The organism is Massilia sp. Bi118 (assembly GCF_918697865.1).
GTDB lineage: Bacteria > Pseudomonadota > Gammaproteobacteria > Burkholderiales > Burkholderiaceae_D > Telluria.
In genome coordinates, this window is record NZ_CAKKMV010000001.1 from 55984 (window position 1) to 169374 (window position 113391).

General features: G+C 65.3%; 106 protein-coding genes and 2 tRNA genes (1 of these 108 only partly in view). 63 read left to right on the top strand and 45 right to left on the bottom strand.

Going from position 1 to position 113391, the window contains the following annotated elements; translation table 11 throughout:
• Positions 1-2 precede the first annotated feature (2 nt).
• From aroQ to LQV39_RS00270, 3 genes are all read right to left on the bottom strand, one after another.
• Complete coding sequence (aroQ, locus tag LQV39_RS00260; protein WP_230019630.1) at positions 3-440, bottom strand: type II 3-dehydroquinate dehydratase; 438 nt, start codon at positions 438-440, stop codon at positions 3-5.
• 117 nt (positions 441-557) lie between these two features.
• The gene (locus tag LQV39_RS00265; RefSeq protein ID WP_230019631.1) at positions 558-1112 is read right to left on the bottom strand and encodes a TlpA disulfide reductase family protein; all 555 of its coding nucleotides are present in this window, start codon (positions 1110-1112) and stop codon (positions 558-560) included.
• Positions 1105-1737 carry a hypothetical protein gene (locus LQV39_RS00270; RefSeq protein ID WP_230019632.1) on the bottom strand — a complete coding sequence of 211 codons (633 nt, stop codon included), beginning with the start codon at positions 1735-1737 and terminating at the stop codon, positions 1105-1107. The genes LQV39_RS00265 and LQV39_RS00270 overlap by 8 nt, the downstream gene beginning before the upstream one ends.
• A gap of 76 nt (positions 1738-1813) precedes the next feature.
• On the opposite strand from LQV39_RS00270, the gene mpl reads away from it, so the two are divergent.
• From mpl to LQV39_RS00315, 9 genes are all read left to right on the top strand, one after another.
• Positions 1814-3184 carry a UDP-N-acetylmuramate:L-alanyl-gamma-D-glutamyl-meso-diaminopimelate ligase gene (gene mpl / locus LQV39_RS00275; protein ID WP_290368520.1) on the top strand — a complete coding sequence of 457 codons (1371 nt, stop codon included), beginning with the start codon at positions 1814-1816 and terminating at the stop codon, positions 3182-3184.
• Positions 3181-3795, top strand: coding sequence for a YqiA/YcfP family alpha/beta fold hydrolase (locus tag LQV39_RS00280; RefSeq protein ID WP_230019633.1), 615 nt, complete (start codon positions 3181-3183; stop codon positions 3793-3795). Before mpl ends, LQV39_RS00280 begins: the two co-directional genes overlap by 4 nt.
• The gene (locus LQV39_RS00285; RefSeq protein ID WP_230019634.1) at positions 3792-4382 is read left to right on the top strand and encodes a chorismate lyase; all 591 of its coding nucleotides are present in this window, start codon (positions 3792-3794) and stop codon (positions 4380-4382) included. The genes LQV39_RS00280 and LQV39_RS00285 overlap by 4 nt, the downstream gene beginning before the upstream one ends.
• A 1-nt stretch (position 4383) precedes the next feature.
• Positions 4384-6444 carry an RNB domain-containing ribonuclease gene (locus LQV39_RS00290; protein WP_230019635.1) on the top strand — a complete coding sequence of 687 codons (2061 nt, stop codon included), beginning with the start codon at positions 4384-4386 and terminating at the stop codon, positions 6442-6444.
• Between the two features lie 125 nt (positions 6445-6569).
• Positions 6570-7484, top strand: coding sequence for a TonB C-terminal domain-containing protein (locus tag LQV39_RS00295; RefSeq protein ID WP_230019636.1), 915 nt, complete (start codon positions 6570-6572; stop codon positions 7482-7484).
• Positions 7485-7490: 6 nt separating this feature from the next.
• Positions 7491-8315 carry a shikimate dehydrogenase gene (gene aroE / locus LQV39_RS00300; RefSeq protein ID WP_230019637.1) on the top strand — a complete coding sequence of 275 codons (825 nt, stop codon included), beginning with the start codon at positions 7491-7493 and terminating at the stop codon, positions 8313-8315.
• Between the two features lie 20 nt (positions 8316-8335).
• Positions 8336-9070, top strand: a complete 735-nt coding sequence (mtgA, locus tag LQV39_RS00305; protein ID WP_230020097.1) for a monofunctional biosynthetic peptidoglycan transglycosylase — start codon at positions 8336-8338, stop codon at positions 9068-9070.
• Between the two features lie 331 nt (positions 9071-9401).
• Positions 9402-10367: a magnesium/cobalt transporter CorA gene (gene corA, locus LQV39_RS00310; RefSeq protein ID WP_230019638.1), complete on the top strand. Its 966-nt coding sequence runs from the start codon at positions 9402-9404 to the stop codon at positions 10365-10367.
• A 62-nt stretch (positions 10368-10429) separates the two neighbouring features.
• A complete protein-coding gene (locus LQV39_RS00315; protein ID WP_230019639.1) occupies positions 10430-10945 on the top strand; it encodes a hypothetical protein in 516 nt (171 codons plus the stop codon).
• 14 nt (positions 10946-10959) lie between these two features.
• Here LQV39_RS00315 and LQV39_RS00320 read toward each other — a convergent pair whose 3' ends face one another.
• Positions 10960-11367: a cbb3-type cytochrome c oxidase subunit I gene (locus LQV39_RS00320; RefSeq protein ID WP_230019640.1), complete on the bottom strand. Its 408-nt coding sequence runs from the start codon at positions 11365-11367 to the stop codon at positions 10960-10962.
• 137 nt (positions 11368-11504) lie between these two features.
• On the opposite strand from LQV39_RS00320, the gene LQV39_RS00325 reads away from it, so the two are divergent.
• On the top strand, positions 11505-12020 hold the full coding sequence (locus tag LQV39_RS00325; protein ID WP_230019641.1) for a hypothetical protein: 516 nt from the start codon (positions 11505-11507) through the stop codon (positions 12018-12020).
• 7 nt (positions 12021-12027) lie between these two features.
• Here LQV39_RS00325 and LQV39_RS00330 read toward each other — a convergent pair whose 3' ends face one another.
• From LQV39_RS00330 to LQV39_RS00340, 3 genes are all read right to left on the bottom strand, one after another.
• Positions 12028-13302 carry an NRAMP family divalent metal transporter gene (locus LQV39_RS00330; protein ID WP_230019642.1) on the bottom strand — a complete coding sequence of 425 codons (1275 nt, stop codon included), beginning with the start codon at positions 13300-13302 and terminating at the stop codon, positions 12028-12030.
• 166 nt (positions 13303-13468) lie between these two features.
• Complete coding sequence (hemL, locus tag LQV39_RS00335; RefSeq protein WP_230019643.1) at positions 13469-14761, bottom strand: glutamate-1-semialdehyde 2,1-aminomutase; 1293 nt, start codon at positions 14759-14761, stop codon at positions 13469-13471.
• Positions 14751-15572 carry a hydroxymethylpyrimidine/phosphomethylpyrimidine kinase gene (locus tag LQV39_RS00340; protein WP_230019644.1) on the bottom strand — a complete coding sequence of 274 codons (822 nt, stop codon included), beginning with the start codon at positions 15570-15572 and terminating at the stop codon, positions 14751-14753. Before LQV39_RS00340 ends, hemL begins: the two co-directional genes overlap by 11 nt.
• 88 nt (positions 15573-15660) lie before the next feature.
• On the opposite strand from LQV39_RS00340, the gene LQV39_RS00345 reads away from it, so the two are divergent.
• The 6 genes from LQV39_RS00345 to LQV39_RS00370 all read left to right on the top strand — a co-directional run bounded on the left by LQV39_RS00345 (position 15661) and on the right by LQV39_RS00370 (position 25178).
• The gene (locus tag LQV39_RS00345) at positions 15661-15813 is read left to right on the top strand and encodes a rubredoxin (protein WP_036170087.1); all 153 of its coding nucleotides are present in this window, start codon (positions 15661-15663) and stop codon (positions 15811-15813) included.
• A gap of 176 nt (positions 15814-15989) precedes the next feature.
• Positions 15990-16379, top strand: a complete 390-nt coding sequence (locus tag LQV39_RS00350) for a PleD family two-component system response regulator (RefSeq protein WP_230019645.1) — start codon at positions 15990-15992, stop codon at positions 16377-16379.
• 17 nt (positions 16380-16396) lie between these two features.
• The gene (locus LQV39_RS00355) at positions 16397-16765 is read left to right on the top strand and encodes a PleD family two-component system response regulator (RefSeq protein ID WP_290368522.1); all 369 of its coding nucleotides are present in this window, start codon (positions 16397-16399) and stop codon (positions 16763-16765) included.
• Positions 16766-16767: 2 nt separating this feature from the next.
• Positions 16768-17286, top strand: coding sequence for a chemotaxis protein CheW (locus LQV39_RS00360; protein WP_230019646.1), 519 nt, complete (start codon positions 16768-16770; stop codon positions 17284-17286).
• A 41-nt stretch (positions 17287-17327) separates the two neighbouring features.
• Positions 17328-19700, top strand: a complete 2373-nt coding sequence (locus LQV39_RS00365; protein ID WP_230019647.1) for a methyl-accepting chemotaxis protein — start codon at positions 17328-17330, stop codon at positions 19698-19700.
• A 9-nt stretch (positions 19701-19709) separates the two neighbouring features.
• Positions 19710-25178, top strand: a complete 5469-nt coding sequence (locus LQV39_RS00370) for an Hpt domain-containing protein (RefSeq protein WP_230019648.1) — start codon at positions 19710-19712, stop codon at positions 25176-25178.
• On the opposite strand, the gene LQV39_RS00375 is transcribed toward LQV39_RS00370, so the two are convergent.
• Complete coding sequence (locus LQV39_RS00375; protein WP_230019649.1) at positions 25170-26612, bottom strand: deoxyribodipyrimidine photo-lyase; 1443 nt, start codon at positions 26610-26612, stop codon at positions 25170-25172. The two genes, LQV39_RS00370 and LQV39_RS00375, sit on opposite strands and share 9 nt — an antisense overlap.
• 222 nt (positions 26613-26834) lie before the next feature.
• Here LQV39_RS00375 and LQV39_RS00380 point away from each other — a divergent pair, with 222 nt between their 5' ends.
• The 6 genes from LQV39_RS00380 to LQV39_RS00405 all read left to right on the top strand — a co-directional run bounded on the left by LQV39_RS00380 (position 26835) and on the right by LQV39_RS00405 (position 31486).
• A complete protein-coding gene (locus tag LQV39_RS00380) occupies positions 26835-27449 on the top strand; it encodes a YqgE/AlgH family protein (protein WP_230020100.1) in 615 nt (204 codons plus the stop codon).
• A gap of 132 nt (positions 27450-27581) precedes the next feature.
• Positions 27582-27977, top strand: a complete 396-nt coding sequence (gene ruvX, locus LQV39_RS00385) for a Holliday junction resolvase RuvX (RefSeq protein WP_230019650.1) — start codon at positions 27582-27584, stop codon at positions 27975-27977.
• On the top strand, positions 27961-28488 hold the full coding sequence (pyrR, locus tag LQV39_RS00390; RefSeq protein WP_230019651.1) for a bifunctional pyr operon transcriptional regulator/uracil phosphoribosyltransferase PyrR: 528 nt from the start codon (positions 27961-27963) through the stop codon (positions 28486-28488). The genes ruvX and pyrR overlap by 17 nt, the downstream gene beginning before the upstream one ends.
• A complete protein-coding gene (locus tag LQV39_RS00395) occupies positions 28481-29446 on the top strand; it encodes an aspartate carbamoyltransferase catalytic subunit (RefSeq protein WP_230019652.1) in 966 nt (321 codons plus the stop codon). The genes pyrR and LQV39_RS00395 overlap by 8 nt, the downstream gene beginning before the upstream one ends.
• Entirely contained in the window at positions 29446-30729 is a 1284-nt protein-coding gene (locus tag LQV39_RS00400) for a dihydroorotase (RefSeq protein ID WP_230020102.1), read from the top strand. Before LQV39_RS00395 ends, LQV39_RS00400 begins: the two co-directional genes overlap by 1 nt.
• A gap of 16 nt (positions 30730-30745) precedes the next feature.
• Complete coding sequence (locus tag LQV39_RS00405; RefSeq protein ID WP_230019653.1) at positions 30746-31486, top strand: lysophospholipid acyltransferase family protein; 741 nt, start codon at positions 30746-30748, stop codon at positions 31484-31486.
• 38 nt (positions 31487-31524) lie between these two features.
• On the opposite strand, the gene LQV39_RS00410 is transcribed toward LQV39_RS00405, so the two are convergent.
• Positions 31525-32376, bottom strand: coding sequence for a symmetrical bis(5'-nucleosyl)-tetraphosphatase (locus LQV39_RS00410; RefSeq protein ID WP_230020112.1), 852 nt, complete (start codon positions 32374-32376; stop codon positions 31525-31527).
• Between the two features lie 239 nt (positions 32377-32615).
• Between LQV39_RS00410 and LQV39_RS00415 the strand changes: the two genes are divergently transcribed.
• The 6 genes from LQV39_RS00415 (at position 32616) to LQV39_RS00440 (ending at position 38512) form a co-directional block, all read left to right on the top strand.
• Positions 32616-33710 carry a glycosyltransferase gene (locus LQV39_RS00415; protein ID WP_230019654.1) on the top strand — a complete coding sequence of 365 codons (1095 nt, stop codon included), beginning with the start codon at positions 32616-32618 and terminating at the stop codon, positions 33708-33710.
• Positions 33711-33796: 86 nt separating this feature from the next.
• Complete coding sequence (locus LQV39_RS00420) at positions 33797-34126, top strand: H-NS family nucleoid-associated regulatory protein (protein WP_230019655.1); 330 nt, start codon at positions 33797-33799, stop codon at positions 34124-34126.
• Positions 34127-34256: 130 nt separating this feature from the next.
• Positions 34257-35639, top strand: a complete 1383-nt coding sequence (locus tag LQV39_RS00425) for a phosphomannomutase/phosphoglucomutase (protein WP_230019656.1) — start codon at positions 34257-34259, stop codon at positions 35637-35639.
• Positions 35640-35650: 11 nt separating this feature from the next.
• Positions 35651-36631 (top strand): lipopolysaccharide heptosyltransferase I, encoded by a 981-nt coding sequence (waaC, locus tag LQV39_RS00430; RefSeq protein WP_230019657.1) that lies wholly within the window; start codon positions 35651-35653, stop codon positions 36629-36631.
• The gene (gene waaA / locus LQV39_RS00435; protein ID WP_230019658.1) at positions 36631-37905 is read left to right on the top strand and encodes a lipid IV(A) 3-deoxy-D-manno-octulosonic acid transferase; all 1275 of its coding nucleotides are present in this window, start codon (positions 36631-36633) and stop codon (positions 37903-37905) included. The genes waaC and waaA overlap by 1 nt, the downstream gene beginning before the upstream one ends.
• Positions 37906-38074: 169 nt before the next feature.
• The gene (locus LQV39_RS00440; RefSeq protein ID WP_230019659.1) at positions 38075-38512 is read left to right on the top strand and encodes a YcxB family protein; all 438 of its coding nucleotides are present in this window, start codon (positions 38075-38077) and stop codon (positions 38510-38512) included.
• 30 nt (positions 38513-38542) lie between these two features.
• Here the strand turns inward: LQV39_RS00440 and LQV39_RS00445 are convergent, their stop codons facing one another.
• The 7 genes from LQV39_RS00445 to LQV39_RS00475 form a co-directional block, all read right to left on the bottom strand.
• Complete coding sequence (locus LQV39_RS00445; protein WP_230019660.1) at positions 38543-39454, bottom strand: M48 family metallopeptidase; 912 nt, start codon at positions 39452-39454, stop codon at positions 38543-38545.
• A 74-nt stretch (positions 39455-39528) separates the two neighbouring features.
• Positions 39529-40245, bottom strand: a complete 717-nt coding sequence (locus tag LQV39_RS00450; protein WP_374199394.1) for a lysophospholipid acyltransferase family protein — start codon at positions 40243-40245, stop codon at positions 39529-39531.
• Positions 40246-40338: 93 nt separating this feature from the next.
• Complete coding sequence (gene gmhB, locus LQV39_RS00455; protein ID WP_230019662.1) at positions 40339-40899, bottom strand: D-glycero-beta-D-manno-heptose 1,7-bisphosphate 7-phosphatase; 561 nt, start codon at positions 40897-40899, stop codon at positions 40339-40341.
• On the bottom strand, positions 40896-42992 hold the full coding sequence (glyS, locus tag LQV39_RS00460) for a glycine--tRNA ligase subunit beta (protein WP_230019663.1): 2097 nt from the start codon (positions 42990-42992) through the stop codon (positions 40896-40898). The genes gmhB and glyS overlap by 4 nt, the downstream gene beginning before the upstream one ends.
• A gap of 26 nt (positions 42993-43018) precedes the next feature.
• Complete coding sequence (gene glyQ, locus LQV39_RS00465; RefSeq protein WP_230019664.1) at positions 43019-43951, bottom strand: glycine--tRNA ligase subunit alpha; 933 nt, start codon at positions 43949-43951, stop codon at positions 43019-43021.
• 115 nt (positions 43952-44066) lie between these two features.
• Positions 44067-45644, bottom strand: coding sequence for an apolipoprotein N-acyltransferase (lnt, locus tag LQV39_RS00470; RefSeq protein WP_230019665.1), 1578 nt, complete (start codon positions 45642-45644; stop codon positions 44067-44069).
• Positions 45645-45746: 102 nt separating this feature from the next.
• On the bottom strand, positions 45747-46625 hold the full coding sequence (locus LQV39_RS00475; protein WP_230019666.1) for an HlyC/CorC family transporter: 879 nt from the start codon (positions 46623-46625) through the stop codon (positions 45747-45749).
• Between the two features lie 162 nt (positions 46626-46787).
• Between LQV39_RS00475 and LQV39_RS00480 the strand changes: the two genes are divergently transcribed.
• Positions 46788-47291 (top strand): (2Fe-2S)-binding protein, encoded by a 504-nt coding sequence (locus tag LQV39_RS00480; protein ID WP_230019667.1) that lies wholly within the window; start codon positions 46788-46790, stop codon positions 47289-47291.
• A 14-nt stretch (positions 47292-47305) separates the two neighbouring features.
• The gene (locus LQV39_RS00485) at positions 47306-49546 is read left to right on the top strand and encodes a xanthine dehydrogenase family protein molybdopterin-binding subunit (protein ID WP_230019668.1); all 2241 of its coding nucleotides are present in this window, start codon (positions 47306-47308) and stop codon (positions 49544-49546) included.
• Positions 49547-49635: 89 nt separating this feature from the next.
• Here the strand turns inward: LQV39_RS00485 and ybeY are convergent, their stop codons facing one another.
• From ybeY to miaB, 3 genes are read right to left on the bottom strand one after another with little or no spacing between them, the layout of a single operon-like run.
• Complete coding sequence (gene ybeY / locus LQV39_RS00490) at positions 49636-50106, bottom strand: rRNA maturation RNase YbeY (RefSeq protein ID WP_230019669.1); 471 nt, start codon at positions 50104-50106, stop codon at positions 49636-49638.
• Complete coding sequence (locus LQV39_RS00495; RefSeq protein ID WP_230019670.1) at positions 50087-51190, bottom strand: PhoH family protein; 1104 nt, start codon at positions 51188-51190, stop codon at positions 50087-50089. The genes ybeY and LQV39_RS00495 overlap by 20 nt, the downstream gene beginning before the upstream one ends.
• The gene (gene miaB / locus LQV39_RS00500) at positions 51187-52548 is read right to left on the bottom strand and encodes a tRNA (N6-isopentenyl adenosine(37)-C2)-methylthiotransferase MiaB (RefSeq protein WP_230019671.1); all 1362 of its coding nucleotides are present in this window, start codon (positions 52546-52548) and stop codon (positions 51187-51189) included. Before miaB ends, LQV39_RS00495 begins: the two co-directional genes overlap by 4 nt.
• A gap of 570 nt (positions 52549-53118) precedes the next feature.
• On the opposite strand from miaB, the gene LQV39_RS00505 reads away from it, so the two are divergent.
• Positions 53119-53502, top strand: coding sequence for a hypothetical protein (locus LQV39_RS00505; RefSeq protein WP_230019672.1), 384 nt, complete (start codon positions 53119-53121; stop codon positions 53500-53502).
• A 110-nt stretch (positions 53503-53612) separates the two neighbouring features.
• On the opposite strand, the gene LQV39_RS00510 is transcribed toward LQV39_RS00505, so the two are convergent.
• Both LQV39_RS00510 and LQV39_RS00515 read right to left on the bottom strand, forming a co-directional pair.
• Positions 53613-54455, bottom strand: a complete 843-nt coding sequence (locus tag LQV39_RS00510) for an HDOD domain-containing protein (protein WP_230019673.1) — start codon at positions 54453-54455, stop codon at positions 53613-53615.
• Positions 54452-54784, bottom strand: a complete 333-nt coding sequence (locus LQV39_RS00515) for a hypothetical protein (RefSeq protein WP_230019674.1) — start codon at positions 54782-54784, stop codon at positions 54452-54454. Before LQV39_RS00515 ends, LQV39_RS00510 begins: the two co-directional genes overlap by 4 nt.
• A gap of 127 nt (positions 54785-54911) precedes the next feature.
• Here LQV39_RS00515 and gstA point away from each other — a divergent pair, with 127 nt between their 5' ends.
• Both gstA and LQV39_RS00525 read left to right on the top strand, forming a co-directional pair.
• Complete coding sequence (gstA, locus tag LQV39_RS00520) at positions 54912-55520, top strand: glutathione transferase GstA (protein ID WP_230019675.1); 609 nt, start codon at positions 54912-54914, stop codon at positions 55518-55520.
• Positions 55521-55575: 55 nt separating this feature from the next.
• Complete coding sequence (locus LQV39_RS00525; RefSeq protein ID WP_230019676.1) at positions 55576-56145, top strand: DUF1697 domain-containing protein; 570 nt, start codon at positions 55576-55578, stop codon at positions 56143-56145.
• Positions 56146-56218: 73 nt separating this feature from the next.
• Here LQV39_RS00525 and LQV39_RS00530 read toward each other — a convergent pair whose 3' ends face one another.
• On the bottom strand, positions 56219-56497 hold the full coding sequence (locus LQV39_RS00530) for a hypothetical protein (RefSeq protein WP_230019677.1): 279 nt from the start codon (positions 56495-56497) through the stop codon (positions 56219-56221).
• A 485-nt stretch (positions 56498-56982) separates the two neighbouring features.
• Here LQV39_RS00530 and LQV39_RS00535 point away from each other — a divergent pair, with 485 nt between their 5' ends.
• Complete coding sequence (locus LQV39_RS00535; RefSeq protein WP_230019678.1) at positions 56983-58950, top strand: AAA family ATPase; 1968 nt, start codon at positions 56983-56985, stop codon at positions 58948-58950.
• Between the two features lie 71 nt (positions 58951-59021).
• Here LQV39_RS00535 and LQV39_RS00540 read toward each other — a convergent pair whose 3' ends face one another.
• The 3 genes from LQV39_RS00540 to LQV39_RS00550 form a co-directional block, all read right to left on the bottom strand.
• On the bottom strand, positions 59022-61052 hold the full coding sequence (locus tag LQV39_RS00540; protein WP_230019679.1) for an FUSC family protein: 2031 nt from the start codon (positions 61050-61052) through the stop codon (positions 59022-59024).
• Between the two features lie 55 nt (positions 61053-61107).
• A complete protein-coding gene (gene ybaL / locus LQV39_RS00545) occupies positions 61108-62817 on the bottom strand; it encodes a YbaL family putative K(+) efflux transporter (protein WP_230019680.1) in 1710 nt (569 codons plus the stop codon).
• Positions 62818-62917: 100 nt separating this feature from the next.
• The gene (locus tag LQV39_RS00550; protein ID WP_230019681.1) at positions 62918-63553 is read right to left on the bottom strand and encodes a TetR/AcrR family transcriptional regulator; all 636 of its coding nucleotides are present in this window, start codon (positions 63551-63553) and stop codon (positions 62918-62920) included.
• Positions 63554-63642: 89 nt separating this feature from the next.
• Between LQV39_RS00550 and LQV39_RS00555 the strand changes: the two genes are divergently transcribed.
• The 5 genes from LQV39_RS00555 to LQV39_RS00575 all read left to right on the top strand — a co-directional run bounded on the left by LQV39_RS00555 (position 63643) and on the right by LQV39_RS00575 (position 68846).
• Positions 63643-64824, top strand: coding sequence for a lipid-transfer protein (locus LQV39_RS00555; protein ID WP_230019682.1), 1182 nt, complete (start codon positions 63643-63645; stop codon positions 64822-64824).
• 10 nt (positions 64825-64834) lie between these two features.
• Entirely contained in the window at positions 64835-65977 is a 1143-nt protein-coding gene (locus LQV39_RS00560) for an acyl-CoA dehydrogenase family protein (protein ID WP_230019683.1), read from the top strand.
• Positions 65978-65990: 13 nt separating this feature from the next.
• A complete protein-coding gene (locus LQV39_RS00565) occupies positions 65991-67142 on the top strand; it encodes a CaiB/BaiF CoA-transferase family protein (RefSeq protein ID WP_230019684.1) in 1152 nt (383 codons plus the stop codon).
• 19 nt (positions 67143-67161) lie between these two features.
• Entirely contained in the window at positions 67162-68448 is a 1287-nt protein-coding gene (locus LQV39_RS00570; protein WP_230019685.1) for a DUF445 domain-containing protein, read from the top strand.
• 80 nt (positions 68449-68528) lie between these two features.
• Positions 68529-68846: a putative signal transducing protein gene (locus tag LQV39_RS00575; RefSeq protein ID WP_230019686.1), complete on the top strand. Its 318-nt coding sequence runs from the start codon at positions 68529-68531 to the stop codon at positions 68844-68846.
• A gap of 4 nt (positions 68847-68850) precedes the next feature.
• Here the strand turns inward: LQV39_RS00575 and LQV39_RS00580 are convergent, their stop codons facing one another.
• Positions 68851-70017 carry a mandelate racemase/muconate lactonizing enzyme family protein gene (locus LQV39_RS00580; RefSeq protein ID WP_230019687.1) on the bottom strand — a complete coding sequence of 389 codons (1167 nt, stop codon included), beginning with the start codon at positions 70015-70017 and terminating at the stop codon, positions 68851-68853.
• 104 nt (positions 70018-70121) lie between these two features.
• On the opposite strand from LQV39_RS00580, the gene LQV39_RS00585 reads away from it, so the two are divergent.
• Complete coding sequence (locus LQV39_RS00585) at positions 70122-71030, top strand: LysR substrate-binding domain-containing protein (protein ID WP_230019688.1); 909 nt, start codon at positions 70122-70124, stop codon at positions 71028-71030.
• Here LQV39_RS00585 and LQV39_RS00590 read toward each other — a convergent pair.
• Positions 71027-71362, bottom strand: a complete 336-nt coding sequence (locus LQV39_RS00590; RefSeq protein ID WP_230019689.1) for a DUF2004 domain-containing protein — start codon at positions 71360-71362, stop codon at positions 71027-71029. The two genes, LQV39_RS00585 and LQV39_RS00590, sit on opposite strands and share 4 nt — an antisense overlap.
• A 12-nt stretch (positions 71363-71374) precedes the next feature.
• On the bottom strand, positions 71375-71995 hold the full coding sequence (locus tag LQV39_RS00595) for a hypothetical protein (RefSeq protein WP_230019690.1): 621 nt from the start codon (positions 71993-71995) through the stop codon (positions 71375-71377).
• A 242-nt stretch (positions 71996-72237) separates the two neighbouring features.
• On the opposite strand from LQV39_RS00595, the gene LQV39_RS00600 reads away from it, so the two are divergent.
• Entirely contained in the window at positions 72238-72729 is a 492-nt protein-coding gene (locus tag LQV39_RS00600; RefSeq protein WP_230019691.1) for a hypothetical protein, read from the top strand.
• An 80-nt stretch (positions 72730-72809) separates the two neighbouring features.
• On the opposite strand, the gene LQV39_RS00605 is transcribed toward LQV39_RS00600, so the two are convergent.
• From LQV39_RS00605 to LQV39_RS00625, 5 genes are all read right to left on the bottom strand, one after another.
• Positions 72810-72886: transfer RNA gene (locus LQV39_RS00605), tRNA-Met, on the bottom strand.
• A gap of 62 nt (positions 72887-72948) precedes the next feature.
• Positions 72949-73025: transfer RNA gene (locus tag LQV39_RS00610), tRNA-Met, on the bottom strand.
• Positions 73026-73068: 43 nt separating this feature from the next.
• Complete coding sequence (miaA, locus tag LQV39_RS00615) at positions 73069-74007, bottom strand: tRNA (adenosine(37)-N6)-dimethylallyltransferase MiaA (RefSeq protein WP_230019692.1); 939 nt, start codon at positions 74005-74007, stop codon at positions 73069-73071.
• 34 nt (positions 74008-74041) lie between these two features.
• Complete coding sequence (gene mutL / locus LQV39_RS00620; RefSeq protein ID WP_230019693.1) at positions 74042-76006, bottom strand: DNA mismatch repair endonuclease MutL; 1965 nt, start codon at positions 76004-76006, stop codon at positions 74042-74044.
• 248 nt (positions 76007-76254) lie between these two features.
• Positions 76255-77190 carry a peptidylprolyl isomerase gene (locus tag LQV39_RS00625; RefSeq protein WP_230019694.1) on the bottom strand — a complete coding sequence of 312 codons (936 nt, stop codon included), beginning with the start codon at positions 77188-77190 and terminating at the stop codon, positions 76255-76257.
• 133 nt (positions 77191-77323) lie between these two features.
• Between LQV39_RS00625 and LQV39_RS00630 the strand changes: the two genes are divergently transcribed.
• Both LQV39_RS00630 and LQV39_RS00635 read left to right on the top strand, forming a co-directional pair.
• On the top strand, positions 77324-77968 hold the full coding sequence (locus tag LQV39_RS00630; RefSeq protein ID WP_230019695.1) for a VTT domain-containing protein: 645 nt from the start codon (positions 77324-77326) through the stop codon (positions 77966-77968).
• 147 nt (positions 77969-78115) lie between these two features.
• The gene (locus tag LQV39_RS00635; protein ID WP_230019696.1) at positions 78116-79219 is read left to right on the top strand and encodes a carbonic anhydrase; all 1104 of its coding nucleotides are present in this window, start codon (positions 78116-78118) and stop codon (positions 79217-79219) included.
• A gap of 109 nt (positions 79220-79328) precedes the next feature.
• Here the strand turns inward: LQV39_RS00635 and LQV39_RS00640 are convergent, their stop codons facing one another.
• The 3 genes from LQV39_RS00640 to tsaE are packed head-to-tail and all read right to left on the bottom strand — an operon-like array spanning position 79329 to position 82073.
• A complete protein-coding gene (locus tag LQV39_RS00640; protein ID WP_230019697.1) occupies positions 79329-80147 on the bottom strand; it encodes a D-hexose-6-phosphate mutarotase in 819 nt (272 codons plus the stop codon).
• A 40-nt stretch (positions 80148-80187) separates the two neighbouring features.
• On the bottom strand, positions 80188-81624 hold the full coding sequence (locus LQV39_RS00645; RefSeq protein ID WP_230019698.1) for an N-acetylmuramoyl-L-alanine amidase: 1437 nt from the start codon (positions 81622-81624) through the stop codon (positions 80188-80190).
• Positions 81588-82073, bottom strand: a complete 486-nt coding sequence (tsaE, locus tag LQV39_RS00650) for a tRNA (adenosine(37)-N6)-threonylcarbamoyltransferase complex ATPase subunit type 1 TsaE (RefSeq protein ID WP_230019699.1) — start codon at positions 82071-82073, stop codon at positions 81588-81590. The genes LQV39_RS00645 and tsaE overlap by 37 nt, the downstream gene beginning before the upstream one ends.
• Positions 82074-82100: 27 nt before the next feature.
• On the opposite strand from tsaE, the gene queG reads away from it, so the two are divergent.
• On the top strand, positions 82101-83180 hold the full coding sequence (gene queG / locus LQV39_RS00655; protein ID WP_230019700.1) for a tRNA epoxyqueuosine(34) reductase QueG: 1080 nt from the start codon (positions 82101-82103) through the stop codon (positions 83178-83180).
• Positions 83181-83186: 6 nt separating this feature from the next.
• On the opposite strand, the gene LQV39_RS00660 is transcribed toward queG, so the two are convergent.
• The 3 genes from LQV39_RS00660 to LQV39_RS00670 all read right to left on the bottom strand — a co-directional run bounded on the left by LQV39_RS00660 (position 83187) and on the right by LQV39_RS00670 (position 86289).
• A complete protein-coding gene (locus LQV39_RS00660; protein ID WP_230019701.1) occupies positions 83187-83609 on the bottom strand; it encodes a DUF3052 family protein in 423 nt (140 codons plus the stop codon).
• A gap of 67 nt (positions 83610-83676) precedes the next feature.
• On the bottom strand, positions 83677-84273 hold the full coding sequence (locus LQV39_RS00665; RefSeq protein WP_230019702.1) for a response regulator transcription factor: 597 nt from the start codon (positions 84271-84273) through the stop codon (positions 83677-83679).
• A gap of 15 nt (positions 84274-84288) precedes the next feature.
• The gene (locus LQV39_RS00670; RefSeq protein WP_230019703.1) at positions 84289-86289 is read right to left on the bottom strand and encodes a nitrogen regulation protein NR(II); all 2001 of its coding nucleotides are present in this window, start codon (positions 86287-86289) and stop codon (positions 84289-84291) included.
• A gap of 131 nt (positions 86290-86420) precedes the next feature.
• On the opposite strand from LQV39_RS00670, the gene LQV39_RS00675 reads away from it, so the two are divergent.
• The 6 genes from LQV39_RS00675 (at position 86421) to LQV39_RS00700 (ending at position 91335) form a co-directional block, all read left to right on the top strand.
• Entirely contained in the window at positions 86421-87425 is a 1005-nt protein-coding gene (locus LQV39_RS00675; protein ID WP_230019704.1) for a TRAP transporter substrate-binding protein, read from the top strand.
• 136 nt (positions 87426-87561) lie between these two features.
• A complete protein-coding gene (locus tag LQV39_RS00680; protein WP_230019705.1) occupies positions 87562-88128 on the top strand; it encodes a TRAP transporter small permease in 567 nt (188 codons plus the stop codon).
• Entirely contained in the window at positions 88125-89405 is a 1281-nt protein-coding gene (locus LQV39_RS00685) for a TRAP transporter large permease (RefSeq protein WP_230019706.1), read from the top strand. Before LQV39_RS00680 ends, LQV39_RS00685 begins: the two co-directional genes overlap by 4 nt.
• 276 nt (positions 89406-89681) lie before the next feature.
• Positions 89682-90212, top strand: coding sequence for a methylated-DNA--[protein]-cysteine S-methyltransferase (locus LQV39_RS00690; RefSeq protein ID WP_230019707.1), 531 nt, complete (start codon positions 89682-89684; stop codon positions 90210-90212).
• Positions 90185-91090 (top strand): site-specific tyrosine recombinase XerD, encoded by a 906-nt coding sequence (xerD, locus tag LQV39_RS00695; RefSeq protein WP_230019708.1) that lies wholly within the window; start codon positions 90185-90187, stop codon positions 91088-91090. Before LQV39_RS00690 ends, xerD begins: the two co-directional genes overlap by 28 nt.
• Positions 91091-91161: 71 nt before the next feature.
• Complete coding sequence (locus tag LQV39_RS00700) at positions 91162-91335, top strand: hypothetical protein (RefSeq protein WP_230019709.1); 174 nt, start codon at positions 91162-91164, stop codon at positions 91333-91335.
• A gap of 97 nt (positions 91336-91432) precedes the next feature.
• Here LQV39_RS00700 and LQV39_RS00705 read toward each other — a convergent pair whose 3' ends face one another.
• From LQV39_RS00705 to LQV39_RS00715, 3 genes are all read right to left on the bottom strand, one after another.
• The gene (locus LQV39_RS00705; RefSeq protein ID WP_374199385.1) at positions 91433-94549 is read right to left on the bottom strand and encodes an efflux RND transporter permease subunit; all 3117 of its coding nucleotides are present in this window, start codon (positions 94547-94549) and stop codon (positions 91433-91435) included.
• 13 nt (positions 94550-94562) lie between these two features.
• The gene (locus tag LQV39_RS00710) at positions 94563-95753 is read right to left on the bottom strand and encodes an efflux RND transporter periplasmic adaptor subunit (protein WP_230019711.1); all 1191 of its coding nucleotides are present in this window, start codon (positions 95751-95753) and stop codon (positions 94563-94565) included.
• Positions 95754-96008: 255 nt separating this feature from the next.
• Positions 96009-96986, bottom strand: a complete 978-nt coding sequence (locus tag LQV39_RS00715; RefSeq protein ID WP_230019712.1) for an endonuclease/exonuclease/phosphatase family protein — start codon at positions 96984-96986, stop codon at positions 96009-96011.
• Between the two features lie 38 nt (positions 96987-97024).
• On the opposite strand from LQV39_RS00715, the gene ybaK reads away from it, so the two are divergent.
• From ybaK to LQV39_RS00730, 3 genes are all read left to right on the top strand, one after another.
• Positions 97025-97516, top strand: a complete 492-nt coding sequence (ybaK, locus tag LQV39_RS00720; protein ID WP_230019713.1) for a Cys-tRNA(Pro) deacylase — start codon at positions 97025-97027, stop codon at positions 97514-97516.
• A gap of 106 nt (positions 97517-97622) precedes the next feature.
• Positions 97623-98270: a glycerol-3-phosphate 1-O-acyltransferase PlsY gene (gene plsY / locus LQV39_RS00725; RefSeq protein ID WP_230019714.1), complete on the top strand. Its 648-nt coding sequence runs from the start codon at positions 97623-97625 to the stop codon at positions 98268-98270.
• Positions 98271-98495: 225 nt separating this feature from the next.
• Positions 98496-99146 (top strand): DsbA family oxidoreductase, encoded by a 651-nt coding sequence (locus tag LQV39_RS00730; RefSeq protein WP_374199386.1) that lies wholly within the window; start codon positions 98496-98498, stop codon positions 99144-99146.
• Here the strand turns inward: LQV39_RS00730 and LQV39_RS00735 are convergent.
• From LQV39_RS00735 to LQV39_RS00745, 3 genes are all read right to left on the bottom strand, one after another.
• Positions 99143-99988 carry an endonuclease/exonuclease/phosphatase family protein gene (locus LQV39_RS00735; RefSeq protein ID WP_230019716.1) on the bottom strand — a complete coding sequence of 282 codons (846 nt, stop codon included), beginning with the start codon at positions 99986-99988 and terminating at the stop codon, positions 99143-99145. The two genes, LQV39_RS00730 and LQV39_RS00735, sit on opposite strands and share 4 nt — an antisense overlap.
• Before the next feature lie 208 nt (positions 99989-100196).
• A complete protein-coding gene (gene tsaD / locus LQV39_RS00740) occupies positions 100197-101234 on the bottom strand; it encodes a tRNA (adenosine(37)-N6)-threonylcarbamoyltransferase complex transferase subunit TsaD (RefSeq protein WP_230019717.1) in 1038 nt (345 codons plus the stop codon).
• A gap of 76 nt (positions 101235-101310) precedes the next feature.
• Positions 101311-102372 (bottom strand): 3-deoxy-7-phosphoheptulonate synthase, encoded by a 1062-nt coding sequence (locus LQV39_RS00745; protein ID WP_230019718.1) that lies wholly within the window; start codon positions 102370-102372, stop codon positions 101311-101313.
• A 115-nt stretch (positions 102373-102487) separates the two neighbouring features.
• On the opposite strand from LQV39_RS00745, the gene ybiB reads away from it, so the two are divergent.
• The 10 genes from ybiB to rpoD all read left to right on the top strand — a co-directional run.
• The gene (gene ybiB / locus LQV39_RS00750; protein ID WP_230019719.1) at positions 102488-103465 is read left to right on the top strand and encodes a DNA-binding protein YbiB; all 978 of its coding nucleotides are present in this window, start codon (positions 102488-102490) and stop codon (positions 103463-103465) included.
• 388 nt (positions 103466-103853) lie between these two features.
• Positions 103854-104375: a DUF4402 domain-containing protein gene (locus LQV39_RS00755; protein WP_230019720.1), complete on the top strand. Its 522-nt coding sequence runs from the start codon at positions 103854-103856 to the stop codon at positions 104373-104375.
• A gap of 129 nt (positions 104376-104504) precedes the next feature.
• A complete protein-coding gene (locus LQV39_RS00760; RefSeq protein WP_230019721.1) occupies positions 104505-104897 on the top strand; it encodes a DUF4402 domain-containing protein in 393 nt (130 codons plus the stop codon).
• A 7-nt stretch (positions 104898-104904) separates the two neighbouring features.
• The gene (locus tag LQV39_RS00765; RefSeq protein WP_230019722.1) at positions 104905-105735 is read left to right on the top strand and encodes a molecular chaperone; all 831 of its coding nucleotides are present in this window, start codon (positions 104905-104907) and stop codon (positions 105733-105735) included.
• Between the two features lie 26 nt (positions 105736-105761).
• Entirely contained in the window at positions 105762-108398 is a 2637-nt protein-coding gene (locus tag LQV39_RS00770) for a carboxypeptidase-like regulatory domain-containing protein (RefSeq protein ID WP_230019723.1), read from the top strand.
• Positions 108399-108465: 67 nt separating this feature from the next.
• Positions 108466-109689 carry an NAD(P)/FAD-dependent oxidoreductase gene (locus LQV39_RS00775; protein WP_230019724.1) on the top strand — a complete coding sequence of 408 codons (1224 nt, stop codon included), beginning with the start codon at positions 108466-108468 and terminating at the stop codon, positions 109687-109689.
• A 105-nt stretch (positions 109690-109794) separates the two neighbouring features.
• The gene (gene rpsU / locus LQV39_RS00780) at positions 109795-110007 is read left to right on the top strand and encodes a 30S ribosomal protein S21 (protein WP_005665410.1); all 213 of its coding nucleotides are present in this window, start codon (positions 109795-109797) and stop codon (positions 110005-110007) included.
• 139 nt (positions 110008-110146) lie between these two features.
• Entirely contained in the window at positions 110147-110596 is a 450-nt protein-coding gene (locus LQV39_RS00785; RefSeq protein WP_230019725.1) for a GatB/YqeY domain-containing protein, read from the top strand.
• Positions 110597-110856: 260 nt separating this feature from the next.
• Positions 110857-112659, top strand: a complete 1803-nt coding sequence (gene dnaG / locus LQV39_RS00790; RefSeq protein WP_230019726.1) for a DNA primase — start codon at positions 110857-110859, stop codon at positions 112657-112659.
• 250 nt (positions 112660-112909) lie between these two features.
• Positions 112910-113391, top strand: partial view of an RNA polymerase sigma factor RpoD gene (rpoD, locus tag LQV39_RS00795; protein ID WP_230020113.1) — the 5' portion only. It continues 1723 nt past the right edge of the window; only the first 482 of its 2205 coding nucleotides appear in the window; it begins with the start codon at positions 112910-112912; its stop codon lies off the right edge, out of view.

The window sequence follows — 113391 nt, forward strand, 5'->3', positions numbered from 1 at the left end:
GATTAACGCTCTTTGAGCGCAAAGTCGATGGCAAAACGATAGCCATCGGCTCCCAGTCCACAAATCGTGCCTTGCGCGATCGCAGACAAAAACGAGTGGTGCCGGAACTCCTCACGCTTATAAATATTAGAGAGGTGTACTTCCACGAACGGAATCTCCACTGCTGCCAGCGCATCGCGCAAGGCGACGCTGGTGTGGGTGAGTCCGCCCGGGTTGATGACGATCGCGTCCACCCCTTCCTGCCGCGCCGCATGGATGCGGTCGATCAGCGCGCCTTCATGGTTGCTCTGGAAGCAAACAATGCTTGCACCAGCGCCTGCTGCCTGGGCATTGGCAGCCTGCTCGATGTCGGCCAGCGTGGTAGCGCCGTACACCGCAGGCTCCCGCGTCCCCAGTAAATTCAGATTGGGGCCATTGAGCAGCAGTAGCTTTTTCGCCATGATAAACCGTCTGTTTGCCCGAAAGACAGGCATTTTGCCGCCAACGTTGTGTGTTGGCAAGCGATATAAAGCGCCTGGAATATAAGTGAACGACCGTTCGCTGTCTTGCCCTGTTTCTTACAGCTTGCTCAGATCTGCGCGTAACTCCTCGAATTTCAGCCGTCCCAGGTAAGTCTTGCGTACCTGGCCGTCCGGCCCGATCAGGACCGTGAACGGTAGACCGCCATGGGTATTGCCGAGTTCGCGCGACAGATCGGTACCGCTCATGCCACCCACATAAAGCGGGTACGCAACTTTCGTCTTCTTCACGAATTCATTCAGGTTCGCCGGCGAATCGATGCCGATCCCGATCACATTGAAATGTTTGCCGCCATCCCTGGCTGCCAGTTCGGATAATTCCGGCATCTCCTGCACGCAGGGCGCGCACCACGATGCCCAGAAATTCACCAGCAAGGGCTTGCCCTTCCATTGGCCCAGCGACTGCGGCTTGCCGGCCAGGTCATTCAGCGATTGTGCATACAGATTGCTGACCGCCGTGTGCGGGCGGCCGTCGGTGGGCGCATAGCTGGTCGTCAGCGGTCCTTTGGACTCGGTCTTGACGGCGGCGATGGCGCCGAACACGGCAAAGGCGGCCGCGACAATGGCGTAGCCGAGGACATTCTTTTTATTCATCTTGTTCGAGGGTTTCGTCGGTGATCATCAGGGAACGCAGGCCGGCGGCGTCCACGCGCTGCAGGCGGCCGTCGGCGCGCGGCTTCAGGGCGCCGCGCAAGTCGTTCATTTCATACAGTTCGGCGTGCACCGTCTCCTTCTTCCACTGGAAGCTGACGGTTTCGACCGGCTCGTGGCGGCCGCCCTTGAAGTGCGGCGTTTCCGAGATGTCGATGTCGACGTTGCGGTTCAGCAGGAAGATCTCGACTTCCTTGGCGCTGTCGGCGAACAGCTGCAGGTTGATGGCGTCGTGCTCGCCGGCACTGCCGCTCAGGACGGGGCCAGTGAGGTAGGGTCGAAATTCTTCCAGTTGTTCCATCACCTCGAGCGCGGCGATGCGCAGGTCCTGCAGGCGCGCGGCCTGGGCAGGTCCCTGGAACAGGGCCTGGTAGCGGCGCACTTCGTCCTCGACCTGGATATTGTCCGGCAGATAGTTAGGGGAGGGGCGGTCCACGCCCAGCACCTGGCGCGCGGCCTTGGCCTTGGCGGTGGCATAGTCGGCGCCATCCTGGGCAATCATGCGCGCGGCGATGGCAGCAATACGTCCGCGCAATGTTTGGAGGTCGTCATTTGGCATTGGCATCATGTCCGTGATCATACTCTTGAACGGAAAATGGCATCGCGTCGGGTAAAATCGTGCATTCGTCAATTTCTCGATCACCATGCACATCCACATCCTCGGTATTTGCGGCACCTTCATGGGCGGTCTGGCAGTCCTGGCCAAGGAAGCCGGCCACCGCGTCACCGGGTGCGACGCCAACGTCTATCCTCCGATGAGCACCCAGCTCGAAGCCCAGGGTATCGAACTGATCCAGGGCTACAGTCCGGACCAGGTGGCGCTCAATCCCGACCTCTACGTGATCGGGAACGTGATGACGCGAGGCAATCCGTTGATCGAGGAAATCCTGAACCGCGGCCTGGCTTATATGTCTGGCCCACAATGGATCGGGGAACATATCCTGCGTCATAAATGGGTGCTGGCCGTCGCCGGTACCCACGGCAAAACCACGACCACCTCGATGCTGGCCTGGATCCTCGACGATGCCGGCTATTCGCCGGGCTTCCTGATTGGCGGCGTGCCGATGAACTTCGGCATCTCGGCGCGCCTGCAGGGCGATGCCGATTCCGACTTCTTCGTGATCGAAGCCGACGAGTACGATACTGCCTTCTTCGACAAGCGCTCCAAGTTCGTTCACTACCACGCCAAGACCGCGGTGCTGAACAACCTGGAATACGATCATGCCGACATCTTCCCCGATATCGGCGCCATCGAGACCCAGTTCCACCACCTGGTGCGCACCGTGCCCGGCGTCGGCCGCCTGATCGTGAACGGCGACGAGGCCTCGCTCAGCCGCGTGCTCAAGCGCGGTTGCTGGAGCGAAAAGGAAGCCTTCGGCGCATCCGAAGGCACCGACTGGAGCCTAGTCGAGCACCCCGGCGGATCGAGCTTCGACGTTCTCTTCAATGGCGAACTGCAGGGCACCGTGCACTGGGACCTGACCGGCCACCACAACCGCACCAATGCGCTGGCCGCGATCGCCGCCGCGCGCCACGTCGGCGTGCCGCCCGCCCAGGCCATCGAGTCGCTGGCGCGCTTCCAGAGCGTCAAGCGGCGCATGGAAGTGCGCGGCGTGGTGCGCGACGTGACGGTCTACGACGACTTTGCCCACCACCCGACCGCGATCGCCACCACCGTCGGCGGCCTGCGCCAGAAGATCGGCACCACTGGAAGGATCCTGGCCGTGCTCGAGCCGCGCTCGAACACCATGAAGCTGGGCGCGATGAAGGATGCGCTGCCGGGCAGCCTGAAGGATGCGGATCTGGTGTTCGGCTTCGGCAGCCAGCAGGCGCTGGGCTGGTCGCTGGCAGACGCCCTGAAGCCGCTGGGGAATATCGCCCACAGCTTCGACCAGCTCGACTATATGGTGAAAGCCATCGTGCAGGCCGCCCAGCCGGGCGACCACATCCTGGTGATGAGCAACGGCGGCTTCGGCGGCGTGCACCAGAAGCTGCTGGAGGCGCTGGCGGAATGAGTTCTCCGCATCTCGCAGACGCGCACGTGCTTTATCTGCACGGCTTCCGCTCCTCGCCGAAATCCTTCAAGGCGCGCGTGGTGCACCAGCGCATGGCGCAGCTCGGCCGCGCCCAGGAATTGATCTGCCCGCAGCTGCCGGCTTCGCCGAAGGCGGCGATGGAACTGGTGCTGACCCTGGTCGAGCGCTATCAGGCCAAGGGGGAAAATAAGCTGGCCATTATCGGCTCCTCGCTGGGCGGCTTTTATGCGACCTGGCTGGCCGAGCGCTTCGGCTGCCGCGCGGTGCTGATCAACCCCTCGGTCGATCCGCTGAAGAACCTGGAACACCACGTCGGCGTGACCACGGCCTGGCACTCGGACGAACCCTTCGAGTTCAAGCAGGAATACATCGCCGAGCTGGCCGACCTGAAGGTGGCGCGGCTCACGCGCCCGGAACGCTATTTCCTGCTGGCCGCCACCGGCGACGAAGTGCTGGACTACCGCGACATGGTGGCCCACTACGCAGGGGCGCGCCAGCACGTGATCCAGGGCAGCGACCATGCGGTGTCGGAATTCGAACAATACGTCGACGAGGTGCTGGACTTCTGCACCGGATCGGAAGGAGCGTGAGGCCGGCTTCGCTGCGCCGGGCGCGCTGGCTGGCGCATCCGGACGGCGTGCACGCGCCCGCCGCGATGCGTGACTGGCTTGCCACACCCGGCTCCCTGACCGCCCGCCTGATCGCGCACAGCCGCCAGTTCCGCGTGCAGAAGCTGCGCCAGGCGACTAATCTGTGCCTGGCGGACGAAGCCGCGGCGATCAGCCTGCATCGGCCCCAGCGCGTGTGGGAGCGCGAAGTGCTGCTGCGCTGCGACGGCCAGCCGGTGGTCTTCGGCCACACGGTGGTGCCGATGAGCGCGACCGCGCAGGACTGGCCGCTGTTCTCGGCGCTGGGCGAACGCTCGCTCGGCACGACCCTGTTTTACGATCCGCGGGTGCAGCGCGGCCAACTCGAATTTGCCCGGATCCGCCCGGGCCATCCTTTATTGACGCGCTTGCTTGCGGCGCTTGGCGGGGATGGCGTGCGGCCGGATGCTACTTATTATGCGCGGCGCTGCGTCTATCGCCGCCGTCAAGGCCTGCTGCTGGTCACCGAGGTATTCTTGCCCGCGGTGCTCGATCTGGTGGCGGCGAAATCTGATATGAATGTGAAGTGACATGAACGTATTTTTCGAAGAATCCGGCGACTTCAAGGTCGGCGCCGTGCTGTCGCAGGCGGGCGAGGCCTACCAGGTCGAAATGCCGAGCGGTAAGCGCACCAAGGTCAAGTCGCGCGATGTGCTGCTGCAGTTCGACAAGCCGTCCCCGGGCGAGCTGCTGGAGCAGGCCAAGGCGGTAGCAGGCGAGGTCGACCTCGAATTCCTGTGGGAAGTCGCGGGCCAGGACGAGTTCGGGTTCACGGAACTGGGCGCCGAATATTTCGGCCACGCGCCGCTGCCTTTCGAGGCCGCCGGCCTGGTGCTGGCGCTGCACAATGCGCCCATCTATTTCTATAAAAAGGGCCGCGGCCGCTACAAGGCTGCGCCGGAGCAGTCGCTGCGCGCGGCCCTGGCCGGCATCGAAAAGAAGAAGCAGCAGGCCATCGTGCAGGCCTCCTATGTCGAGGAACTGAAGGCGGGTAAGCTGCCGGACGTCATGCGGCCGCTGGTGCAGCAGCTGCTCTTCAAGCCGGACAAGAACAGTATCGAATTCAAGGCGCTGGAAACGGCCGCCAGCGAGATGCAGACCACGCCGCAGCGGCTGATGCTGTCGACAAAAGGCGTGGCCTCGGCCAAGGAACTGCATATGTCGCGCTTCCTGTTCGAGCACTTCCCGCGCGGCGCCGGCTTCCCGGCCGTGACGGTGCCAGGCGCGCCGGCGGACCTGCCGCTGGCCAAGGTGGCGGCTTTCTCGATCGACGACGTGACCACCACCGAGATCGACGATGCCTTCTCGGTCGAGCAATTGGCCGATGGCCTGGTGCGGGTCGGCATCCACATCGCCGCGCCGGGCCTGGGCATCCGCCCGGACGATGCCATCGACAAGATCGCCCGCGCGCGCATGTCGACCGTGTACATGCCGGGCGATAAGATCACCATGCTGCCGGACGAAGTGGTGGAAGCCTTCACCCTGGCCGAAGGCAAGGATTGCCCGGCGCTGTCGCTGTACGCGACCCTGAACCCGGAGAACTGGTCGGTGCTGTCCACCGAGACCCGCGCCGAGCGCGTGCCGATCAAGACCAACCTGCGCCTGAACGACCTCGACGCGCTGGTGACCGAGGAGGTGCTGGCCAACGGCACCGGCGAATATGCGCACAAGGACGAGCTGGGCCTGCTGTGGCAGTGGGCGCTGCAGCTGGAAGCGGGCCGCATGAAGAAGCGCGAAGCCTTCGGCCTGAAGCCGGAGCAGGCCAACCGCGTCGACTTCAACTTCTACGTCCAGGACGACATCGTCACGATCGTGCGCCGCAAGCGTGGCGCGCCCTTGGACAAGATCGTCGCCGAGCTGATGATCTTCGCCAACAGCACCTGGGGCAAGCTGCTGCACGACTCGGGCGTGCCGGGCATCTACCGCTCGCAGGGGCCCGGCGCCGGCGGCTGGAACACCAAGATCCAGGTGCGCATGGTGACCCACGCGGCGCCGCACCAGGGCCTGGGCGTCGACCAGTACGCCTGGAGCACCTCGCCGCTGCGCCGCTATACCGACCTGGTCAACCAGTGGCAGATCCTGGCCTGCGCCTCGCATGGCGTGACGGCGCCGCTGGTGGCCCCGTTCAAGCACCGCGACGCGACCCTGTTCTCGATCGTTTCCGCCTTCGACGCCGCCTATGCCGCCTACAACGAGTTCCAGCAGAACATGGAGCGCTACTGGTGCCTGCGCTGGCTGGGCCAGGAAAACGCGCGCCAGGTGGACGCCGTGGTGCTGAAGGACGAGGTACTGCGCCTGGTCGAGATCCCGCTGGTGATCCGCCTGCCGGGCATGCCCTCGGCGCCGCGCGGCGCCCAGGTGCGCATGGACATCGTGCGCTGGGACGAAGTCGACCTGTCGCTGGAAGCCCGCCTGCTCGAGGTGGCCGAGCCGACGCCGGAAGCGGCCGCCGAGCTGGCATTCGAGGAGGAAGAAGAAGCGGCTTCCGCAAGCGCGGATACCGGCGAGGCGGCGGCCGAGGAAGCGGTCGAAGCCGAGGGTTCCGTGACAGTCACGGATCCCGCAACGCAAACCGACGTACCCGCCGCGTAATGTAGGGTGGGCACCTCGTGCCCACGCGGATGTTGGCGTTATGTAAACGCTGAACGTGGCCGCGGAGTGCCCACCCAACAACAGCGGCAAATCAGGCTAACAAACTCACAGGCTTGCACGGTAGAATGAATAGTTACCGTCCCATCCCGCAGCACGTGAAGAGCCTCCAACACAACCGTCCCATGATGATCGCCATCGCCTTCTCGGTGCTGGCGCACGCATCCCTGCTGGCAGTCCGCTTTGCGGCGCCGGACGCGTTCCGCCTGCAGCCGACCGATCCGGGGCTGGAAGTCATCCTGGTCAATGCCAAGCACGAGCGCGCCCCGGTCAAGGCCGAGGCGCTGGCCCAGTCCAACCTGGACGGCGGCGGCAATGCGGACGCGGGCCGCGCCCAGTCGCCGCTGCCGGACCTGCGCAAGATCGAGGATGGCGACAGCATCAAGGCCGTGCAGCGCCGCATCGCCGAGCTCGAGCAGCGGCAGAAGCTGCTAACCCAGACCCACGTCTCCGGCTTCAACGCGGCGCCGATCGCCGAACAGGACAAGCCGGACCCGTCGCGCAACGGCGCCGACATGCTGGAAACCAGCCGCGCCATCGCGCGCCAGACCGCCGAGATCACCCAGCGCATCTCCGACCAGAACAAGCGCCCGAAGAAGACCTTCATCAGCCCCAGCACGCGCGGGGTCGGCTACGCCATCTATTACAAGGCGCTGCAGAAGCGGGTCGAAGAGGTGGGTACGCTCAGCTTCCCGCAGCAGAACGGCCGCAAGCTGTACGGCGAACTGGTGATGTACATCCCGGTGTTCCAGGACGGCAGCATCTATGAAAAGGAAGGCGGGCCGCGCATCGAACGCAGCTCCGGCAACCGCGCGCTGGACCAGGCCGCGCTGGGCATCGTGCGCCGCGCGGCGCCTTTCGGCAAATTCCCGGCCAATATGCGGTCCACCGACAAGGACGATCTCTGGATCGTGATCACCACCTTCACCTTCACCCGCGAAGGCAAGCTGCAGGCGGAACTGCGGGAAGAAAAAGGAGCTTGAATCTGCATGAGCGATAAGTATTGCGTGATTGGTAACCCGATTGGCCATAGCCGCTCGCCGGACATCCATGCTTCCTTTGCCGCGGAGACCGGGCAGGACATTGCATATGAGCGCTGCCTGGCGCCGCTGGACGGCTTTGCCGAGACCGTGCGCGGGCTGATCGAACGTGGGTATCGCGGCGCGAATGTCACGGTGCCCTTCAAGCTGGAAGCGGCCAGTCTCGCCACCCGCCTGGAAGAACGCGCGCGCCTGGCCGGCGCCGTCAACACCCTGCGCTTCGAGAACGGCGAGATCGTCGGCGACAACACCGACGGCCCCGGCCTGGTGGCCGACATCGTTCGCAATGCCGGCGTGCCTCTTACGGCCAAGCGCGTGCTGCTGCTGGGCGCGGGCGGCGCGGCGCGCGGCGTGATCCTGCCCATCCTGCAGCATGGCCCGCAGGCGATCGTGATCGCCAACCGCACCCGCGCCACCGCCGACGCGCTGGTGGCGCAGTTTGCGGCGCTGGCTGCGCATCCAGGCCAGGTATCCGCTTGCGGCTTCGAAGACATCGCCGGCGCCTTCGACGTGGTGATCAACGCGACCTCGGCGAGTTTGTCTTCTTCGATGCCGCCGGTGCCGGCCGCCGCGTTCAGCCGGAACACGCTGGCATTGGATATGATGTACGGGAACAAACCGAGCCCGTTCATGGAATTCGCCGCCAGCCACGGCGCGACCACCCGCGACGGCCTGGGCATGCTGGTCGAGCAGGCCGCCGAAGCCTTCGCCATCTGGCGCGGGGTGCGGCCGCAGACCGCTGCCATCCTCGAACAGATGCGATCGAAACGATGACGAAAGCGCTCAAGGCGGGCATGGCGGCGTCAAGCGGCAGGGCTGCGGCGTCCAGCGGCGCCAAAGGCCGGCGCCGCTGGCTGAAGTGGATCATCCTCGGGCCGCTGCTGGCCGTGCTGCTGGTGCAGCTGTACTTCTTTGCGATGGTCTGCTGGTGGACCCAGTTCAACCCCTCGTCGACCAGCATGATGCGCTCGCAATTGTCGACGCTGCGCGAAAGGAACCCGAACGCGAAGCTGGAGCAGGTCTGGGTGCCCTACGAGCGTATCTCGAACAACCTGAAACGCGCGGTGATCGCCTCCGAAGACGCGAATTTCACCGAACATGACGGCGTCGACTGGGAAGCGCTGGAAAAAGCCTGGGAGCGCAACAACAAGCGCCACAAGGTGATCGGCGGCGGCTCCACCATCACGCAGCAGCTGGCGAAAAATCTGTTCCTGTCCGGCTCGCGCAACTACCTGCGCAAGGGCCAGGAACTGGTCATCGCCTACATGCTGGAAACGGTGATGAGCAAGCAGCGCATCCTGGAAATCTACCTGAACGTGGTCGAATTCGGCCGCGGCGTGTTCGGCGCCGAAGCCGCCGCCCGCCACTACTACCGCAGCAGCGCCGCCAGGCTCGACCCGGCCCAGGCCGCGCGCCTCGCGGTCATGCTGCCCAACCCGCGCTACTACGACGCCCACCGCCAGACCAACTACCTGTCCCGCCGCACCGGCGTCATCCAACGCCGGATGAACGCCGCCGATCTCCCCTGAGCCGGGGTCAGGAAATTCGGAAATTCGGGGTCAGAGCACTTTTTGGAAATTCGGGGTCAGAGCACTTTTTGTGGAAATGATGCGGCGGCAGGTTTTTCAGCATCCATCCGACAAATTTGTAGCGATCGACTTGGGCATTTGTCGAAATACGTGCCGTCTGCTAAGCGACGAAATGTGCTCTGACCCCGAATTTCTCGCGAAATGTGCTCTGACCCCGAATTTGGAATCTTGGCCTTAGCCCAGCGGTAAAATTCTTTCCTCCGGGGTGGCCGGCCTCAGGGCTTACGTATACACTTGCGCTGTTTCCGAATCCCGGCCGAGAAAGCAGCGCATGATCAACGTATTTGTCCTACAAAATGGCCGACTGAACCAGGTTGCGATCGCTTCTCGCGCCGATCTGGAGAAAGTAACGCCTGTCTGGGTCGACCTGACCGACCCGACCGACGAAGAGCGTGCCGTCGTCAAGGCGATGTACGACGTTATCCTGCCGGGCGAGGACGAAGTGTCGGACATCGAGGCCTCGGCCCGCTACTACGAGGCGGAAAACGGCGACCTGCACCTGCGCACCGACTTCCTGCTTGAAGAGGAAGAGGGCCCCTCGCGCATCGTCACCGTGGCCTTCATCCTGGCGAAAAAGATCCTGTTCTCGGTCCACAACGACGACCTGCCGGTGTTCCGCCTGGTGCGCCTGCGCGCGCGCTCGCGTCCCGGTTCGATCGAGGACTACATGGACGTGCTGCTCGACCTGTACGCGACCGACGCCGAGTACTCGGCGGACGCGCTCGAAGGCATCTACGAGAGCCTGGAAGAGGTCAGCCAGCGCGTGCTGCAAAAGGAATTCACCGACCAGGACGCGGCCGCCGCGCTGAATGCGATCGCCCACGAGGAAGACTTGAACGGCCGCATCCGCCGCAACATGATGGACACCCGCCGCGCGGTCAGCTTCCTGATGCGCGGCCGGCTGCTGAATTCGGAACAGTTCGAGGAAGCGCGCCAGATCCTGCGCGACATCGAATCGCTGGACGGCCACACCTCTTTCCTCTTCGACAAGATCAACTTCCTGATGGACGCCACCGTCGGCTTCATCAACATCAACCAGAACAAGATCATCAAGATCTTCTCGGTGGCCTCGGTCGCCTTCCTGCCGCCGACCCTGATCGCCAGCGTCTACGGCATGAACTTCGAGTTCCTGCCGGAGCTGCACTGGAGCTTCGGCTACGGCTGGTCGCTGACCCTGATGGTCATCAGCGCGATTGCGCCTTTCTTGTATTTCCGCCACCGCGGCTGGTTGAAGTAAATGCGCGCCGGCCCTGCCGGGCCTCGCGCTAAGCTGTGCACTTGCCCCAACAAGGAGAGTGCATGAATCGAACGACGATCGCGCGGCATCTGGCCGCTTTCGCCATCGGCCTGGCCACCGCCGGCGCCACCCACGCCGCACCCGCCTGGAAACTCGGCCCGGACGGATTCGGCCCCCTGAAGATCGGCATGCGCTTCAGCGAAGCCCGCCGCGTCGCCGGCAAGCGCCTCAAGCCGACCCCGCCGCCGCAAGGCAATCCGCAGTGCGACCAGATGCTGCTGCCCGGGCATCCCGGCGTCTCGCTGATGTTTGTCGACGGCACGCTGCAGCGCGTCGACGTCTACAAGGCGGGTATCCGCACCACCCGCGGCATCGCGCCGGGCGACGCCGTGCGCAAAGTGCGTCAGGCCTATCCGGGGCTGACGGCGACGCCCCACAAATACGCCAGCGGCGAACAATACTTGACTCTCGGTCCCAGCAGCGGCCACGCTTTGCGTTTTCAGACGAACAAGGGCCGGATCGACCGCATCTACGGCGGCCGCTGGCAAGAAGTCCAGCTGGTGGAAGGCTGCTTCTAGGCGCGCCGCTGGACTTAGTTCTTCAGATTGACGAACAAGTTGGCCGCAAACGCCAGGATCCCCAGCGCGGCGACGATTTCCGCCGCGCCCAGCACCGGCACCACCGCCATCTGGCCGAACAGCACCAGGCCCAGCGCCACCATCATCACCGGCAGCGCCAGGTTCATGAGCCAGAAGTGCGCGCGCGCCAGGCGGCTCTCGCCGGCCTTCGGGAACACGCTGTAGATCAGGCCCGCCAGCGCCATCGTGGTCCAGCCCAGCAGGTTGACGTGGGCGTGCACCGGGCGCAGCGTGAAGTTCTGGCTGGCGCCCATGGCGATGCCCATCGAGACGCCGATGATGAGGTAGACGACCGACAGTTTCAGCCAGACGATGCCGGCGCGCGAGAATGCCGGTGCGGAAGGGGTGAGCGTGGTTTGCATGGTATTTTCCCGTACGATGTGTGGATTGGATCGTGAATCGATCTGTATGTAATGCACGCATCGTAGTGACTCGGGAGGCTTATTTGCAGCCCCCTGTGTGGGGGATGGCGCGGCGACCGTTCATCGAAAGGACAAATATGCGACTCAGCGGCAGATGGTGTGTTGTCGCGGCCTGCCTGGCGCTGGCCTGGGCTGCAGCCGCGCGGGCAAAGGCGCCTGCGGACTGGCGGCTCGGACCCGACAGCTTCGGCCCGTTCAAGGTCGGCATGCCGTTTGCACAGGCACAAACGCTCGCACCAGGACTGAATGCAACCCCAGCCAGTCTGCGCGCCAGCAGCGGCTGCGACCAGTTGCCGCTGCCCGGTCACCCAGGCGTCGCGCTGATGTTCGTCGATGGCGGCCTTGCGCGCATCGACCTGTTCCGTCCAGGTCCGCGGACCACGCGCGGCGTCGGTCCTGGCAGCCGCGTGGCGCAGGCGATGCGCGCCTATCCCGGCATGCGCGTCGAGCCGCGCGCCTATGAAGAAAACGAGCGCTTCTTCACGCAACGCAGCGGTGCCAACGCAATCCGCTTCGAGACGGCAAAAGGCCACATCGAGAACGTCTACGCCGGCCGCTGGGCCCAGGTGCAATATATCGAGGGCTGTTTGTAGGAACAGTTCACATCGTCGCAAACATCGCCACCACCGCCACCAGCATGATGGCCACGCCGAACCAGCCGATCACGGTGTGACGGGCGCTCAGCGTGTACTGGCCCATGATCTTGCGGTTATGCGCCAGCATCATCATGACGGCCATGATCGGCACCGCGATCACGCCGTTTATCTGGGCCGACAGCACCAGCGCCGCGATCGGGTCGACCGGGGCGAAGTCGAGCAGCACGCCGCCCAGGGTCGCCAGGGCGATGATGCCGTAGAACTCGCGCGCCTCGACCACTTTCAGATCGAGGCCGTTACGCCAGCGGAAGCTCTCGGTGACCGCGTAGGCCGCCGAGCCGGCCAGCACCGGCACCGCCAGCATGCCGGTGCCGATGATCCCCAGCGCGAACAGCACGAAGGCGAATTCGCCGGCCACCGGACGCAGCGCCTCGGCGGCCTGGGAGGACGATTGAATATCGGTGATGCCGTGCGCGCCCAGCGTCACCGCGGTGGTCAGGATGATGAAGAAGGCGACCAGGTTCGAGAAGCCCATGCCGATCAGGGTGTCGGCCTTCATCCGCTTCATCTGGGCGCGCGCATCCTTCGGGCGGGTGCGCAGGGCGCGCGTGCCGGCGTCGTTGCGGATCTCTTCCACTTCTTGCGACGCCTGCCAGAAGAACAGGTAGGGCGAAATCGTGGTGCCGAACACGGCGACGATCAGCGCCACCGACTCCTTGGTGAAGCTGAAGTGCGGCCACACGGTGCGCGCCACCACTTCGGTCCAGGGCATGTGCACGGCAAAGGCGGTGGCAACGTAAGCCAGCAGGCCCAGGGTCAGCCATTTCAGGTAGCGCACGTAGGTGCTGTAGGGCAGGAAAACTTGTAATGCCAGGCACACGATGCCGAAGCCCAGCGAATACATGTGCTGCGAGCCGGCGCCAGTCACCAGGCGCAGCGCTTCGCCCATCGCGGCGATGTCTGCGGCGATGTTGATCACGTTCGCGACCAGCAGCAGGGCGACCACGGCGTACAGCAGCCAGGGAGAATAGGCGCGGCGGATGTTGGCGGCGAGGCCGCGCCCGGTGACGCGGCCGATGCGCGCCGAGACCAGCTGGATGCCGACCATGAAGGGATAGGTCAGGACCAGGGTCCACAGGGTATTGAAGCCGAATTGCGCGCCGGCCTGGGAGTAGGTGGCGATGCCGGATGGATCGTCGTCCGCCGCGCCGGTGATGAGGCCGGGGCCCAGGGACTTGAGGGTGGCGTTGTCGGTGAGACGGCGGTAGAGCTTCTTCATATCTGGCCTGCGCAAATGAAAACGGGCGCGGCCAACGATGTAAAGGTCAGCGCGCCGGGTGGGGTAAGTTTTTAGAGGGACTGTTCATGGTCGGCGCGGAGTGTATCACGGCAGAAACGCTTGCGAGCGTCCCCGCCATGTAAGAAAAGGTAAAGAAGCCGGGGGCTCAAGCGATGCGTGCGAATACCCGCCGCGCAGCCGCCACGGTTTCCTCGATCACCGCATCGTCGTGGGCTGCCGAGACGAAGCCGGCCTCGAACATCGCCGGTGCGAAGTACACGCCTTCGTCCAGCATGCCGTGGAAGAAGCGGTTGAAGCGCTCCTTGTCGCCGGCCATCATCTGGCCGTAGCTGGACGGGATCTGGTTCGAGAAGTACATGCCGAACATGCCGCCGACGGCGTCGCCGCAGAAGGCCACGCCGGCTTCTTTCGCGGCGGCGGTCAGGCCTTCGACCAGCTTGGCGGTCTGCGCGCTCAGCTTCTCGTAGAAGCCCGGCTCCTGCACCAGCTTCAGGGTCGTCATGCCGGCGGCCACCGCCACCGGGTTGCCGGACAGGGTGCCGGCCTGGTAGACGGGGCCGATCGGCGCCATGTTGTGCATCAGGTCGGCGCGGCCGCCGAAGGCCGCCACCGGCATGCCGCCGCCGATCACCTTGCCCAGCGCGGTCAGGTCCGGGGTAATGCCGTACAGGGCCTGCGCGCCGCCGAGGCCGACGCGGAAGCCCGACATCACTTCGTCGAAGATCAGGACCGCGCCGTATTCGGTGCACAGCTCGCGCATGCGGCGCAGGAAATCCGGCGTCGCGCGGATCAGGTTCATGTTGCCGGCCACCGCTTCCACGATCACGCAGGCGATCGTGTCGCCCATCGATGCGAAGGCGTCTTCCAGCTGCGGGACGTTGTTGTAGTCGAGGACCAGGGTGTGTTTGACGAAGTCTTCCGGCACGCCGGCCGAGGTCGGGTTGCCGAAGGTGAGCAGGCCGGAGCCGGCCTTTACCAGCAGCGAATCGGCGTGGCCGTGGTAGCAGCCCTCGAACTTGACGATCTTGTCGCGGCCGGTGGCGCCGCGCGCCAGGCGCAGCGCGCTCATGGTCGCTTCGGTGCCGGAGGAAACCAGGCGCACCTGCTCGATCGACGGCACCAGGCGGCAGATCTCTTCAGCGATCTCGATCTCGCCTTCGGTCGGGGCGCCGAAGGACAGGCCGCGCGCGGCCGCGTCCTGCACCGCCTTCACCACTTTCGGATGGGTGTGGCCGACGATGGCCGGGCCCCAGGAGCCGATGTAGTCGATGTAGCGCTTGCCGTCCGCGTCCCAGAAATACGGGCCTTCGGCGCGGGTGATGAAGCGCGGGGTGCCGCCCACCGAGCGGAAGGCGCGCACCGGCGAGTTCACGCCGCCGGGCGTGGTCTGCTGGGCGCGTGCGAACAGGGTGTCGTTCTTCGAAGTGTCAGTCGTCATGGTTGTTCTTCTTGTACAGTTTGTTGGGGATGAGCCGGCCCATGCCGAAGCGCGAGGCATGCTGCAGGGCGCCGCTGGTGTAATCCTGGGCATAGGCCAGGGCTTCGATGATGTCCAGGCCCTGCGCCATGCGCGCCGTCAGCGCGGCCGACAGTGTGTTGCCGGCGCCGACGAAAGGCCCGGGAAGGTGCTGCGGCCAGGACAGGCTGACGGCCAGGCCGTCGGGATCGTAGAGATTGTCGGCGCGGACGCCGTCGCCGCCGCCGATGCCGGTTACCAGCACGTGGCCGCAGCCGAAGCCGGTCAGGTCGGCCACGTCCTCGGCCACGGTGGCGATCGAGCCCGGGTCGCGCCAGCAATCGGCGAAGCGCGCCAGCTCGGGCTGCGACATCATGAGCACGTGCGCCTGCGGCACCAGCAACTGGTGGATCAGGGTCAGCATGTCGTCGTCGCGCACGCCGCAGTCGGGCAGGCCGGTGGTGAAGGGGTCGAGGATCAGCGGCACCTGGGCGTAGTCGGAGACGATCTCGGCGATCGCCGCGATCTGTTCGAGGCTGGCCATGGTGCCGACCTTGATCGCCGCAATCGGCATGTCCTCGAGCAGCATGCGGGCCTGTTCGACCACGCTGCTGGACTCGACCGGCTGGATGTGGTCGACCCGCGCGGAATCGGCCACCAGCAGCCCGGTCACCACCGACAGGCCATGGCAGCCGTGCATGGCGAAGACGGCCACGTCGGACTGGATGCCCAGCGCGCCGACCGGATCGGCCGGGCCGAATGTGAGGATGAGTGGAGACGGTTGGTTTTGCACAGGGGTTAGATTAAGATACCTAGCTTCACATTCTACTAGATGAAGGAATCGAAACGTGAGTAACGAAACGCAGGCTTTTCAGACCTGGATGTGCTTGATTTGTGGTTGGGTCTACGATGAAGCCGCAGGCGCGCCGGAAGACGGTATCGCTCCCGGCACCCGCTGGGCCGATGTGCCGATGAACTGGACTTGCCCGGAATGCGGCGCGCGCAAGGACGATTTCGAGATGACCGCCATCTGAGTTGTCGTTTTAATCAGTGAAAATGGGGCACCGCCGGCTCAGGCGATGCCTTCTTGCCAAGCTTCTTGCCAATACATTATCGCCTTGGTTTTCACCTAGTTGACGTATAGCAACACTTCACGCACAAGCCCTGCGCCCTATGCTATCGTGCGGGTTCATGCTGAAGTGAAACTTATATGACGACCCAAGCGACAGGCCTGAAGATCATGGTGATCGACGATAGCAGCACGATCCGCCGCTCCGCCGAAATCTTCCTGACCCAGGCCGGGTATCAGGTGGTGCTGGCCGAGGACGGCTTCGATGCACTGGCGAAGATCAACGACCACCAGCCGGCGCTGGTGTTCTGCGACATCCTGATGCCGCGCCTGGACGGCTACCAGACCTGCGCGCTCATCAAGAAGAGCGCGAAATTCCACGCGACCCCGGTCCTGATGCTGTCCTCGAAGGACGGCCTGTTCGACCGCGCGCGCGGCGCCATGGTCGGCTCCAGCGCCTACCTGACCAAACCGTTTTCCAAAGACAGCCTGCTGGCGGCCGTGCGTGAGCATACGGCCGCCGCGGCATGAATACTCCGGAGCCCACCGTGGCCATACAAAAGATCCTGATCGTCGACGATTCCCCGACCGAACGCTACTACCTGACCGACATCCTGGTGCGCAACGGCTTCACCGTGACCACCGCGGACAATGGCGAGGAGGCGCTGGCCAAGATCCGCGCCGACCGTCCGCAGCTGATCCTGATGGACGTGGTCATGCCGGGTGCGAACGGTTTCCAGATCACGCGCTCGATTTCGCGCGACCCCGAACTGTCCTCGGTGCCGATCATCATCTGCAGCAGCAAGAACCAGGAAACCGACCGGATCTGGGGCATGCGCCAGGGCGCCAAGGATTACTTCGTCAAGCCGGTCGACGCGCAAGCGCTGCTGGCCAGGATCGCCACCCTCGGCGAGTAAGCATGGCTACCCTCGACCCCGCCGCCCGGCGCACCCGCCTGCGCCAGTACCAGGAAGAGCTGCTCGAGCGCATGCAGGCCGCGCGCACCGGCAGCGGCGCCCGCACGCACCAGCTGGGCGTCGAGATCGGCGGCGAGCGCTACCTGCTCGACCTGCTCGAAGCCGGCGAGATCGTGCCGGTGCCGGCGCTGACCGGCGTGCCGCTTACCCAGCCCTGGTACCTGGGATTGGCGAACATCCGCGGCAACCTGGTCGGCGTGGTCGACCTGGCGCGCTTTTTTGGCCTGCAGGACGGCACGGCCGGCGCGCCGGTATCCGGCTCCGCAGGACGCCTGGTGACCTTTGCGCCCAGCCTGGGCATGCCTTGCGGCTTCCTGGCCGCGCGCGTGCATGGCTTGCGCCAGGCCGCCGACATGACACCGCAGGACGGCCGCCTGATCGACGCCGACGGCAACGCCTGGACGCCGCTGGCGCTGGCGGCGCTGGCGCAGGACGAGCGCTTCCTGCAGGTCGGCCTCTAACTCACACATATATATAACGACAGGTTCGGACTGGAGCTGGCATGGGATTCGCATCTAAACTCTCGGTGAATTTTCTCCCCAAGGACAAGGACGACGGCGCCACCGTGCTGGCCTCGCCCGACACCCAGTTCGGGGTCGGAATGATGCCGGGCATGGCGACGGCCGCCGCCGCCGCCGACGCAGCGCCCGCCGCTGCTGTCGACGCCGCCACGCTGCCGCAGCACTCGGCCGACGATGCCGCCGAGCGGCTCGGCGGCGTGCCGGGCCGCAAGCAGCGCGCCGCAGCAGCCGCCGCCACCGCCACGGGCGCCGACGAAGACCTGCGCCTGCCGCTGATCGGCCACCTGTCGCTGCCGCGCCAGCTGCGCATCCTGCTGGTCGCCTTCGGGGCCGGCATCCTGCTCACCATCTTCTCGCTGTGGCGCAACGCCGGCAGCGGCGCGGTGGCGTCCAGCCAGACCCAGATCGCCAGCGAAGCCCTGATGCACTCGCAACGCGTCGGCAAGGCGGCGCCCAACGCGATGCAGGGCAACCCGGACGCCTTCGCCCAGCTGCAGGACAGCCGCGTGGCCCTGGGCCGCGACCTCGACCTGCTGGCCAAGGGCGGCGTCTTCAACAACAACGCGATCCCGGGCGCTTCCGGCGACACCGCGCGCCAGCTGGCCAAGGTCGGCGCCAAGTGGAAGGTCTCGGACGCCGCCGCCGCCAGCATCCTCAAGATGAAGCCCGAGCTGATCAGCTTCGACAAGAGCCTGAAGCAGCTCGACATCCTGGCGCCGGAGATGCTGGCCCTGACCGAGGAAATCCTGACCGAGCGTACCGCCAGGGGCGGCAGCCCGCGCGAGCTGGCCGCGCTCGGCCGCCTGATGATGCTGACCCAGCGCCTGTCGCGCAGCGCCAGCGAATTCCTGACCTCGGGCGGCATCAGCCCGGAAACCGCGTTCCAGATGGGCCGCGACACCGCCACCTTCCGCGCGACCGTGGATGGCCTGCTGAACGGAAACAAGGCGCTCGGCCTGGCCGAGCTGACCGATGTCGAGCTGCGCAACAAGCTGCTCGAAGTGCAGTCGAAGTTCGGCATCTGCCAGACCATCGTCTCCATTTTCCTGAACAACCTGGCCGACCTGACCGCCGCCAAGGCCGCCGAGCAGAGCATCTTCCGCGACAACGAAGAGCTGCGCGCCCAGCTGTCCGCGCTGCAGAGCGACTTCCGTCTCGGCGAAGGCAGCTCGAGCCCGTGGTTCTGGCTGCTGGTGGCGTCCGCGATCTTCACGCTGGCGATGGCCGGCAGTATCTCGCGCGTGATGCTGCAGGACTCGCGCAACCGCACCCGCGGCGCCGAGGCGCGCCGCCAGGAAGCGGAAGCGATGCGCCTGCTGTCCCAGGCCAAGGAAGAAGAAGCCAAGGCCACCAACGACCAGAACCAGGCCGCGATTCTGCGCCTGATGAACGAACTGCAGGAAGTGGCGGACGGCGACCTGACCGTCCACGCCACCGTGTCCGAGGACATCACCGGCGCGATCGCCGACTCGGTCAACTACACGGTCGAGGAACTGCGCGAGCTGGTGGTGCGCGTCATCGACACCGCGGGCAAGGTGAACCAGGCCTCGAGCCAGGCGCAGAAGATTTCGAGCGACCTGCTGGTGGCGGCCGGCCAGCAGTCCCGCGAGATCCAGGATACCTCCTCGACCATGCTGCGCATGGCGGGCGAGATCACCGGGGTGTCGCAGTCGGCCAACGAATCGGCCGAGGTGGCGCGCCAGTCGGTGGCCGCGGCGGAGCAGGGCGCGACCGCGGTGCAGAACGCGATCAAGGGCATGGGCGAGATCCGCGAGCAGATCCAGGAAACCTCGAAGCGCATCAAGCGCCTGGGCGAATCCTCGCAGGAGATCGGCGAGATCACCGAGCTGATTTCCGACATTACTGAGCAGACCAACGTGCTGGCGCTGAACGCGGCGATCCAGGCGGCGTCCGCCGGCGAGGCCGGACGCGGCTTCTCGGTGGTGGCGGAAGAGGTGCAGCGCTTGGCGGAACGCTCGGGCGACGCGGCCAAGCAGATCGGCGCGCTGGTGCGTACCATCCAGACCGACACCCACGACGCCGTCGCCGCAATGGAAAAATCGACCCAGGGCGTGGTCGAGGGCGCGCGCCTGTCGGACGCCGCCGGCGCCGCGCTGGCCGACATCTCGCGCGTGTCGAACCGCCTGGCGGAACTGATCCAGGGGATTTCGACCGCGACCGGCATGCAGGCGACGTCCGCCAACGGAGTGGCGCACAATATGCAGCACATCCTTGCGATCACCGGACAGGCGCAGGACGGCACGCAGCAGACCGCGCAGTCGATCCAGGAGCTGTCCCTTCTCGCGCAGGAGCTGAAAAACTCGGTGTCGCGCTTCCGCGTCTCCGCCGCTTAAGAACGATCCATGACCCACTCTTCGTCCCTGCCTTCGATCCATTCCACGTCCATGGCCCCCTTCGACACCGGTCCCCTGTCCTGGGTGATCGGCGAGATCCGCGACGCCCTCGAGCGTTCGGCCAAGGCGCTGCAGGATGCGGCGGGACGCAGCGTGGAAGCGCAGCCGACCCTGCTGCTGCACGCCAAGACCCATTTGCACCAGGCCCACGGCGCGCTGCAGATGGTGGACGTGGAGGGTGTCGACCGCCTGACCGGCGCCGCCGAAAAGGCGCTGGACCGCTTCAAGGACGGCTCGCTGGCGGTGACGGGCGAGCATGCGTCGGCGGTGGGCGAGGCTTACCAGGCGCTGGTCGAGTACCTGGAAGAGCTGCTGGGCGGCGCGCAGCAGCAGCCGGTGCGCCTGTTCCCTTACTACCGCGCGCTGCAGGAACTGCTGGGCGCGGAGCGCGTGCATCCGGGCGAGATGCTGGTGCTGACCCCTGGCGCCGCGCTGGCGCCGCCCGCTTCGGATGAGGAAGCGCCCGACCTGGCGGCTTGCCGCGCGCGCTTCGAAAAAGCGCTGCTGCCTTTCCTGAAGAGCGGCAGCACGGACGCAGCGGCCGAGCTGCGCGAGGCGCTGGCGCCGATCGCACGCGCCCAGCGCGAGCCGCGCGCTTACGCCTTCTGGCTGGCGATGCAGACCGTGGCCGACCTGGCCGCGCATGGCCAGCTCGCCAGCGACATCTATCTGAAACAGTTGCTCGGCCAGATCAACCTGCAGCTGCGGCGCATGGTGCAGGGGCATACCAGCCTGCCCGAAGCGATGCTGCGCGACGCCCTGTTCTTCGTTGCCCAGGCGGCGGAGCCGACGCCTGACGCGCGCCTGCTGCGCGACGCCTACGGCCTTGAAGGCCAGGCGCCGCGCGACTACCTGGAACGCCGCTACGGCCGCATCGACCGCGAAGCGCTGAAGGATGCGAAGGAGGCGCTGGCCCAGACCAAGGAAGGCTGGGACCGCATCGCCAGCGAAGGCGCGCCCGAGCAGGAAGCCGACTTCGACGGCGCCCTGGCCAAGCTGGCCGGCGCCAGCGAAAAGCTGGGCGCGCCCGAGCTGGCCCACCTGCTGCGCGAACTGGGCGAGGCGGCGCGCCAGGCCGTGACCGGCGGCCGCAGCGACCAGTTCAGCATGGAGATGGCGGCGGCGATGCTGTTCGTCGAGCACGGGCTCGACCAGGTGCGCCAGCTGCCCGAGGATTTCGGCCAGCACGCCGAAGCCGTCGGCCAGCGCCTGCTGGCCCTGGCCCAGGGCGAGAATCCGCCCGAGGCGCCGGTGTGGCAGGGCGATCTGGCGCGCGAGCTGCAGCAGGGCCAGACCGTGGCCGTGCTGGCGGGCGAGATCCGCACCGGCCTGCGCCAGGTCGAGAAGCTGATCGAGGAATACCATGAGAACCCGGCCCGGGTCGACGCGCTGGAACAGGCCGACCCGCTGCTGCACCAGCTTGCCGGCGCCTTGTCCATCCTCGACCAGGACCAGGCCACGCGCGCCTGCGCCTGGGTGCGCGAACGCGTGCGCGAGCTGGCCGGCGGCGGGCAGGATGACGCTACCCGCGCTAGGGTACTGGAAAACCTGGCCCAGAACGTGGGAGCGCTCGGCTTCTTCATCGACGCGCTGGCCCAGAACACCGAGACCGCGCGCCGCCGCTTCCGCTTCGATGCCGGCCAGGGGCTGTTCCGCGAGCTGCCTTTCGATGCTGTCGCTGAGGTGGCGGATCAGGTGGCGCAGCCGGCCGAGGCGCCAGTTGCCGTGGCCGAGCCGGCGCCGGTTGTTCCGGCTGCGCCGGCCGCCGATACGGCCGCTGACCAGGGCGACGCCGCCATCGAAGCCGAGCTGCTGGAGATCTTCATCAGCGAAGCCCAGGAAGTGCTGGGCGTGGTGGCCGAGACCCTGCCGGCCGCGCATGCCAATCCGGACAGCCAGGAGACGCTGACCCGCATCCGCCGTTCTTTCCACACCCTGAAGGGCAGCGGCCGCATGGTCGGCCTGGACGAATTCGCGTCGGCCGCCGCCGCCATCGAAAAGACCATGAACCAGTGGCTGGCCGAATCGCGAGCCGCCACGCCGGACCTGCTGGCGCTGCTGGACCGCGCGCATGCCGATTTGTCCGCCTGGGTCGATGAACTGGCCGCGGGCGCCGGCTCGGCGCGCAGCAGCGAAGCGCTGGTAGCAGGCGCCGCGCGGGTGCAGGAGGGCGGGGCCTTCGCGATGGACGAGCCGGCGTCGTCTGCCGAAGAGCCGGTGGCCGAAGTCGAGCCGGAAGCCGTGGAGGAACCCGACGAAGCGCCGCAGCCGGACACCGTGGAACCGGTGGCGGACATCGCCGCCGCCGCGGAGGAGGTCGACGCGGCCTTGCCGCCGAACGTGGTCGCCTTCCCGCTGGCCGAAGAAAACCTCAAGCGTATCGGCGGGCTCGAAATCCCGCTGCCGCTGTATAACATCTACCTCGGCGAGACCGAAGACCTGATCAATGCCCTGGCGCGCGACTTCGCCGGATGGCGCGAGGAACCGCTGCGCGCCGTGTCGGCGCAGGCGCTGAAGGCTTCGCACACGCTGGGCGGCACCTCGGCCACGGTGGGCTTCCACGCGCTGCGCGAGATCGCCTTTGCGCTGGAAGAGGCGCTGCAAGTGGCGACGCCGCCGCTGAGCGAGGAGCAGCACCAGCTGCTCGACGAGACCGTGGAGCGCGTGCGCATCATGCGCCAGGTGTTCTCGCTGGGCGAGCTGGCGCCGGCGCAGCCGGAGCTGCTGGCGCGCCTGCAGGGCCTGCGCGACGAACTGGGACGCAAGAAGGCCGACAGCGTGTTCGACGGCGCCGACGCCGAGCTGGCGCAGCGCCTGGATGCGCTGTTCGCCGCCGCCTACGACAGCATCCTGGCCGACCCGCCGCTGCCGGCCGGCCCGCTGCCCGTGCCTGCGTCGGATGCGGTGCCGGCCAGCGGCTTGCGCGCCGCCGAGCCGCAGCCGGTCGACCCGGCCGTGGCCGCCGTCGACGACCTGTTCGATACCTATTTCGACGATCCGTTTGCCGCGCCCAGCCTGGAGCAGGCGGTGGCGCCGTTGCCGGAGCCGGAGTCTGTGCCGGAAGCCGGGTCTGTCGCGGAAGCCGAACCTGAACCGGTAGCTGAACCTGCACCGGAAGCCGAACCTGCATTCGAAGCCGCGCCGGAACCCGAACCGGAACTCGAACCCGAACCGGAACTCGACACCGTCGCCGAACCGGTCCTGGCCACCGAGCCCGTCTTCACCGACGAGCTGGACCCGGACCTGCTGCCGGTCTTCATGGAAGAGGCGTCCGACCTGCTGCCGCAGATCGGCAAGGACCTGCGCCAGTGGCAGCAGGACCCGGCCGCCAGCGCCGTTGCCCACGGCCTGCTGCGCGCCCTGCACACCGTAAAGGGCAGCGCCCGCATGGCCGGCGCGATGCGCCTGGGCCAGCACACGCATGCGCTGGAAACCCAGGTCGAGAACATGCTGCACGCCGGCACCACCAGCCCGGCGGCCTTCGACGAACTGCTGGCCAACTACGACCAGGCGCTGCTGCTGTTCGAACAGCTGCAGCAGCCGGGCGCCCAGCCCGCGCAAGCTGCGTCTGCGGCCGCGCCGGCGCCGGGCACGGAAGCGCCGCCGCAGGACCGCCGCCAGCAGGACGTGCGTGCGCCGCTGGTGCGCGTGCGCGCCGACATCCTCGACCGCCTGGTCAACCAGGCCGGCGAGGTGTCGATCACGCGCTCCAAGCTCGAGACCCAGGTTGGCTCCCTGAAATCGGCGCTGGCCGACTTCTCGGACAACCTGGGACGCCTGCGCCGCCAGCTGCGCGAAGTCGAGATGCAGGCCGAGTCGCAAATCGCCTCGCGCCTGTCGATCGCCGGCGAGCGCGAATTCGATCCGCTCGAATTCGACCGCTTCACGCGCCTGCAGGAACTGACCCGCATGATGGCCGAGAGCGTGAACGACGTCGCGTCCTTCCACGAAGGCTTGAGCCGCACCGTCGATTCGGCGGTCGAGGACCTGTCCTCGCAATCGCGCCTGACGCGCGAACTGCAGCGCGACCTGATGCGGGCGCGGATGGTGCCGTTCGCGAGCCTGTCCGAGCGTCTGTTCCGCGTGGCGCGCCAGACCGCCAAGGAGACGGATAAACGCGTCAACCTGGACATCCGCGGCAGCGCGGTCGAGATCGACCGTAGCGTGCTGGAACGGATGGCCGCGCCTTTCGAACACCTGCTGCGCAATGCCATCGTGCACGGCGTCGAGCCGCGCGCGCGGCGCGTGGACAGCGGCAAGGAAGAAACCGGCGAGCTGCTGGTGCAGGTGAGCCAGCAGGGCAACGAGGTGCAGATCCGTTTCAGCGACGACGGCGCCGGCCTCGATCTCGGGCGGATCCGCGCCAAGGGCGAAACCCTCGGCCTGCTCGGCGCCGGCGCGCCGGCTTCGGATGCCGAGGTGGCGGAGCTGATCTTCGAGCCGGGCTTTTCGACCGCGGATGCGCTGACCGAACTGGCTGGCCGCGGCGTCGGCATGGACGTGGTGCGCTCCGAGGCGCGCGCGCTGGGCGGGCGTGTCGAGGTGGCCAGCGAGCCTGGCCGCGGCGCCACCTTCAGCATCCACCTGCCGCTGACCCTGGCCGTCAACCAGGTCGTGCTGGTGGCCAGCGGTGCGAAGACTTATGCGCTGCCGGCCAACCTGGTCGGCCAGGTACTGCAGGTGCGCGAGGCCGAGCTGGCCGCCGCGCGCGCCGCCGGTGCGATCCAGGTGCAGGGCGAGGCGGTGCCGCTGCGCTACTTGCCGGAACTGCTGAACGAGCCGGGCGGTCCCGGCGGCGCGCGCTCCTTCCCGGTACTGGTGCTGGGCAGCGGCGCGCATCGCCTTGCGCTGCAGGTCGACGAAGTGCTGGGCAACCGCGAGGTCGTGATCAAGAACGTCGGCCCGCAGCTGGCGCGCATGCCGGGCATCGCCGGCGCCACCGTGCTGGGTTCGGGCGAGATCGTGCTGATCCTGAATCCGCTGCTGCTGCCGGCCCACGGCCTGCCGCCGGTGCCGGCGCAAGTGGAAGAGGTGGCCGCGCCGGCGCACCGCGCGACCATCATGGTGGTCGACGATTCGCTGACCGTGCGCCGCGTGACCCAGCGCCTGCTGGAGCGCGAGGGCTACCGGGTGCTGCTGGCCAAGGATGGCGTCGACGCGCTGGAACAGGTCCAGGCGCTTGAAACGCGCCCGGACCTGATGCTGGTCGATATCGAGATGCCGCGCATGGACGGCTTCGACCTGACCCGCAACGTGCGCGGCAATGAAGCGACGCAGGGCATCCCGATCATCATGATCACCTCGCGCACGGCCGACAAGCACCGCAACTATGCGCTGGGGCTGGGCGTGGATGCCTACTTCGGCAAGCCCTTCCAGGAAGAGGTGCTGCTGGCGGCTATTGGCGGCCTGCTAGCGTAGGGCACCGAAACGGGCCAGCGTCCGCTCGCGCGCCTGCTCGTGGTCGACGATGGGCAGCGGATAATCGCGGCCCAGCACCAGGCCGGCGCGTTCCAGCACGGCCGGCTTGGCCAGCCACGGCGCATGGATGGCCGGTCCTTCCAGCGCGGCCAGCTGCGGCAGCCAGCGGCGGATGAAGGCGCCGTCGGGATCGAAGCGCTTCGACTGCGTAACCGGGTTGAAGATGCGGAACCAGGGCTGGGCGTCGCAGCCGGTCGATGCCGCCCACTGCCAGCCGCCGTTATTCGACGACAGCTCGTAGTCGTTCAGCCGCGCCGCGAAATAACGCTCGCCGCGCAGCCATGAAATCCCCAGGTCTTTGGTCAGGAAGCTGGCCGTCACCATGCGCAGGCGATTGTGCATGAAGCCGCTGCGGTTCAGCTGCGCCATCGCCGCGTCCACCAGCGGGTAGCCGGTGCGGCTTTCGCACCAGGCGGTAAAGGCGTCGTCGGCCTCTGGCCCTTCTTCCCAGCGCAGCTTGTCGAACGCGGTCTTGAAGGACTGCGTCGCCACGCGCGGATGGCGCTGCAGGATCATCATGTAGAACTCGCGCCAGATCAGTTCCGACAGCCAGGTCGCGGCGCCGTCTTTCCCATTATCGGCGCGTTCGCGCAGCAGGCGGACCAGGCTGCGAATGGACAGGGTGCCGAAGCGCAGGTGCACGGACAGGCGCGAGGTGCTGTCGAGGGCAGGGAAGTCGCGCGCCGTGCGATAGTCGTCGATGCGCTGCAGGAAGGCGTCCAGCAGTTGCCGGGCGCCGGACATGCCGGTAGGGTGGATGGGCGCTTCGCCGGGCGCGAAGCCGAGTGCTTCGAGCGTCGGCAGCACATGCCCGGCAGATAAACTCACAGGCGCCAGCGCCCCGGCCCAGGGCGCGGTCTCGAATGCCTCGATCGCTTCCGGATGGGCCGCCAGGCGCTTCAGCCAGGCATTCTTGTAGGGCGTGAAGACGGAGAAGGGGCCGCCGGCCAGGGTCAGCACCTCGTCCTTTTCGAAGACCACCTGGTCCTTGAAGCTCTGCAGGCTGCGGCCGGCCTCGCGCAGGCGCTGCTGGACTTCGCGGTCGCGGGCGATGGCGCCGGGCTCGTAATCGTGGTTGGCGAACACCGATTCCGCCTCCAGTCCGGCGGCCAGGTCCACGATCTCGTCTGCGGCGCGCCCATGGCGCACGATCAGGTAAGCTCCCCATTCACGCAATCGCTTATCCAGCTCTTGCAGACTGGCATGGATGAACTGCACGCGGCGATCGTCGCGCGGCAGGCCGGCCAGGATGTCGGTATCGAACACAAAAGCGCAGTAGACGCGGTCGGACGAACGCAGCGCATGGTGCAGGGCGGCATGGTCGTCGAGGCGCAGGTCGCGCCGGAACCAGACCAGAGAGTTTCTCAGAGTCATCTTTTGTGTGCGGAGTCAATGCAGTTAGGCATTTTACTGTCTACCATTCCTTCGACTGGGGGCGGCCTAAGACGGCGCCTTCATGGCCGCGTAAGCAAATGGGTGTAAACTAGCGAAAAACCCAAGCTTATCGTGTGGACCACCAGCGGTCGAGAGAGTGAGCCAACAGAGAGTATGCGTATGAAGAAAAGTAAGGTCGGCAAGCCTCTAAGCATGCCCGGGATGCCCCAGGAGGCGCCCGAGAGCATCATGCAACTGCAACCGGTCAAGTCCGAGTTGAACCTGGCGAATCATTTCCTGATCGCCATGCCGTCGATGAATGATCCCATCTTCGGCGGTACGGTCGTGTATATCTGCGAACACAACGACAAGGGCGTGCTCGGCGTCGTCATCAACAAGCCGACCGACATGACCATGGACGTGCTGTTCGACCGCATCGACCTGAAAGTCACCGACACCCTGCGTCCCAACGTGGTCGACGAACCGATCATGTTCGGCGGCCCGGTGCAGGACGACCGCGGCTTCGTGCTGCATTCGCCGGGCGGCCGTTATTCGTCCTCGCTCAGCGTCACCGACGACGTCGCCTTCACCACCTCGATCGACGTGCTGGAAGCCGTCGCCAACGGCACCGGCCCGCAGCGCATGCTGGTCTCGATCGGCTATGCCGGCTGGAGCCCGGGCCAGCTGGAAGAGGAAATCGGCCGCAACGGCTGGCTCACCGTGGGCGCCGACGCCCGCGTGCTGTTCGATCTGCCGATCGAGGAGCGCTACACCGCCGCCATCAAGCTGCTGGGCATCGATCCGCTCATGCTCGCAACCGAAGCCGGCCATGCATGAAGGGCACTTCGAAAAACCTGCTGCGCGTTGCATCGTCGGTCTGCGATGCTCGCTGTACTTTCGTACAGCTGCGCTTCTCGACCAACGCTGCCGCCGCTCGCTACGGTTTTTCTCGACCCTTGTAATTAGGTAATGGTAGAGATCGTTTTCGGATTCGACTTCGGCGTGAAGCGCATCGGTATCGCGATGGGCAACACGCTGACCGGCCAGGCACAGCCCCTGTCCGTCATCAAGGCTGTCGACAATGCGACCCGCTTCAAGCTCATCGGCGAACTCATCGAGCAGTGGAAGCCCACGCGCCTCGTGGTCGGCGAGCCGCGCCATCCCGACGGCGCCGAGCATGACATGACCCTGCGCGCGCGCCGCTTCGCCAATCAACTGCACGGCCGCTTCAGCCTGCCCGTCGAGCTGGTCGACGAGCGCTACTCGTCCGCCGTGATCCCCGCCAAGCGCGGCGAGATCATCGACGCCAAGGCCGCCGCCATCATTTTGCAACAATACTTTGACGACCATGCCAACTCCTACTGATACCCCCGGCGGCTACGACGCCGAGGCGCTGTACCGCAGCCTGCTCGAGCAGGTGCGCGCCGGACTCGCAGGCGTGCCCGATGCCGCCATCGTCGGCATCCATTCGGGCGGCGCCTGGCTGGCCGAGCGGCTCGCCGCCGACCTCGGCCTGCAGGCCCGCCTGGGCTTCATCGACGTTTCCTTCTACCGCGACGACTACGCGAAGAAGGGCCTGCATCCGGACGTGAAGCCGACCCGCATCGACTTCAATGTCGACGGCGCCGCGATCCTGCTGGTCGACGACGTGCTGGAAACCGGCCGCACCGTGCGCGCGGCGATGAACGTGCTGTTCGACTACGGCCGTCCGCAGCGTATCATGCTGGCTGCGCTGGCCGACCGCGGCGGGCGCGAACTGCCGGTCGCGGCCGATTTCGCCGGCACCCAGGCCGCCGTCCAGCCGGGCCAGTCGCTGGCGCTGTCGCGCGACGCCGCCGGCCAACTCTCGCTCACGATCGAAGACGACAATGCATAACCCGCAACTCAACAAGAACGGCGAGCTGCAGCACCTTCTCACCATCGAAGGCCTGCCCAAGTCCATCATCAACCACATCCTGGACACCGCCTCGAGCTTCGTGAGCATCTCCGACCGCGAAGTCAAGAAGGTGCCTCTCATGCGCGGCAAGAGCGTGTTCAACCTGTTCTTCGAGAACTCGACGCGCACCCGCACCACCTTCGAGATCGCCTCCAAGCGCCTGTCGGCCGACGTCATCAACCTGAACATCGCGGCTTCCTCGACCTCGAAGGGCGAGTCCCTGCTCGACACCATCGACAACCTGGCGGCCATGCACGCCGACATGTTCGTGGTGCGCCATTCGCAGTCGGGCGCGCCCTACTTGATCGCCAAGCACCTGAACGACACGAAGCAGAACCACGTGCACGTGGTGAACGCCGGCGACGGGCGCCATGCGCACCCGACCCAGGGCCTGCTCGACATGTACACGATCAGGCACTACAAGAAGGACTTCACCAACCTGCGCGTGGCGATCGTCGGCGACATCCTGCACAGCCGCGTGGCGCGCTCGGACATCCACGCGCTGACCACGCTGGGTGTGCCGGAAGTGCGCGCGATCGGCCCGCACACCCTGCTGCCGGGCGGCCTGGAACAGATGGGCGTGCGCGTGTTCACGAACATCGACGAGGGCCTGAAGGACGTCGACGTGATCATCATGCTGCGCCTGCAGAACGAACGCATGTCGGGCGCGCTGCTGCCTTCGGCCGGCGAATACTTCAAGAGCTATGGCCTGACGCCCGAGCGCCTGGCGCTGGCGGCTCCTGGGGCGATCGTGATGCACCCGGGCCCCATCAACCGCGGCGTCGAGATCGACTCCAAGGTAGCGGATGGCGCGCAGGCGGTGATCCTGCCGCAGGTGACCTTCGGTATCGCCACGCGGATGGCGGTGATGAGCATTCTGGCAGGGACGCACGCATGATGAATTTGCATATCAAGAACGGACGGGTGATCGATCCCGCCAACGGCATCGACGCCGTGCAGGACCTGTACATCGTCAACGGTAAAATCGCCGCGCTGGGCAGCGCCCCGGCCGGCTTCGAGGCCGAGCGCAGCATCGACGCCGCCGGCCTGGTGGTCGCGCCCGGCCTGGTCGACCTGTCGGCGCGCCTGCGCGAGCCGGGTTACGAATACAAGGCGACCCTGGAATCGGAGATGCAGGCGGCAGTGCAGGGCGGTGTGACCACCCTGGTCTGCCCGCCCGACACCGATCCGGTGCTCGACGAACCGGGCCTGGTCGAGATGCTCAAGCACCGCGCGCGCATCCTGAACCAGGCCAACGTGCATCCGCTCGGCGCGCTGACCGTCGGCCTGAAGGGCCAGGCCCTGACCGAGATGGCCGAGCTGACCGAGGCCGGCTGCATCGGCTTCGCCCAGGCGGAGCGCCCGATCACGGACACCACTGTGCTGCTGCGCGCCCTGCAGTATGCGAAGACCTTCGGCTACACCGTCTGGCTGCGCCCGCAGGATCCGTACATCGGTTTCGGCGGCGTCGCCCATGCCGGCCCGCTGGCTTCGCGCCTGGGCCTGTCCGGCGTGCCGGTGATGTCCGAGACCATCGCCCTGCACACCATCTTCGAGCTGATGCGCGCCAGCGGCGCGCGCGTGCACCTGTGCCGCATCTCGTCCGCCGCCGCGCTGGAGCTGATCCGCGCCGCCAAGAAAGAGGGCCTGCCGGTCACCTGCGACGTCGGCGTGCACCACCTCCACATGACCGACGCCGACATCGGCTTCTTCGATCCCAACGCGCGTTTGACGCCGCCGCTGCGCAGCCAGCGCGACCGCGAGGCGATCCGCGCGGCGCTGCTGGATGGGACGATCGACGCCGTCTGCTCGGACCACACCCCGGTCGACGACGACGAGAAGCTGCTGCCCTTCGCCGAAGCCTCGCCCGGCGCCACCGGTCTGGAGCTGCTGCTGTCCTTGATGCTGAAGTGGGCGGAAGAGCAGCACGGCCACGCGGACGCGCTGCCGCGCGCGATCGCCAGGATCACCCACGAACCGGCGCGCATGGCCGGCCTGCCGGCGGGCACGCTGTCGGTGGGCGCCAGCGCCGACGTGGTGGTCTTCGATCCGCAGGCGCGCTGGCTGGTGGAACCATCGGCGCTGGCCAGTCAGGGCAAGCACACGCCCTTCCTCGGCTACGAGTTGACCGGGCAGGTGCGGGCGACCGTGGTCGCCGGTCACCTGGCCTGGGAGCGTTGATCGTGACAGTCGGCCGGTGAACATCCGGCTCGGCTGGCGCCTCGCGCGCCTCATCCTTCATCTGCTGCAAGGCCTGGTGACCTGCGCGCTGGTCTTCCCCTGGGCCGGCGTGCCGCTGCGCGAGCGCCTGGTGCGGCGCTGGTCGGCGCGCCTGCTGGGCATCTGCCGGGTCCAGGTCGAGCGCGCCGACGGCGCCGCGCCCTTGCAGCACGCGCTGATCGTGTCGAACCATATCTCCTGGCTCGACATCTTCGTCATCAATTCCCTGCATCCCTGCCGCTTCGTGGCCAAGGCCGAGATCCGCGCCTGGCCGGTGCTCGGCTGGCTGGTGGCACAGGCCGGCACCGTCTTCATCGCACGCGGTAACCGGCGCGACCTGCGCCACATCTTCAAGGGACTGGTGGATGCGCTGGCCCAGCACCAGCGCGTGGCCTTCTTCCCGGAAGGGACCACGGCCAGCCAAGGCAGCCTGCTGCCCTTCCACGCCAACCTGTTCGAGGCGGCGATCGACGCCAAAGTGCCGGTGCAGCCCTATGCGCTGTCCTATCTCGACGGCGCCGGCGGCTGGCATCCGGCGGTCGACTACACCGGCGAGACCACCTTCGTGGACAGCATCTTCCGCATCATCGGCGGCGAACCGGTACGCGCCCGCCTGGCCTGTCTGGCGCCGATCGAGGCGGTGGGGGCGCATCGGCGGGAGTTGTCGGCTGCGGCGCATGAGGCGATCGGGGCGGCGCTGGGCGTGTCCGTACATTAAAAACTCGTCATTCCCGCTTTCGCGGGGATGACGGTGAATCACTTCTTCCCGCTGTGCGGCCTGTATTCAGGACAATCCACCTGCAACAGCGCCCGGTCATCCAGACAGACCGCCGTCAGTTTCCCACCCCAAACACAGCCGCTGTCCAGCCCCACCAGATTCGACCGCAGCACCAGTCCCAGCGCCGACCAGTGCCCGAATACCACCGTCACATCGGCCGTGCGGCGGCCCGGGACGTCAAACCAGGGCAGCAGGTCCGAGCCTTCCGGTCCCTTGTCGCTTTCCTTGTGCAGGAAGTCCATGCGGCCATCCGGCCAGCACAGGCGCATGCGGGTAAGCGCGTTGACGATGCAGCGCAGCCGGGCTATGCCGGTCAGGGCGTCGTCCCAGCGGTCCGGCTCGTTGCCGTACATCTGGGCCAGGAAGTCGACCCAGCCGTCGCCGCGCAGCACCGCCTCGACTTCGCCCGCAAGCTGCATGGTCTGCTCGGCGCTCCACTGCGGCGGCACACCCGCATGCACCAGCAGGTGCGCATCGACGAACATCGCCAGCGGGCGCCGGCGCAGCCAGGCGATCAATTCGTCGAGGTCGGGCGCGGCCAGGATCTCGTCCAGGGTATCCGAGCGGCTGGCCTTCTGGACCCCGGCCGCCACCGCCAGCAGGTGCAGGTCGTGGTTGCCGAGCAGGGCATCGACCCGGCCCTGGCTGGCTTCCGACAGCGCCTTCATGCGCCGCAGCGCGGTCAGCGAGGCCGGCCCACGATTGATCAGGTCGCCGACGAAGAGGATGCGCGCTTCGTCCATCGAACGCGCGTCGGCGGCGATACGTTCCAGAAGGAGGCCCGCTTCATGGGCGCATCCCTGCAGGTCGCCAATCACATAAGTTTTCATCATGTGACGATACTAATATATCTGGCATTTCAAAATGTAAAAATCGGGTCCCTGGCGGCCGACGCCGGGGAAAATGCCGATCTTCGTCAATCGGAACCGGGCGTGAGCACGTAAACTGCTGGGTTCTGGACGGCGCCCTTAATCCAGTACAATGCGCCGGTATCACGATATTTTGTGGTGCATTTATCCCGGCATGCATATCAGGCGCGTGGCCGGCTATTGCATTTAAAAAAGAATAAATGTTTTCATTCCTTCTGAGCTTTGTCTCTTCTGCATTGCTGACCCTGCTGGTCATCAAGCATTCGAAATTGCACGGCCCTGCGCTCGACAACAATTTCAATGGTGTCCAGAAGGTGCATTCGCACGATGTCGCAAGGATAGGCGGACTGCCGATTTTCCTGGCGGTTGCCATCAGTGCGGGAATCTCGGCATGGCGGGAGCCTTCGCTCGGTTTTTGGCTGCTGGCGCTGCTGGTATGCTCGTCGATTGCATTCGCCGGTGGAATCGTCGAAGACTATACCGGCAAAGTGCGACCCTCGCGGCGCCTGGTATTAACCATGATTGCAGCCCTGCTCGGATATCTGGTGCTCGATGCGAAAATCGCACGCTTCGATATGCCCTTCATGAGCTGGAACCTGGTCTCGCCATGGATCGTGCTGCCGCTGACGATACTGGCGGTGGCCGGGATCGCGAATGCGGTGAATATCATCGACGGCTTCAACGGACTGGCCAGCGTGGTCACTATCTTCATGCTGGTATCGCTGGCCTATGTCGCCTGGCAGGTGGGCGACATGTTCGTGCTGGTGTCGGCGCTGACGGTGGCCGGCGCGACCGCCGGTTTCCTCATCTGGAATTATCCGGTCGGGCTGATTTTCCTCGGCGACGGCGGCGCCTATTTCATCGGTTTCATGCTGGGCGAGCTGGCCATGCTGCTGGTGATGCGCAATCCCAGCGTATCGACCTGGTATGCGGCATTACTGTTGATTTATCCGGCATTCGAAACGATTTTTTCTGCTTATAGGCGCATGTTCGTGCGGGGGAAATCGCCGGCAATGCCCGACGGGATTCATCTGCATAGCCTGATTTTCCGCCGTATCGTCCAATGGACCGTGGGCCGCAAGGAAGCGCGCGCGCTGATGAAACGGAATGCACGCACATCGCCTTACTTGTGGTTGTTTTCATTGACCGCGGTTATCCCGGCAACGGTGTTCTGGCGGAATACCGGACCTCTGATATTCTTCTGTTTGTTGTTCATTATCAGTTACGTTTGGTTGTACGCGCGTATTGTTCGATTCAAGTCCCCACGCTGGCTGATTTGGAACAAAAAGAACTAACCAATTATTGTAAATAGTGTATATTGCGACAATTGGTGAGATTTAGCTAAAATCTGTTTCAACTTAACATTGATAAAGGAACGACGATGGATCTGTCTAATATGTCCTTGGGCGATTTGCGCAACCTGCAGGAGCAGATCAAGCAGGAGATGAAACAGCGTGAGCAGCAGGATCTGCAAAAAGCGCGCGAACAGATCATGGCAATCGCGCAAAGCGTGGGCCTGCCCCTGAAAGACCTGATCGCCACCGGCGGCCGCGGCGCCAAGTCCGGCGGCAAATCGGGCTCGGGTTCGGTTGCCGTCCGTTTCCGTAATCCAGACAATGAATCCCAGCAGTGGACCGGCCGCGGCCGCCAGCCGAAATGGGTCAAGGAATGGGTCGAAGGCGGTAAATCGCTGGACAAACTGCGCGTCTGATTCATTCCCGCATTCGCCGCCGCTGATCTGCGGCGGCGGAATTCCGGCATCGGTTCCGATTGCCGCTCGTCGTTCCCAAGCCTCCTGCTTGCCATTACAATGAAGCTCTTTTTCCTTCAAGGTATAGGCAATGGTCCCTCTCTCGAAAACGATCTTCAAGGCATATGACATCCGCGGCGTGCTAGATAGTACGCTCGACGCCGGCATCGCGAGGAAGATCGGCCAGGCATTCGGCGCGGCGGCGCTGGCAAAGGGGGAACGCAAGGTCGTGATCGGCCGTGACGGCCGCCTGTCCGGCTCCAGCCTGTCGCAGGCACTGGCCGAGGGCCTGCGCGAAGCCGGCGTCGACGTGATCGACCTCGGCATGGTTGCGACGCCGATGGTGTACTTCGCCACCAATGTGCTGGGCGCGCGCAGCGGCATCATGGTCACCGGCAGCCATAACCCGCCCGACTACAACGGCTTCAAGATGGTGCTGGCCGGCGAAGCGATCTACGGCGACGCGATCCAGGCGCTGTACCAGGCCATCGAGCGCGGCGACTTCAAGCCGGCAGCCACCCAGGGCGCCTATGCCACCCACGATATCAAGGACGAATACATCCAGCGCATCGCCGCCGACGTCAAGGTCGCGCGTCCGATCAAGATCGCGGTCGATGCCGGCAACGGCGTGGCCGGCGCCTTCGTCGGCGAGCTGTATCGCGCCATGGGCTGCGAAGTGACGGAACTGTTCTGCGAAGTCGACGGCCACTTCCCGAACCACCACCCGGATCCGGCCCATCCGGAAAACCTGGAAGACCTGATCGCCGCCGTGAAGAATGGCGATGCGGAACTCGGCCTGGCCTTCGACGGCGACGGCGACCGCCTCGGCGTGGTCACCAAGGATGGCCAAATCATCTTCCCGGACCGCCAGATGATGCTGTTTGCCGCCGACGTCCTGTCGCGCAACCCTGGCGCCGAGATCCTCTACGACGTCAAGTGCACGCGCCACCTCGGCCCCTGGATCGAACAGCACGGCGGCCGCCCGCTGATGTGGAAGACCGGCCACTCGCTGGTCAAGGCCAAGCTGAAGGAAACCGGCGCCCCGCTGGGCGGCGAGATGAGCGGCCATATCTTCTGGAAGGAGCGCTGGTTCGGCTTCGACGACGGCCTGTACACCGGCGCGCGCCTGCTCGAGATCCTGACCCGCGAAGCAGATCCGTCGGCGGTGCTGAACGCGCTGCCGAAGGCCAGCAGCACCCCCGAACTGCACCTGCACCTGCAGGAAGGCGAGAACTTCGCGCTGATCGAAAAGCTGCGCAAGGAAGCCGCATTCCCGGGTTCGGACCGCGTGGTCGACATCGACGGCCTGCGCGTCGAGTACCCGGACGGCTTCGGCCTGGCGCGCGGCTCGAACACGACCCCGGTGGTGGTGCTGCGCTTCGAAGGCGAGACTCCGGAAGCGCTCGAGCGCATCCAGAAGGAATTCGCCCGCGTGATCCTGGCCGCCAGGCCCGACGCCCATCTGCCGTTCTGAGTGAGTAGAAGTTGAAGATCCTGCTGGTGCGGGTGTCGTCCCTCGGCGACGTCCTGCACAACCTGCCAATGGTGGCCGACATCCTGCGCCACCATCCCGGCGCCCAGATCGACTGGGTGGTGGAAGAGGGCTACGTCAGCCTGGTGCGCCTGAATCCGCATGTGCGCAAGGTGATCCCGTTCGCCTTGCGCCGCTGGAAAAAGGGGCTGCAAGACAAGGCCGTGCGCGCCGAGCTGCGCGGTTTCTTCCGCGACCTGCGCGCGGAACAGTACGACTACGTGTTCGATACCCAGGGCCTGATCAAGACCGGCATCATCATGGCCGCCGCGCGCGTACGCCCGGGCGGGCAGAAGGTCGGCATGGCCAACGGCACCGAGGATTCCGGCTACGAAGGCGTCTCGCGCATCTTCCATAGCCGCAGCATCCCGGTGGCGCCGCGCACGCATGCGGTGCAGCGCGGCCGCGAGGTGGCCGCCGCGGCGCTCGGCTATGCGATCGACAGCCCGCCCGATTTCGGCCTGCCCGCGCCCGACCCGGCGCGCCGCCCGGCCTGGATGCCGGCCGGGGACTATGCCGTGTTCTTCCACGGGACCGCGCGCGATGCCAAGAAGTGGGCGCCCGCTGACTGGATCGCGCTGGGCCAGGCGCTGGCGCCGCTGCCCGTTCTGCTGCCCTGGGGCTCGCCGAAAGAGAAGGAAGAAGCCGAGCGCCTGGCTGCCGGACTGCCGAATGCGAGCGTGCTGCCCAGGCTCTCGATGATGGATGCGGTCGAGCTGGCGCGCCATGCGGCGCTGGCGGTCGGTGTCGACACCGGCCTGACCCACATCGCCGCGGCTTTCGTGCGGCCGACGGTCGAGATCTACGCCGATTCGCCGCGCTGGAAGACCGAAGGCAACTGGTCGCCGCGCATCGTCAACCTCGGCGATACCGGCCATCCTCCGGCTAGCGGGGACGTCATCCGCGCTGCGCAGCGCCTGCTGGAGCAGTCCTGATGCGCCTCCTGTATTCCTTCCTGTGGTGGCTGGCGATGCCGCTGGTGCTGGGCCGCCTATGGTGGCGCGGACGCAAGGAGCCGGGCTACCGCCGGCACCTGGGCGAGCGCTTCGGCTACTATGGCCCGACGCCGGGGCCGGACCAGCAGCTGCGCCGCACGATCATGGTCCACGCGGTGTCGGTGGGCGAGACCCGCGCCGCCGAGCCCCTGGTCGAGGCCCTGCTGCGCGCCTGGCCCGATTGCCGCATCCTGCTGACCCACATGACGCCGACCGGCCGCGCGACCGGCAAGGCGCTGTTCGGCAAGCATGGGGAACGGGTCATTCAATCCTTCCTGCCCTACGATACCGGCTTCATGGTCGGACGCTTCCTGCGCCATTTTTCGCCCTCCGTCTGCATTTTGATGGAGACCGAGGTCTGGCCGAACCTGATCGCAGCTTGCGAGGACCACGGCGTGCCGGTGGCGCTGGTGAATGCGCGCCTGTCGGAACGCTCGCTGCGGCGCGGCCGGCGGCTCAAAGGCATCATGATGGAAGCGGCGCGCGGCATCACGCTGGCGGCGGCCCAGACCGAGGCGGATGCGGCCCGCATTGCCTCGCTGGGCGCGCCGCAGGTGGCCGTCACCGGCAGCATCAAGTTCGACGTGGTCCCGCCCGAAGCCGCGCTGCAGACCGGCGCCATGCTGCGTTCGCATTTCGCGCAGCGCCCGGTGCTGCTGTGCGCCTCGACCCGGGAGGGCGAGGAAGCGCTCATCCTCGATGCGTACCGCGCGCTGGCGGACAAGCCGCCCGGCATGCTGCTCCTGCTGGTGCCGCGCCATCCGCAGCGCTTCGACGAGGTCGCGCGCATGGCCGAAGAGCGCGGCCTGAGCCTGGCGCGCAGGTCGGATCTTCCGGAGCAGGTCGGCGCCGATGTCCTGCTCGGGGATTCGATGGGCGAGATGTTCGCTTACTTTGCGGCCTGCGACTGCGCCTTCATCGGCGGCAGCCTGCTGCCGCTGGGCGGCCAGAACCTGATCGAGGCCTGCGCCGTCGGCAAGCCGGTGCTGGTCGGCGAACACACCTTCAACTTCCTGCAGGCGACCGAGGAAGCCGTCGCCGCCGGCGCGGCACTGCGCGTGCCGGATGCCGCCGCATTGATGGGCGAAGCGGTCCGGCTGCTGAGCGACGACGGCGCTCGCGCACAGATGAGTGAACATGCTCTGAGCTTCGCCAAACGACATCGTGGTGCTACCCTGCGCACTGTTGAACTCTTGCGACAACTTATTGCATAGCTTTTGTTACCATTCTCTTTAGCTTGGATAACGAAAGGGGATGCACATGTTGTGGTCTAATCGTGCGCGAGCAGGCGGCAACGTGGATGGTGGCGTTGCGCTCATGGACGCGCCTGAAATGATGCCGGATCTGGGAGCCGACGCAATGCCGCCGGCGCCGATACCGGTAGTGCATCCTCCTGCAGCGCTCTACAGCCTGCATTTCTGGGTCCGCTATTCGCTGGCCGAATACATCCGCTTCATGTGGGAGCACGGCGGCTACCTGATCCGCCGCCGCCGCATCGGCTGGCCGATGGGCATCTACCTGCGCATCAAGAGCACGCTGGCGGCGGCCCTGCATTTCGTGCTGCTGCAGCGTGGACGCCGCACCTACGAATTCACCATTGACCAGCACGGCATCGTGCGCACCAGCGATACCGGTGTGACCCTGATCGGCTGGGACGACGTGGCGCGCATCCGTACTTACACGAATGGCTTCATGATGGTGCTCAAGCGCGGCACGCTGCCGATTCCCTTCCGCTGCCTGAACGCGAAAGAGGTCGATGCGATGAAGGGGATTGCCGAGGCGCGCGCGGCGGGTGAACTGCAGATGCGGGCGACTGCGTAATCGTAGGGTGGGCACACCGTGCCCACGCCATCAATCGTCGGGGAACAGAACCGGCATCTCGATCGACCGCTTCTTGAGCCCCGCCTTCGCGCCCTCATAATCCGGAAACACCTCGCCCACCACCGCCCAGAATGCCGGGCTGTGGTTCATTTCGCGCAGGTGGGCCAGTTCGTGCACCACCACGTAATCCAGCAGCGCCAGCGGGTAGTGCACCAGCTTCCAGTTCAGGCGGATGTTCCCGGCCACCGTGCACGAGCCCCAGCGCGTGCCCGCCGAGGACAGCGCGAACGCGTTGTAGCTGACGCCGACGCGCGGCGCGTACAGGTCCAGGCGCTCGCCGAACAGGCGCTTGGCCTCGCCCTGGAACCACAGCTTCACCCGTTCACGGATCTGCCATTCCTCCAGCCCTGGCGTCACGCCCACGCGCAGCTCGCGCGCTTCGGGATCGAACACGCAGTGGCTGCGGGTGGCTTCCTGCAGGCGCAGTACGATGTCAGCGCCCAGGTAGGGCAGCCTGGCGCCGTCGACCCAGGCCACAGGCTGCTGCTGCCCGCGCATGCTGCGCCGTTCGCTGCGTTCGAACAGCTTGGTCAGGATCCAGTTCTGCTTGGCGCGGATGGCGCGTTCGACGTCATCCAGCGGCGCACGGCGCGGCGAGGTCACGTGCAGGCCCTCGTCGCTGATCATGAAACCGTGCGAGCGGCGCGCCGAGCGGCGCAGCACGTAATGGACGGTATGCGTTCCGAGCTGGATCTTGCGCAGCGGCGCATCGTTGGGACCGACCGGCGGCACCGGCAGGGTGGGAGTGGGCCGGGTGGGCGCCTTGAACAGCGGGGCCGGCGCCTTGTGCGGCGCCGGTGGCGATGCGGCAGGTTTGAATGCCGCAAACAGTTCTTGCGCGAACAGCTCGAGCTGCGACGCGTCGGTCTTGGGGGAGGTCATGGTGGGCTGCAGCGATGGTGCCGATGGTGCTTTGAATGGTGCTGTCGTCTGCGCCCCCAACTCGTTCAGGTACCTCAGTAGGCGTGGGGCGAAATGACGCGCATTTCCGATTCTATCCAATTTTCGACCTCTTGCATCAGACTGTCGGGAGTGTGGTTTTCCGGCGAAATCGGCTTGCCGATCGAGACGGTGATCAGGCCGGGGCGCTTGATGAAGGAATTCTTCGGCCAGCACTCGCCTGAATTATGTGCGATCGGAACCACCACGGCGCCGGTTTCGATGGCCAGGCGCGTGCCGCCGCTCTTGTACTTGCCCTTCTGGCCGACCGGAATGCGGGTCCCTTCGGGGAACATGATGATCCACTGGCCGTCGGCGAGGCGACGCTTGCCGTGCCTGACCACGTTGGCGAAGGCGTTCTTGCCCTGCTTGCGGTCGATCGGGATCATGCGCAGCAGCGCCATGGCCCAGCCGAAGAAGGGGATATAGAGGATTTCCTTCTTGAAGACGAAGACCAGCGGATGCGTCATGTTCGGCAGCAGGAAGATGGTCTCCCAGGCCGACTGGTGCTTCGACAGCAGGATCGCCGGCCCGTCCGGCAGATTGTCGTAGCCCTTGAATTCGTAGCGGATGCCGCACAGGACCTTTGCGCACCAGATGATGAAGACGTTCCAGCGCGAAGTAATCCAGAAGCGCGTGTTGTACTTGAAGGGCGCTGCGAGGAAGCAGACGCAGGCCCACACGACGGTGGCGACCACCATGACGATCGTGAACAACAGGGAGCGCAGGAACATTGTGGCAGTACGCAAGAAGGGTCTCCGGGACATGAGGGCGGCGGCCTGGTCGGACTCGGTGGAGCTCGACCAGGCTCGGCTCAGCTTAGCAGATCAGGCGGCAGTCGGGCTAGAGGCAGATTGCTTCAGGAAGGCGGTGACCATCGCGGCCAGGTCGGGGAAGACCTGGGTGCCGGGTGGCAGGCCGCCGGTGGCCTGCGTCTTTTCGCCCTTGCCGGTCAGGACCAGGTAGGGCGTGCAGCCGCTGATGAAGCCGGCCTGCAGGTCGCGCAGCGAATCGCCGACGGTCGGCACGCCCTTCAGGCTGAGCTTGAAGCGCTTGCTGATTTCCTCGAACATGCCGGCTTTCGGCTTCCTGCAGTCGCAGTTGTCGATCGCGGCGTGCGGGCAGAAGAAGATGGCGTCGATGTCGGCGCCGACCAGCTGGGCCGCCGCATGCATCTTCTGGTGGATCGCGTTCAACGTGGTGATGTCGAACAGTTCGCGCGCGATGCCGGACTGGTTCGACGCCACCACCACGCGGTAGCCGGCCTGGTTCAGGCGCGCAATCGCCTCGAGCGATCCCGGAATCGGGATCCACTCGGCCGGCGACTTGATGAATTCGGGGGAGTCATGGTTGATGACCCCGTCCCGGTCGAGAATGACGAGTTTCATGCTGCCAGTTTCGAGATGTCGGCCACGCGGTTCATCATGCGGTGCAGGATGGCGAGCAGGGCCAGGCGGTTGTTGCGCAGCTGGACGTCTTCGGCCATCACCATCACATCGTTGAAGAAGGCGTCGACGTCGTCGCGCAGCTGGGCCAGGGTCTTGAGGGTGCCGCTGAAGTCGCCGCGCTCGAAGGCGGCGTCCACTTCCGGCTGCACGCGCTGCACGCTGGCGTACAGCTTCTTCTCGGCCTCGTCCTGCAGCAGGGCGGCATCGACCGCGCCGGCTTGCGCCAGCGCTTCCTCGTTCTTCTTGAGGATGTTCGAGATGCGCTTGTTGGCGGCGGCCAGAGAGGCGCTTTCCGGCAGGGCGGCGAAGGACTGCACCGCTTCCAGGCGCTGTACCACGTCGTCGACGCGGTCCGGGTTCTGGGCCAGCACTGCTTCCACTTCGTTCGGCGAGAAACCGCGGTCGCGCAGCAGGCCGCGCAGGCGGTCCAGCATGAAGGCGGTGACCTCGACGCTCGGGTCCTTGAAGCCGGCCTGGCCTTCGAAGGTGGCGACGGCATCAAGCAGCAGTGCGGAGATCGGCAGCGGCAGGCGCTTTTCGAGCAGCATGCGCGTCACGCCCAGCGCATGGCGGCGCAGCGCGAACGGATCCTTCTCGCCGGTCGGCTGCAGGCCGATGGCCCAGATGCCGACCAGGGTTTCCAGCTTGTCGGCCAGCGCCACGGCCAGGCCGGTATTCGTCGCCGGCAGGGCGTCGCCCGAGAAGCGCGGCTGGTAGTGCTCGGAGGCGGCCAGCGCCACTTCCTCGTTCTCGCCATCGTTGCGCGCGTAATAGGTGCCCATGATGCCCTGCAGCTCGGGGAACTCGCCGACCATGTCGGTCAGCAGGTCGGCCTTGGCCAGCTGGGCGCCGCGCTCGGCCAGGGCTACATCGTAGCCGAGGCGCTGGGCGATGTTCGATGCCAGGCGGGTCACGCGCTGGGTGCGTTCGAGCTGGGTGCCAAGCTTGTTGTGGTAGACCACGTTGGCAAGCAGCGGCAGGCGCGAGGCCAGCGGCTTCTTCTTGTCCTGCTCGAAAAAGAACTTGGCGTCCGACAGGCGCGGGCGCACCACGCGCTCGTTGCCGCCGACGATGGCGCTCGGATCGTCGGTCGCGATGTTGGAGACGATCAGGAAGCGCGAGCGCAGCTTGCCGGCATTGTCCGTCAGCGCGAAGTATTTCTGGTTGGTCTGCATGGTCAGGATCAGGCATTCCTGCGGCACCGACAGGAACACGTCCTCGAACCGGCACTCGTACACCACCGGCCATTCGACCAGGGCGGTGACTTCATCCAGCAGCGATTCCGGCATCAGGACCTGGTCGGCGCCGGCCTTGGCCAGCAGCTGGGTGCGGATGGTTTCCTTGCGCTCGTCCGAGCTGGCGACCACCTTGCCCTGGTCCTTCAGCACGGCGGCGTACTGGTCGGCGTGGGCGATATCGAAGGACTGGCCATGCGACAGGAAGCGGTGGCCGAGGGTGCTGCGGCCGGCGTCGAGGCCGAGCAGCGACAGCGGCACCACGGCATCGCCGTGCAGGGCCAGCAGGGTATGCACCGGGCGCACGAACTGCACGGTCTCGCCGTCCGGGCGCTGGTAGCTCATGACCTTCGGGATCGGCAGCTTGGCGACGGCATCGATCAGCACCGGCTGCAGGCCCTCGGCCAGCTGGCTGCCCGGCGCGGTGTGGCTGTAGAAGAAGCTCTCGGCTTTGCCGTCCTGGGCGCGTTCGAGGTCTTCGATCTTGAGGTCGGGGAAGCCCAGCGCGGCCAGCTTCTTGGCCAGCGGCGCGGTCGGATTGCCGTCCTTGTCCAGCGCCACCGCGACCGGCAGCACCTTTTCGCGGATCGCCTTGTCCGGCGAGGTCGGACGGACATTGGTGATAGCCACGGCCAGGCGGCGCGGGGTGGCGTAGGCGGTGACGACGCTGTCGGCTTCCAGGAAGTCGCGCGCCTTCAGGCCATTGGCGATGCCGTTCGCAAAAGCGGCGCCCAGTTTGACGAGGGCTTTCGGCGGCAGCTCTTCGGTCTGCAGCTCAATTAACAAGGTCTGGTTCATGATCGTTCTATTCTTCTGTTCTGGGCTTAGCCGACCTTGACTTCGGCGGCGTCGATTTCGGGCGATTTCGGCAGCATGGGGAAGCCCAGCTTCTCGCGCGAATCGTAATAGGCCTGGGCCACTAGGCGCGACAGCGTGCGCACGCGGCCAATGTAGGCGGCGCGCTCGGTGACGGAAATCGCGCCGCGCGCGTCCAGCAGGTTGAAGCTGTGCGAAGCCTTCATGATCTGCTCGTAGGCCGGCAGGGTCAGTTCCAGCTCGATCAGGCGCTTGGCTTCGGATTCGTGATTATTAAACGCCTGGAACAGCAGCTCGGTGTTCGAGTGCTCGAAGTTGTAGGTCGACTGCTCGACCTCGTTCTGGTGGAACACGTCGCCGTAGGACAGGCGCTTGGTGACGCCGTTTTCTTCCCACTCGGTCCACACCAGGTCGTAGACGTTTTCCACGCCCTGCAGGTACATCGCCAGGCGCTCGATGCCGTAGGTGATCTCGCCCAGCACCGGCTTGCAATCCAGGCCGCCGACCTGCTGGAAGTAGGTGAACTGCGTGACTTCCATGCCGTTCAGCCAGACTTCCCAGCCCAGGCCCCAGGCGCCCAGGGTCGGGCTTTCCCAGTCGTCCTCGACGAAGCGGACGTCGTTCTTCTTCAGGTCCAGGCCCAGCGCGGCCAGGGAGCCAAGATAGAGGTCGAGGATGTTTTCCGGCGCCGGCTTGAGCACCACCTGGTACTGGTAATAGTGCTGCAGGCGGTTCGGATTCTCGCCGTAGCGGCCATCCTTCGGACGGCGCGAAGGCTGGACGTAGGCGGCGCGCCAGGGCTCGGGTCCGATCGCGCGCAGGAAGGTGCCGGTGTGGAAGGTGCCCGCGCCGACTTCCATGTCGTACGGCTGGAGCAGGGCGCAACCTTGCTTGTCCCAGTAGGTTTGCAAGGTCAGGATGATTTGTTGGAATGTGAGCATCTTTAGGCGTGGAGCTGTATGTCGGCTTCGGGCACGCGGGCCGCGAACACGGTGAGTTTGCTAAAAGGCCAATTTTAGCGGGTTTTCACGGCTGACTCGAAACGAATCGCGAATTCTAACTACGCTTGCGCATCCTGCCGCTCAGCCAGGCGCCGGCCAGGCCCAGCATGCCGAGGCCGAGGAACAGGTAGTTCCCGCAGCGGATATACGGCGTCATGCCGGAAGTGCCCTGCACGGTGGCGCTCAGCACGCCCTCCTTGTAGAAGGGCAGCACGTGCGCGATGTGGCCGCGGTGGTCGATGACGGCGGTGGCGCCGTCATTGGTCGCGCGCAGCATCGGGCGCCCGGTTTCCAGCGTGCGCATGCGCGAGATCTGCAGGTGCTGCGGGATCGCGGTCGACTGGCCGTACCAGGACAGGTTGGACACGTTCAGCAGCATCGTCGCCGGGCGCGGCGCATTGCGCAGCTGGTAGGCGATCTCTTCGCCGAACACGTCTTCGTAGCAGATATTCGGCAGCACCAGCTGGTCCTTGACGGCGAAGGGCGCCTGCAGGGCCGCACCGCGGGTGGCGTCGTTCAGCGGGATGTTCAGCATGTCGGTGAACCAGCGGAAGCCCGGCGGGATGAATTCGCCGAAGGGCACCAGGTGGGCCTTGTCGTAGCGGTAGGCCTGCGCTTGCGCCTGCGGCGGCACGGTGACCAGGCTGTTCGAATACTTGCCGGGACCGTCCAGCAGCGGCATGCCGAGCGCCAGCGTGCTGCCGCTGGAGGCGGCGAAACGCTGCAGGCCTTCCAGGTAACCCGGGGGCAGGTTGTGCGCGAAGATCGGGATCGCGGTCTCGGGCGTCGCCACCAGGTCGGCCGGCGCGGCCGTGATCAGGCCCTGGTAGGTCTCCAGGATGCTGGTCAGGAAGGCCAGGTCGAACTTGCGGTCCTGCGGAATATTCCCCTGCAACAGGCGCACGGTCAGCGGCTGGCCCGTGACCTGGGTCCACTCGACGGTACGCAGGGCGGCGCCCGCCAGCATCAGCGCGGCGAACAGCGCGAGCGCGGGCAGTTTATGGCGCTGGGTCAGCATCACGAGGCAGGCGGCGCACATCGCCACCAGCACGCCTATGCCGTAGACGCCGATCAGCGGTGCGAAGCCGGCCAGCGGCGCGCCGTCATGCGCGTAGCCGGAAGCCGCCCAGGGAAAGCCGGTGAAGACCCAGCCGCGCATCCACTCGCTGACGCCCCACAGGATGGGCAGGACCAGCAGCAGGAAGGCGCTGACCGGCAGCGACCAGCGCCGCCGCAGCCAGGTGGCGATGCCGGTGGCGAGCGCGCCGAACAGGCCCATGTAAAGGCCCAGCAGGACGACACCGATCGCGCCGAGCACCGCCGGCAGGTGCGCGAAGCGGGTCATGAAGATGTACAGCCAGTGCATGCCCGCCACCGACCAGCCGAAGCCGAAGGCCCAGCCAAGCAGGGTGGCGCGGCGGGTCGAGCTGCCCATGCCGACCTGGTAGAACAGCCAGGCCAGCGACAGGAACTGCAACGGCCACCAGCCGAAGGGCTCGAAGGAAAACAGGCTGAGGCCCCCGGCCACGACGGCGCAGGCGAGGGCGGTCAAGCTGGGACGGGTGCCGCGCAGCGCCGGGTCGGGGGCAGTGGCGGTCTGGGAACGGCGGCGCAGGATCAAGCTAGGGTCCATTTCATTCTACGTCGTCCCCGCGAAGGCGGGGACCCAAGTTGGACGAGCAGACGGTACGCATGCAGAACTTGGGTCCCCGCCTTCGCGGGGACGACGGGGGTGTCAGTCGTGGTCGCTCTCGGATACGGGCAGCTTCTCGACCAGCAGCACATGGATCTGGCGGGCGTCGGCGCGCAGCACCTCGAAGCGCAGGTTGTCGAGGTCGAACACCTCGCCCTTGTGCGGCATGCGGCCCAGGTGGCTGGCGACCAGGCCGCCGATGGTGTCGACGTCGTCTTCCGGCAGGTCGACCCCGATCTCTTCGTTGAACTGCTCGATCTCGGTGAGCGCCTTGACGCGCCAGCGCGGGCCGTGCTGGCCCTCCTTGATCGACAGGACGTTGTCCTCTTCCTCGTCGAAGTCGTATTCGTCCTCGATGTCGCCGACGATCTGTTCGAGCACGTCCTCGATGGTGATCAGGCCGGCCACGCCGCTGTACTCGTCGACCACGATGGCCATGTGGTTGTGGTTCGCGCGGAAGTCGCGCAGCAGCACGTTCAGGCGCTTCGATTCGGGGATGAAGATGGCCGGGCGCAGCATGTCGCGTACGTCGAAGGACTCTTCGGCGTAGTAGCGCAGCAGGTCCTTGGCCAGCACGATGCCGACCACTTTGTCGCGTTCGCCCTCGATGGCGGGGAAGCGCGAGTGCGCCGTTTCCAGCACGATCGGCAGCCATTCCTCGATCGGCTTGGTGATGTCGATGACGTCCATCTGCGAGCGCGGCACCATGATGTCGCGCACCGACAGGTCGGAGACCTGGAACACGCCCTCGATCATGGAGAGGGCATCGGCGTCGATGAGGTTGCGTTCGTGGGCGTCGTGCAGCACTTCGAGCAGCTCGGCGCGATTTTCGGGCTCGGGGGAGATCAGGGCGGTCAGCCGTTCGAAGAGGGACCGGTGGGTTTTGACGTCGTTACGGACGTCAGCAGGGTGCTCGGGCATAGTTGGCGTGAAGCCGTTGTTGCGATGGGCATTAGGATACACCAAAACCGCGGATGCCTGTTTTTTATGCAGCCAAGGTAAGCGGTGGATGTGTGCGCCGTATTGATCCGCCTTTGTCCTATAGTTGTTCATTCGCTACTGAAGCCACTGAAGGAGCTCCCCATGCCCGCCCTCGATATCAACGGCACCGCCACCAATCTCGACGTCCCCGACGACATGCCCCTGCTGTGGGCCATCCGCGACGTGATGGGCCTGACCGGCACCAAGTTCGGCTGCGGCGTCGCGCTGTGCGGCGCCTGCACCGTGCACCTGGACGGCCAGCCGATCCGCTCCTGCGTGACGCCGGTGTCGGCGGCGGCCGGCAAGAAGATCACGACCATCGAGGCGATCGGCAACGACCCCGTGGGCGCGAAGGTGCAGGACGCCTGGCGCCAGGTCGACGTGGTGCAGTGCGGTTACTGCCAGTCCGGCCAGATCATGTCCGCCACCGCGCTGCTGCAGGCAAACGCCAAGCCGAGCGACGCCGACATCGACAGCGCCATGGCCGGCAATATCTGCCGCTGCGGCACCTATGGGCGTATTAGAAAAGCGATCAAGATCGCCGCAGGCATCCCGTCCCCGGCCGTGGCCCCTGCCGCCCAGCCGCAAGCCCCCCGAAAAGCCTGAACCGAGGAGCGCACATGGAAACCAAAGACAAAGTATCGAACGCGCGCCGCGGCTTCATGAAGGCAGGCGCGGTGGCCGGCGGCGGCCTGCTGTTCGGCTTCTCGCTGTTCGGCTGCAGCAAGGACGGTAAAGAAGGACAGAACGACCGCAAGGAGAAGCCGTCCGAAACGGCGGTCGGCCAGGCGGCCACCGCCGCCACCGAACCGGCGGGACTGGCGCACGACGCCTTCATCCGCATCGACAGGGAGGGCATCGTCACCCTGATCATCCACAAGGTCGAGATGGGGCAGGGCACCTTCACCTCGATGCCGATGCTGCTGGCCGAGGAGCTGGGCGCCGACCTGTCGAAAGTGAAGCTGGAGCAGGCCCCGGCCGACAACAGCCTGTACGCCGACCCGATGCTGGGCGGCCAGGTGACGGGTGGTTCGACCTCGGTGCGCGGCGCCTGGAAGCCGCTGCGCGAAGCCGGCGCCAAGGTGCGCACGGTACTGGTGCAGGCGGCGGCCCAGACCTGGAAGGTCGATGAGAAGGAGCTCAGCGTGGTCGGCGGCACCGTGCGCCACGCCGCCTCGAACCGCTCGGCCCACTTCGGCGAACTGGCCGACGCCGCATCGAAGCTGCAGTTTCCGAAGACGGTCACGCTGAAGGATGCGGCCGACTTCACCCTGATCGGCAAGTCGCTCAAGCGCCTGGATTCGCCGGTCAAGACCAATGGCCAGGCCATGTTCGGCATCGACGCGCGCCTGCCCAACATGGGCATCGCGGCGGTGATGGCCTCGCCGGTCACCGGCGGCAAGGTAGCGGCGGTGGACGAGCAGAAGGCGATGGCGGTGAAAGGTGTGCGCCAGGTGCTGCGCATCGAAGGCGCCGTGGCGGTGGTGGCCGATAACTTCTGGACCGCGAAACAGGGCCTGATAGCAAGCGCGCCGCGCTTCGACGACGGCCCGAACGCCAACGTCAGCACCGCGTCCATCGTGGCCGACATGGCCAAGGCCGCGGAAGGCACCGGCGCAATCGCGACCAACAAGGGCGACGCCCTGAAGGTGCTGGGCCAGGAAGGTGGGGGGCGCCGCATCGACGCCGTCTACGAGATGCCCTTCCTCGCCCACGCGACCATGGAGCCGATGAACTGCACGGTCGACCTGCGCGCCGATGCCTGCGAACTGTGGGTCGGCACCCAGGTGCCGGCGCTGGCGCAGGGCGCCGCCGCCAAGGTGACCGGCCTGCCGGTCGAGAAAGTGAAGGTGCACAACCACTACCTGGGCGGCGGCTTCGGGCGCCGGCTGGAAGTCGACAACGTGCTGCAGGCGGTGGCCTTCGCCAAGCTGGCAAAGGGGCCGCTGAAAGTCATCTGGACGCGCGAGGAAGACATCCAGCACGACATGTACCGCCCCTATTATTATGACCGCCTGTCGGCGAAGCTCGACAACAAGGGCATGCCGCTGGCCTGGTTCCACCGCGTGACCGGTTCCTCGATCATGTCGCGCTTCGCGCCGCCGATGGTCAAGAACGGCGTCGACCCGGATGCCGTCGAAGGCGCGGCCGACCTGCAGTACACGATTCCCGACATGCGCGTCGAGTACGTGCGCCACGAACCGCCAGGCGTGCCGACCGCCTTCTGGCGCGGCGTCGGCCCGACCCACAACATCTTCGTGGTCGAGAGTTTCATCGACGAGCTGGCGTATGCGAGCAAGACCGACCCGGTCGCCTTCCGCCGCGCCCTGCTGCAGAAATCGCCGCGCACGCTGGGGGTCTTGAACCTGGCGGCGCAGAAGGCGGGCTGGGGACGGCCCTTGAAACCGGTGGCGGGGCGCAAGGTGGGCCGCGGCGTGTCGACCCAGTTCGCGTTCGGCAGCTATATGTCGCAGGTGGCGGAAGTCTCGGTCGGCCCGGACGGCGATGTGCGCGTGCACCGCGTGGTGTGCGCGGTCGACTGCGGCCAGAACGTCAACCCGGACGGCATCATCGCGCAGATGGAAGGCGGCATCGTGTTCGGCGCCAGCGCCGCGCTATGGGACCAGATCACCCACGAGAAAGGGCGGGTCCAGCAGACCAACTTCGGCGACTACCGCGTGATGCGGATGAACGAGGCGCCGACGGTGGAGGTGTATATCGTCAACAGCCACGACGAGCCGGGCGGGATCGGCGAGCCGGGAACGGCGGGGATTGCGCCGGCGATCAGTAATGCGGTGTTTGCGGCGACCGGGAAGCGGGTGAGGAAGCTGCCGATTGGGGAGCAGCTCAAGAAGGCCTGAAACGTCGTCCCCGCGCAGGCGGGGACCCAAGTTTGTCGGCAGATCGCATAACTTGGGTTCCCGCCTGCGCGGGAACGACGAGTTATTAATTACTCTTCGGCGTACGGATCGGGGTAGCCGAGCGCCTCCATGATGTCGCGCTCCAGCTGCTCCATCTCCTCCGCCTCCTCGTCATGCTCATGGTCGTAACCCTGCGCATGCAGCACGCCGTGCACCACCAGGTGCGCCACGTGTTCCTCGACCGTCTTCTTCTGCTCTTCCGCCTCGCGCTGCAGCACGTCGGTGCACAGCACGATGTCGGCCTGGACCGGTTCGTCGTCAGCCAGTTCCTCCCCTTCGTTGTAGGCGAAGGTGAGGACGTTGGTCGCGTAGTCCTTGTGGCGGTAGTCGCGGTTCAGGACCTGGCCTTCGGCAGCGTCGACGAAGCGGATCGCCAGTTCGGCCGGGCCGAGCAGGGAGGCTTCTACCCAGCGCTCGATCATCGCAGGGGGGATCGAGGCTTCCAGGCGGATGTCGGGGTACTGGACGTCCAGTTCCAGCTTATGCTTTTTTTCTTGCATTTCGGGTCACGGGTTTGGCCACGCCGGGCAGGGCGCCGAGCTCCTGCATCGAGGCGGATTTTTCATAGGCGTCGACGATGCGTCCCACCAGCGGGTGGCGCACCACGTCGGCGCTGGAGAAGTGGGAGAAGGCGATGCCGCGCGTATCCTTCAGCACGTGCATCGCATCGACCAGGCCGCTGCGCTGGGTCTTGTGCAGGTCGACCTGGGTGACGTCGCCGGTGACCACGGCCTTGCTGCCGAAGCCGATGCGGGTCAGGAACATCTTCATCTGTTCGACGGTCGTGTTCTGGGCTTCGTCCAGGATCACGAAGGCGTGGTTCAGCGTGCGCCCGCGCATGAAGGCCAGCGGGGCGATCTCGATCACCTGCTTTTCGAACAGCTTCTGCGTGCGGTCGAAGCCGAGCAGGTCGTACAGCGCGTCGTACAGCGGACGCAGGTAAGGGTCGACCTTTTGCGCGAAGTCGCCGGGCAGGAAGCCGAGGCGCTCGCCGGCTTCCACGGCCGGGCGGGTCAGGATGATGCGCTTGACGGCGTCGCGTTCCAGCGCGTCGACGGCGCAGGCCACCGCCAGGTAGGTCTTGCCGGTGCCGGCCGGGCCGATACCGAAGCTGATGTCGTGCTCGAGCACCGCCTTCAGGTACTGGATCTGGTGCGGGGTGCGGCCGCGCAGGTCGCTGCGGCGCGTCTTCAGCATCGGGCTGACCAGGTCGCTGTCGGTCTCGCCGCCTTCTTCCTCCGCGGTGAAGGTTTCGCCCGGCTCCTTTTTCACTTCGGGCGCGGCGGGTGCTTCGGCGGCGGCCGGTTTCAGGCCGGCGCGCTGTTCGACCAGGGCCAGCTGCACTTCCTCGATCGGCACGACCTTGTTGGCCACCGCGTAGAAGCGTTCGAGCAGCTCGACCGCGCGCTCGGCGTTGGTGCCGCTGACGATGAACTTCTCGCCGCGCCGGAAGATCGTGACGTCGAGGGCGGCCGAGATCTGGCGCAGGTTCTCGTCGAGCGGACCGCAAAGATGGGCGAGCCGCGTGTTATCGAGCGGCTCGGGGATGAAATACGAAGGCTGGGTGGGTGTCTGGTTTTTCAACTTGCTTTGGCTATCGTATCAATGCTGGCGACCAGGTCGCCGCGCAGGCTGTAATCCAGGCTTTCGGTGATGCGCACGTCGACCAGCTGGCCGATCAGCGTCTCGCCAAGCTCGCCCGGGAGGAAGTTGACGACGCGGTTGTTCTCGGTGCGGCCGGCCAGTTCTCCCTGTCCTTTCTTGGACGGTCCTTCGACCAGGATGCGCTGTACCGAGCCGACCATCGCCGCGCTGGACTTGCGGGTGTTCAGGTCGATCTGGGCCTGCAGGCGCTGCAGGCGCGCCAGTTTCACTTCGTGCGGGGTATCGTCTTCGAGATTGGCGGCCGGGGTGCCGGGACGCTTGCTGAAGATGAAGCTGAAGCTGTTGTCGAAGCCGACGTCTTCCACCAGCTTCATCATCGCTTCGAAATCGGCGTCGCTCTCGCCCGGGAAGCCGACGATGAAGTCCGACGAGATCGAGATATTCGGCCGCACCGCCTTGATGCGGCGGATGATGGACTTGTATTCGAGACCGGTGTAGCCGCGCTTCATGGCCTGCAGGATGCGGTCGGAACCGTGCTGCACCGGCAGGTAGAGGTGGTTCACCAGCTGCGGGATTTTCGCGTAGGCGTCGATCAGGCGCTGGGTGAATTCCTTCGGGTGGCTGGTGACGAAGCGCAGGCGCTCGATGCCGGGGATTTCGGCCACGTACTCGAGCAACAATGCAAAGTCGGCGATCTCGCCGCTGGCCATCACGCCGCGGTAGGCGTTCACATTCTGGCCCAGCAGCATGATTTCCTTCACGCCCTGGGCGGCCAGGCCGGCGACCTCGGTCAGCACATCCTCGAAGCGGCGCGAGACTTCCTCGCCGCGGGTGTAGGGCACCACGCAGTAGCTGCAGTACTTGCTGCAGCCTTCCATGATCGAGACATAGGCGACCGGGCCTTCGACCTTGCTAGGGGGCAGATGGTCGAACTTTTCGATTTCCGGGAAGCTGATGTCGACCTGGGCCGATCCGCTGGCGCGGCGCGCCTGGATCATCTGCGGCAGGCGGTGCAGGGTCTGCGGGCCGAACACCACGTCGACGTGGGGCGCGCGCTTGACGATGGCTGCGCCTTCCTGCGAGGCGACGCAGCCGCCCACGCCGATCACCAGGTCCGGCTTGCCGCGCTTGAGCTCCTTCAGGCGGCCGAGATCGGAGAAGACCTTTTCCTGTGCCTTTTCACGCACCGAGCAGGTGTTGAAGAGGATGACGTCGGCGTCTTCCGGGGTGTCGGTGCGTACGAGTCCTTCGGACGCGCCGAGCACGTCCGCCATCTTGTCCGAGTCGTACTCGTTCATTTGGCAACCAAAGGTCTTGATGAATACTTTTTTCTGCATGGCTGATGCTTTGACAAGTGAATTCCAGTTTACCGCAAATCGGAAACCCGCCCGGAAATGGACGTGTGCACCCGGTTTCGGTACTGGTCGGAATGAGTAATTTCTTAACCGAAATTTTTGAAACAGTCGGTTACATTGTTAAATCTTGAAATCGGGTTGCTAACTGTTATGTTTGTCATTGCCGGAACAACTCTTTTTTTATTTCTTCTTGTAAATCAAATAGCTACTCCGTACTGGCAATTGCAAAATAAGTTCAAGAAAACTCTTGCGTGCGCCACAATCTGTCACCATGTGCTGAAATGACTGTATGACAAGCTTTCCGAACGTTAGCTTGATTTCGACCAATGATTTTCGTGCTCCGGTCGAGTGTGAACCCGGCGTATGAGTTTGATAATTTGTTCGAAAAACAAGTGCGTAGGGGTAGCGAGTCAGGGAGCGCACGGGGTCCGGGAACGTTGTCGACGCGCAGTCGATTGATCGTTCGGTAACGTATCCGGGAACTTATGTTGACGAAACGAAGTCTTTAACAAAGTTCGTAAGAGAACTATTTTAACCACTCACGAGGTAATCATGGCACATCACGCTCTGTCTTCACAGGAAAGCTACAACCCGAACCACTTGCTGGACATTCTGCTCGGCAAGATGCAGCTGAAGAATGACGCAGCGCTGTCGCGCATGCTGGAAGTTGCTCCACCGGTGATCAGCAAGATCCGTCACCATCGCCTGCCGGTCGGCGCATCGCTGCTGATCCGCATGCACGAAGTGACCGGCATGAGCATTCGCGACCTGCGCGACCTGATGGGCGACCGTCGTACCAAGTATCGTCTGTCGGACGCACAAGGCCGCCCGAAGCCTGAAGAAAAAGCTGCAAAGGAGGCTGCCGCACAAGCCGCTCAGCAAGCCCAACCGCAAGATCAGAGCGACGCTTCCAAATCCGGCAATTATGCGCACTGATGCCGAGGGCATGACAGCCGGTCCTGTCATGCCTCCGGCGAGACCCGGCAGCGGGTTCGCACCTGCTGCCGTCACTTCCAGGCCGTCCTGAGAAAGAGGGGTCGCTCCCCTTAAGCCATCAGGATGGCCGACATTTCTTCCAGTTGTTGTTCCGACTCGCGGAACAAGTCCATATAAGCATCTTCGTTCAAGCCCATCGCATTCCAGGCCACGCTGGACAGCGCCGGCACCAGTTCATCTTCCTCGCCCGCCAGGTCGAGGGCATGGACGACCGCGTTGGCCACATGGACGATGGCGGCAAGAAATCCCGCGCCCGGCGTTTCGGGCGCGTGGTGATACGCGATCGCCTGGCGCATCGTGTCCGAAAAGTTCCAGTGTTCCGCCAGCGCCACCCCGGCATCCACATGGTCGACGCCCAGTACCGTACGCTCGGCGTCCAGCCATTCGCCATCGTGTTCACTGCGCCAGGCCAGCGCCTCGCCATAGGCTTGCGGATGGCCGGTCACCAGCACCAGACGGCCTATGTCGTGCAGCAAGCCGGCCGTGAAGGCGACATCCTGGTTGAAGCGCAGGCGCCGCGCCAGCGAACGGGCGCAGACCGCGGTCGCGATCGAATGGCGCCAGAAGGCCTTGTCGTTGAATCCGGGACACAGTCCGTTCGGGAAGCAGCCCGTGACGGCCGCCGCCGTGATCAGGTTGCGCGTGGTCTGGAAGCCGAGGAAGGTGATGGCTTGCTGGATCGTCGCCACCTTCACCTGCAGGCCGAAGGAAGACGAGTTCGCCAGGCGCAGGGTCTTGGCCGTCAGCGCCTGGTCGTAGGAGACTTTCTTCGCCAGCACCGAGATATCGATATTGTCCTGCTCGATGCTGCTGAGCAGTTCCATGACGACGGCCGGCAGGGAAGGCAGGTCCTGCACGCTGGCGGCCAGCTGTTCCAGGGAAATTTTGCTCATCGTTGCACCTCGCGCTGCAGGCGGAAATCTTCGATGTACTGGCGCAGGATGGTGGTTGCCCAGTCGTCATTGCTGCCGCGCTCGTGCTTGCGGAATACGTGATCCAGCCTTTCCTGCACGCGGGCCGCGTCGATGGGCGGCGCGGCGGGACTGGCCACGAGGATGGGCAGGATCTCGACGCCATGGCGGGCCAGCGATGCCAGCATGCCCTCGGTCAGCACCACGCCCTGTGCCAGCAGCACATTGCCCTTTTCGTCGCGCAGCACCTCGCCCAGTACCATACCCGGGCTGGCCTCTTGCAAGGGTGTCAGCTGGTAAGCCCTGTTCATACTTCCCTCTTTCCATTCGTTAACGGAATTATATTAACACCCGATCCGGGTGGAACAGGCAGTCCCTGGCCGGCAAGCTGTCCTGAACTGTTGTATTCTCGGCAGGTTTCAATTCGATAGGACAAGTATGAAACTGTATTTCAGCCCGGGCGCCTGCTCGCTCGCTCCCCACATCGCCCTGCTCGAGGCAGGCCTGGACTTCACGACCGAAAAAGTCGACATCCGCGCGCGCAAGACCGAAAGCGGCGCCGATTTCCTGGCAATCAATCCGAAGGGCTATGTGCCCGCCCTGGAACTGAAGGACGGCGCCGTGCTGACCGAAGGCCCGGCCATCGTCCAGTTCATCGCCGACCTGGCCCCGGATCGCCAGCTGGCGCCGGCCAACGGCACGATGGAGCGCTATCGCCTGGTGGAATGGCTGAACTTCATCTCGACCGAGATCCACAAGAGCTTCAGCCCGCTGTTCCGTCCGACCTCGACCGAGGACATGAAGGCGGCCGCGCGCACCCACCTGACCAACCGCCTGGCTTGGCTGGCCGGCCAGCTGGAAGGCCGCGATTACCTGATGGGTTCGCAGTTCACGGTGGCCGACGGCTATCTGTTCACGGTGCTGGGCTGGGCCAACTTCGTCCAGTTCGATCTGTCGGCGTGGCCGGTGTTTGCCGCCTATACGCAGCGCGTCGCTTCCCGCCCGGCGGTGCAGCAGGCGCTGCGCGACGAAGGCCTGCTCAAGTAAGCCGGCCGGCAATGTGGATGCTGCGCTGCGCCACGGGGCGCCCGGACAGGCTACCATGCGCGCCATGACAAGCAATCGCTACGTGGCCCTGCTGAGGGGCGTGAATGTCGGGCGCGCAAAGCGGGTCGCCATGGCCGATCTCCGCAAACTGGTGGCCGACCTTGGCTACGACGAGGTGCGCAGTGTCCTCAACAGCGGCAACCTGGTCTTCAGCGGCCCGCTGCGGCCGCAGGACGAAGTCGCCGCGCAAATCGAGGAAGCCCTGGTGCTGAAGCTGGGCGTGGCGGCGCGCGTGCTGGTGCTCGACGCCGCCGAGCTCGCCGATGTCGTTGCCAGCAATCCCTTGCTCGGCCAGGCCGGCGACCATTCGCGCCTGCTGGCCTTTATCCTCTCGAGCCCGCATTCCACGCCACAGGCCCGCCAGGCGCTCGAAGCGCTCTGTGGCCAAAGCTGGGAATCCGGCGCCACCGCGCTGGGCCAGCGCGCCGCTTACGTGTGGTGTCCCGACGGCATCCTCGACAGCGCCGCCGCGGCCGCGCTCGGCAAGCAGCTGGGCGACACGACTACCTCGCGCAACTGGGCCACCCTGCTGAAACTGCATGCGCTGTGCAGCGAGCCCTTGTAATCGGGCATCCTGTACTCATATAAGAAAATGAAAACGGCGCCCTGTGGCGCCGTCGACTCTCCGCTTTTTCCTCTCAGTCCTTCTTGAACTTTTCGCTGCTGTCGCGGCTTGCGCGGTAGCCGATCAGGATCAGGCCCACCAGCATCATCGCAAACACTTCCGGTTCCGGCAGTTCGGACATGGAAGGCGAGGGCGGCATGATCACTTCGGTACGGCCGACCGTCGAGACATCGGCAATGCGATGGGCGCGGATGGCGTGGCTGGTGTCGAGGTCGATGGCGGCGGCCTGGGCGGCGCCGAAAGGCAGGCTGAGTGCCGAACTGAGCGCAGCGGCAAGAACATATCGTTTCACGGTCATTCCTTCCAAATGTCCACCTCGGAGAGCGCATCCGGGTACCAATCCAGCATAGCAAAAATGCGCTATGCATTGCGCTCGTTACGTCTTGTTACCTGTTTCTCAGCAATTAGAAATAATAAATTTTTTATAATTAACTTATTTGAAATTATTATGCCGTAGCCACTTATTTAATATGCAAAAAACGCATTAAACTTTGCGATTTGTTTAGCTAACTTATTGAAATTATAAAGAAAACAGATATCAATTTGATCAGCTGTGTTGTGTCTCAAAGTTTTTTCAGCGCACGGTATACACGTATCTTTTCTTTGGGGGTATAGTCTCCATATCCCCATTGCCTTCGGGCATCAAAACAATAGCAGACGCCTACGTTTGCATCCAATGCGGTCCCATGCACCGCCGCCTTTCGCGTCCACTCGGCATTTCGGAAGGCACGCATTATCTACATCGTGAAGCACCTTCAGATTAAAGAGTACTGATATATGCCCAATTTTGCCCGACTTCAAATTGCCTTTAAGAATGTCTATGTCCGTATCCTGACTGCCGTGTTGCTGGGCATGCTAGTGGGCTGGTTCATTTACAAGGCAGACGTCCCGCAGGATCCGTCGCCGGTCGTCCACTCGCAGAATATCTCCGAGATCACCGAACTGGCCAGCCAGAAGGACAAGCTCGACTATCTGCTGGTGGCCCGTCCCCTGTCCGACGCACCGCGCTATATCTACAAGTTCAAGGGCGCGCCGCAGCTGCACGTGGTGAAGGTGCCGAGCACCTCCCACCTGTCGCTGGAGCGCGAAGTCCTGCTGAAGAACGCCATCCCGTATTCGATCGCCAAGGACGATTACCTGGCTTCGCACAAAGCCGTGCTGCAGGACGAGAGCGAAGGCTTCGCCTCCGACGTCGTGTCCTTCATGAAGCGCCACGCGCTCGACCTGACGGTGCTGGTCGTGATCCTGTACGCCCTGAAATTCGGCATCCCGGGCATGAACGCCGGCGGCGCCCAGATGATCTCGCCTGACAAGCTGAAGGGCTCGCTGGACGACCTGATCGGCATGGAAGACATCAAGCAGGAAGTCCTCCACCTGGAAGACATGATCCGCAACCGCGAGCTGTACAAAGAGCACAACATCGACAAGCCCTTTAACGTCATGCTGACCGGTCCTGCCGGTACGGGTAAAACCAAGCTGGTCGGCTACCTGGCCAAGCGCCTGGACATCCCGCTGATCCAGGCCTCGGGCTCGGCGCTGGAATCGGGTTATGTCGGCGGCGGTTCGAAGGCGCTGAACGCCCTGTACCGCAAGGCCTCGAGCAAGGGCCGCTGCATCATCTTCCTGGATGAAGCGCAGAGCCTGTTCATGCCGCGCGGCCGCAGCGAAAAGAAATGGGAAGACGACACCGCCAATACCCTGCTGGGCCTGCTGGACGGCGTGAAGAGCGACAAGGGCCAGGGCGTGATCTGGGTCGTCGCCTCGAACTTCGACGATGCCTCGACCGAGATGGACGAAGCGATGCTGCGCCGCTTCTCGGTGAAGATCAACTTCCGCCTGCCGAACAAGGCCGAGCGCAAGGAACTGCTGCGCAGCTTCCTGTCGCGCAAGAAGGAAGGCCTGGTGGACTTCAACGACCTCGACCTGGACCAGGTGGCCGAGATCACCCAGAACCTGAGCCCGGCCCTGCTGGAATCCGTGGTGGAACGCGCCTCGATGCTGTCGATCCAGGAAAAGGTCATCATCAATACCGACCTGCTGTTCCGTGCGTATGAGCGTGCGACCATCGGCCTGACCGACCGCGCCACCACCGCCGAGAAGCACAAGCAGCGCGAGCGCATCGCCGTGCACGAACTGGGTCACTTCTTCATGCAGATCGACCCCTTCCTGCGCGCCGGCATGACCCTGGACGAAGTGAAGGAGAAGTCGCACCTGCTGAAGATCAGCACCGAAGCCGTGTCGAAGATCGGCGCCCTGGGCTACGTCCTGCAGTCGGGCGACGACATGTCGCTCCGCACCCTGGAAGAGCTGGAGCGCGACGTGATCGGCCTGTACGGCGGCGTGGCGGCGGAAGAGCTGTTCTACGGCGCCCGCGGCATCTCGGTCGGCAGCCAGAACGACATCGAGAAGATCACCAAGATGCTGAACCTGATGGTGGGCCGCCTGTCGATGTACTCGCGCGCCAAGATCGACTACAGCCAGATGGGCAACGACGCCTCGGGCGAGCACACCCTGCGCCAGGTCGAGGAAAAGTCGGATGAGCTGTACAACTACACGCTGAATTCGATCCGCGACTACCAGGACGTGATCGTGGCGCTCAAGGACACGCTGCTCGACCAGTACGTGCTGTCCAAGGATGCCGTGTTCTCCCTGCTGGAAGAGCACAAGGATGCGCTGCTGGCCGGTCTGCATCACGCCCGCCACGCCAGCCTGAAGCTGTGCGCAGAGGAAGCCGCGGTGGCGTGAGTCTGACAATGTGATGCTTCCCGGGCCAGTCCCGGGTGAAGGCGGCGGACAGCGATGTCCGCCGCCTTTTTTCATGGCTTGCCGGGCGCCTGGAGCTCGGCGCGGATCGTGCGGAGAAGCCGGTCGGTTTCGGCCAGCCAGCGCACGGCCAGCTGCTGCGGGATGCTGCCGTCGTCCGCCTGCGGCAGCGCCGGCGTGGGCGGGGCTTGCTGCGGCTGTTCGCGCCCGGCCGGCGTGTCGAGCAGCGCGGCGGTGTCGTCCAGGCTTGCCGCCAGCGTGCAGGCAGCCTCGCGCAGCGCTTCGGATTGCGCCGGCGCGCAGGCATGGCGCACGCAATAGGCGATGCGCGCCAGCCGCGCCAGGTGTTCGCGGCGGTTTTCCTTCGAGCCCGGATAGGCCGTGCCGGTGACGGGGCCGAGCGCCTGGCGCAGCGCCTGCAGCTTGCGGTCCAGCTCACGCACCGCCGCGTGCTGTGTTTCCGGTGCGGGTTCGGTCCAGGTTGCGCGCAGCAGCTTGCCGGCGGCCCGCAGCAGGTCCGCGCTCCTGCTGCCGGATTCGTCGCGCGTGTGCGCCGGGAAGACGAACCTGGCGCTGAGAATGGCGCTGGCCGCGCCGATCGCGGTTTCTTCCAGCCGGAGCAGCAGCAGGCCCGGACTGTCCATCCCCATCAATTCGTACAGCATCGCCAGCATGGCGCTCAGCAGCACCGTATAGGCATTCTGCAGCCCGTGGAAGGCATAGAAGCCGGCCGCGATGAACACGAACAGCAGCGACAGTTCGATGCTCCGGCTGCCGTGCACCAGTGCCGCCGCCGCGATGCCGACGCCGACGCCGGCCACCGTCGCCAGCACCTGGCGCCAGGCGCCCGACAGGGTCTGCCCGACGGTGGCCGAGCGCGTGAACACCACGAAGGCCGCGAACACCGCCCAGAACCAGTGGTCCGCCGATAAGGCGCGTCCCGCCAGCAGGGCGCCCAGCGCGGCCGCGCAGGCCTGCAGCGCGCGCCGGGTGGTGTCGTCCGGCCAGTGCTGGTCTTTCGCCTTGGGCGGCCGCGAAGCGGCGGGCGCCGGCTTGCGCTCGTCGCCCATGGCGGGCAAGGGATCGCGCAGCGAAGGCAGGCCGGCGAGTATGTCGAGCGCCCGACGCAGGCGCCAGCGCAGGGCTTCCGGCAGGGCGCCGGGTGCATGGCGGGCGGTCCAGGCGCCGGCATCCACAGGCCGGTCCTTGCGGACGTCGCGGGCCAGCGCACGCAGGCCCGCGGCGAAGTCCTGCCGGTCGCCCGCGCCATCCGATGCGCGCACGGCCGCATCGACGGCTTCCGCCGCCATTTCGCCGTGCAGGATGCTGTCGCGCAGGCGGGCGGCCTCGCCCTGTGCCGGCGCCTTGCCGAAATCGGCGATGCGCGTATCGATGTCCAGCGACTGCCCGTTCAGGGCCGCCAGCTGCGCCTCGACGCGCTTGCGGCCAGCCTCGCCGTCCTGTTCCAGCTGGCGCGCCAGATCATGCAGCAGCGCGGCGATGCGGGCGCGCCATGCGCGCAGTTCGCTGCGCAGCATCCGGCCCGGATGCTCGGGCACCAGCCAGAAGCGGATGATGAAGGCGATCGCGCAGCCGCTGAACACGAACACGGGATCCCACTGCGCCTTCGACGGCGGCACCTTCAGCAGCAGCGCGTAGAAAAAGGACTGGTAGGCGATCGTACCGAGGCCGCTGGCGCGCGGCCCGAAGCGGCGCACCTGGAAGGCCGCGAAAATCACCAGCAGGAAGCAGGCGCCGCTCAGCCAGGGATTGCCGGACACCAGGCTGCCCAGCACCAGCATCGCGCTGGCGACCACCGGCACCCAGGCCATGGTCACCTGCTGCTGGCGGCGGCCCGCATCCGGCAGGGCGGCGGCGGCGATCATCGGCACCACGATGCCGCCCAGGGCCAATTCGTACTTCAGGCCGAGCCAGCGGGTCAGGAACAGGAAGGCGCCGGCGCAGATGCCGGCGGTGAGCAGCGCGCGCAGGCTGCTCTGGAGCCGCTCCAGCGCGGGATCGGAAGCGAGCAGGCGCTCGCCCAGGTAGCCGGGGAAGTCGAACCGGTGGCGGTCATGGCGCATCCCCTCACTGTACAAGATGACAAGGATGCGCCACGCACGCCTGGTTCAGTTGTATTTAGTGTGTTGCGGGCGCCTGCGCCAGGCCCTGCAGCACATGCTCCGTCATGCTCCTGGCCAGTTCGCGCTCGCCGACGAACACGGTGCCGCCGGTCTCTTCGCGCAGCAGGCGCGCCTCTTCCTCGCTGTGGGTCCGCACCACGCAGCGGATCGATGGATTGAGCGCCTTGGCGGTCTCGATCATGCTGCGCACGTGGAAGGTGTCAGGCGTGGCGATCACCAGCATCGAGGCGTGCGCGATGTGGGCCTGGATCAGCACCGCCGGATCGGCCGCATTGCCGGCCACCGCCGGCTGGTTGCGCCGGCGCAGGTCCTCGACCATCTCGCGGTTCTGTTCCGCCACCACGTAGTGCACCTTCTGGCGGTCCAGCTCCTCGGCGATGCGCTTGCCCACGCGGCCAAAACCGACCAGCACCACCTGGCCACGCAGGTGCTCGTGCGCGACCGTCATCGGCAGCTCGGCCAGCGGGTCGGCCGAGCGCTCGAGCTTGCGGGCCAGGTCGGATTTGGAGCGCAGCCACTCCTGCAGCGGATTGATGGCCTTGAACATCAGTGGGTTCACGGCGATCGAGATGATGGCGCCGGCCAGGATCAGGTTCTGGCCGAGGTCCGGCAGCAGGCCCAGCGACATGCCCAGTGCCGCCAGGATGAAGGAGAATTCGCCGATCTGCGCCAGGCTGGCCGAGACGGTGATGGCTGTGTTCAGCGGATAGCGCAGCGCCAGCACCAGCACGAAGGCCGCGAGCGATTTGCCGAACAGGATGATGGCGACCACCGCCAGCAGTTCGAGCGGATGTTCGACCAGCACGCGCGGGTCGAACAGCATGCCGACCGAAACGAAGAACAGCACCGAGAATGCGTCGCGCAGCGGCAGGGTTTCCTCGGCCGCGCGGTGGCTCAGCGCCGATTCGCGCAGCACCATGCCGGCAAAGAAGGCGCCCAGCGCGAACGAAACCCCAAATAACTCCGACGAGCCGTAGGCGATGCCGACCGCGGCCGCGATCACGGCCAGCGTGAACAGCTCGCGCGAACCGGTCTTGGCCACGCGCCACAGGAACCAGGGAAACAGCTTGCGGCCGACCAGCAGCATGAAGGCGACGAAGGCGCCCACCGACAGCAGGGTCTTGCCGAGCGCCAGCCACAGCGAGTCATTGGCGCCATGGCCGCCGGCGGCGTGGCCGCCCAGCGGGCCGGCCAGCGCCGGCAGCAGCACCAGCACCAGCACCGTGACCAGGTCCTCGACCACCAGCCAGCCTACCGCGATGCGGCCGTTGAAGGAGTCCAGCTGGCCGCGGTCTTCCAGCGCCCGCAGCAGCACCACGGTACTGGCCACCGACAGCGCCAGGCCGAACACCAGGCCCGCACCCAGGCCCCAGCCCCACAAATGGCTGACGCCGATGCCCATCAGCGTGGCGACCGTGATCTGCAGGATCGCGCCGGGCAGGGCGATGCCCTTGACCTCCAATAGATCGTCGAGCGAGAAGTGCAGGCCCACCCCGAACATCAGCAGCATCACGCCGATCTCCGCCAGCTGGGATGCGAGCGCGACGTCCGCCACGAAGCCCGGCGTGGCCGGGCCGATCAGGACGCCGGCGGCCAGATAGCCGACCAGGGCCGGCAAGCGGACCTTCACGGCGACCATGCCGAACAGCAGGCCGAAGCCGAGGGCGGCCGCGATGGTGGTGATCAGACTGATGTTGTGGTGCATGCGGACGTGGCTCCTTTTGTAAAGTTAAACCAGTCCAGTATAAGCGACATCACGGCAGATCACGGGAGAATCTGCGCGGAAAACAGCAGATGACGGCGGATCAGGGCATCGTCGCGAGCGCCAGCAAGGCCTTGCGCAGCGAAGCCCGCACCGCATCGAACTGCGTGCGCCGGCGCCGCTTGTCGAGCCGGAACAGCATCAGGCCCTCGATCTGCGCCACCATCAGGATCGCGCGCTGCATGGTTTCGTCGTCGGAGATGCCGGGGTTCAGGCCGCGGATCAGGTTGTAGACGGTCTTGCGCTCGCGCCCCAGCATCTTGTCCATCAGGTTCGAGGCGAAGGGATTGCGCGAGGCCAGCGCCCAGAGCTCGAAAAAGAAGGCGTGGGTGAGCGGATCGGTGATCTCGTCCAGGAACATGTCGACCGTGGTGAGGAAGCGTTCGAGCTGCGAGCGCTCGCTCATGGCCGCGGCGATGGCATCCATCCTGGCCTGAAAACTGTCCATGGTGGTCAGCAGCAGGGCTTCCAGCAGCAAGTCCTTGCTGCCGTAGTAGTGCTGCACGTTCGAGAGGCTCATGCCGGCCTCCTGGGCCACGCGCCGCATCGACAGCCCGGCATAGCCATCCGCGGCGAGCAGGCCGCGCGCCGCCTCGAGGATGTCCTGCGCCCGGCCCAGGCCCTTCTCGGTGGTGCCGGAGGCCTTGTTCCTGAGCGTGCTGTCGAGTGTCGTATCCATGCGGCGATTATACTTTATCGACTAGTACAGTTGACCTATAATTGTCCAGACACCGTCGAGTGACCTAGAAAAAACCTGAGGAGACAGCGATGAGCCAGAAAGTATTCGTCACAGGCGTGGGCATGATCCCCTTCGCCAAGCCGGGCGCCAGCGCGCCTTACCACGAGATGGGCGCGCTGGCCGTGCGCGCCGCGCTGATTGATGCCGGCATCGCCTACGACAGCGTCGAGCAGGCCTATGTCGGCTATGTGTATGGCGATTCGACCTGCGGCCAGAAGGCGCTGTACGGCGTCGGCATGACCGGCATCCCCATCGTCAACGTCAACAACAACTGCTCGACCGGTTCGACGGCGCTCTACCTGGCGCGCCAGGCCGTGCAGAGCGGGGCGGCGGACTGCGTGCTGGTGCTGGGCTTCGAGCAGATGAGTCCCGGCGCCCTGGCCTCGGTCTTCAACGACCGTCCCGCGCCCTTCGACGATTTCGACGCCGTCACCGACCGCCTGGTCGGCCAGGCCGACATCCCGCTGGCGCTGCGCTACTTCGGCGGCGCCGGTCTGGCCCACATGGAAAAGTACGGCACGCCGCTGAACGCCTTCGCCCGCATCCGCGCCAAGGCCAGCCGCCATGCGGTCAACAACCCGCTGGCCCTGTTCCGCAAGGAGGTGACGGAACAGGACGTGCTGGACGCGCCCGCGATCTGGCCCGGCGTGATGACCCGCCTGATGGCCTGCCCGCCGACCTGCGGCGCCGCCGCCGCGGTGCTGGTCTCCGAAAGCTTCGCGAAGAAGCACAACCTGCGCGCCGACGTCCACATCGCCGCCCAGGCGATGACCACCGACCGCCCGAGCACCTTCGATGCGGACGACATGATGCGCCTGGTCGGCTACGACATGAGCAGGGAAGCGGCAAACAAGGTCTATGCCCAGGCCGGCGTCGGCCCGGAAGACCTCGACGTGGTCGAGCTGCACGACTGCTTCGCCCACAATGAACTGATCACCTACGAGGCCCTGGGCCTGTGCCCGGAGGGCGGCGCCGACAAGTTCATCAGCGAAGGCGACAACACCTACGGCGGCCAGGTCGTGACCAACCCGTCCGGCGGCCTGCTGTCGAAGGGCCACCCGCTGGGCGCCACCGGCCTGGCGCAGTGCTTCGAGCTGACCAACCAGCTGCGCGGCAGCGCCGGCGCACGCCAGGTCGAGGGCGCGCGGGTCGCCCTGCAGCACAACCTGGGCCTGGGCGGCGCCTGCGTCGTCACCATGTACCGCGCATAAGGAGAGAAGCATGGACTACGTCTCTCCCTGGATGGACGCCGAGCTCGAAGGTTTCCGCGACGCCGTGCGCCGCTTCGTCGACCATGAGGTCGTCCCGCACCAGCAGCGCTGGCGCGAGCAGCAGCACGTCGACCGCGCCGTCTGGAGCAAGGCCGGCGAAATGGGCCTCCTGCTGGCCGACATCCCCGAAGAATACGGCGGCTCGGGCGGCAGCTTCGCCCACCAGTGCGTGGTGTTCGAGGAGCTGTGCTACGCCGGCGACACCGCCTTCGGCCTGCACGTGCACGCCATCGTCGCTCACTACCTGCTGAACCAGGGCACCGAAGAGCAGAAGCGGCGCTACCTGCCGAAGCTGGGCAGCGGCGAGACGATCGCCGCGATCGCCATGTCGGAACCGGGCGCCGGCTCCGACCTGAAAGGCATCCGCAGCACGGCCATCCGGAGCGGTGACGGCTACCGCCTGAACGGCTCCAAGACTTTCATTTCGAACGGCTACATGGCCGACCTGATCCTGGTGGTGGCCAAGACCGATCCGGCGGGCGGTTCGAAAGGCATCTCACTGATGCTGGTCGAGACGCGGGACAATCCAGGATTCCGCGTCGGCCGCATCCTGGAAAAGGTCGGGCAGAAGGGCCAGGACACCTGCGAGCTGTTCTTCGACGACGTCCACGTGCCGCTGGCGAACGTGCTGGGCGGGGAGGAGGGCAGGGGCTTTGCCCAGCTGATGACCGAGCTGCCTTACGAGCGCACCATCGTCGGCGTGTGCGGCGTGGCTTCGATCGAGCGCGCCATCCGGCTGACCGTCGAGCATACCAAGGAGCGCAAGGCCTTCGGCCAGGCCCTGATCGACATGCAGAACACCCGCTTCGTGCTGGCCGAGGCGAAGACCGAGGCGTTTGTGGCGCGCGTGTTCGTCGACCGCTGCATCGAGGATTTGATTGCCGGCCGCATGGACACGGTGCAGGCCTCGATGGCCAAGTACTGGATCACCGACCTGCAATGCAAGATCGTCGACCAGTGCGTGCAGCTGTTCGGCGGCTACGGCTACATGCTGGAGTACCCGATCGCGCAGATGTATGTCGACGCCCGCGTACAGCGCATCTACGGCGGCGCCAACGAGATCATGAAAGAGATCATCGCCCGTTCGTTGTAATCGGAGGAATCGAATGCCTGGACCTTTATCCGGACTGAAGGTAATCGAAATGGTCGGCATCGGCCCATGCCCCTTCGCGGCGATGATGCTGGCCGATATGGGCGCGGACGTGATCCGCATCGATCGCAAGCCCGACCCCAATGCGCCGAACCCGTATCCAATCCTGGGCACGAAGTTCGACGTGATGGCGCGCGGGCGCCGCTCGCTGGCGCTGGACCTGAAGGATCCGCGCGCGCGCCAGCTGCTGCTCGACCTGGTGGCCAAGGCTGACGTGCTGGTCGAAGGCTTCCGGCCCGGCGTGATGGAGCGTCTCGGGCTCGGCCCCGACTCCTGCCTGGACCGTAACCCGCGCCTGGTCTACGGCCGCGTGACCGGCTGGGGCCAGAGCGGGCCGCTGTCGCAGGCGGCCGGGCATGACCTCAACTACGTGGCGCTGTCCGGCATGCTGCATGCGATGGGGCGCGCGGACGGCCCGCCGGCGCCGCCATTGAACCTGGTCGGCGACTTCGGCGGCGGCGCCATGATGCTGGCCTTTGGCGTGGTCTGCGCCGTATTGGAGGCGAAGAACTCGGGCAAGGGCCAGGTGGTCGATGCCGCCATGACGGACGGCGCCGCGCTGCTGGGCGCGATGATGTACGGCCTGCGCGCCTTCGGTTCCTGGAAGGGGGAGCGGGAAGCCAACCTGCTCGACGGCGGCGCCCCTTTCTACGACTGCTACGCCTGCGCGGACGGCAAGTTCATCTCCATCGGCGCGATCGAGCCGCAGTTCTATGCCCAGCTGCTGGCGCTGGCCGGCGTCGAGGATCCGCAATTCGGCAAGCAGTGGCGCCAGGCCGACTGGCCGGAACTCAAGCGCAAGTTCGCCGCGTTGTTCGCCACCCGCAGCCGCGCCGAATGGTCGGCGCTGCTGGAGGGGACCGACGTCTGCTTCGCCCCCGTGCTCGACATGGCGGAAGCGCCGCGCCATCCGCACAATGCGGCGCGCGGCACCTTCGTCGAACGCGACGGCGTGACCCAGCCGGCGCCGGCGCCGCGCTTCTCGCGCACCGAGCCGGAAATCGGCGCGCGGCCCTCCAGTCCCGGCCAGGACGGCGCGGCGGTGCTGGCAGATTGGGGCTGGAGCGCGGCCAGCGTGGAGGCGCTGCGGCGCGCCGGCGTCGTCTAGGCTGGTCTAAGATGGCGCGGTGAACCCAGCCATATCCAGGAAACTCGATAAGCAAGCCGAACTGCGCCAGTCGAAACGGCTGGCGCTGTCCTTCTTCGCCGGCGCGGCCCTGCTGTTCGTGGTTTCGCTTTTCCTGCCGCCGACCTGGTGGACCGGCCTGCTGAAGGCCTTCGCCGAGGCTGCGATGGTGGGCGCGCTGGCCGACTGGTTCGCGGTCGCCGCGCTGTTCCGGCGCATCCCGATTCCGGTCGTCTCGCGCCACACCGAGATCATCCCCGCCAACAAGCACCGCATCGCCGATAACCTGGCCGCCTTCGTGCACGAGAAATTCCTCGACACGGACTCCATCGTGCGCCTGATCCAGCGCCACGACCCGGCGCAAAAGGTGGCCGGCTGGCTCACGCAGCCCGAGAACACCCGGCAGCTGGGCCGCTACCTGGTCAAGACCGCCGGTTGGGCGCTCGACTTCATCGAAGACGCCGCCGTGCAGAACTTCGTGCGCCGCGCCGTGCACGGCATGATCCAGGGCATCGACCTGTCCAGGACCGCCGGCACCATCCTGGAAAGCGTGACGCGCGACGGCCGCCATCAGCAACTGCTCGACGAAGGCATCCATCAGCTGGCGAAGCTGCTGGACAACGAGGAAACCCAGGCCTTCATCGCCCAGGGCATCGTCGAATGGCTGCGCGAGGAATACGCCTTCATGGAGAAGATGCTGCCCTCGGAGCTCATCGGCCGCAAGGGCGCCGACCTGACCGTCAAGCTGGCCGCCGGCATCCTCAAGCGCGTCAGCGAAGACCCGCAACATCCGCTGCGCCAGCGCTTCGACGCTTCTACCTTCGACTTCATCGCGCGCCTGCAGCTTGACCCGGCCTTTCTGGAAAAGGGCGAGGACATCAAGCGCTACCTGATCGGCGACGCGACCCTGAACGGCTACCTCGGCTCGCTGTGGAACGATTTGAAAGGCTGGATCAAGGCCGATCTCGACAAGGAGGACTCGACCCTGCGCCGGCGCCTGGAAGCGACAGGCGCCTGGGTCGGGCGCATGCTGGCCGAGGATCCCGCTTTGCGCGCCTCGCTCAACGAGAACCTGGAACTGGCGGCGCGCGGCGCGGCGCCCGAGTTCGCGGGCTTCCTGACCAGCCACATCGCCGACACCGTCAAGAACTGGGACAGCCGCGAGATGTCGGAGCAGATCGAACTGAATATCGGCAAAGACCTGCAGTACATCCGGATCAACGGCACCGTGGTTGGCGGCTTGATCGGCGTGGTCTTGTACTGCCTGTCCACGCTGCCTTTCCTTTAATCGGTATCGTTGTCGCCGCGACCCGTATTCGGCTGGATCAGAGCCTGGGGCGGGTGTAAGATGAGCTACAGGAGGATGTCATGACACACGCATCGCATGCCTTGCTGGCCGGGGCGCCCGAAACGGCGCTCATGCCCGGGCGCGACCTGTTCGAGGTCGCCCGCTACCTGATTCCGATGGAAGCCAGCCTGGTGCAAGGCTGCCTGGTGGCGTCCGGCATCCCGGCGGTGCTGGCCGACGCCCACCTGATGCAGACCGACCTGCTGCTGGCGCCGGCCCTCGGCGGCGTGCGCATACTGGTGCCCGAAGCGCATCTGGTCCAGGCCCAGGCCGTGCTGGAGGCCTTCCAGCGCGGCGAATTCGCCCTGAGCGAAGACGCCGACGTCGGCGAGGCCTAAGGATTCAGCTCGACAGCTTCTGCATCTCGCGATACAGGTCGGCCTTGCCCTCGAAGCCGATGCCCGGCAGGTCCGGCATCGTCACATAGCCGTTCTCCACCTTCACGCCATCCGGGAAGCCACCGAAAGGCTGGAACAGGTCCGGATAGGACTCGTTGCCGCCCAGGCCCAGGCCAGCCGCGATGTTCAACGACATCTGGTGGCCGCCATGCGGAATGCAGCGGCTGCGCGACCAGCCGTGCTGGTGCAGCATGTCCAGCGTGCGCAGGTACTCGACCAGGCCGTACGACAGCGCGCAGTCGAATTGCAGCCAGTCGCGGTCCGGGCGCATGCCGCCGTAGCGGATCAGGTTGCGCGCATCCTGCATCGAGAACAGGTTCTCGCCGGTCGCCATCGGCTTGTCGTAGTAATTGCGCAGGGTGGCCTGCAGCTCGAAGTCGAGCGGGTCGCCGGCTTCTTCGTACCAGAACAGATCGTACTGCGACAGCGCCTTGGCATACCGGATCGCGGTATCGAGATCGAAGCGGCCGTTGGCGTCCACCGCCAGCTTCTGGCCATCCTGCAGCACCGACAGGATGGAGTCGATGCGGCGCAGGTCCTCGTCCAGCGAGGCGCCGCCGATCTTCTTCTTGACGACCGTGTAGCCGCGGTCGATGTAGCTGCGCATCTCGTCCTTCAGCTTTTCATGGTCCTGGCCCGGGTGATAGTAGCCGCCGGCCGCGTACACGAAGACCTTGCGGTCGGCCTTAGCGTTGCCGTAACGGTCGGCCAGCAGCTGGAACAGCGGCTTGCCCTCGATCTTGGCGACCGCATCCCACACCGCCATGTCGATGGTGCCGATCGCCACCGAGCGCTCGCCGTGGCCGCCCGGCTTCTCGTTGGTGAACATCGCATCCCAGATGCGGTGTGGATCGAGGTTGTCGCCCTTGTCGTTGACCAGGGTGCTTGGTTCGGCTTCCAGGATGCGCGGGATGAAGCGCTCGCGCATCAGCTTGCCCTGGCCGTAGCGGCCATTCGAATTGAAGCCATAGCCGACCACCGGCTTGCCGTCGCGGATCACGTCCGTGATCACGGCCACGAGGCTCAGCGTCATCTTGCTGAAGTCGATATAGGCGTTGCGGATGGAAGAGCTGATGGGGAGGGTCTGTTCGCGGATCTCGACGATTCTCATGATGGCTTGCCTGTGTGGTTCTCTGGAGCCGTCAGCTTAGTTCGTGCCGGGCCGTCTATAATTTTCCGGCATCGAATTGATTATTAACCTGAGGTGAATAGCGGATGAGGCCCGACCATACGGCAGACATGGAATTCTTCGTGCTGGTGGCCCGCCACGGCAGCCTGGCCGCGGCCGCCCGCGCCCTCGACCTGACGCCGCCGGCGGCCACCAAGCGCCTGGCCCAGCTGGAAGCGCGATTGGGCGTGCGCCTGGTGAACCGCACCACGCGCCGCATCAGCCTGACCAGCGAAGGCGAGACCTACCTGCTGCATGCGACGCGCATCCTGGCGTCGATCCGGGAGATGGAAGACGCGGTCGCCGGCGGGCGCTCAGCTTTGAAGGGGTTCCTGCGCGTGAACGCTACGCTGGGTTTCGGCCGCACCACGATCGCGCCCATCGTCTCCGCGTTCGCGCAGCGCTATCCGCAGGTCGAGGTGCAGATGGAGGTGACGGACCGTCCGGTCGACCTGGTCGATGGCGGCTACGACCTGGCGATCCGCTTCGGCGCGCTGCCGGACAAGCGCCTGAATGCGCGCCGCGTGATGAGCAACCGGCGCTTCCTGTGTGCGTCGCCCTTGTATCTGCAGCGGCATGGTCTGCCTTCTTCGCTAGCCGAGTTGGCCAAGCATCGCTGCATCGTGCATCGCCAGAACGACGAGGCGCATGGCGTGTGGCGCTTCTATTCAGGCGAAGGAGAGGAGCACAGCGAGACGGTGAAGGTGCACGGTGCGCTGTCGAGCAATGACGGCGACATCGTGCTGGGCTGGGCGCTCGATGGGCACGGCATCCTGGTGCGCTCGGAGTGGGACCTGGCGCGTTATGTGGAGAGCGGGCGGCTGCAGATCGTGCTGCCGCAGTACCGGCTGCCGTCGGCGGATTTGTTTGTGTATTACCTGAACCGGCGGAATCAGGCGGCGCGGGCGCGGGCGTTTATCGATTTTCTGGCCGAGCATTTCAGCCAGCCTTCTTAGCTCTCCATCGAGATTTCAGCGACCTTGCCTTTACCGTCGAAGCGCACGCTGATTACGTAGTCGGTGACCTTGCCCGGCAGGGTGAAATCGAAGTGTTCCAGCTCGTCGTCTTCGCCCCAGTGCTCGCGCAGTTCGAGGATGTCGAGCACGGCGCCTGGATCGGGGCGGGTGGTCTCCATCTGCTCCTGCCAGTAGACGGGCGGGAGTTCTTCGAGGTGGAAGGCGACGAACATGGCGGCGCCGGAGTCCTCGTCTTCCATGTTGAAACCATTCTTGATGGCCTGGCGCGCGGCGGCTTCGCGGCGGGCCAGTTCGGCGGCTTGGTCGGTCATCTAAGTGCTCTCTCAGGCGGTCTGGTGATAGGGCCGCGCGTGCGCTTCATCCGAGGTTTTTAGCAGGCGCGGCCAGAATTTCGCCATTGTATCGGGCAGCGGCATGAAGCGATAGGCGACTGCCGCCGCGCCGAATTCCGCTTCGAGCGCGGCCCATTCGACGGGCGGCAGGGCGAGGAAAACGAGGTCGCTGGAGTGGTAGGAGTCGATGCAGAAGCGGATTTCGGTGATGTCTTTCACGAGGCGATTCAGGGTGACCACGACGACCAGTTCGTCGTCGCGGTCGTGCTTTACCGGGGCCTGGAGCTTGCTGCCGCCGTATTCGAGGAAGAAGTGTTCTTTCTTTCCTTCGACGGTGGCGTGCACGGTGCCGATGTCGTGTTTGCCGGCGAAGAGCTCGTTCCAGCGTTCGACGGCTTCGCCATCGCCGGTCCAGAGGAATTCGGTTTCGTGTTCGTCTTTTTGGATGTAGTGAGCCCAGGTGTCGTGGTGCTTGGGCAGGGCCAGCATGGCGCGGGCGGTGCGCCAGGAGGTGGAGCGGGTCGCCTTGTTAGACTGCCGGGGCCGGGGTGTGGCGATGGCTTGGTGCTTGAAGAAAAAGGCGCTGAGGATTAGGAAAAAGCGTCGTTTCATGGTTGTGTCTACCCGTGATCGCAAAGTCCGAAGCCCTCATTGTAGAGATAATTTCCATGTGGAAACTCACGAATAGTCACGCTTCCGCTGCAAATGCATTTTTGCAATTTTCTTGGCATACTGAACAGCGAGCCGGCATTTCGCCGTCGACATGGTTGCAGTAGAGGGTGGACGATTCGGGATTTTCGCCCCAATAACTGCAAGACAACGAAATACTAGGTATAGACAGCACAGTTCGAGACATGGAACCGGTAGAAGAGAAGATTGAAGCGATACAACATGTGTTAGCGAGCATATTTGCCGCCCAACGTACTCTCAAGGTGCTTGCGCCGGAGTTCAAGTGGGCTGGGTTAGGCAATCTTCTTGGTGACTTTGGCGAACTCGTAGCTATCCAAGCTTATAAATTGAAAAAGGCCTCCGCAGGCGCGAACGGATTTGACGCAGTCTGCGAGGACGGACGCAAAGTTCAGATTAAAACGAACTACGCAGCGAGTCAGGTCGGATTTCGGGGCAACGCCGACATCCTGTTGGTATTGAATGTGACGAACGATGGAAACTGGACCGAAATGTATTTCGGCCCGTTTGCTCCCGTGCTTGCAGCGTCTCGAAGGTCCGAGAGGGACAACAAGAACATGATCGCTATAACAAAACTGCAGGAACTGCAAAAGGTCCACGGGTTTAAGCTGCAGCCGAAATCTCTGCCGGAACTAGAGGTGACGCCGCTTCCGGTGTGATTCAGGGCGAAGTCTAAAACGAAAAGCCCGCACATTCGTTAAGAATTATGCGGGCTTTTCAAGCGTGCGAAAACGCATGTTGGTGGTGATAGGTGGACTTGAACCACCGACCCCAGCATTATGAGTGCTGTGCTCTAACCAACTGAGCTATATCACCGAAAACAGCTACTAAAACAAAATGGCTTAGCCAGTGAAAGCCAAGCCATCTCGCTTGAAATCTGGTGGTGATAGGTGGACTTGAACCACCGACCCCAGCATTATGAGTGCTGTGCTCTAACCAACTGAGCTATATCACCAAAGCGGAGGGCATTATGCCGTCCGCACACAAGACTGTCAAGGTTACGCGCTTCGAATGTGCTTGTCCAGCGCGCCAAGAAGCTGGTCCGTTGCATCCTTGGCCAGACAATCGACCACGATCCGCGCCGGCATCGAGCGCAGCCAGGTCAGCTGGCGCTTGGCCAGCTGGCGTGTGGCGACGGTGCCGTTTTCGCGCAGCTGCTCGCGGCCATACAGGCCGTCGAGGTATTCCCAGCTCTGGCGGTAGCCCACGCAGCGCATCGATGGCAAGCCCAGATGCAGATCCCCGCGTGCGCGCAGACGCGCCACTTCGGCCACGATGCCCTGGTCGTCGCGCTCGCCCAGCATCTGGTCGAAGCGCAGCGCGATGCGCTTGTGCAGGACCGCGCGATCCGAGGGCTCCAGTGCGAACGAGAGCAGCTCGAACGGGAGCTCGGTTTTTTCGCGCCGCGACAGCAGCTCGGACATCGGCTTGCCGCTCAATTCGATGATCTCGAGCGCGCGGTTGATGCGCTGGGCGTCGTTCGGCGCCAGCCGCTCCGCCGTCACCGGATCGAGTTCGCGCAGCTTGGCATGCATGCCCGGCCAGCCGATGCGCGCCGCCTCCTCGTCGATGCGTGCGCGCACTAGCGCGTCGGCGGTCGGCAGGTCGTCGAGGCCGTCGACGAGGCCTTTAAAGTACATCATCGTGCCGCCGACCAGCAGCGGCAGCTTGCCGCGCGCCTGGATCTCGGCCACCAGCCGGATCGCGTCTTCGCGGAACTGCATCACCGAATAGGATTCGATCGGGTCGATGATGTCGATGAGGTGGTGCGGCACGCTGGCCAGTTCTTCGGCCGTCGGCTTGGCGGTGCCGATGTCCATCTCGCGGTAGACCAGGGCCGAGTCGACCGAGATGATCTCGACCGGCATCTGCCTGGCGATGGCGAGTGCGGCGGCGGTCTTGCCGGACGCGGTCGGGCCCATGATGGCGACTGCCATCGATTTGTGATTCTGAGTCATAAATAAATGTGGCTTACTGCCCGCGCAGGAACAGCTTGTCCAATGCTGAGATCTCAAGCTGCACCCAGGTCGGACGGCCGTGGTTGCACTGGTCGGCGCGCTCGGTCGCTTCCATCTGGCGCAGCAGGGCGTTCATCTCCTGCACCGACAGGATGCGGTTGGCGCGGACCGCCGTGTGGCAGGCGAGGGTGCCGAGCAGCTCGTTGCGGCGCTCGATCAGCACGCGTGAGCCGCCGTATTCGCGAACGTCGCGCAGGACGTCGCGCGCCAGCGTCTGGGCGTCGGCGTTCTTCAGCAGGATGGGCACGGCGCGCACGGCCAGCGTGGTCGGCGAGACGGCGGCGATGTCGAAGCCCAGCGCTTTTAGCGTCTCCTGGTGTTCCTCGACGGTGCCGACCTCGATGGCGTCGGCGAAGAAGGTCACCGGGATCAGCATCTGCTGCACCTGCATCTGCTCGCCGCCGGCCTGGGCGTCGAGTGCGTTCTTCAGCTGCTCGTAGAGGATGCGCTCGTGGGCCGCGTGCATGTCGACCAGCACCAGGCCCTTGCGGTTCTGCGCGAGGATGTAGATGCCGTGCAGCTGGGCGAGGGCGAAGCCGAGCGGGAAGTCGTCGTCGTGTGCCGGCTGCGTTGTCGGTAAGGGGATCTCGAAGCCGGACGATGCAGGCTTGGCCGGCGCCGCATCGGCATCCTTGAGGCCCGTGAACAGCGCGCCATAGCTCTCGGTGCGCTGGGCGACGCCACCGGAGCCGCCGCTGGACGGCGCATCCCAGCGGCTGCCGGCCGGGAAGGGCGAGGGCGAATAGGTCGAGGACAGTTGCGAGCCGAACGAGGTCTGCTCGTGCGGACGGCGCCAGGCCGGGCTTGCGCCGCCGCCGCCGGAATCGCGCCCGAAGCCGCCGCCCCAGGACGCGCCGGACGAGGGCGTGATCTCGGCCGCGCTGACCGGCGCCGGCGCATTGCCGTGCGAGGTGGCAGAGGTCTGGGCCAGCGCGCGCTGCACCGCGTGGAACACGAACTGGTGGACGGCGCGGCTGTCGCGGAAGCGCACTTCGATCTTCGAGGGGTGCACGTTGACGTCGACCATGGCCGGGTCGAGTTCGAGCGCTAGCACGTAGGACGGGAAGCGGTCGCCGTGCAGCACGTCCTCGTAGGCGGCCTTGACGGCGTGGACCAGCAGCTTGTCGCGCACGAAACGGCCGTTCACGTAGAAGAACTGGCCGTCGGCGCGCGCCTTGGAGGCGGTCGGCAGGCCGACATAGCCTTGCAGGCGTAGCGGGCCGGCGCTTTCATCGAGCTGCAGCCGTGCTTCGGCGAAGTCGTTGCCGAGGATCTGGGCGCTGCGCTTGGCCGCTTCGCTGACGTTCCAGTGGTCGATGGTGCGGCCGTTGTGGGTCAGGCTGAACGAGACGTCCGGACGCGCCAGCGCGATGCGGCGCACGACTTCGGCGCAGTGGCCATATTCGGTCTGCTCCGACTTCAGGAACTTGCGGCGCGCCGGCGTGTTGAAGTACAGGTCCTGCACGTCGATCGTGGTGCCGAAGGCGCCCGACGAAGGCGAGACCGTGCCCTGGTGCGAGCCGACGATCTCCCAGGCGTGGGCCGCATCGGCGGTACGCGAAGTGATGCTCACGGCGGCGACCGATGCGATCGAGGCCAGCGCTTCGCCGCGGAAGCCGAGCGTGTTGACGTTTTCGAGGTCGGTCAGCGAGGCGATCTTCGAGGTCGCGTGGCGGGCCAGCGCGAGCGGCAGCTCTTCCGGCGGAATGCCCTTGCCGTTGTCGGTGATGGCGATGCGCTTCACGCCGCCTTCCTCGAGACGGATCGTGACCTGGGTGGCGCCGGCGTCGAGCGCGTTTTCCAGCAATTCCTTGACCACGGCCGAAGGCCGCTCGACGACTTCGCCGGCGGCGATCTGCGAGATGAGCTGGTCGGGGAGCTGCTGGATGGGGCGGTGGGTGGGGGCCGGGGCGTTCATGCACAAATTATAGCTCGGCGCCCCGGTGGCAAAGCAGGGCTGTCCGATTTTTCGATAATTCGGGGTCAGAGCACATTTTGTCGATAAATCGGGGTCAGAGCACATTTTCAGGCAAGCCGAATTCGTGCTTCAGACGCAATCCGGTCCTTGTGCCCCAGAGGAGAATGCGCTGGAAGAGTGCTTCAGGAACCTTGTTCGAAAAAGTGTTCTGACCCCGAATTTGTTGAGAAAAGTGCTCTGACCCCGAATTATTTTTGTTCGCGGACGGGTATCTGTGCGTTGCAGAGGTCCAGGTAGTTGGGCGAGACCTTGTTCCAGGGGCCGCCGCGGTTGCGCTGGGCGTCCAGGACTGCCTGGTAGGTGGCGCTTTCGGTGCGCATGACTTCCAGGTGGGCGCGCTCGGCTTCGGGGACATCGGCTGCGACCTTCACCGCCATGATCGGCACCTGCAGCTCCGGTTTGTCGTAGAAGCCCATCGGGGCGGGGCCGCGCGGCAGGGTCGAGAGCAGGGGCATGCCGGCGACGACGCGGCCGACCACGGTGATGTTGCGGTCCAGCTGGCGCGGGGCCTGGCCGGTGACGACGTAGAGGCTGGTGCCGCCGCCGCTGTCCGACTCGTTGCCGCGGGCCACGCCGACCATGCCGTAGCAGTGCGTCAGCCAGGTCTGGCCGGCTTTCGGGTCGCGTCCGACCGGGAAGCCGTTCGAGTGGCCGATCTGCGGCGCGAAGCCGTCGGCGTCGCGCATGCGCGTGAATTGCTTGTCATTCGACAGGGGCACGGTGAACTCGGCGGGCAGGGTCTTCTGCGCGTCCTTCACCTTGCGCACCTTGTCGTCGTCCTCGTGCGGGTCGCCCCACTGGACCACGAAATTGTCCTGCGAGCGGATGATCGCCAGGCCGTCGTAGTAGTGCTCGCGCGCCAGGGCCTTGATGTTTTTGGCGTGGTTGGGCGCAAACGCAGGCGCCAGTTCGATGACCACCCGGCCACTCGGCAGCTCCAGGTACAGGGTGTTCTCGGGATCCAGCGGGCGCCAGTCGCCCGGCTTCGAGCCTTTCAGCACATCGCCGACGCTGGGTCTGGGCGCCAGCTCTTTCTCAGTCTTTTTCTCCGCTGCACCAGCATGAGAAGCCAGCAGGGCGGCGATGCCCAGGGTGAGGGCGATACGAACTTTCGGGTAGGGCATCTATGTCTCCTTGTCATTATTGTGCGAGGGATTGTAATCCGGAACGTGCAAATTCTCCCGATGAAGTTGACGATCCCGCCATTTTCTGGATGCGGTCTGATGGTATGATTCGGCGCTACCATTTAGGATGATTATGGATCTGATGCAACTCTTCGACATGCTCCTGCATGTCGATAAAGCCCTGGGCACCCTGCTGGCCCAGTACGGTGTGTACGTCTATGCGGTCCTGTTCGCGATCGTGTTCTGCGAGACCGGTCTCGTGGTGCTGTTCTTCTTCCCCGGCGACACCCTGCTGTTCATTGCCGGCGCCTTCTGCGCCACCGGCGAGATGAGTTATCCGCTGCTGATGCTGCTGCTGATTATTGCGGCCGTCACCGGCAATACGCTGAACTATTACATCGGCGGGGCCATCGGCCACCGCGTCTTCACCCACGATTACCGCTGGCTGAACAAGGATGCACTGCAGCGCACCCACGACTTCTTCGAAAAACATGGTGGCAAGACCATCATCCTGGCGCGCTTCGTGCCGGTGGTGCGCACCTTCGCGCCTTTCGTGGCCGGCGTGTCGGACATGACGCATACCCGTTTCCAGATGTTTAACATTACCGGCGCCGTGCTGTGGGTGGCTGGTCTGGTGACTGCTGGTTACTTCTTCGGCAACATTCCGGTTGTGCGCGACCACCTGACCGCGATCGTGCTGGTCGGTGTCGGCGCGGCCGTGGTGCCGCTGGCGCTGGGCGGTCTCTACAAGTTCGGCCGCCGCATGATGAGTCGCTAAAACACCTGCTCCGCATCATCTGCAAAACGCGCCGCATCGCCGGCGCGTTTTGCGTTTACGGCAAGCCTGGGCGAAGTTGCCGCGCGGACTCAAGTTTACTGGCGTTTGCGCCGATAAAGCAGGGGACAGCAACACTACTGGAATCCCATGCGTAACCTGATCGCCCTGATCGCTTGCAGCTGCGTCGTCCTGAGCGCAAGCGCGAACGATCCTGCCCCCGCCGCGGCAGCCAAACTCGCGGCCTCCGTGTCGAAGCCGGCGTCGGCCTCGATGCCGACCAAGGAACAGATGGCCAGGGACGCGGCCAAGGAGCCCGTGCCGGGCAAGAAAGAGACCGCTGCGCCTTCCCACCAGGAAGCGCCCGCCAGGAAAGCCGCGCCGGTCGACGACGACAAGGAGCAGGAAGCCGAAGTCGCCCTCTCGGCCAAGATCGCCGAGCGCCTCGCCGAGCTGCGCGAACGCCAGCAGGCGCGCGCCACTGCGGCCGCGCGCGCGAAGAAGGCCGCGGATGCCAGGCGCCGCGAAGAAGAGAAGGCTGCGGCGGCCGCCGCGATCCTGGCCGCCGCGCCCAAGCACGGCACCGTCTGGTCCTATGAGGGCGAGCTCGGCCCGGCCAACTGGTCGAAGATCAATGTCGACTGGGCCAAGTGCGGCACCGGCAACCGCCAGTCGCCAATCGACCTGCGCGACGGCATCAAGGTCAATCTCGAGCAGATCGGCTTCGACTACCACCCGTCCTCGTTCAACGAGATCAACAATGGCCACACCATCCAGGTGACGGTCGGCGGCGGCAATTTCATCACGGTCGGCAACCAGACCTATGAACTGCAGCAGTTCCACTTCCACCGCCCGTCGGAAGAGCGCATCAACGGCAAGGGCACCGAGATGGTCATGCATCTGGTGCACAAGAGCTACGACGGCAAGATCGCGATCGTCGCCGTGCTGCTCGAGCGCGGCCAGCCGCACAGCCTGATGCAGACCGTCTGGGACAATCTGCCGCTGGAGAAGAACGAGGTGGTGTCGCCTTCCATCGTGATCAATCCGATGGATGCGCTGCCCGAGAAGCGCGAGTACTTCACTTACATGGGTTCGATGACGGAGCCGCCGTGCACCGAAGGCGTGCTGTGGCTGGTGTTCAAGCAGCCGCGCCAGGCGTCGCCGGCGCAGATGGCGCTGTTTTCGAGGTTGTATCCCTTGAATGCAAGGCCGGTGCAGTCGACGGCTGGGCGGATGGTTAAAGAATCGAACTGACCCGTCATTCCCGCGAAGGCGGGAATCCATGCTGAGCGTCCGAAGTTAAAGCCGCGAATCTTCCGGCTCAGCATGGATCCCCGTTTTCACGGGGATGACGTTCTGGGTTTCAGGCCAACGCCGGACTAATTTGGTACTCGCCCCGCCAAACCCCACCCGGCGCCAAGGTCAGCGGCCCCAGCAGCGCCGGCTCGATACAAACGAAGTTCCGGTACTCCTCATCTTCCATATCCGCCAGCGCCGCGGCGTCGGCCGCGCCGGGATTCCACACCACCGCATCCGTAAAGCCGCTCTGCCGCAGCAGCAGCTCGTCGGCGCCATTGTCGAAGCGAATGGGGCCGGCGATATCCGTGAACACCTGGTCCAGCTTGTCGGTCACGGCCAGGGTCTCGGCCTGCACGCCCTCGATGCGCACGGCTTCGACGTCGTCGACCAGGTGATAGGTGTGCAGCGCGGCGGCGAAGGGGAAGGGGTGGGTGCCGGTGTTGCGCACTTCGAGCGTCATGGCCAGGGAGGCAGCATGCACGCTGACGCGCAGCGCCAGTTCGAAGGGATAGGCCCAGGCACTCGATGCCTGCGGCGACAAATCGGCCTGGTTCAGGCCCAGCACGGCGAAGGCGGCGCCGTCCTCTTCGCCGCTGTCGAGCACGCGCCAGGTGCTGGTGCGAGCGAAGCCGTGGCGCATGCCTTCGCCGCGTTCGGCAAATTGCGGGAAGATCACCGGCACGCCGCCGCGGATGGCGCGCCTGCCGTCGAGCGCGGACAGGCGGCTCATGAACATGCGTTCCTGGGCCGGCGCCGCGGTGCCGGAAATGGGCTTCCACGACACCAGATGGGCGCCGTACAAGGTGATGGTCGCTTCGGCGCCGTCCGGCGCACGCAGCAGCAGAGCGGGCAATTGCCCGTATTCGATAGTGGATGCGCTCACGACTTATCCTCCTCTGACTCTGATTAAGACTACCTGGACCTCAAGCCGTTCGGCCTTTCGCCAGCGGCGGATTGTACGCGAAGTAGCGCTTGATGCCTTTCGTGATCGCGTCCGCCAGCTGGTTCTGGTAGGCGTCGTCCTTCAGTTTCGCTTCCTCTTCCGGGTTCGAGATGAAGGCCGTTTCGACCAGGATCGAGGGGATGTCCGGGGCCTTCAGCACCGCAAAGCCGGCCTGCTCGACCGCGCCCTTGTGCAGGCGGTTGATGCCGCCGATCTCGCTGAGCACGGCTTTGCCGAGCTTCATGCTGTCGTTGATCTGGGCGGTGGTCGACAGGTCGAACAGCACGCTGGCCAGCTGCTTGTCCTGGGTGCCGAGGTTTACGCCGCCGATCAGGTCGGCCTTGTTCTGGTCGTTCGCCAGCCAGCGCGCCGCGCTCGAGCTCGCGCCTTTTTCCGACAGCACGAACACCGAGGAGCCGCGCGCGGACGGCTGGATGAAGGCGTCCGCGTGGATCGAGACGAACAAATCGGCCTGCACCTTCCTCGCCTTTTCCACGCGCTGGCCGAGCGGCACGAAGAAATCGGCGTCGCGGGTCAGCATCACGCGCGTGTTCGGCAGCTCTTCCAGTTTGCCTTTCAGCCGTTTCGCGACCGCCAGCACGATGTCCTTCTCGTGCACGCCGGTCGCGCCGGTCGCGCCCGGGTCCTCGCCGCCATGGCCGGGGTCGAGGGCGATGGTGACCATGCGCGTGACCTTGCCGGCATTGCCGGCGGGCCTGGGCTGCGTGGGCGGCTGGGGCTGGGACTGCGGCGCGCTGGGCTGCGGCTGGGCCGGGGTGCTGCCGGCGCGCGCGGCGTCGGCTTCCAGCTTGGCGATCGCGTCCGGGCCGGCCTTGCCGATGGTGGCGTCGCCCGGCTGCGGCGCCGGGGTCGGCGTGGCGGCGGGGACGCCGCTGTCCGACCAGTTCTCTTTCGCGATCAGGGCCGCCAGCGGATCGACGGCACGCACCGGATACAGGTCGAAGATCAGACGGTGCTTGTAGCCGGCCACCGGGGCCAGGTTGAACACCTGCGGCTTGACCTCTTCCTTGAGGTCGAACACCAGGCGTACCACGTTCGGGCGGTTCTGCCCGACCCGCACCTGCTTGATGTAGGGATCGTTCGATTCGACTTTGGCGACCAGGCTTTTCAGGGTCTCGTTCAGCGCCAGGCCGTCGATGTCGACCACCAGGCGCGGCGGATCGGCCACCATGAAGTGGGTGGCTTTCAGGTCGCCGTCGTTTTCCAGGGTGACGCGGGTGTACTCGTCGGCCGGCCACACGCGCACCGCCATGATCTGCGCGGCAAGCGCGGACGATGGGGCCAGCGCGGCGCCGAGGACGGACAGCAGCAGCGTGCCGCCGGCTTTCAGGACCGTGCGACGCTGGGGGGAACCGGGAATCAGGGAGTCGGGGGGAAGTGCAGGCGTTCGAGGCATAGCAGGCCCAAGTCGGACAACGCCTGCAATTCTACAGCACGGCCGTGACCGCTGACGGTAAGCAATACCTGGACGTCGGGCGGCGGCAACACCGGCTCGCCCTTTTCCGGCCATTCGACGATGCAGATGTTCCTGCCGTCGAAGTCTTCGCGAAAGCCCGCGTCGAGGAATTCCTCTGGGCTGGACATGCGGTAGAGGTCGTAGTGGATCAGGTTGACGCTTTGTCCATCCAGGTTGATGCGGTAGGGCTCGGACAGCGTGTAGGTCGGGCTTTTCACCGCGCCTTTATGGCCGGCCGCGTGCAGCAGGGCGCGGGTCAGGGCCGTCTTGCCGGCGCCGAGGTCGCCGTGCAGGTAGATCACGAGGCCGGGCACGACGGCGCGCGCGAGGGCGGCGCCCAGGGCCTGGGTTGCGGATTCGTCCTCGAGGTAAGCGTTCAGTTGTTGCATAGGTGCTGCGGGATTTAAAATGGATGGATGTTTGCCGATCTTCACGAACTCGCGCGCGCCATCAAGGCATGGGGTGCGGAACTGGGCTTTGCCGAGGTCCGCATTGCGGACGTCGACCTCTCGCGCCACGAAGCCGGCCTGCAGGCCTGGCTGGACGCCGGCCATCACGGCGAGATGGATTATATGGCAAGCCACGGCATGAAGCGCGCCCGGCCGGCGGAGCTGGTGCCGGGCACGGTGCGCGCGATCGTGGCGCGCATGGATTACCTGCCGATGGACCTTGACGCCGACTGGCGTGTGAAGGAACGCCTGCGCCAGCAGGATCCGGCCGCCGCCGTGGTCTCGGTGTATGCGCGTGGACGCGATTATCACAAGGTGCTGCGCAACCGGCTGCAGGCCCTGGCCGAAAAGGTCAGGGCGGCCGGGCACGAGCTGGGCTTTCGCGTGTTCACGGATTCGGCGCCGGTCATGGAACTGCCGCTGGCCGAAAAATCGGGACTCGGCTGGCGCGGCAAGCACACCCTGCTCTTGTCGCGGGAGGCCGGCTCCACCTTCTTCATCGGCGAAATCCTGGTCGACCTGCCGCTGCCTGTCGACGAGCCCACCGGCGCCCACTGCGGCCAGTGCGAAGCCTGCATCACGGCCTGCCCGACGAATGCGATCCTGGGCCCGGGCCGGCTGGACGCGCGGCGCTGCATCTCCTACCTGACGATCGAGCTGAAAGGCAGCATCCCGGAAGACCTCCGGCCCCTGATCGGCAACCGCATCTACGGCTGCGACGACTGCCAGCTGGTCTGCCCGTGGAACAAGTTTGCGCAGCGCGCCGTGCTGCCGGATTTCGACGCGCGCCACGGCCTGGGCGAGGCCAGCCTGGTGGAACTGTTCGGGTGGGAAGAGGAGGAATTCAACCGCCGCATGGAGGGGAGCCCGATCCGCCGCATCGGCCATGAGCGCTGGCTGCGCAACCTGGCGGTGGGCATGGGGAACGCTGCCGATACTGTCCCGGGCGATCCGCAGATGGTGGCGGCGCTGCAGGCCCGGCGCGAACATCCGTCGGCGCTGGTGCGCGAGCATGTAGCCTGGGCTTTACAACGCCACGGCGCCTGAATCAGCTCAGACTTCGATGCGCCTCATGCGCAAAGCCGACCAGTCGCCGTCGATCGAAATCATGGCCACGCCTGTGATACCGTTTTCCTTCGCAAACGCGTTGATTGAGTCGCGATTGATATCAGTGGCCTTGGACGCCGTCTGTTTCAGATAGCACACCCAGATCGAGCCCTTGTCGCCCAGGCGTTCCTTGGCGGTGGGGAAGAATTGTTCGAGTTCCTTGCGGTTCATCGCGAACAGCAGCACCACGTCCACCTTGTCCTGCTCGTTCTTGATCAGCTCGGGCGGCATCTGCGACACCATGCCAGGATGGACGTTCCCGTTCAGGATCAGCATCGATTTCGCGTTCCTCAGGAACATCTTGTCTGCAATTGTCTTTTCGCTCATCTGATTTCCTTCAGAAATGTTCTGCATGGTCAGTTCGACCATGGTGTGTTCAGATGATTTTACAAGCGAACTGCAGAAAAGCCGGGCACGGAACCAGCCGTGCGCGAGGCTACTTGAGCAGGCCCGCCAGCTCGACCGCCGTCTTGACCTGCATCTTGTCGAAGATGTGGGCGCGGTGCACTTCGACCGTGCGCATGCTGATGCCCAGCTTGTCGGCCACGACCTTGTTCATGTTCCCGGCCAGGATCAGATCGAGCACCTCGCGTTCGCGCGCCGACAGTGTGGCCAGGCGTTCGTGCACCGCGCTGGAGGCGGCGGCCTGGCGCGATTTGGCGAGCGCTTCCTCGACGCGGTCCATCAGCTGGTTGTCGTTGAAGGGCTTTTCGAAGAAGTCGAAGGCGCCGCGCTTGAGCGAGTCGACCGCCATCGGCACCTCGCCGTGGCCGGTCAGGAAGATCACCGGCAGGCGCGCCAGCAGGCCGCGCGCCACCAGCTGGTCGAACACGGCGATGCCGTTCATGCCGGGCATGCGCACATCCAGCAATACGCATTCACCTGACTGCGCGCCGCCCGCATCGCGCTGGCTGCCCAGGGCATCGAGGAAGGCCTGGCCGCCGGCGTAACCGCGCGCGGCGAGTCCGCGCGACTGGGCCAGCCATTCGAGGGCATCGCGGATCACGTCTTCGTCGTCGACGATATGCAGCATTGGAGGTCTCCTGTATCAGCTCGCTATTTTATCTTGTGCCTGCTGCAGCGTGAACGTGAACACCGTGCCGCCGCCCGGATTGTCGGCGTGGGTCAGGGTCCCGCCGTGGAATTCGATGGCCGTGCGGCAGATCGACAGGCCCATGCCCATGCCCTCGGCCTTGGTCGAGAAGAAGGGCGAGAACAGGCGCTCCGCCACTTCCGGCGGGATGCCGTGGCCATTGTCGATGACCGACACCGAGACCTGTCCCAGTTCTACGTCGTGCGCGGCTTCGATGCGCAGCACGCGGCGTTCGGGGTCGATCGCCTGCATCGCCTCGATCGCATTGCGGGTCAGGTTCAGCAGCACCTGTTCGAGCAGCACACGGTCGGCCTCTACCTGCGGCAGGCCCGGCGCCACGTTAACTTGCAGCGTGACGTAGCTCTGGCGCGCCTGCAGGTCGACCAGGGAGCGGATGCCCTCGATCACCTGCGGCACCATCACCGTCTCGCGGCGCGGCTCGCGCTTCTTCACGAATTCGTGCACGCTGCGGATGATCTGGCCGGCGCGCCGCGCCTGCGTATTCGCCTGCTCCAGCGCGCGTTTCAGCATGCCCGCGCCGTCGCCCGCACCACTGCCCGCCCCGTCGCGTTCGAGCACGTTCAATGCGCCGGCGGTGTAGCTGGAAATCGCCGCCAGCGGCTGGTTCAGTTCGTGCGCCAGCATCGACGAGATCTCGCCCATGGTGGCCAGGCGCGCGCTGGTCTCCAGCTTTTCCTGCTGCTGCCTGGCCAGCTCCTCGGCGCGCTTGCGGTCGGTGATGTCGAGGATGGAGCTCATCCAGCCGGTGTGGCGGCCATTGCTGTCGACCAGCCTGGCCTCGAACACCAGCACCGGCACGCGCGTGCCGTCGGGGCGCTGGAACACGGTCTCGAACTGCTGCACCGGCTGGCCTTCGAGCACCTTGCGGAAGCGGTATTCGTAGTCGGCCATCGCCTCCGGCGCCCAGTAGGGCATGGGCGGTTTCATCCCGATCAGCTCGGCCGCCGGGTGGCCGACGATGCGGCAGAAGGCCGGGTTGACGTAGGTGACGCGGCCTTCGAGGTCGCGCGCGCGCAGGCCGGTCAGCAGCGAGTTTTCCATCGCGGTGCGGAAGGCCATTTGCTGGCGCAGCGCGTTCTCGGCGGCGATGGTGCGCGCGATGTGGCGCCACAGCGCGGCCAGCGAGATGACGAGGCCCAGCGCCAGCACGATCACCGAGCCGACCAGCAAATTCGGCAGCAGCTTGGGCGCGCCCTTCACGCTGTCGGTGGCCAGCGCGATCTGGGCGCCGGGCAGGTCGAGCGCACGCTTGTGGGTGTAGACGCCGTGTCCGGGGCCGCCGGCGGCGCGGCGCGCTACCACGCGGTCGTCGCGGTCGAGCAGGGACAGCGCGTTGTCCTGGGCGAACCACCAGGGCACGTTCTCGTCCAGCAGGGTTTGCAGGTTGTAGGTGGCGAGCAGGCTGCCGGCATATTGGCCGTGGCGGTAGAGCGGCAAGTGGTAGTCGACCAGGCCGCCGCTCGCGTGGCCGGCGCCGTAGGCATCGCTGTAGCGGCCGTTGCGCGAGCTGCGCGCCATGGTCTGGGCATCGCGCGAGGACTGGGTCAGGCCGCTTTCCGGCAGCTCGCTGCCGCGCAGGGCCAGCGCTTTGCCGTCGGCGTCCAGCCAGGCGATGCGGCGCAGTTCGTGACCATTCTTGAACATCTGCGCCAGGCGCGCCTGCAGCGCGTTCGGTGCGGGCGGGGCGTCGGCGGACAGGTCCGCGCCCAGGGTCGCCAGCGCTTCCTCGCTGCGCGCCAGTTCGAAGCGCAGGGTCTGCTCGACCCAGAGGGTGTCCGCGATCAGCTGTTCCTGGCGCTCGTTGGCCTCCATCTGGCGCGCCTGCCAGGGCAGCCACAGCAGGACGAGCAGGAACAGCAGCACCAGCAGCACCGGCACCAGCCAGCGCCAGGGACCGTCCGGAACGGGGCGTGGAATCGAGAATGGGTTTTTCATGGTGCCATAACGTGATACTTTTACTGCTGAGCCGCCTATTGTGGTTTTCCACAATAGCCCCCGACAGGAAAGCTCAGCAGACTCGTGATAAATACAAAAACTATACTTATTTTTATAACAAAGGAGACGAAATGAAGATCAAATCCGTGGTCGCAGCACTTGCCCTGTTCGCCGGCGCCAGCTTTGCCCTGGACGTCTTCGCCCAGGCGCCCATCGTCATCAAGTTCAGCCACGTGGTGGCGACCGACACGCCGAAGGGCCGCGCCGCCGAGCGCTTCAAGGACCTGGCCGAGAAGATGACCAAGGGCCGCGTCAAGGTCGAAGTCTACCCGAACAGCCAGCTGTACAAGGACAAGGAAGAACTCGAAGCCCTGCAGCTGGGCGCCGTGCAGATGCTGGCGCCTTCGCTGGCCAAGTTCGGCCCGCTGGGCGTGAAGGAATTCGAAGCCTTCGACCTGCCCTACATCTTCCCGACCAAGGCCGCGCTGTACGCCGTGACCGAAGGCCCGATCGGCAAGAGCCTGATGCAGAAGCTGGAGCCGAAGGGCATCACCGGCCTGGCCTACTGGGACAACGGTTTCAAGGTCATGTCGGCCAACAAGCCGCTGCACATGCCGGCCGATTTCCGCGGCCTGAAGATGCGTATCCAGAGCTCGAAGGTGCTGGACGCGCAAATGCGCGCGCTGGGCGCCAACCCGCAGGCGCTGGCCTTCTCGGAAGTCTACCAGGCGCTGCAGACCGGCGTGGTGGACGGCACCGAGAACCCGCCGTCGAACATGTACACCCAGAAGATGCATGAGGTGCAGAAGCACGTGACCGTGTCGAACCACGGCTACCTGGGCTATGCGGTCATCGTCAACAAGAAGTTCTGGGACGGCCTGCCGGCCGACGTCCGCGGCCAGCTGCAGCAGGCCATGCTGGACGCCACCAAGTACGAAAAGGCGATCGCCCAGCAGGACAACGACATGGCCCTGGAAGCCATCCGCAAGGCCGGCAAGACCACCATCTACAACCTGAACCCGCAGGAACAGGCGGCATGGCGCAAGGCCCTGCTGCCGGTGCAGAAGCAGATGGAGAGCCGGGTCGGCGCTGATTTGATCAAGTCGATCAACAAGGCGACTGCGTCCGTTCAGTAAGACGCGGCCTCTCTCGTAACCGTTAGCTTGTAACCGTCGTCCCCGCGAAGGCGGGGACCCAAGTTTGCCGGCGTTTCGTCAGCTCATGCAAACTTGGGTTCCCGCCTGCGCGGGAACGACGTCTCGCGCCCAGACCATGAAAATCCTCGACCGCCTGGAAGAGTGGATCATCGCCAGCCTGATGGCCGGCGCCACCTTCATCATCTTCATCGCGGTGCTGCACCGCTACCTGTCCGGCCTGCCCCTGGGGGCGCTGCAGGATTGGCTCATTTCCCTGAATACCAGCTGGGCCCAGGAGCTCAGCACCATCATGTTCGTGTGGATGGCCAAGTTCGGCGCCGCCTACGGCGTGCGCACCGGCATCCACGTCGGCGTCGACGTGCTGATCAACCGCCTGTCCGAGCGCTGGCGCAACAAGATGGTCGTGACGGCCCTGCTGGCCGGCGCGCTGTTCACCGGCATCATCGGCACCCTCGGCGCCAGCTTCGTGTGGCGCATGGCCGGCACCGAGCAGACCTCGCCCGACATGGAGCTGCCGATGTGGATCGTCTACCTGGCGCTGCCGCTGGGCTCCTGGCTGATGTGCTTCCGCTTCCTGCAGGTGACCTGGCACTTCGTGCGCACCGGCGAGCTGCCGAAGCATGACCACGCCTACGTCGAAGGCCTGGAAGACGAAATCAACGAAGCAAGGAAAGCCCCATGAACGCCGCCATCATTTTCGTCCTGCTGATCCTGCTGATGCTGACCGGGATGCCGGTCTCGATCGCGCTCGGCCTCACGGTGCTGACCTTCCTGTTCACCATGACGCACGTGCCGATCGAATCGGTGGCGATGAAGCTCTTCACCGGCATCGACAACTTCGAGATCATGGCCATCCCGCTATTCATCCTGGCGGGTAACTTCCTCACCCATGGCGGGGTCGCGCGGCGCATGATCAACTTCGCCACCTCGATGGTCGGCCATTTCCATGGCGGCCTGGCGCTGGCCGGCGTGTTCGCCTGCGCGCTGTTCGCCGCGGTGTCGGGCTCGAGCCCGGCGACGGTGGTGGCGATCGGTTCCATCATCCTGCCGGCCATGGTCAAGCAGGGCTACCCGAAGCGCTTCGGCGCCGGCGTGATCACGACCTCGGGCGCGCTCGGCATCCTGATCCCGCCCTCGATCGTGATGGTGATGTACTCGGTCACCACCAACACCTCGGTCGGCCAGCTGTTCATGGCCGGCGTGGTGCCCGGCCTGCTGCTGGCCTTCCTGCTGGGCCTGACCACCTGGACCATTGCACGCAAGCGCGACTATCCGCGCATGCCGCGCGCCACCTGGGGCGAGCGCTGGACCGCCTTCCGCCGCAGCGCCTGGGGCCTGTTCCTGATCGTGATCGTCATGGGCGGCATCTACTCCGGCGTGTTCACGCCGACCGAAGCGGCCGGCATCGCGGCGGTGTACGCCTTCGTGATCGCGGTGTGGGTGTACAAGGACCTGAAGCTGGTCCAGGTCGGCAAGGTGCTGCTGGATTCGGCGGCGATGTCGGCGATGCTCCTGTATATCATCACCAACGCCGTGCTGTTCTCCTTCCTGATGACCAGCGAGAACGTGCCGCAGGCGATGGCCAGCTGGCTCACCGGCCAGGGCCTGGGCCCGATCGGCTTCCTGATCGTCGTGAACCTGCTGCTGCTCATCGCCGGCAACGTGATGGAGCCCTCGTCCATCGTGCTGATCATGGCGCCGATCCTGTTCCCGGTCGCGGTCCAGCTGGGCATCGACCCGGTCCACTTCGGCATCATCATCGTGGTCAACATGGAGGTCGGCATGTGCCATCCGCCGGTGGGCCTGAACCTGTATGTGGCGTCCGGCATCACCAAGATGGGGATCTCCGAACTGACGGTGGCGGTGATGCCCTGGCTGCTGACGATGATCGGCTTCCTGCTGCTGATCACCTATGTGCCGGCGATTTCCTTATGGCTGCCGAGGCTGGTATATAGCTGACATATATTTCGTGAATGTATATAAAAAACTACGCTTTTCTTATACGAATGCGTTATGATGGCGCAGCTTTGGCACCACAGTGGTGCGTTAAAGAAGCCCGGATACGAATTTGGGGAGAAGCACCAAAAAAGCGGTAATCCAGAACGGACTACCGGAGAAACGATGAGGAGACGCACGTTTTATAGATGCCGCCGGCACTGACCGCGTGGCCGCAAACGTGACCCACACTGAAAGCGCACCTCACGAGGGTGCGTTTTTTTTTGCTACACTGCGTCGATGAATACACAACAGGGCAGCGAGCTTTTCAGCGCCATCGTCGCGGCGCCGTTCGGGGCAATGGGCATCCGCACGCAAGACAAACAAGTCCGCGAGCTGGTCTACCTGCCGTCGCATTACGAAGAAAAAGCGCCGCAGGACGCCGCCGCCGAGCAGGCCGCGCAGCAGGTCCTGCGCTATTTCGCCGACGCCGATTTCCGTTTCGATTTGCCGCTGGTGGATGCCGGCAGCGAATTCCAGCGCCGCGTCTGGGATGCCATCTGCGCGATCCCGCGCGGCAGCGTGCGTACTTACGGCCAGGTGGCCAAGCTGCTCGACTCGCATCCGCGCGCGGTGGGCCAGGCTTGCGGCGCCAACTGGTTCCCCCTGGTGATTCCCTGCCACCGCGTGACGGCAAGCGGCGGCCTGGGCGGCTTTGCCAGCAGCGACGACGAACACGGCTTCACGCTCACGGTCAAGCGCTGGCTGTTGCGCCACGAAGGCGCACTTCCCATCGACGTCCCATGGCAGCAGCAGTCAATCTTTCCCTGATCGACGGCTTCTGCGACGCCCTCTGGCTCGAGCACGGGCTGGCGAAGAACTCGCTCGACGCCTACCGCCGCGACCTGCGCCTGTTCGCCGGCTGGCTGGAGAAAAAGCGGCCGGACTGCGCCAGCCTGCATGCGGTGCAGCCGCAGGATGTGTCCGCTTACTTTGCCGAGCGCCACGAGGACACCAAGCCCAGCTCGGCCAACCGGCGCCTGTCGGTGCTGAAGCGCTTCTACCAGATGGCGCTGCGCGAACGCCGCATCGACCATGACCCCTGCCTGAACATGGCCTCGGCCAGGCAGCCGACCCGCTTCGTCCATACGCTGAGCGAAGCCCAGGTCGAAGCCCTTCTGGGCGCGCCGGACGTCTCGACCCCGCTGGGCCTGCGCGAGCGCACCATGCTGGAGCTGATGTATGCGAGCGGCCTGCGAGTGTCGGAACTGGTGACTTTGAAAGTGGTCGAGCTGAGCCTGAACGACGGCATCCTGCGCATCACGGGCAAGGGCAGCAAGACCCGCCTGGTGCCCTTCGGCGAGCAGGCACGGCATTGGCTGGAGCGCTACATGAAGGAGGCGCGCGGCCAGATCTTGAACGGCCAGGTCGACGATGCGCTGTTCGTGACCGGCCGTGGCGGACCGATGACGCGCCAGATGTTCTGGATCGTGATCAAGAAGCATGCGGCGCGGGCAGGCATCACGGCGCCGCTGTCGCCGCACACGCTGCGCCACGCCTTCGCCACCCACCTGCTGAACCACGGCGCCGACCTGCGCGTGGTGCAACTGCTCCTGGGGCATTCCGACATTTCGACGACGCAGATCTACACCCATGTGGCGCGCGAGCGTTTGAAGCACCTGCACGCCCAGCACCACCCGCGTGGTTAATTCTCAAGACCTGGCGGGTCTGGTGAGTCATAATGATCTAGTAGCACTCTTCCCACACGCACGAGGACACCATGGCCAAGACGAATTTCCAGTACGAAAAACGGCAACGTGAGTTGGAGAAAAAGAAGAAGGCGGAGGAAAAGGCCAAGCGCAAGCTGGAGGCCAAGCAGCACAAGGGGGAGGAGGGGGATGCTTCTCCTGAGGAGGATGCGGCGGAAGTCGAGCCGGAGCGGGATTCGGCTTAGTTGGCCTTGAAGCCGTCGTCCCCGCGAAGGCGGGGACCCAAGTTCGGCGCGTTGCCACGAAGGTCAACTTGGGTCCCCGCCTGCGCGGGGACGACGTTCAGACTGCCTGTCCTTCTCCCGGCGCAGCATCGGCTTCAAGCTCATGCCCCTTCTGGAACCAGCGCTTCACCCGCTTGCCCAAACTATCCAGGTAGGTATAAGCCACCGGCACCACCACCAGGGTCAGCAGGGTCGAGGTGATCACGCCGCCGATCACGGCGCGGCCCATCGGCGCCTGGTTCTCTGCGCCTTCGCCCAGCCCCAGCGCCATCGGCAGCATGCCGAAGATCATCGCCAGCGTCGTCATCAGGATCGGGCGCAGGCGCACCTGGCCGGCTTCCATCAGCGCCGCAAACTGTGATTTCCCTTCGCGCTGGCCCTGGTTGGCAAAGTCCACCAGCAGGATCGCGTTCTTGGTCACCAGGCCCATCAGCATCACCACGCCGATGATCGAGAAGATGTTCAGTGTGCTCTTCGTGATCAGGAGGGCCAGCAGCACGCCGATCAGGGACAGCGGCAGCGCCGTCATGATCGCGATCGGCTGCAGGAAGCTGCCGAACTGCGAAGCCAGCACCAGGTAGATGAAGATGATGGCGATGCCGAGGGCGATCGCGAAGCCGCCCATGGTCTCTTCCATGTCCTTCGACTGGCCGCCGACGTCGAAGCGCACGCCTTCCGGCAGGTCGATAGCCTTCATGGCCGCGTTCACTTCCTTCATCACGTCGCCGAGCGGGCGCTGGTCGAGGCCGGCCATGACGGCCACGCGGCGTTCCAGCGCCTGGCGCTTGAGCACCTGCGGGCTGGTCGAGGGCACGAATTCGACCACCTGGCGCAGCGGCACCATGATCGGATTGCCGGCCGCATCCATCTTGCTCGAGGCCACCGCCAGGTCGGCCAGGTCTGCCACCTTCTGGCGCCCGGACTTCGGCAGCTGCACGTTGACTTCGTAGTTCTGGCCGTCCGGCGCCAGCCAGCGGTTGGTCTGGTCACCGCCCACAAAAGGACGCAGGGCGGCGCCGATCTGCTGCACCGACAGGCCCAGGTCGGTGGCAAGCTCGCGGTCGATCTTGACGATGGTAGCCGGATTCGCCCCTTCCTGGCTGTACTGGATGTCGGCCACGCCTTTGATCTTCTTCATCTTGTCCATCAGGCGATGCGCCACGATGTCGAGCTTCGACTCGTCGCTGCCGAGGATGGCGATGAAGATGGGACGGTTACCGACCGTCATCTCGACGCCGGCGATGCTGGACAGGCGGTCGCGGATCACCTGTTCCATCTCCTGCTGCGAGCGGCGGTGGGTCTTGCGCACGTCGGTCAGCTTCAGGCTGATGATGGACGTGTTGCGTCCTTCCCAGGCGCCCACCACGGTCTGCACGTTGTCGATTTCCTTGAAGTCCTTCAGGGCGGTCTCGATCTGGCGCACCTTGGCGTCGCTGTACTCGAGGCTGGAGCCGACCGCGGTCTTGAAGGTCAGCTGGATGTAGCCGTTGTCGACCTGCGGCACGAATTCGCCGCCGATCATCGGCACCAGCATCAGGCTACCGGCGAACACCGCGAAAGCGAAGGCCAGGGTCGCTTTTCTCCAGGCCAGCGCGAAGCCCAGCACCTTCGCATACCAGCCGTGCACGTGCTCGATGCCGCGGTCGATGCGCGCCATCAGGCGGCCCAGCCAGGGCACATACTTGAAGCGGCCCTTGACCGGGTCCGGCCACACCGAGGACAGCATCGGATCGAGCGTGAAGCTGACGAACAGCGAAACCAGCACCGCCACCGCCACCGTGATCCCGAACTGCAGGAAGAAGCGGCCGATGATGCCCTTCATGAAGGCGATCGGCACGAACACGGCGACGATCGCGAACGTCGTGGCCATCACCGCCAGGCCGATCTCGTTGGTGCCGTCCTCGGCGGCGCGCACATGGCTCTTGCCCATGCCGAGGTGGCGCACGATGTTCTCGCGCACCACGATGGCATCGTCGATCAAGAGGCCGATCGACAGCGACAGCGCCATCAGGGTCAGGAAGTTCAGCGTGAAGCCGAAGTACTTCATGGCGATGAAGCTGGCCAGCACCGAGATCGGCAGGGTCAGGCCGGTGATGACGGTGCTGCGCCACGAGTGCAGGAACAGGAACACGATGAACATGGTGAGCACCGCGCCTTCGGCGATGGTCTCCTTGACGTTGTCGACCTGGTGCTGGACACGGCTCGACACGTCCTCGAGGATGCGGAACTGCACGTCCTTCGGCAGCGTCTCCTTCATCGCCTCGATCGCCTTCTTGACGTTGGCGCCGACTTCGACCGTGTTCGCATCCTGGACCTTGGCGATTTCCAGCGACAGGGCGCGCTCGCCGTCCACGCGCGAGATCGATTCCTCTTCGGCGGCGCCGTCGCTGATGTCGGCCACCTGCTCCAGGTAGACCGGGCCGTTGGCGCGCCGGGCCACGATGATGCGCTTGAAGTCGGCCGCTTCCTTCATCTTGCCTTCGATGCGCACCAGGTTCTCGCGCTCGCCCTGGCTGATGCGGCCGGCCGGCAGGTTGGCGTTGGTGGAGGCGATCGCAGTCATGACTTCGTCGATGCCGACATGCAGACTGCGCAGCTGGTCCGGGCGGATGTCGACCAGCACCTGGCGATTCTGCTTGCCGTTGACGCGGACCTGGCCGACCCCGGCCACGGCCTGGATGCGCTTGACGATCACCTGGTCGGTCAGCATCGACAGGTCGCGCAGGCTGCGCTCGTGGGACAGCAGCGCCACCTGCAGCACCGGCTGCGCGTTCTCGCCTTCCTGGCGGTAGACCACCGGCTCGCGGACTTCACGCGGGAAGCCGCCGCGCACCGTGCTGATGCGGTCGCGCAGGTCCTGCACGGCGCGGTCCATGTCCACGCTCAGCTGGAACTCGACGCCGACGCCGGAGCGGCCCTCCCAGGAGTTGCTGCGAATCGTCTTGATGCCGCCGACGGTATTCGCCGCTTCCTCGATCGGACGGGTGACGTCGATCTCGACCTGTTCCGGCGAGGCGCCCGGATACGCGGTCTCGATCCAGACGCCCGGGATCTCGATGTTCGGCATGCTCTCGACACCCAGGCTGCGGTAGGAGAACAGGCCCAGCACCATCAGGCCGACCATCACCATGGTCGCGAACACCGGGTGCTTGATACTGATACGGGTCATCCACATGTCGTTGTCCTTGTTATTCCTGGTTGGGCAGCTTGACCTTGTCGCCGGGCTTCAGGCCGTCCAGCTTGACCGCCAGGACCGTGCTGCCTGCGGCGATGCCGTCGACGGCTTCGACCAGGCCTTCGTCTTCGTTGCGCAGGCCGAGCTTGACCGGCTGGGCCACGACGCGGCCAGAGTCGACGCGGTAGACCAGGTCGCGCCCGTGTTCCTGGCGCACGCCCAGCAGCGGCAGCAGCGGGCGGGCGGCCGTCTTCTCGGTCGTCACCATGCCCTTGGCGAACATGCCGGCACGCAGTGCGCCATCCGGATTGTCGACGCCGATATAGACCAGCATCGCGCGCGAGCCGGCTTCCGCGGCCGGGTTGATGCGCAGGACCTTGCCGGCGAAGTTGCGGTCGCCGAAACCGTCGACCTTGAACTGCACCTCCTGGCCGACCTTCACGCGCGGGATGTCGGAAGCCGGCACCTGGGCGTCGAGGGTCAGTTGCTTCAGGTCGACGATCGAGAAGACCGGGCTGTCCGGCGACAGCTTCTCGCCCGCCTGCGCATGACGCTTGCTGACCACGCCCGCGATGGGCGCGCGGATGGTGGTGTCGTTCATGGCGATGCGCGCCAGGTCGAGCTGGGCGCGCGCCGAGTCGACCGCGGCCTGGGCCAGCTCGACGCTGTTGGTGCTCGTGTCGTAGGCGTTCTGGGCGATGTAGTTCTGCTTGAGCAGGGCGGCGCTGTTGGCCTGGTTTTTCTTCGCCAGGGCCAGGCGCGCATTGGCGTCGGCCAGCAGCGCCTGCTGCTGGGCCACGCGGGCGCGCGCTTCGCTGTCGTCCAGCTGGGCGATCACCTGGCCGGCCGCCACCTGCATCCCTTCCTGCACCGTGGTGTGCCGCACCACGCCCGAGACCTTGGAGCGCACGGTGGCCTGGGCCAGCGGCGTCAGGGAACCGGACAGCGGCAGGGTCAGCGCCAGCGGCCGCGCCTCGACCCTGGCGACGTCGCGCGCCGACAGTTCGTGCACCACATCCTTCTTTGCCGATGCCACTGGCGCGGCCGGCTTGGCGCCGCTGCCCGCATGCGTGTACGCATACCCGCCCGCGCCCACGAGCGCGAGGATGGCCAGGCCGATGACGGGCTTGCGCCAGCGGCGGGGCTTGGTTGCCACGATAGGGGAGGGCTCGACGGAGGCAGGCGGCAGGGATTCGATTTTCATGGCGTGACTCTTCTTATTCGGAGGGATTGCGGCAGAATAGGGAAGAGCATGACGAACAGCTATCGGAATGCGACGAGCCGTGCATTCGGGCCGCTGAAACGTCAAAAACCCGGGACGAGCGTGTGCGATATTGGACAGTGCGGACGACCGGGTGGACACCACTTGCCGTCATTCCCGCGGAGGCGGGAATCCAAGTTCTGCTTGAGTTATCGAAACGCTTGAAAACTTGGGTTCCCGCCTGCGCGGGAACGACGGCTAGGCGTCGCCGTAGGGGGCGCTGCCGGCAGGCCGTTCGAACAGCCGCAGCCGCGCCAGCACCTGCCCATGATCGGACGCTTCCGGCAAACCCAGGTCCAGGTGATCGTTCAGATAGACCACATCCACGATCTCGCCCAGCGCCCCCGGCAGCTCGCCGTTGAACTCCCCGGACACCAGGATATGGTCGATGGTCGTGTACTGCCCTTCGTGCAGGTTGGAAAAACCGACATGACGCAGGCGGTCCTGGCGGCGCTGCAGCTGGCAGGCGTCGTACAGGCGGTCGCCGCTGGGGGCGCCGATGCCGAGCACGATGCCGGTGGTGACGGCGTCGGCGACGTCGTTGAAGTCGCCCAGCACCACCCGCGGACGGCGGTTCTCGCGGCCCAGGCGCGACAGGATCACGCGCAGGGCGGCGGCCTCTGTGCCGCGCCGGATCAGCGAGCGCAGGGAGGCGAGGGCGTACAGCTGCGGATCGTCGCCGGTGTCGCTGGCGCGGTAGTCCGGGCGGCGCGACTTCAGGTGCACCACCACCACGTCGACCACCAGCCCGGGCCGGATCTCGATGGCCGCGTGCAGGGGCGCGCGGGTAAAGCGCTCGGGGTCGCGGTTCCCGGGCGGCATCGCGATGCCCGACGGGAAATAGGGGAAGGAAGCGGCGGCGTCGGCCAGCGGCAGGCGCGAGACCAGGGCGACGCTGGGCGTCAGTTTATCGGCGCCGGGATCCGGGTCGAAGCCGACGTGGATCGCTTCGCGGTAACGGCGGGTGCGCGACAGGGCCTCGGCCAGCGCGCCCTGCGAGAACACTTCCTGGAAGCCGATGACGTCGGCGCCCAGCATGTCGATCTGGTGCGCGGTCCAGGCGATCTTCGCTTCGTACTCTTCAGGCGTGCTGGGTTCCAGGTTCTCGTAGAGCCGGGCGCCGGGCGGTGCAAGGTTGCAGACGTTGAAGGTGGCAAAGCGAATTTCTTGCTGCATAATAAGCAACTCCTCCGTTTGCTTTTAGCGTAACACGCATGGCCAAGAAAGAGCACATTTCCGAGACACCGGCGACGCAATTCCTGCGCAAGCAGGGCGTGGCGTTTTCCGAGCATCCCTACGAGTATGAAGAGCATGGCGGGACGGCGGTCTCGTCGCGCGCACTGGGCGTGCCCGAGCACGAAGTGGTGAAGACCCTGGTGATGCAGGACGAGGCGGCGCGGCCGATGATCGTGCTGATGCATGGCGACCGCAAGGTATCGACCAAGAACCTGGCGCGCGCGATTCCATGCAAGTCGGTCGAGCCCTGCAAGCCGGAAGTGGCGCAGCGCCATTCCGGCTACCTGGTCGGTGGCACCTCGCCCTTCGGCGTGCGCAAGGCGATGCCGGTGTATGTCGAGGAAAGCATCCTGGCGCTGGACAAGATTTATATCAACGGCGGCCGGCGCGGCTTCCTGATCGGGATCGCGCCGGCCGTGCTGGCGGACGTGTTGAAGGCAAAGCCGGTGCATTGTGCGCTGGCCGATTAGTTACCGCCGGGCGCAGCCGATGGTGTATATTCCACGCGCCTGAGCAATTGCCCAAAACCGGGGCCAGACCCCGGTTTGGTTTGGCGCAAACTAAGAAAGAAACAGCATGGACAGCTCGACGACCTACACCCTTATTTTCACCATCGCCGCCTACCTGATCGGCTCGATTTCCTTCGCAGTGGTGGCAAGCCGCGCCTTCGGCCTGTCCGACCCGCGCACCTACGGCTCCAAGAACCCGGGCGCGACCAACGTCCTGCGCAGCGGCAGCAAGAAGGCGGCCATCGCCACCCTGCTGGGCGACTGCGCCAAGGGCTGGCTGCCGGTCTTCCTGGGGGTGCACTACGGCGACCGCTTCGGCATCGAGGATGGCGGCATTGCATTGATTGCGATCGCCGTCTTCGTTGGCCACCTGTGGCCGGTGTTCTTCCGCTTCGTCGGCGGCAAGGGCGTGGCGACCGCGCTGGGCGTGCTGCTGGGCCTGAACGTCTGGCTGGGCCTGGCGACCCTGGTCACCTGGCTGGTGGTGGCCTACGCCTTCCGCTACTCCTCGCTGGCCGCGCTGGTGGCCGCGATCTTCGCGCCCTTCTACTACGGCCTGCTGTTCGGTGCGAACGAGATCCTGTTCGCCGTCATCATCATGAGCGCCCTGCTGCTGGTCCGCCACGGCAAGAACATCGGCAACCTGCTGGCCGGCAAAGAGTCGCGCATCGGCAGCAAAGCCGCCGGCTCCAAGCAGCCAGTCAAGAAAAAGTAAGTCACCCTTTGACTTGCCCTAATTCGGGGTCAGAGCACTTTTTCGCATGATGAAAAAGTGCTCTGACCCCGAATTTTTTCCTGCGCGTCGTCTTCTGTCGTGAATCGAACGACGGGCCGTTTTCGTGCATGCGCTGCCCGCTTTTGCTCGATGTGTCACCATATGCCAAACGCTGCACCCCGTGCGGCACCTATTCCAGGAAGGTGGTGAGTCGTGAGCAAGCAGATGAGAATCGATTTCGTGTCGGATGTATCGTGCCCCTGGTGCGCGATCGGCCTGAAATCGCTGGAAAAGGCGCTCGAACGCGTCGCCGGCGAGATCGAGGCGGACATCCATTTCCAACCCTTCGAGCTGAATCCGGGCATGGGCCCGGAAGGCCAGGATATCTTCGAACACATCGCTGAAAAATACGGTTCGACGCCGGCCCAGCAGGAGCAGTCGCGCGAGATGATCCGCCAGCGCGGCGCGGAGGTGGGCTTCACCTTCGACATGAGCAAGCGCGGCCGTATCTACAATACCTTCGACGCCCACCGCCTGCTGCACTGGGCCGAAGGGCAGGGCGATGGCCGCCAGCGCGCGCTGAAGGAAAAGCTGCTCGAGGCCTATTTCACCAAAGGCGAAGACCCGAGTTCGCAGGACCTGCTGGTGCGTGTCGCCGGCGAGGCCGGGCTCGACCAGGCGCAGGCGCGCACCGTGCTCGAGTCGGACGCCTATGCCGACGAGGTGCGCCAGCGCGAGTACTACTGGCAGCGCGCCGGCATCCGCTCGGTCCCGGCGATCGTCATCAACGAACGCCACCTGATCTCCGGCGGCCAGCCGCCCGAAGTGTTCGAGCAGGCCCTGCGCCAGTTGTCGCAGCAGGAAGAAACGGTTTAATGTAAATCGAGGACGATCGGCTGGTGGTCCGAGGCCGCAGTCTCGGACTGCACGTTGACCTCCGCGATGCGCGGCGCCAGGTCCTCGGTCACGAAGAAATAGTCGTAGCAGTCCGCACGGGCTGGCCAGGGGTAGCCGTGCAGGCCGGCGGTCGGTGCGCGCGCCATGTCGCCGTGGCGGACTTTCCAGGCATCGACCAGGGCCAGCGTGCCGTCCGCGGGTGGCGCCGTCAAGGCGCGGTAGTCCTCGCCATCCGGCGTGAAATTGAAGTCGCCGCAATAGATGGCGCTGCCCGGCCGGAAGCCCAGCTGGAAGGGCGGATCGAGCGTGGTTTCCGGCTGGTAGATGGCGGCGCGCGCGCAGGCTTCCGCATGCAGTTCGCGGATGCGCGCCACCTGGGCGCGGCGCTGCGGCGGCGAATAATACTCGAGGTGGGTGGTCAGCAGGCGCAGCTTGCCGCCGGGTGCGTCGAGCACGGTTTCGATCATCCCGCGCGGCATGCCGGGCGGATGCTCCGGCGCGGCAGGCCACGGCAGCATGTGGCGCTGGGCCTGGGTGATGCGGTACTTGGACAGCAGGATATTGCCGAACTGGCGAGGCAGGTTGTTACGGTAGATTTCGCTCGGCGCGTGCTCGATCATGTGGTAGCCGCCGAGCGCGCCGCCGAGCTGCTTGAACTGGCTGGCGGTCGCGCTGCCTTCGAGTTCCGGGTGATTGGCCGCCACTTCCTGCAGGCAGATCACGTCCGGGTTCAGCTTGCGCAGCACATCGATGATGGCGTGGATCCGGATGCGCCCGTCCTTCCCACAGCCCCAGTGAATATTCCAGCTGACTACGCGCATGCAGCACCTCCGTGAAACTCGACTGCCCGATATTGCCATCTATTCGGGCTAAAAGGTCACACGGTAGGATCGATATCAACCTAACAAGTTCAGGTCCTTGCCCAGCCTACTGCGCGTTGCATTTCCGTCCTGCGATGCTCGCTGTACTCCCGTACAGCTGCGCTTCTCGGACGGAACTGCCGCCGCTCGCTACGGCTGGACAAGGACCTTAGGCGGGTTCTATCTCATCCAGCGGCCAGCGCGGCCGCACATTGAACGCATAATCATGCGTCGCGGCCGCCGGATTGCGCTCCAGGCGCAGCGCGCCGGCGAAGGCGATCATCGCCCCGTTGTCGGTGCAGAACTCCAGCTCCGGATAGTAGACCTTGAACTTCTTCTTCGCCGCGGCCGCGTTCAAGGACTCGCGCAATTGGCGGTTCGCACCGACGCCGCCGGCGATCACCAGGCGCTTCAGGCCGGTGTGCTTGAGCGCCGAGACGCACTTGGCGGTCAGCACATCGACGATCGCATCGACGAAGCCGCGCGCGATGTTCGCCTTGTCCTGCTCGCAGATGTTGGCGATCTCGAAACCACTGTTCTTCACCACCGTCAGCACCGCCGTTTTCAGGCCGGAGAAGCTGAAGTTGAAGTCTTTCGAATGCAGCATGGGGCGTGGCAGTTTATAGGCTTCCGGATCGCCGAACTCGGCCAGGCGGGAAATGGCCGGCCCGCCCGGGTAGCCCAGGCCCAGCAGCTTGGCCGACTTGTCGAAGGCTTCGCCGGCGGCATCGTCGAGGGTTTCGCCCAGCAGGGTGTAGCGGCCGACGCCGTCGACCCGCATCAGCTGGGTATGGCCGCCCGAGACCAGCAGGGCGATGAAAGGGAATTCCGGGCGCTCGCTGGCCAGCAGCGGCGACAGCAGGTGACCTTCGAGGTGGTGCACGCCCAGCACGGGCTTGTCCAGCGCCAGCGCCAGGCTGCAGGCCACCGAGGAACCGACCAGCAGCGCGCCGGCAAGGCCCGGGCCCTGGGTGTAGGCGATGGCGTCGATGCGCTCTTTCGGCAGCCCGGCCTTGGCCAGCACCTGCTCGAGCAGGGGCAGGGCGCGGCGGATGTGATCGCGCGAGGCCAGTTCCGGCACCACGCCGCCATACTCCTCGTGCATCGCGACCTGCGAGTGCAGGGCATGGGACAGCAGGCCGCGCTCCGTATCGTACAGAGCGAGGCCGGTTTCATCGCAGGAGGATTCGACGCCGAGGACAATCATGGGGGAAATGGTGGTGGAAAAGCGGAATCCACCATTGTAACGTAGGGCGGGCACCCCGTGCCCGCGTGCGCACCGGTCAAGGCCGCTGCAGCAGCTCCTTATGCGCACTCCGCAGCATCGCCTCGGTATCCTCCCACCCGATGCAGCCATCGGTGACCGAACAGCCATACTTCAGCTGCGACAGGTCGCCAGGAATCGCCTGATTCCCGCTGACGATGTTCGATTCGATCATCACGCCCACCAGCGAGCCGTTGCCGTGCCTGATCTGCTGGATCACGTCCGACATCACCAGCGGCTGCAGTTCCGGCTTCTTGTAGCTGTTCGCATGCGAACAGTCGACCACCAGGTTGGCCGGCAGTTTGGCCTTCTTGAGCGCCTGCTCGGCGATCGCCACCGACACCGAATCGTAGTTCGGACGGCCGCCGCCGCCGCGCAGCACCACGTGACCATAGCCGTTGCCGCGGGTGCGCACGATCGAGACCGTGCCCTGGCCATTGATGCCCAGGAAGGAGTGCGGGCTGGACGAGGACAGCACGGCGTTGATGGCGATCTCGATGTCGCCGTCGGTGCCGTTCTTGAAGCCGACCGGGGTCGACAGGCCCGACGACATCTCGCGGTGGGTCTGGGATTCGGTGGTGCGCGCGCCGATCGCGGTCCAGGCGATCAGATCGCCCAGGTATTGCGGCGAAATCGGGTCCAGCGCCTCGGTGGCGGTCGGCAGGCCCAGCTCGCAGACGTCCAGCAGGAACTTGCGGGCGCGCTCCATGCCGACGTCGACGCGGAAGGAATCGTCCATGAACGGGTCGTTGATATAGCCCTTCCAGCCGGTGGTGGTGCGCGGCTTCTCGAAATACACGCGCATCACCAGCACCATCGTGTCGGCGACCTCGGCCTGCAGCGCCTTCAGGCGCCGCGCATAATCAAGGCCGGCCACCGGATCGTGGATCGAGCAGGGGCCGACGACCACGAACAGGCGCTTGTCCTTGCGGTCGAGGATGTTGCGCAGGGTCTCGCGGCCTTTCATGACGGTGGTGAAGGCCAGGTCGGTCAGCGGCAGCTTCTGGTGCAGCTCGACGGGCGACGGCATGGTCGCGAACGAGGTGACGTTGGTATTTTCGATATCGGGCGTGTTCAGCATGGCGGGACGATGTCCGGGCGTTTTGTCTTAGGGGGAGGATCAGTCTAGCCCGAAAATGGAAATGTTGCACCGCAATGTGCGAAAAATGCACGGGCCGCGATGTTATCCTTGCGTCATGCAGACCAAGTCCGAACCGAATACCGATCCGTTTCCCGCCGCCCGCTTCATCAAGGAGATCGGCCGCGGCGTGAAAGGCGCGCGCAGCATGACGCGCGAGGATGCCAGAACACTCTACGGCGCCATGCTGGACGGCCGCGTGTCCGATCTCGAGCTGGGCGGCATCCTGCTGGCCATGCGCATCAAGGGCGAATCGGTGGAGGAGATCGCCGGCTTCATGGAGGCTGCGGAAAGCGCCTTCGCGCCGCTGCCCTCGCCGCCGGGACCCTATGCGCCGGTGCTCATCCCCAGCTACAACGGTTCGCGCAAGCTGGCCAACCTGACCCCGCTGCTGGCCCTGCTGCTGGCGCGCGAGGGCGTGCCGGTGCTGATCCACGGCGTGCAGCAGGATCCGGGAAGGGTGACCACGGCCGAGATCCTGGCCGAAATGGGCACCGGCCCGATCGGCTCCACCGCCGACATGCTGGACGCCTTCGCGGCAAACAAGCCCTGCTTCATGCCCATCGACACGCTGGCGCCCAGGCTGGCCGGACAACTGGCGCTGCGCCGCATCCTCGGGGTGCGCAATTCCACGCACACCCTGGTGAAAATCCTGCAGCCCTTCGACGGCCCGGCGCTGCGCCTGGTCTCCTACACCCACCCCGAATACCTGGCGATGCTCACCGAGTACTTCAGGACTGCGGCGCCAGCCGGGCGCGGCGATGCCTTCCTGATGCGCGGCACTGAAGGCGAAACGGTGGCGAACGCCAACCGCGCCCAGCAGATCGACTGGTTCCATGCCGGCGAGCAGACCCTGCTGGCCGAACGCGACGCCCCGACCGACGAGCTGGCGCCGGCGCCGGAAGGACGCGATGCGCCCGCAACCGCCGACTGGATCGTGCGCGCCCTGCGCGGCGAACAGCCAGTGCCGCCGCCGATCGCGGCCCAGGTCACGCACTGCCTGCGCGTGGCCAAGGAACTTCGTCAGCCTGGTTGACGCGTTCAGCTACCCACTAGTGTTGTATTCACGCCTATTTCATTTGTCTAGAATGAATATTCGAAATGCATCATATGCGTTATAACTGAAACATATACACCTAAAACCTCACGTTAATTTCCGTGATCTTCCCGGTTTCTCTTCAATATGTGCGAATACGTAGTTATACGTAGTTCTAGTGCCGTTCCTCTAAGTCACAAATCACGACAATCATGTCATGCAGGATAGATCTTTTGACAAAAGATTTGGTGAGAATGTTTCTTGGTGGACGTAATATGAAATTGCATCATGGCAAAAAATGCAGTGCTTAGCCGGAGATAATGATTTCATACTGGAAACATTGGCTGTGCTGCGTCTCTCGCAAAACCTACTTGAAAGAAGAGATCCGATGATCAAGCAATCGCGTATTACCCTGGTTGCGGCCCTGGCCGCCGTCGGCCTGGCCGTTCCCAGCCTCGGCATGGCAGCCAGCGCCACCGCGTCCTCGAGCAGCACTGTCGTGACGCCGATCACCATCACCAAGAGCGCCGACCTGGCGTTCGGCAAATTTGCCGCCGGCACCGGCGGTACCGTCACCGTCAGCACCAGCGGCGCCCGCACCGTAACCGGTACCGTGGTCGCAATGACCAGCACCACCACCGCCGCCAAGTTCGACGTGGCCGGCGAAACCGGTGCGACCTATTCGATCAGCCTGTCCGGCCCGACCGGCCTGACTTCGGGTAGCGACACCATGGCCTTCACCGCGGTGAGCGACCTGACTGGCGCCAACGCCACCTCGGGCACCGTCACCAGCGGCACCCTGACCGCCGGCGCCCAGTCGATCTACGTCGGCGGCGTGCTGACCGTGGGTTCGGGCCAGGCGCCGGGTACCTACACCGGCTCGGTCGTCGCTTCGGTCGACTACAACTAAGCAGCAAGGAGCGTTTCCGCGTTGGCCGGCATGTTCCTGCGTCGCACCATCGCAATCCGGGCAGGCGGCTGGTCTATGGCCGTCTGCCTGGCGCTGGCTGCGCACGATACGCCAGCCCAGGAGATCGTGTTGACCGCGTCCCGCCCGATAGACTTCGGGCGCTTCATCGCGCGCTCCGGCGGCACCATCACGGTCAGCCCGAGCGGCGCGCGCAGCAGTACCGGCGCCGTCCTGCTGTTGAATTCGCCCAGCGCCGGTCCCGCCGTCCTCAACGTCGGCAAGAGTACCAATGGCATCACCAGCAAGTCGGTGGCGATCACCCTGCCGCCCAATGGCAGCATCAGCATGAGCAGCGGTAGCAGCAGCATGCCCCTGAGCGCCTTCGTCACGTCGCCCGCGACGATCCTGACTGTCCCAGATGGCGGCCTGACGCTGTCGGTCGGGGCGACCATGACGGTCGCAGCCAATCAGCCGCGCGGCACTTACACGGGTTCGATCCCGCTCATCGTCAATTTTCAGTAGAGTTCACATGGCTTTTTCCCCGTTGGCAAACCTTCGTTCCATCCTGCTGGCTGGTCTCCTGTTCTTCACGCAGTCGGCCTGGGCCGAGTTGATGCTGCACCCGACCCGCCTGGTATTCGAGAAGAACCAGCGTGCCGCGCAGATCGAGTTGATCAACAACGGCAGCACCCCCGCCACCTACCGCATCTCGCTGGTCAACCGCCGCATGAGCGAGAGCGGCCAGTTCGAACCCGTCGAGACCCCGGCGCCGGGCGAGCAGTTTGCCGATCCCATGCTGCGCTATTCGCCGCGCCAGATCACGCTGCAGCCGGGCATGGCCCAGACCGTGCGCGTCATGCTGCGCAAACCCGCCGAGCTGCTCGATGGCGAGTACCGCTCGCACCTGCAGTTCGAGCTGCTGCCCGAGGTCGCCGGCAACAGCAGCATCGAGAACCAGGGCGGCGCCAAAGAGATCGGCGTCGTCCTCAATACCCTGGTCGGCGCTTCGGTGCCGGTGATCGTGCGCCACGGCGCCACCAGCGCCACGGTGCGCCTGGCGAACCTGACGCTGGCGCGCGAGGGCAAGCAGCCGATGCTTTCATTCCAGTTCGAGCGCGAAGGCAGCAGCTCGGTGTACGGGGATCTGGCCGTGAGCTTCACGCCGCGCGGCGGCCAGCCACAGCAGCTGGCACAGGTGGGCGGCATCGCCGTCTACACGCCGAACAAGCTGCGGAAGGCCGCCGTGCCGCTGCAGGTGCAAGGCGCTGCGCTGGCCCACGGCACCATCGAAGTGAGCTACCGCGACCGTCCCGAGGCCGGCGGCAGGCTGCTGGCCCAGGCCACGCTGGAACTGCCCTGAAGTTTGCGGGACCGCTGAACCTGGCGATGCGCCCGATCCGGACGCTCGCGCTGCCGCTGTTTCTGTCCGCGGTGCTGGCGGCGCCTGCCTTTGCGGCGGCGCCGCCGGCCGCCCCACGCGCCACGCCCGGCGCCGAATCCAACCTGCTGCTGTTCGAAGTGCGCTTGGGCGACCAGGTGCTGTCCGACGCCGTTACCGCCTACCAGATCGGCAAGGACATCTACCTGCCGCTGGGCGAGATGGCGCGGCTGCTGACCCTGGCCGTGCGGGTGACGCCGGGCGAGGGCAAGGCCAGCGGCTACATCCTGCAGGAAGAACGGGCCTTCAGCCTGGACGTGCCGGCGCGCGAGGTGCACATCGCCGGCAAACTGGAGGAGCTCGACCGCTCGCAGATAAAACTGCAGGCCGACGAGATCTACGTGGCCAGCCGGCTGCTGGCGCGCTGGCTCCCGGTCGATCTCGGCGTCGATATGCCCAGCCTGACGATCAAGGTGCGCCCGCGCGAACAATTGCCGCTGCAGGCGCGCCTGCAAAGACGCGAACGCGGGGCACAATCGGGCAGGTCGGGCGGCTATATCGACCCCGGCTATCCGCGCCTGGCCATTCCCTACCGCCTGGTGGACGTGCCCTTCATCGACCAGACCGCGAGCGTGTCCGTGGCCCGCTCGGGCGCCCACCGCGAGGCCGAATCGACCTACACCGGTTACTTGACCACCGACCTGCTGGGCATGGAGGCGGCGCTGTACGCCAGCTATAACAAGCGCGACCCGACCTCCGGCCTGCGTTTGACCCTGGGCCGCAACGATCCCGGCGCCGGCCTGCTCGGCCCCCTGCATGCGCGCAGCGCCCTGGCCGGCAGCGTGCCGGTGCAAGGCGTCGCCAACATCTCGGCCAACAGCCCGACCGGCAATGGCCTCGCCCTCAGCAACCGCCCGCTGGACCAGCCGACCCGCTTCGACAGCCACAGCCTGCAGGGCGACCTGCCGCCCGGCTGGGACGTCGAACTCTATTACAACGATGCCCTGGTCGGCTTCCAGCAGTCGCGCCCGGACGGCAAGTACAGCTTCGACGACCAGCCCATGGTGTATGGTCCCAACGAATTCCGCCTGGTCTTCCATGGCCCGCTGGGGCAACTGCGGGTGGAGCGCCAGAGCTTCCTGCTGGAGCAGTCGGCGGTGCCGCCCGGCGCCGTCTACTACGATGTGGCTGCGCACCGCGACGTGTTCGGGCGCGCGCGCGCGCTGGCGCAGATGGAGTGGGGCGTGGGCGAGCACCTGAGCGCCAGCGCCGGCCTGCTGCGCCTGCCCGTGCTGCAGGACGAACAGAAATATGCCACTCTCGGGCTGCGCGGCTACCTGCAATCCTTCATCCTGAGCGGCGATGTCGCACAGGCCGGCGACGGCGGCAAGCTGGCCCAGCTCGGCCTCAAGACCCGGATCGGCAATGTGTCGCTGTCGGCCAGCCGGGCCAGGCTGGACAACTTCACCAGCGAGTTCTTCCTGCCGACCTTCGACCCGGTGCGCCTGCGGGACGAGCTGCGCGCCGACGGCATGCTGGTGGGTTCGCTGGGCAAGGACATACCGATGGTGTTTCCGCTCTCGCTGCAGCTGCGCCGCGAGGCGCTGGCCTCGGGTCTCGAGAACCGCGAGGTGCAGGGACGGATGTCGGCCTACGGCGCCGGCCTGGCCGTCAGCAATGCCCTGCGCTGGCAATCGCTGTCCGGCCGCAGCCTGGCCGACGGCCAGCTGCAGGTGAGCCGCCGGGTCGCGGGCATCGGCCTGAGCGGCCAGCTGCAATACCTGATCAAGCCGCATGCGGAGCTGGGCAGCCTGGCGCTGGCCGCCGACCGTTATTTCGCCGACGGCTATGTCGGCAACCTCGGGCTGGTGCACACCTTCGGCAAGGGGCCGAACCGCCTGACGGCCTCGCTGAACAAGAGCCTGGGCAGCTATGGCCTGGGCCTGAACGCCTTCTACGGCAACAGCCACGAGTACGGCGCCGGCGTGCAGCTGTTCATGGCGATGGGCCTGGAGCCGCGCGCCGCGCGCTTCCTGACGGACGCCCAGCCGATGGCGAACACCGGCGGCGCCTCGGTGCGGGTGTTCCTGGACAAGAACCAGAACGGCACCATGGATGCTGAGGACGAAGGGATACGCAACGCCGGCTTCACGGTCAACGGCGGCAACCACCTGAGCCGCACCGATGCAAATGGCATCGCCTGGCTCGGCCGGCTGCCGGCCAACCAGTACGTCGACATCGCCCTCGATCCGAACACCCTCGAAGACCCGCAATGGCAGCCGCAGCGCAAGGGCGTGCGCATCGTGCCGCGTCCCGGCAAGGTGGCGGAGATCGATTTCGCGGTCGGGATGACGGGCGAGATCGACGGCACGACCTATTTGCTGGGCAAGGACGGCAAGCGCCCGATCGGCGACCTGAAACTCGAGCTGGTGGACCGCCGGCGCCAGGTGGTTGCCAGCCTGACCAGCGCCGCCGACGGCTATTACGTCATCACCGGCATCTTCCCCGGCGACTACCTGCTGCGCATCACCCCGGACCAGCTCAAGCGCCTGGGCCTGAGCGACACCGGCATGCACCTGGTGACCATCACGCTGGACGGCAATGTGCTCAACGGCCGCGATTTCTACGTGCAGGCGGGGGAGTAGGCGCGATACAATCTCGTCCTTTGTGCGCGGCTTGTGCACGACAATGAGGCGCGGCGGGATGGGCAGGATGGCAAGACGATACGATGTGGTGGTGATCGGCGCGGGCGCGGCCGGCATGATGTGCGCGGCAGTGGCGGCCCGGCGCGGCAAGCGCGTGCTGCTGGTCGACCACGCGGCCAAGCTGGCCGAGAAGATTCGCATCTCCGGCGGCGGCCGCTGCAACTTCACCAACATCAACGCCGGCTGGCAGAACTTCGTGTCGGAGAATCCGCACTTCTGCCGCAGCGCGCTGTCCCGCTACACGGCCCAGGATTTTTTGACGCTTGTAAAAAAATACCGCATCGCGCACCACGAAAAGCACCGCGGCCAGCTGTTCTGCGACGACTCGTCGGAGCAGATCATCCGCATGCTGAAGGACGAATGCGATGCCGGCGGCGTGCAGTGGCGGATGCCGTGCAAGGTGACCGGGGTGGAGCAGCTGTCCGAAGGCTTCGTGGTCGGCACGGATGATGGGCCTATCGAGACAGGCAATGTGGTGGTGGCCACCGGCGGCCTGTCGATCCCGAAGATCGGCGCCACCGACCTCGGCTACCGTATTGCCAAAAGCTTCGGCCTGGGCATCGTCGAAACGCGTCCGGGCCTGGTGCCGCTGACCTTCGACGGGCCGAGCTGGCAGCCTTTCGTACCGCTGGCGGGGATTGCGCTGGAGGTCGAGGTGGAAACCGGCAGCAAGAAAGGGAAGGGCGCCAAAGGTGAAGCCAGGTACGGCCACTTCCGCGAAGACCTGCTGTTCACCCACCGCGGCCTGTCCGGCCCGGCGATCCTGCAGATTTCCAGCTATTGGCAACCGGGCACGCCGATCGTGCTGAACCTGCTGCCGGAGCTGGACGTGGCCGAAGAGCTGATCGCTTCCAAGACCAGCGTGAAGAAACAGCTGGGCAATGTCCTGTCGCAGTGGCTGCCGGCGCGCCTTGCCGAGGGCCTGTTGGTGGCCAACGGTTTCGCCCCGGACGCGCGCCTGCCGGACATGGCCGACGCTAGATTGCGCAAGCTGGGCGATGCGATCAACCGCTGGGCCATCGTGCCGACCGGCTCCGAGGGCTATAAAAAGGCCGAGGTGACGCTGGGCGGCGTGGACACCCGCGAACTGTCGCAGCAGACCATGATGGCGACCAAGGTGCCGGGCCTGTATTTCATCGGCGAGACGGTCGATGTGACGGGCTGGCTGGGCGGTTATAACTTCCAGTGGGCATGGGCTTCAGGCTACGTCGCAGGTTCGTCTATCGAGTGAAGTGCTCAATGTGGCAATTGCGGCACAGGCTGAGAAAACTTCGCACGGAGCCGGAAAAGCTGTTAGAATTTCGTTCTTCCCTAAATCCAACGGTTTCATTTTTACATGACCACTATCCGCCTTAAAGAAAACGAGCCGTTCGAAGTCGCTATGCGTCGCTTCAAGCGCACTATCGAAAAAACCGGCCTGCTGACCGAACTGCGCGCACGCGAGTTCTACGAGAAGCCGACCGCAGAGCGCAAGCGCAAGCTGGCCGCCGCCGTGAAGCGTCACTACAAGCGTATCCGCAGCCAGCAGCTGCCGAAGAAGCTGTACTAATTCCATTCAGCTGCCCCAACCGGCGACGGCCTGTGCCAGTCCCGGCTTTCGAGGCCTGAATACGTCGAAGCCCGCTCCGGTCGATGCCGCAGCGGGTTTTGCCTTTTTCCCTTTTCAAAAATAATACCGCGGAGAATCCATGAGCTTGAAAGCACAACTGACCGACGACATGAAGAACGCGATGCGCGCCAAGGAAAGCGAACGCCTGGCCACCATCCGTCTCGTCCTTGCCGAAATCAAGCGCAAGGAAGTGGATGAGCGTATCGAGCTGGACGATGCCCAGGTCACCGCCGTCGTCGAAAAGATGATCAAGCAGCGCAAGGATTCGATCACCCAGTTCGAAGCCGGCGGCCGCCAGGACCTGGCCGATATCGAAAAGGCCGAGCTGGCCATCCTGTCGGCCTACATGCCGGCCGGCCTGTCGGACGAGGAAGTCGCCGCCGAAGTTGCCGCCGCCGTGGCCGCATCTGGCGCCGCCGGTCCGCAGGATATGGGCAAGGTCATGGGCATCCTGAAGCCTAGGCTGGCTGGCCGCGCAGACATGACGGCCGTGTCGGCGCAGGTAAAGAAGGCGCTGTCGGGCGCCTGATGTCGTACCGGAAACGGCCAGGCGCAGCTGTCGGCATCCTTGCCACAGCGACGCCGGCGTTTTCCGATTCAGGGTGGCGATGCCCTGTTGCTTGCTGCAAATCAATTGCTAGCGGGCGCTGCGGTATAGTCTGAGTTTAGACAAACACTGTAGAGGTTGCTTCAAAATGGTCATGACTAGGCGCAGCGACGAAGACAGTGCGATTGCACGGCGAGTCGCTGCAACAATGTCATGGCCGTTTTGAAGCGACCGCATTTAACGTGATTCCGCAATCATTCATTACCGATCTTCTCAACCGGATTGATATCGTCGATGTCGTTGGCCGCTACGTCCAGCTGAAAAAGGGCGGCGCCAACTACATGGGCCTGTGCCCTTTTCACAATGAAAAGTCGCCCAGCTTCACGGTGAGCCCGACCAAGCAGTTCTACCACTGCTTCGGCTGCGGCGCGCACGGCACCGCCATCGGCTTCCTGATCGAATACTCGGGCATGGGCTTCGTCGATGCCGTGAAAGACCTGGCGCAAGGCGTCGGCATGGTCGTGCCGAACGAAGATGACAAGATTCCGCCGGCCCAGCGCGCCGCCCAGCAGGCGCAGTCGCTGGCGATGACGGACGCGCTGAACCAGGCCTGCGACTTCTACCGCGCCCAGCTGCGCCAGGCGCCGAACGCGATCGCCTATTTAAAAGGCCGCGGCCTGACGGGTGAGGTGGCGGCGCGCTTCGGCATGGGCTATGCGCCGGCCGGCTGGGACAATCTGCGCCAGGTGTTCAAGGACTACGAGGCCGTTGCGCTGGTCGAATCCGGCCTTGTCATCGACCGCGTGGACGAGGACGGCGGCAACAAGAAACGCTACGACCGCTTCCGCGAGCGCGTCATGTTCCCGATCCGGAACACCAAGGGCCAGGTGATCGGCTTTGGCGGCCGCGTAATGGATGGCGGCGAACCGAAATACCTGAACTCGCCGGAAACCCCGCTGTTCAACAAGGGCCAGGAACTATACGGCCTGTTCGAGGCGCGCCAGCCGATCCGCGACGCCGGCTACGTGCTGGTGACCGAAGGCTACATGGACGTGGTCGCGCTGGCCCAGCTCGGCTTCCCGCAGGCGGTGGCGACCCTGGGCACGGCCTGCACCAGCACCCACGTGCAAAAGCTGCTGCGCCAGACCGACCACGTGATCTTCAGCTTCGACGGCGACAAGGCCGGCCGCCGCGCCGCCCGCCGTGCGCTGGAAGCCTGCTTGCCGCAGATGTCGGACGACAAGACCATCAAGTTCCTGTTCCTGCCGCAGGAGCACGATCCGGACAGCTATGTGCGCGAATTCGGCGGCGACGCCTTCGCCCGCGAGATCGACGAGGCGATGCCGCTGTCCTCCTTCCTGTTAAGGGAAGTCACGCAGGAGCACGACCTCGACACGCCGGAGGGCAGGGCGCACGCCCAGTTCGAGGCCAAGCCCCTGCTGCAGGCCATGGCTCCGACCGCGCTGCGCCTGCAGATCGTGCGCGGCCTGGCCAGCATGACCCAATCGACGCCGGCGGAGATCGAAGCCCTGTTCGAGCTGTCCAAGCCGGTATCGGTCGCGCGCAAGGCGCCGCCGCGCCAGGGACGGCCGGAGCCGGTCGGGCTGGAGCTGCAGATCATGCGCATGCTGGTAGCCCATCCGACTATCGCGCTGGACCTGGACGAAGCCGCGCTGCGCGCCTTCGACCACTTCGGCGCCGAGCCGGCCGACCGCCTGCGCTGGCTGGTCGAACAGGCCCAGGCCCTGGGTGCGAACGCCAGCTTCGCCGCGCTGTCGCAGCAGTTAAAGGAAGCCAGCACCGAGTTCGATCATCTGGTCGCGGAGATTGCATCCGAACCCGAATCGGATATCGATATGGATCGCGTATGGATCACAAGTGCCGTGCGGCAAATCAAGATGGATGTTTTAAAACAGGAGTTGAACCAGTTGTTTTCCTCTGGGCTGACCCCAGATCAGGTGAGTGCCCGCTATCGCGAAATCACAGCACAGCAGGACCTCTTGATGCGGGAAGCCGCAAACGACACCCCCGCGAAATTCGCCTGATCAATACCCGTGGCGACATGGGTGTTCTCGACTGGAAAATACGGGGGTGCGTGCTATAATAAAACGCTAACTATTGCAAGCTTTGAAACGATTTTTCGTCTTCTTGCTGCATGGCGTTTCAGTTAGCAGGGCAGTGCAAGCAAGGTAACAAAACTTTATCTTTAACCTAGTAAAGTAAGTCGTCGTGACTTCGAAAGCGCCTGTGCCAACCAAGAAACCCGAAACCAAAGTGGCTACCAAATCCACCAGGATGTCCGCCAAGGCGGACAATTCTCAAGACAAGGCGGAAGCCCGCGTCGCGGGTGTTGCGCCTGTGAGCCAGACGACCGATGCGGAAGCACTTGCCGCCATCGATACGTCGGGCTACGTGCTGCCGGCCGTCAAAGTACCGGGGCGGCGTGGACGCAAGCCCAAGGAATTTACGCCCGAGAACGACGAAGTCGCCGCGTTGAACGCGGTCGAGCGCGCCGAACTGAAAGCCGCGGACAAGGCCAAGGCCAAGGACCGCAAGGCCAAGGAAAAAGCGCTGCTGAAAGACGCGTTCTCGTCCGATACCGAAGCCAGCGAGGAAGAGCTCGAGGTCCGCCGCAACAAGCTCAAGGCCCTGATCAAGTCGGGCAAGGAGCGCGGCTTCCTGACTTATTCCGAGATCAACGACCACCTGCCGGACAACATCGTCGATCCGGAAGCGATCGAAGGCATCATCGGCACCTTCAACGACATGGGCATCGC

Coding starts and splice junctions, on each gene's coding strand:
- aroQ (WP_230019630.1), bottom strand. CDS start 440: ATGGCGAAAAAGCTACTGCTGCTCAATGGCCCCAATCTGAATTTACTG.
- LQV39_RS00265 (WP_230019631.1), bottom strand. CDS start 1,112: ATGAATAAAAAGAATGTCCTCGGCTACGCCATTGTCGCGGCCGCCTTT.
- LQV39_RS00270 (WP_230019632.1), bottom strand. CDS start 1,737: ATGATGCCAATGCCAAATGACGACCTCCAAACATTGCGCGGACGTATT.
- mpl (WP_290368520.1), top strand. CDS start 1,814: ATGCACATCCACATCCTCGGTATTTGCGGCACCTTCATGGGCGGTCTG.
- LQV39_RS00280 (WP_230019633.1), top strand. CDS start 3,181: ATGAGTTCTCCGCATCTCGCAGACGCGCACGTGCTTTATCTGCACGGC.
- LQV39_RS00290 (WP_230019635.1), top strand. CDS start 4,384: ATGAACGTATTTTTCGAAGAATCCGGCGACTTCAAGGTCGGCGCCGTG.
- LQV39_RS00295 (WP_230019636.1), top strand. CDS start 6,570: ATGAATAGTTACCGTCCCATCCCGCAGCACGTGAAGAGCCTCCAACAC.
- aroE (WP_230019637.1), top strand. CDS start 7,491: ATGAGCGATAAGTATTGCGTGATTGGTAACCCGATTGGCCATAGCCGC.
- mtgA (WP_230020097.1), top strand. CDS start 8,336: ATGGCGGCGTCAAGCGGCAGGGCTGCGGCGTCCAGCGGCGCCAAAGGC.
- corA (WP_230019638.1), top strand. CDS start 9,402: ATGATCAACGTATTTGTCCTACAAAATGGCCGACTGAACCAGGTTGCG.
- LQV39_RS00315 (WP_230019639.1), top strand. CDS start 10,430: ATGAATCGAACGACGATCGCGCGGCATCTGGCCGCTTTCGCCATCGGC.
- LQV39_RS00320 (WP_230019640.1), bottom strand. CDS start 11,367: ATGCAAACCACGCTCACCCCTTCCGCACCGGCATTCTCGCGCGCCGGC.
- LQV39_RS00325 (WP_230019641.1), top strand. CDS start 11,505: ATGCGACTCAGCGGCAGATGGTGTGTTGTCGCGGCCTGCCTGGCGCTG.
- LQV39_RS00330 (WP_230019642.1), bottom strand. CDS start 13,302: ATGAAGAAGCTCTACCGCCGTCTCACCGACAACGCCACCCTCAAGTCC.
- hemL (WP_230019643.1), bottom strand. CDS start 14,761: ATGACGACTGACACTTCGAAGAACGACACCCTGTTCGCACGCGCCCAG.
- LQV39_RS00345 (WP_036170087.1), top strand. CDS start 15,661: ATGTGCTTGATTTGTGGTTGGGTCTACGATGAAGCCGCAGGCGCGCCG.
- LQV39_RS00350 (WP_230019645.1), top strand. CDS start 15,990: ATGACGACCCAAGCGACAGGCCTGAAGATCATGGTGATCGACGATAGC.
- LQV39_RS00360 (WP_230019646.1), top strand. CDS start 16,768: ATGGCTACCCTCGACCCCGCCGCCCGGCGCACCCGCCTGCGCCAGTAC.
- LQV39_RS00365 (WP_230019647.1), top strand. CDS start 17,328: ATGGGATTCGCATCTAAACTCTCGGTGAATTTTCTCCCCAAGGACAAG.
- LQV39_RS00370 (WP_230019648.1), top strand. CDS start 19,710: ATGACCCACTCTTCGTCCCTGCCTTCGATCCATTCCACGTCCATGGCC.
- LQV39_RS00375 (WP_230019649.1), bottom strand. CDS start 26,612: ATGACTCTGAGAAACTCTCTGGTCTGGTTCCGGCGCGACCTGCGCCTC.
- LQV39_RS00380 (WP_230020100.1), top strand. CDS start 26,835: ATGCCCCAGGAGGCGCCCGAGAGCATCATGCAACTGCAACCGGTCAAG.
- ruvX (WP_230019650.1), top strand. CDS start 27,582: ATGGTAGAGATCGTTTTCGGATTCGACTTCGGCGTGAAGCGCATCGGT.
- pyrR (WP_230019651.1), top strand. CDS start 27,961: ATGCCAACTCCTACTGATACCCCCGGCGGCTACGACGCCGAGGCGCTG.
- LQV39_RS00395 (WP_230019652.1), top strand. CDS start 28,481: ATGCATAACCCGCAACTCAACAAGAACGGCGAGCTGCAGCACCTTCTC.
- LQV39_RS00400 (WP_230020102.1), top strand. CDS start 29,446: ATGAATTTGCATATCAAGAACGGACGGGTGATCGATCCCGCCAACGGC.
- LQV39_RS00410 (WP_230020112.1), bottom strand. CDS start 32,376: ATGAAAACTTATGTGATTGGCGACCTGCAGGGATGCGCCCATGAAGCG.
- LQV39_RS00415 (WP_230019654.1), top strand. CDS start 32,616: ATGTTTTCATTCCTTCTGAGCTTTGTCTCTTCTGCATTGCTGACCCTG.
- LQV39_RS00420 (WP_230019655.1), top strand. CDS start 33,797: ATGGATCTGTCTAATATGTCCTTGGGCGATTTGCGCAACCTGCAGGAG.
- LQV39_RS00425 (WP_230019656.1), top strand. CDS start 34,257: ATGGTCCCTCTCTCGAAAACGATCTTCAAGGCATATGACATCCGCGGC.
- waaA (WP_230019658.1), top strand. CDS start 36,631: ATGCGCCTCCTGTATTCCTTCCTGTGGTGGCTGGCGATGCCGCTGGTG.
- LQV39_RS00445 (WP_230019660.1), bottom strand. CDS start 39,454: ATGACCTCCCCCAAGACCGACGCGTCGCAGCTCGAGCTGTTCGCGCAA.
- LQV39_RS00450 (WP_374199394.1), bottom strand. CDS start 40,245: ATGTTCCTGCGCTCCCTGTTGTTCACGATCGTCATGGTGGTCGCCACC.
- gmhB (WP_230019662.1), bottom strand. CDS start 40,899: ATGAAACTCGTCATTCTCGACCGGGACGGGGTCATCAACCATGACTCC.
- glyS (WP_230019663.1), bottom strand. CDS start 42,992: ATGAACCAGACCTTGTTAATTGAGCTGCAGACCGAAGAGCTGCCGCCG.
- glyQ (WP_230019664.1), bottom strand. CDS start 43,951: ATGCTCACATTCCAACAAATCATCCTGACCTTGCAAACCTACTGGGAC.
- lnt (WP_230019665.1), bottom strand. CDS start 45,644: ATGGACCCTAGCTTGATCCTGCGCCGCCGTTCCCAGACCGCCACTGCC.
- LQV39_RS00475 (WP_230019666.1), bottom strand. CDS start 46,625: ATGCCCGAGCACCCTGCTGACGTCCGTAACGACGTCAAAACCCACCGG.
- LQV39_RS00480 (WP_230019667.1), top strand. CDS start 46,788: ATGCCCGCCCTCGATATCAACGGCACCGCCACCAATCTCGACGTCCCC.
- LQV39_RS00485 (WP_230019668.1), top strand. CDS start 47,306: ATGGAAACCAAAGACAAAGTATCGAACGCGCGCCGCGGCTTCATGAAG.
- ybeY (WP_230019669.1), bottom strand. CDS start 50,106: ATGCAAGAAAAAAAGCATAAGCTGGAACTGGACGTCCAGTACCCCGAC.
- miaB (WP_230019671.1), bottom strand. CDS start 52,548: ATGCAGAAAAAAGTATTCATCAAGACCTTTGGTTGCCAAATGAACGAG.
- LQV39_RS00505 (WP_230019672.1), top strand. CDS start 53,119: ATGGCACATCACGCTCTGTCTTCACAGGAAAGCTACAACCCGAACCAC.
- LQV39_RS00510 (WP_230019673.1), bottom strand. CDS start 54,455: ATGAGCAAAATTTCCCTGGAACAGCTGGCCGCCAGCGTGCAGGACCTG.
- LQV39_RS00515 (WP_230019674.1), bottom strand. CDS start 54,784: ATGAACAGGGCTTACCAGCTGACACCCTTGCAAGAGGCCAGCCCGGGT.
- gstA (WP_230019675.1), top strand. CDS start 54,912: ATGAAACTGTATTTCAGCCCGGGCGCCTGCTCGCTCGCTCCCCACATC.
- LQV39_RS00525 (WP_230019676.1), top strand. CDS start 55,576: ATGCGCGCCATGACAAGCAATCGCTACGTGGCCCTGCTGAGGGGCGTG.
- LQV39_RS00535 (WP_230019678.1), top strand. CDS start 56,983: ATGCCCAATTTTGCCCGACTTCAAATTGCCTTTAAGAATGTCTATGTC.
- LQV39_RS00540 (WP_230019679.1), bottom strand. CDS start 61,052: ATGCGCCATGACCGCCACCGGTTCGACTTCCCCGGCTACCTGGGCGAG.
- ybaL (WP_230019680.1), bottom strand. CDS start 62,817: ATGCACCACAACATCAGTCTGATCACCACCATCGCGGCCGCCCTCGGC.
- LQV39_RS00550 (WP_230019681.1), bottom strand. CDS start 63,553: ATGGATACGACACTCGACAGCACGCTCAGGAACAAGGCCTCCGGCACC.
- LQV39_RS00555 (WP_230019682.1), top strand. CDS start 63,643: ATGAGCCAGAAAGTATTCGTCACAGGCGTGGGCATGATCCCCTTCGCC.
- LQV39_RS00560 (WP_230019683.1), top strand. CDS start 64,835: ATGGACTACGTCTCTCCCTGGATGGACGCCGAGCTCGAAGGTTTCCGC.
- LQV39_RS00565 (WP_230019684.1), top strand. CDS start 65,991: ATGCCTGGACCTTTATCCGGACTGAAGGTAATCGAAATGGTCGGCATC.
- LQV39_RS00575 (WP_230019686.1), top strand. CDS start 68,529: ATGACACACGCATCGCATGCCTTGCTGGCCGGGGCGCCCGAAACGGCG.
- LQV39_RS00580 (WP_230019687.1), bottom strand. CDS start 70,017: ATGAGAATCGTCGAGATCCGCGAACAGACCCTCCCCATCAGCTCTTCC.
- LQV39_RS00585 (WP_230019688.1), top strand. CDS start 70,122: ATGAGGCCCGACCATACGGCAGACATGGAATTCTTCGTGCTGGTGGCC.
- LQV39_RS00590 (WP_230019689.1), bottom strand. CDS start 71,362: ATGACCGACCAAGCCGCCGAACTGGCCCGCCGCGAAGCCGCCGCGCGC.
- LQV39_RS00595 (WP_230019690.1), bottom strand. CDS start 71,995: ATGAAACGACGCTTTTTCCTAATCCTCAGCGCCTTTTTCTTCAAGCAC.
- LQV39_RS00600 (WP_230019691.1), top strand. CDS start 72,238: ATGGAACCGGTAGAAGAGAAGATTGAAGCGATACAACATGTGTTAGCG.
- miaA (WP_230019692.1), bottom strand. CDS start 74,007: ATGGCAGTCGCCATCATGGGCCCGACCGCGTCCGGCAAGACCGCCGCC.
- mutL (WP_230019693.1), bottom strand. CDS start 76,006: ATGAACGCCCCGGCCCCCACCCACCGCCCCATCCAGCAGCTCCCCGAC.
- LQV39_RS00625 (WP_230019694.1), bottom strand. CDS start 77,190: ATGCCCTACCCGAAAGTTCGTATCGCCCTCACCCTGGGCATCGCCGCC.
- LQV39_RS00630 (WP_230019695.1), top strand. CDS start 77,324: ATGGATCTGATGCAACTCTTCGACATGCTCCTGCATGTCGATAAAGCC.
- LQV39_RS00635 (WP_230019696.1), top strand. CDS start 78,116: ATGCGTAACCTGATCGCCCTGATCGCTTGCAGCTGCGTCGTCCTGAGC.
- LQV39_RS00645 (WP_230019698.1), bottom strand. CDS start 81,624: ATGCCTCGAACGCCTGCACTTCCCCCCGACTCCCTGATTCCCGGTTCC.
- tsaE (WP_230019699.1), bottom strand. CDS start 82,073: ATGCAACAACTGAACGCTTACCTCGAGGACGAATCCGCAACCCAGGCC.
- queG (WP_230019700.1), top strand. CDS start 82,101: ATGTTTGCCGATCTTCACGAACTCGCGCGCGCCATCAAGGCATGGGGT.
- LQV39_RS00660 (WP_230019701.1), bottom strand. CDS start 83,609: ATGGTCGAACTGACCATGCAGAACATTTCTGAAGGAAATCAGATGAGC.
- LQV39_RS00665 (WP_230019702.1), bottom strand. CDS start 84,273: ATGCTGCATATCGTCGACGACGAAGACGTGATCCGCGATGCCCTCGAA.
- LQV39_RS00670 (WP_230019703.1), bottom strand. CDS start 86,289: ATGAAAAACCCATTCTCGATTCCACGCCCCGTTCCGGACGGTCCCTGG.
- LQV39_RS00675 (WP_230019704.1), top strand. CDS start 86,421: ATGAAGATCAAATCCGTGGTCGCAGCACTTGCCCTGTTCGCCGGCGCC.
- LQV39_RS00680 (WP_230019705.1), top strand. CDS start 87,562: ATGAAAATCCTCGACCGCCTGGAAGAGTGGATCATCGCCAGCCTGATG.
- LQV39_RS00685 (WP_230019706.1), top strand. CDS start 88,125: ATGAACGCCGCCATCATTTTCGTCCTGCTGATCCTGCTGATGCTGACC.
- LQV39_RS00690 (WP_230019707.1), top strand. CDS start 89,682: ATGAATACACAACAGGGCAGCGAGCTTTTCAGCGCCATCGTCGCGGCG.
- xerD (WP_230019708.1), top strand. CDS start 90,185: ATGGCAGCAGCAGTCAATCTTTCCCTGATCGACGGCTTCTGCGACGCC.
- LQV39_RS00700 (WP_230019709.1), top strand. CDS start 91,162: ATGGCCAAGACGAATTTCCAGTACGAAAAACGGCAACGTGAGTTGGAG.
- LQV39_RS00705 (WP_374199385.1), bottom strand. CDS start 94,549: ATGTGGATGACCCGTATCAGTATCAAGCACCCGGTGTTCGCGACCATG.
- LQV39_RS00710 (WP_230019711.1), bottom strand. CDS start 95,753: ATGAAAATCGAATCCCTGCCGCCTGCCTCCGTCGAGCCCTCCCCTATC.
- LQV39_RS00715 (WP_230019712.1), bottom strand. CDS start 96,986: ATGCAGCAAGAAATTCGCTTTGCCACCTTCAACGTCTGCAACCTTGCA.
- ybaK (WP_230019713.1), top strand. CDS start 97,025: ATGGCCAAGAAAGAGCACATTTCCGAGACACCGGCGACGCAATTCCTG.
- plsY (WP_230019714.1), top strand. CDS start 97,623: ATGGACAGCTCGACGACCTACACCCTTATTTTCACCATCGCCGCCTAC.
- LQV39_RS00730 (WP_374199386.1), top strand. CDS start 98,496: ATGAGAATCGATTTCGTGTCGGATGTATCGTGCCCCTGGTGCGCGATC.
- LQV39_RS00735 (WP_230019716.1), bottom strand. CDS start 99,988: ATGCGCGTAGTCAGCTGGAATATTCACTGGGGCTGTGGGAAGGACGGG.
- tsaD (WP_230019717.1), bottom strand. CDS start 101,234: ATGATTGTCCTCGGCGTCGAATCCTCCTGCGATGAAACCGGCCTCGCT.
- LQV39_RS00745 (WP_230019718.1), bottom strand. CDS start 102,372: ATGCTGAACACGCCCGATATCGAAAATACCAACGTCACCTCGTTCGCG.
- ybiB (WP_230019719.1), top strand. CDS start 102,488: ATGCAGACCAAGTCCGAACCGAATACCGATCCGTTTCCCGCCGCCCGC.
- LQV39_RS00755 (WP_230019720.1), top strand. CDS start 103,854: ATGATCAAGCAATCGCGTATTACCCTGGTTGCGGCCCTGGCCGCCGTC.
- LQV39_RS00765 (WP_230019722.1), top strand. CDS start 104,905: ATGGCTTTTTCCCCGTTGGCAAACCTTCGTTCCATCCTGCTGGCTGGT.
- LQV39_RS00770 (WP_230019723.1), top strand. CDS start 105,762: ATGCGCCCGATCCGGACGCTCGCGCTGCCGCTGTTTCTGTCCGCGGTG.
- LQV39_RS00775 (WP_230019724.1), top strand. CDS start 108,466: ATGGCAAGACGATACGATGTGGTGGTGATCGGCGCGGGCGCGGCCGGC.
- rpsU (WP_005665410.1), top strand. CDS start 109,795: ATGACCACTATCCGCCTTAAAGAAAACGAGCCGTTCGAAGTCGCTATG.
- LQV39_RS00785 (WP_230019725.1), top strand. CDS start 110,147: ATGAGCTTGAAAGCACAACTGACCGACGACATGAAGAACGCGATGCGC.